This is a genomic window from Pseudomonas weihenstephanensis (assembly GCF_016812185.1).
GTDB lineage: Bacteria > Pseudomonadota > Gammaproteobacteria > Pseudomonadales > Pseudomonadaceae > Aquipseudomonas > Aquipseudomonas weihenstephanensis.
The window spans coordinates 115344-230686 of the sequence record NZ_JAAEBV010000004.1; the positions used below are offsets into that span (position 1 = coordinate 115344).

Below are 115343 nucleotides of genomic sequence, written 5' to 3' on the forward strand. Positions count from 1 at the left end.
GTGCTGGCCGAAGGGTCGCTGGCGCAGGTGCAAGCGGATGAACGGGTAATCGAGGTGTATCTGGGACGTTGAACAACGGGTCGGCGTCGTTTATCAGGAATCCAAACATGCTTAAAGTCCAAAAGCTGCATCAGTTCTACGGCGGCAGCCACATCCTGCGCGGCGTGTCGTTTGAGGTAAAAGTCGGCGAAGTCACCTGCCTGCTGGGCCGCAACGGCGTGGGCAAAACGACGTTGCTCAAGTGCTTGATGGGCTTATTGCCGATCAAAGAAGGGGGCGTGAGTTGGGAAGGTCATGCCATCTCCACCCTCAAACCCCACCAGCGGGTGCACGCAGGCATTGCGTACGTGCCACAGGGCCGGGAGATTTTCGGCCGCCTCAGCGTGGAGGAAAACCTGCTGATGGGCCTGTCGCGCTTCCCCGGCGGCGAGGCCAAAGAAGTGCCCGCGTTCATCTACGAGCTATTCCCGGTGCTGCTGCAAATGAAGCATCGGCGCGGCGGCGACTTGTCGGGGGGGCAACAGCAACAACTGGCCATCGGTCGCGCGCTGGCCAGTCGCCCGCGCCTGCTGATACTCGACGAACCCACCGAAGGCATCCAGCCCTCGGTGATCAAAGAAATCGGCGCCGTGATCAAAATGCTCGCGGCACGCGGGGACATGGCCATTTTGCTGGTAGAGCAGTTCTACGACTTTGCCGAGGAACTCGCGGATCAGTACCTGGTGATGTCACGGGGTGAAATCATTGCGCAAGGTCGCGGTGAAAATATGCAAACAGAAGGTGTGCGCGGGCTCGTGACGATTTAATCTGTAACTCTTTGTTACCAGAATGGCCTCTTATGAATTTACCTGCCAATACCGCCTTGTTCACCCCTAGCTGGCAGGCCGAGCTGGAGCTGGGTTATGGGCGTTTTGGCGACAGCACGCGCCCGACCCTGCGCCGTCATCTCGGGCCTTTGCGCGTACAAAAGCACCTGTACGCCGAAGGCCCCCAAGTGTGCCAGCACATCATCGTGCACCCCCCCGGCGGGATTGCCGGCGGCGATCAACTCGACATTCGCGCCAGCGTCGGGCCCGATGCCTGGGCCCAACTCACCAGCCCCGGCGCCGCCAAGTGGTACCGCGCCGCAGGCCCGGCGTATCAAAGCGTTGAGCTTAAGGTGGCCGCAGGCGCGACGCTGGAGTGGCTGCCGCAAGAAACCATCGTATTTAGCGCAGCGCAGGCCGAACTCACTACGCGCATCGCGCTTGAGGGGGATGCCCGTTTGTTTTATTGGGACATGGTGGCGTTGGGACGACTGGCCAGTGGTGAGCGTTTCGAGCACGGGTCTTTTCAATCGCAACTGGATATTCGCCGCGACGGCCAGTTGCTCTGGCATGAGCGCCAGCGCATTGTGGGCGGCGACGGATTGCTGGCCTCGCCCATTGGGCTGGATGGCCACCCGGTGTTTGCAACGTTGCTGGTGACGGGAGAAATCAGTGCTGAGCTGCTGCAAACCTGCCGCAGCCTGGCCAACCCGGTGCGGGGTGATCTGACGCAATTACCCGGTTTACTGGTGGCCAGGTGCCTGGCGGGGGAAGCGTTGCAGGCCCGGGGCTGGCTGATTGATTTATGGCGACTGCTGCGCCCGGCCTTGTTGGGGCGCGAGGCGTTGGCGCCGAGAATCTGGAGCACCTGAAGAGCTCCTCGCCCCAACCCTTTGAGCTGAACGCAGGTGAGCACACACGTCACGCGACACACAAAACAGCCCTCTCTTGCTGCGGCAGAGGGTCAGGGCAAAAAGCCCGATTACTTTTTAACTGCCGAACACGGACCCCTCATGGACCTGACTCCACGCGAAAAAGACAAAATGCTGATCTTCACCGCTGGCCTGCTGGCGGAGCGCCGATTGGCGCGCGGGGTGAAACTCAATTACCCGGAAACCATTGCCTATATCTCAGCCGCCCTGCTCGAAGGCGCCCGCGATGGCAACACCGTGGCCCAACTGATGCATTACGGCACCACCTTGCTCACGCGCGAGCAAGTCATGGAAGGCATCCCGGAAATGATCCCCGACATTCAGGTCGAAGCCACCTTCCCGGACGGCACCAAGCTGGTTACGGTCCACCAACCCATCGCCTGAGGCGCAGCCATGGCTTACGTTATTCGTGATGCAGTCCCGGCTGACCTGCCGGCGATTCGCGATATTTACAACGATGCAGTGCTCAATACCCTCGCCATCTGGAACGAGAACACCGTCGACTTGAGCAACCGCCAGCAATGGTTCGACGCTCGCCAAACACAGGCTTACCCCATTCTGGTGATCGTGGATCACGCCAACGTGCCATTGGGCTATGCCTCATTTGGTGACTGGCGCCCCTTTGAAGGCTTTCGTCATACCGTCGAGCATTCGGTGTACGTGCATCCCGATCAGCGTGGCAAACGCCTTGGCCCGCAGTTGCTGGCAGCGCTGATTGAACGCGCCAAAGCGTGTGACAAACACGTCATGGTCGCCGCGATTGAAAGCGCCAATGCCGCCTCGATCCATGTGCACAAACAGCTCGGGTTCGTCACCAGCGGACGCATGCCGCAAGTGGGCATCAAGTTCGGGCGCTGGCTGGACCTGACCTTCATGCAATTGATGCTCAACCCCGGTGCCTTGGCGCCACAGGAGCGCGGCCAATGACCGCTGAACAGGTGCTGCGCGTCACGCCGCAAACGTTCGATCGCTACCGTGAAGGCTTGATTACGCTGCTGGTGGATGCCGTTCATCACGGCGCGTCCGTCGGTTTTATGGCCAACCTGGACCCGGCCCAGGCCAGCCAGTATTTCAACGAGGTGCAGACCCAACTGGAGCAAGGCAGTGTGCTGCTGTGGGTGTTGGTCGAAGACCAGCGCGTGCTCGCCAGCGTGCAATTGGCCTTATGCCAGAAAGCCAACGGCCTCAACCGTGCCGAAGTGCAAAAGCTGCTAGTGCTCAACGAAGCGCGGCGCCGGGGCTTGGGCCAAGTGCTGATCCACGCGTTGGAACAAGGGGCACGCCAGCAACACCGCGGCTTGTTGCACCTGGACACCGAAGCCGGCTCGCCCGCCGAAAACTTCTACAGCGCGCTGGGGTATACCCGCGTCGGTGAACTGCCCAACTATTGCCGCAGCCCCGACGGTCACTACAGCCCCACCGCCATCTACTTTAAAACCTTGAGTGAACCGCAATGATTCCAGGCGAATACCGCATCGAGTCCGGCGATATCGAGCTGAATGTGGGCAGGCGTACCCACACCCTGAGTGTGTCCAACCGCGGTGACCGGCCGATTCAGGTCGGTTCGCACTATCACTTTTTCGAAACAAACGATGCGCTGATGTTTGATCGCGGTGACAGCCGTGGCATGCGCCTCAATATCCCGGCTGGCACCGCCGTGCGCTTCGAGCCGGGGCAAACCCGTGAAGTGGAACTGGTCGAACTGGCAGGTTTGCGCCGCGTGTTCGGCTTTGCCGCACGCGTCATGGGCAATCTGGATTGACATAAGCCACGCACATGCCGCCTTTACGGTTGCTTCGCGACCGGACGCAGCCTTCGGCAACGGCTACAGGTCACTATTAGGAACGACACAGCATGAAAATTTCCCGTCAGGCCTACGCCGATATGTTCGGCCCCACCGTTGGCGACAAAGTTCGCCTGGCCGATACCGAGCTGTGGATCGAGGTCGAGCAGGACTTCACCACTTACGGCGAAGAAGTGAAGTTTGGCGGCGGCAAAGTGATTCGTGACGGCATGGGCCAGAGCCAGTTGCTCGCGGCCGAGGTGGTCGACACCCTGATCACCAACGCGCTGATCATCGACCACTGGGGCATTGTCAAAGCCGACGTGGGCCTGAAAAACGGGCGCATTCACGCCATCGGCAAAGCCGGCAACCCCGACATCCAGCCCAACGTCACCATCGCCATCGGCGCCAGTACGGAAGTGATTGCGGGCGAAGGCATGATCCTCACCGCTGGTGGCATCGACACCCATATTCACTTCATCTGCCCCCAACAGATCGACGAAGCACTCAACAGTGGCGTCACCACCATGATCGGCGGCGGCACCGGCCCGGCGACCGGCAGCAACGCCACCACCTGCACCTCTGGCCCGTGGCACATGGCGCGCATGCTGCAAGCGGCAGACGCATTCCCGATGAACATGGGCTTCACCGGTAAGGGTAATGCCAGCCTGCCGCAGCCCTTGATCGAGCAAGTCGAGGCGGGCGCCATCGGCCTTAAATTGCACGAAGACTGGGGCACCACACCGGCCTCCATCGACAACTGCCTGACGGTGGCCGACCGGTACGATGTGCAAGTGGCGATTCACAGCGACACGCTGAACGAGTCGGGGTTTGTCGAAACCACCCTCGCCGCCTTCAAGGGCCGCACCATTCACACCTATCACACCGAAGGCGCGGGCGGCGGGCATGCGCCGGACATCATCAAAGCCTGCGGCCTGACCAACGTGCTGCCCAGCTCGACCAACCCGACCCGACCGTTTACGCGCAACACCATCGACGAGCACCTGGACATGCTGATGGTGTGTCACCACCTGGACCCCAGCATCGCCGAAGACGTGGCCTTTGCTGAAAGCCGCATCCGCCGCGAAACCATCGCCGCCGAAGACATCCTGCACGACCTGGGCGCGTTTTCGATGATCAGCTCGGACAGCCAGGCGATGGGCCGCGTGGGCGAGGTCATCACCCGCACCTGGCAGACCGCCGACAAGATGAAGAAACAACGTGGCCCGCTGCCGGAAGACGGCATTGGCAACGACAACTTTCGCGCCAAACGCTACATCGCCAAATACACCATCAACCCGGCCATCACCCACGGTATCAGCCACGAAGTCGGCTCAATCGAGGTGGGCAAATGGGCCGATCTGGTGCTGTGGCGTCCGGCATTTTTCGGGGTTAAACCCACGTTGATTCTCAAGGGCGGCGCCATTGCATCCAGCCTGATGGGCGATGCCAACGGCTCCATCCCGACCCCGCAGCCAGTTCACTACCGGCCAATGTTCGCCAGCTACGGCGGCTCGCGGCATGCCACCAGCCTGACCTTCATCAGCCAAGCAGCCGCTGAGGCCGGGGTCCCCGAAACCTTGGGCCTGAAGAAGCAAATCGCCGTGGTCAAAGGCTGCCGGGATGTGCAAAAAACCGACCTGATTCATAACGGCTATTTGCCCAACATCGAAGTCGACCCCCAGACCTATCAGGTCAAGGCGGATGGTGTGTTGCTGTGGTGCGAACCGGCAGACGTGCTGCCAATGGCCCAGCGCTACTTTCTATTTTAAGGCCAAGCGCAGGTCAGGGTGTGATCTGGCCTGCGATTCACGGGTTCATCTTCATCAGGCGTTGACACTTCACCGCCTATCCCCTCATCCGTGAGTGTCTCCATCAATCTGCGCCGCTCAATCCCAAAATCGAGGACTTGCGCTTCATAGACGTCATCCGGCATGACATACCCCTCAGGGACAGAGCCGGGCAACATGCCCAGGGTGCGAGCCTTTTGCACGTTTGCGCACACACTCGTCACGCAAGCTGGCATAACTCGCATACTGCTTAAGCGGATGGTGTGGGTCGCCGGGAATCCAGGCCATCAGCCTCTCAGTGTGCCGATCCTCATAACTGAGCGAAAAAATCACGCAACCTTTGAGTTCAAGGCCCATCACACAAGGCGTGCGGTACCAAAGCTGTCGACCATCCGCAAGTTTGATCCCGCGTTCGCCATTCAGCACTCGCTGAATCAAGGCATGCGAGGCGCTATCGATATCGCCGTTATGCAACGCAACCTGCGCATCGGGCGATGTAATAAAGCCCGATCCCGCCGCAAAATAACGCTCTTGGGTCTCGGGTTCTTCAAAGTTATGCAGCGCCGCTTGAAGCCATGACAGGGTGCGCGCACTAAACCCGCCTGTGGCGACGCCAAAGGCATCCAATGAAGGCGTGTAGAGGCGCACAGACACCTGATCAATCGGCACGCTGTAGCCAGCGCTTGTCAATGCTTGCGTCAACAACGGCCGGGCAAAGTCGTGCAGCCCCGGAATACCCCCCCAGCGCTTTCTCCAGTGTGTTCAGCGACTGGCCACGGGCGTCGGTCATCGCTTTGAGTGCGTCTTTTTCTGTGTGCGTTAGCGCGCCAAACCACTCAGGCACTTGGGCCTTGGTTTGCCTTAAGGCTGAGCGCCGCTCAGTGGTCGTTTCAATCAGCCACGGTGGAACCGCTTGTTTAAAAAGTCTGTAATGACGCCGGAGTTCAACCTATAGAGATGTTCAGCGCCAGTATTGAAAAGGATCGACAAGCGCTAAGATGCGACTTCTTTTTTCCAGCGCTTCATAGCAAGGTCGCGGTTATGCGTTTATCTGAGTTCATCGTGCAAGAGGTTGACCGTATCGTCGATGAATGGGAGAGGTTTGCCGCCACCATTACACCCGCCGCCAATAATATGGACAGCATCGCGCTGCGCGATCACGCCAAAGTCATTTTGCTGGCCGCCTCACGGGACATGAACACCGCTCAGACAGCCAGCGAGCAGCAGGCAAAAGCTGAAGGTGAGGGCGCTGAAAAAACCCCAAGCCTGGACCAGGCTGCTGCCAGTCATGGCGAGCTGCGCCATACCGTGGGCTTTGATCTGGTGCAGATGACCTCGGAATTTCGTCATTTACGGGCAACGGTCATCCGCTTGTGGGTAGCCAGCCTGCATGCCCCTGAGCAAGCGCATTTCACCGACATGATCCGTTTCAACGAAGCCATTGACGAAGCACTGGCTGAATCCACTGCGGCGTATGCCGAACAGGTTAATCGCTCACGGGATATCTTCCTCGCCATCCTGGGCCACGACTTGCGTGCGCCCTTGCAAGCCGTGAGCATGTCCACCGAGATGCTGGTGCGCAAAGCCAGGCTCGATGCCGATGCCCTGAACTATGTGAGCGCGATTAAAAATGGCACCCGCCACATGGGCTCGATGGTCAGCGATTTGCTGGCATTTGTGCGCAGTCGTCTGGGCAGCCAGTTACCTGTCGAACGTGTCACGCTGGATTTGGGCGAAGCCTGCCGTGCCGCCCTGGCCGAAGCGCGTGCCGGGCAACCCGACTGCGAGCCGGTGCTGACCGTTGACGGCCCCGTGCAAGGCGAATGGGACCGTGGGCTGATCCACCAACTGCTGCAAAACCTGATTGGCAATGCGCTGCAACATGGCAGCCACAGCCGTGTGGTGACCATTACCCTGACTGGCGGTGCCGAACAAGTGCTGCTCTCGGTGCACAACCGGGGTACACCGATTGACGAAGGCTCGCTGGCCACCCTGTTCGACCCGCTGGTGCGTAGCCCGAGCGAAGACGCCAGCCTGCCGGGCACCTCCACCAGCCTGGGGTTGGGCCTGTTTATCGTCAAAGAAGCGGTCAACGCCCACGACGGCACCATTGAGGTCACCTCGACCGAAGCCGAAGGCACCACGTTTACCGTGACATTGCCGAAAAAAGCTTAACCCGTGCAGGCGCTGGCGCAGACTGAGAGCTGTTGATATTGAGTCACAGATCGCAGCCTGCGGCCGCTCCTACCGGTCGGTCATGCGTTGGAGTTGCCCACAAACCGTCCCAACTGCTGCTTCAATCGACGGTTTTCAGCGCGCAGTTGCTGCACTTCTTCCACCAGCTGCAGCGCCAGAGCAACGCCCTCCCACTCCAGTTCAAGCTCCTGATGCAGCTTGGCTGCACGCTTTGCGATGACCAGTTCATAGTCTTCAAAACGCCACGCATCGGGTGCGCGGCCCTGAGGTTCGATAATTCCGTGTTCGACGATCTCTATCACGTAAGCGGCCGGGATATTGGCCTCTTCGCAGAACCTTTCCATGTCCAGCTGAACGATCAGGGTGCTGCTCATGATCAATTACTCCATTGGGCTCTCGGATCAAAGGCGGCTTTATCAGCCAACGCTTGCCACAGGGCTTTGGTCGCCTCGTCGGTGTGTTTAGGCATGACCACTTTCAATTGGGCATACAAATCGCCGCGCTGACCTTTCTTGTCTGCCAGGCCGTGGCCTTTGATGCGCAAACGCTGGCCGCTCTGGCTGTCCGCACGAATGGTCAGGTTGAGGGTGCCGGTCAGGGTGGGCACAGCGACCTTGGTCCCCAGTGCTGCTTCCCACGGAGCCAACGGCACCGTGATCACCAGATCGTGACCTTCAACGTCAAACTTCGGATGCGGTGCAAAGCGAATGATCAGGTACAGATCACCGTTGGCCCCGCCACCTGCGCCCGGACCGCCCTGCCCTTTGAGACGGATGCGCTCACCGTCGGTAACGCCGGCCGGGATTTTCACGTTCAGGGTCTTGCTGACGCCACCGATCTGGAAACTGATCGGTTTGGACTCGCCCGACAGGGTTTCTTCAAGGAAAATCGGCAATTCCATTTCTACATCCTGCCCACGACGGCCCGCACTGCGGCCCGATTGCCCACCAAAGCCATTACCGCGCGAACCGAAGATCGAGCTGAAAAAGTCTGAAAAATCGCCTGAATCCTCGAAGCCACCGCTTGAGCGACCCTGCCAGCCAGGGGGTCCCTGAAATGGCTGTCCGTGCTGACCGTACTTACGCATTTCGTCGTACTCAGCACGTTTGTCGGCACTTTTGAGTGCTTCATACGCTTCATTGACGTCCTTGAACTTGTCCTCGGCGTCCTTTTCCTTGCTCACATCCGGGTGATATTTGCGCGCCAGCTTGCGATAGGCGGTCTTGATCGCCTTATCGTCAGCCGTGGGCTCGACACCCAGGATCTTGTAATAGTCTTTGAAGTCCATGTAAGGATCACCATCCGTTATCAAAAGCGCGCCGCTCGGGTTACCCGGCCTGTCGATTGACCGATCTCAACCTTGTGACTGAACAGCGCTGCAAAAGTTTATCGGCAGCCTGCGGGCTTCACGCAATCGCCTGCCAACTACCAAGCCAATGTCTGGAAGTTTGGGGGTGAAGGATAGTCTTTCAAGGGGATTAAAACCTGCGAATTAACGAATAGTCGCGCTTCGATTCTGTGAGCGACTGACATACACTGCGCGGCCGTTTTTTAACCGGAACACGACAGACATGAAAAGCGCCTCTCCAGCACGTGCCTGCGGCATCGACTTCGGCACGTCCAACTCCACCGTCGGCTGGCTGCGCCCAGGCGTGGACACCCTCATTGCGCTGGAGGACGACAAGATCACCCTGCCCTCAGTGGTGTTCTTCAACATAGAAGAACGCCGCCCGGTGTATGGCCGTCTGGCGCTGCATGAATACCTGGAAGGTTACGAAGGCCGCCTGATGCGCTCGCTCAAGAGCTTGCTGGGCTCCAAGCTGATCAAGCACGACACCAGCGTGTTGGGCACCGCCATGCCATTCAAGGACTTGCTGGGGCTGTTCATCGCGCAGCTGAAAAAGCGCGCCGAGGCCACCGCGGGTCGTGAGTTCGAAGAAGTGGTACTGGGCCGCCCGGTGTTTTTCGTCGATGACGACCCGCTGGCGGACCAGGAAGCGGAGAACACCCTGACCGACGTGGCACGCGCCATCGGTTTTAAAGAAGTCTCCTTCCAGTACGAACCCATCGCCGCTGCCTTCGACTACGAGTCGACCATCGAGCGCGAAGAACTGGTACTGATTGTCGACATCGGCGGCGGTACGTCCGACTTCTCGCTGGTGCGCCTGTCGCCCGAGCGCCGCGGCATGGACAACCGCCAGGACGACATCCTGGCCACCGGCGGCGTGCACGTAGGCGGTACTGACTTCGATAAACAGCTGAGCCTGCAAGGCGTGATGCCGCTGTTTGGCTACGGCAGCCGGATGAAAAGCGGCGCCTACATGCCCACCAGCCACCACATGAACCTGGCGACCTGGCACACCATCAACTCGGTGTACGCGCAGAAATCGCAATTGGCGCTGGGCAGCATGCGCTACGACATCGAAGACACTGGTGGTATCGACCGTCTGTTCAAATTGATCGAACAGCGCGCCGGTCACTGGCTAGCGATGGAAATCGAAGAAACCAAAATCCAACTGACCCACAACGAAAGCCGTCATTTGCCGCTGGACCGGGTAGAACCCGGACTGGCCGTTGATTTGAGCCGCGTCATGTTTGAAGCGGCGATCGACAACCAGCTTGAGCGCATCCGCAACAGCGTGACGCAATTGTTGGGCAGTGCAGGCGTGGCTGTCGAGCAAGTGGATACGGTGTTCTTCACCGGGGGTTCGAGCGGCATTCCAGCATTGCGCCAGAGTGTTTCGGCCATGCTGCCCAATGCACGCCATGTAGAAGGCAACATCTTCGGCAGCATCGGTAGCGGTTTGGCCATTGAAGCCAAAAAGCGCTACGGCTAAAAGCCCCTCACCCCAGCGCTCTCCCCACGGGAGAGCGCTGGCGGCTAAACCAACCCCACCTGCTTCAACTCACTCTTCAAATACGCGTAGTAAATCGGCCCCGCCACCACACCCGGCAGGCCGAACGCCGCTTCAAACACCAGCATCGCCAGCAACAGTTCCCACGACTTGGCACTGATCTGCCCGCCCACAATCTTGGCGTTCAAAAAGTATTCCAGCTTGTGGATAACAATCAGGTAGGCCAACGCCCCCACGGCCACCCAAATCGACAGCGACAAACCCACGATGGTGATCAGCGTGTTGGACATCAAGTTGCCAATCACGGGTAACAAACCCAGCAGAAAGGTCAGCACGATCAGGGTTTTGGTCAGCGGCAAGTGCACACCGAACAACGGCAGCACGACGGCCAGGAAGATCCCGGTAAACGCGGTGTTGAGCAGTGCAATCTTGATTTGCGCAAAAACGATGTTGCGAAACGCCCGCACCAACAGGTGCAAACGCTCAAACAGGGCCGCAGACAACGGCTTGCGCCGGCTCACATCAGGAATGCGCTGCAAGGCGATGATCGCGCCCAGCACCATGCCGATCAGCAAGGTCACGAACATGTGCGCCGCATCCTTGCCCACCAGTTGCAAGTCACTGAGGTGCTTGTTCATCCACGCGCCAATGGCCACACGAAACTCGGCAGCACTGGCGGGCAAATAACTGTCTAGAAACGGCGGCAGTTGCCCACGCGCCTTGTCGACCACGGCCATGAACTTGTTCAGCGAGGCGCCGGGGTTTTCGGCTTCATGCAGTAGAAAGCTGATGGCACCGGCAAATATCAGCGCCAGTACGCTGACCACCAACGTGCCCAGCAACATCACGGCCAGCCATCGCGCACGGCGCCCGGCGATCAGGCGTTGCAGTTGCGGTGTGAGCATATTGACCAACTCGTACACCAACAGACCCGCCAGCAAACTGGGCAGCAAACGCAACGGAAAAACCAGCAGCAAGCCGCCCGCAATAATGATGTAGCTGGCCAGCAGAATGTGACGCTGAGAAAACGATGGCATACAGCCTCAAAACAAGCAGCGCGAAAGGATGGGCAGTCTGCCAGCCTTCGACGGGGATCACTACAATTTGTGACTGGCGCAGGAGGGTGCACGCCTCATATCGGGTCGATAGGCAAGCGGCGAAGGGTTAGAGGCGCGTTTGAATGAACGCGTTGCTGCGCAACTCTTCGCAGCCTGCGGCAGCGACTACGCCGGCTCAGTGCATTATTTGCTCTTCAAGCACGTGCTCATGAAAGCTTTGCGGGCGTCGCCTTTAAGCGCTTGGGTGCCTGCGGTGGCGTTGCAGGTTTTCATTTTTTCCTGCTGCGTGGCAGCACCGGCCGGTTTGGCTTTGAGGCAGGCGCTCATGAATGCTTTACGCTCATCGCCCTTGAGGGTTTTGGCGCTGGCATCGGCGTTACAACTAGTCATTTTGTTTTGTTGGGCCGTGGCCGCAAACCCCTGGGAGCACAGCAACACACCCAGCAGCAGCAAAGGAACACGCAGCATTTTCATGGAGTTTTCTCCTTACGCCGTGCCGGATGGCCACGGACTTCATCGCAGTGTAGACAAGCTATGTTACATCTTCCTCTGTGCGATCAAACATGCCGCGCCTGACGCCGGTATTGCTCAGGCGTGCAACCGGCCTGGCGTTGAAACATCGCAATAAACGCCGACGCGGTGCTGTAACCCATGTCAAAGCCAATGTCCTGCACGCTGCGTGGCGTTTCCAGCGCCTCGATGGCCGCCAAAAACCGCAGGCGCTGGCGCCACTCACCAAAACTCATGCCCAACTCGCGCACAAACAGCCGCGCCAATGTGCGTTCACTCACATGCACCTGTGCGGCCCATTGCCCCAACGGGCGGTTGTCGCCGGGCTGATGTTGCAGCGCGGCCAGCACCACGCCCAAACCCGGGTGATTGGCGTAGGGCAAATAACATTGATGCACCGACGCCTGGCTCAGTTGATCGACCAATACGTGGGCCAGCCGTTTGTCAGCCTCACCCTGGGGAATGTTGACGTCACGGCGTGCGAAATCGCTGAGGATGGCTTTGAGAATATCGCTGATCGCCAGCGTGACCGGCTGGCTTGGCAAATGCTGACAATGCGCCACGTCCAGATACACCGAACGGTAAACAATCGCCTGCGCGTTATAGGCGCTGTGCACCGTGTGGGGTGGAATCCACAACGCGTACTGCGGCGGCGACATAAAACGCTGCCCTGCCACCTCGTACCGCATCACCCCGTGGGCCACATAGTCCAGCGAACCCCACGCATGGCAATGCGCCTGCGCATGGCTGTCAGCGTCAATTTCGGCGTAACGAAAGTAGACCGGAGCCGGTAAAGCGTCGAACTCAGGGACGCTGATCAGATTCTTGCGCATGCTGTCTGGATTCAATAAGAGGTTGGCCGGATTGAAGTATAGGCCTGCGAACAGACAAGCGGATAATCGCCGCTCATTAACCCTGTGGTTGTTCCTGATGCAATACGCGTATCCCCTGCTGGCCATTTTTATCTGGGCCGGCAACACCGTTATCAACAAACTCGCGGTCGGCGCGATCTTTCCCTCAGAGATTGGGTTTTATCGCTGGCTGCTCGCGGGTCTGTTGTTCACCCCGTTTATGCTCAAACCGATAGTGGCCAATTGGCCGGTGATCCGCCCCAACCTGGGCAAGATTTTCGTCCTGGGTGTGCTCGGCATGGCGGTCTATCAAAGCCTGGCCTACTACGCGGCCGCCCGCACGTCGGCCACCAACATGGGCATCATCTTGTCGCTGATGCCCTTGATGGTACTGGCCATGTCCATCATCAGCCTCGGCCAGCGCCTGACAGCGGGTGCATTGGTCGGCGCGGTGCTGTCATTTATCGGCGTACTGGTGGTGGTGTCCGGTGGCAGCCTCGGCGCATTGCTTGATCACGGTTTGAACCTGGGCGACGCGATGATGCTGGTCGCCACGCTGGCCTACGCGATCTACAGCACCTTGTTGAAAAAGTGGCAGCTGCGTTTACCGCCGTTGCAGATGCTGTACCTGCAAGTGTTGGTGGCAATTGTGGTGCTACTGCCGCTGTACCTGATCTCGCCCAAGGTTGGCCCGACCGTGCACAACATTGGGTTGGTGCTGTACGCCTGCGTATTGGCCTCCATGATTGCGCCGCTGGCCTGGATGAAAGCCGTCGTGTTGATCGGCCCGAGCCGCACCACGCTGTTCTTCAACTTGCTGCCATTGATTACCGCACTGATTGCCGCCGTGGTGCTCAAAGAGCAACTGCACAGCTTCCATCTGATCGGGGGGGCGCTGACCCTGGGCGGTGTGATCCTGTCGGAACGCTGGACTACACCGGTGCGCAACATCCGATAAAACTTTCTCGGCCAACTGAACTCACACCTTATGAACCGACTTCGCCAGCAGAGCGAGGCGGCAACCGGATTAGTGAGGAGATTGAAATGACCGAGATGCAATTGTCCGACAAGCAAACCCTTCGCGATCGCGCTCGCAAGAACGTCGAAGAAGGTGCCGTAACCGAAGGCTACAGCGCAGATCGTGAAGAAATCCTGCGTTTGCTCAACGAGTCGCTGGCCACAGAATGGGTGTGCGTGCTGCGTTACAAGCGCCACTACTTCATGGCCACAGGCCTGAAAGCCAGCGTGGCCGCGGATGAGTTTCTGGAGCATGCCAATCAGGAAATGCAACACGCCGACAAACTGGCCGAGCGCATCGTCCAGCTAGGTGGCGAGCCGGAGTTCAACCCGGACCTGCTGTCCAAGAACTCCCACGCTCAATACGTGGCCGGTAAAAACTTGAAAGAGATGGTCTACGAAGACCTGGTGGCCGAGCGGATTGCAATCGACAGCTACCGCGAAATCATCCAGTACATTGGCGACAAAGACCCGACTACTCGCCGGATCTTTGAAGAGATTCTCGCCCAAGAGGAAGAACACGCCGACGACATGGCAGATATTCTCAACGACCTGTAAGCCTTCGCAGATATTGAAAAGCCCGCCCTCATGTCATGAGAGCGGGCTTTTTTGTGCCAGTGTTGAACAACGCCCTCACCCCAACCCTCTCCCGCAGGGAGAGGGAGCTGATAGACGGTGTGCCGTAGATTTGCTTTTAGTCCCCTCTCCCTCCGGGAGAGGGAGCTGATAGACGGTGTGACGTAGATGTGCTTTTAGTCCCCTCTCCCTCCGGGAGAGGGTTAGGGTGAGGGAAAGCCCTTATTTCACCGTCTTCGGCACTTTACCCTGCTGCATTTGTTGCAACAGCGGTGCGCATTGGTTCGGCTCATCGCCGCTCGGTGCCACCAGCGCCAGCAGCCCGGCCGCCGGCCCCGCAATCACCCCCAGCGCCACCATCCCCGCGCCGCGCAGCAGTAACGGCACTGCCTGCACACCCGCCGACGGGTTGCCAAAGGTGCCACGCACGTACAAGGGCGAACGCAGCGAGAACAAACGCAAACCCTTGGACTCCGGGGTGATTTTCAAATCGAGCTGTTCGGTCGCGAAGTTGGCCGTGCCATCGATGTAAATGATCGCGTTCTCGGTATCAAACACGAACAACTGGGACGTGGCCAAACCGTCTTTGATGCCAAAATCCGCCGCCGCGCAGTTGATCTTCACGTCTTCGTCACCAAAGATCTTGCCCACGACATAGTTGCCCACATTCAACCCGGCAATTTCCATCAGGCTACGGCTGATTGCGCCATCGTTGACGATCATTTTCAAACCGCCATTCGCGGTGCCCAGCAACGCGGCTACCGAGTTGCCACGACCCGACAGCTCAGCATCGCCGTTAAGCTCACCAAAACTGGTTTTCATCGGTTCAAACGTTGGGAACAGTTGCTTGAGTTTGAAGTTGCGCGCAGTCAACTTGGCGCGGCCTTCAAGCGGCGTATCACGGCCATTGAGACGGATTTGCGCGTCCAGCTTGCCGCCCGCCACACCGAAGCGCAGCGGTTCAAGGCTCAACACACCGTTATTGAGCACCAGATGCGTGTAGAGGTCGGTGAACGGCAACTCGGCGCTTTGCACAATGCGCTTGCCGGTGAACTCAACATCGGCGTCCATGTCGCGCCAGCGCTCAGTGCGGAACGCTTCAACAGGCAACACCTTGCCCGCAGGTTGTTTACTCGCACCGCCACGGGCCTTTTGCTCAGTATTGCTGTCAGCCCCGATCAGCGGCCCCAGGTCGGCCATCAACAGCTGGTTGGACACCAACTTGCCCGACAGCTTGGGACGCGGCTGGCTGGCGGCATATTTCAAGTCGCCGTGAATATCGCTGCTGCCAATCTTGCCGTTGAAGTTTTCATAGATGAACACCGCCCCCCCCGGCTCATGCAACTTGGCAATCAAATGGCCATCGGTCGAGTACGGCGGCGAGTCCGGCAAGGTCACGCCAGTTAATGGATACAGGTTGCTCAAACTGCTGCCCGCCAGTTTCAGACGCAGGTCCAGGGCACCCAGATTCAGTGGGTCGGTCAGGGTGCCTGCCAAGGCAACGTTGGTATCGGCAATGCTGACTTGGGCTTGCAGCGGGAACGGCTTGTTCGCGTCTTGCAACGCCAGCAGGCCACCGATCTTGCCGGTGCCGTTGAGCTTCTGACCGTGATACTGACCTTTAACCTTCAAGGCGAAGGCATAGTCCTGCGGGGTAGCGCCTTTTTCCTGAGTCTTTTTAGCTTCTTTCTCACCGACGATTTCACTGAACGGAATCGGCTTGCCCAACGGATCAATCAACACATCCAGTTGGGTCTTCAACGTTTGGTCATTAAGCGTGACATGGCCTTTATCGAACTTGATGGCGCCGATATCCACCGTCCAGTTGGACGGTTCTGCGTTCGGGTCTTTAGGGTCGAAGGTGAACGTCCAGTTGGCGCGACCGTCAGCCAAACGCACCAGCTCGGCACTGGGCTCGGTCAACTCGATACGCGGGATGACCACGGTTTGGGTCAACAGCGCCAGCGGCGACAAGCGCGCTTGGACCCTTTTAAGGCTGACCATTTGCGGCGTTTTGGCCCACGGCGGGTTACCCAGGGTCAGGTCTTGCGCGATAACGTGCGGCCACGGCACCCATGCGCGCCAGCCACCTTCATCGGGCTCACGTTGCCACTGCACCGCCAGGTTGCCATTGATGGCAAAAGGGCGATGGAGCATCTCGGACACCTGGGTGTTGATCGTGGGCTTGAGGCGGTTCCAGTCGAAGGTGGCGATCAACACCACCAGCACGGCCAGCAACAAGACAAAAATCCCGCCTGCCCAGGCAAGCGTTTTACGGGTGCGCGTCATGACACGGCTCCTTATTACGTCTGAACGTCCAGATTGCGACGCGTATAAAAGTACGACCGACAAACACGGCCCAAGGTTTAACCGGCGTACCGCTTTGCCCTAAAAAAGCCCCGAGTCGTGTTTTACCTGCTCCTAAACCTGCGGGCTAGAGGCCTTTTGTTGAACAATCAATTTTGTCGATTATCACCATTGGCCTTATGAACTTGGTTATCGAAAATCCAAGCGTAGCATTGCCGGCGTACCCCACTTATTGCCCTGCTACGGAGCACCTGCATCATGAAACGCCCAGCCCTGTTTGGTTTGTCCCTCTCACTGCTTGCCTTTAACGCCTTTGCTCTGCCCGCCGCTGAGCAGCCTGCACCGCAAATTCAGCCCGCACCCAGCACCTTGAACCAGCCGCTTGACCCTGTCGCCGAAGACGGTGCGCAACGCACGCTGGATCAACAAAACCGCGTGGCTGAAGATGGCTATGACCGCACCCAGAAACAACAGCAAAATCGCCTGGCCGAAGGCGGCGCTGAGCGTTTGGCTGAAAGGAATCAACGTGCCAGCTAAGCGGCCTCGTTAGGTCTGACCCGCACATTGATCGCTACACCGTTCGACGTCATCAAAGCTGATTTGCTAGAGTGCGCCGCTGCCCTAGTCAGGAAGACCAGCCCCGATGCTCCCCCGCGCTGAACAGAAGCAACAAACCCGCCTTGCGCTGATGGACGCCGCCCGCCACTTGATGGAATCGGGTCGCGGCTTTGGCAGCCTGAGCCTGCGAGAAGTCGCAAAAACCGCAGGCATCGTGCCCACCGGGTTTTATCGCCATTTCAGCGACATGGACCAATTGGGCTTGGCATTGGTCAGTGAAGTCGGTCAGACCTTTCGTGAAACCATCCGTTTGGTGCGCCATAACGAGTTGTTCATGGGCGGTGTGATCAATGCCTCGGTGCGCATTTTTCTCGATGTGGTGCAGGCCAACCGCTCGCAGTTTCTATTTTTGGCGCGTGAGCAATATGGCGGCTCGCAGCCCGTACGGCAGGCAATTGCGGCCCTGCGCGAAGACATCACCTCGGACTTGGCAGCCGACCTGGGTTCCAAACCCAAGTTACAACACCTCAACGCGGCAGCGCTGACGGTCATCGCCGACCTGGTGGTTAAAAGTGTGTTTGCCGCCCTGCCTGACGTCATCGACCCGCCTGCCGAACCCTTGCCCGAATACCTGCAACCCCAGGCCAAAATCAGCCAGCAGCTGCGGTTCATCTTCATCGGCCTCAAGCGCTGGCAGGGTTTGGGCAGCACGGAATAAACCCTGACGCACCTTAATAGCGCGCAACTGCCTTCATTGCGCCCCCCTTTGGATCAAGTTTCATCTTCCTGCCCTCTTTTTGAGCTTACGATTCCACGAAAAGTGCAGCCCACGGCAAGGTTGGCAAGCCCCTTGCTCTAAGCACGTATATCGTTAATCGCAGGAAGCCTTCCGATGCTGGTCATTCACCGAAGAGTCGACGCCCACCCCGTGTGGAGCGCTGAGTTGCACCTCAACTTCGAAGCCCGAAGCAAAAGTCGCCTGCGCTGTTTCAGCAGTGAGGGCGAAGATGTTGGTTTGTTTCTTGAGCGCGGTCAGCCGCCCCTGCATGACGGCGAATGCCTCCAGGCTCAGGACGGACGCATCGTGCGCGTCTGTGCTCGCCCTGAGCAGTTGCTGCACGTCACCTGCAGCAATACCTTTGAGCTGACCCGCGCCGCCTATCACCTGGGCAACCGCCATGTGGCGTTGCAAGTGGGTGACGGCTGGCTGCGCCTGCTCGATGACTACGTGCTCAGGGCGATGCTTGAACAGTTGGGCGCCCACACCGACGCCATTGAAGCGCCGTTTCAACCCGAACACGGCGCCTACGGCGGCGGGCATCATCATTCACGGGCGGGCGAAGAAGACTTCAACTACGCGCCCAAAATCCACCAGTTTGGCGTGCGCTTGTGAGTCCGGCCTGGGCGCTATTGCGTCTGGCCAGCCCACAGCTGCCAATCGGCGGCTACAGCTATTCACAAGGGTTGGAAATGGCGGTTGAGCAAGGCCGTGTGCACGACCCGGTCAGCGCTGCACGCTGGATTAACGATCAGCTACTGCTCAATCTGGCACGCTTCGAAGCGCCGTTATTGCTTGCCCATTGCCTGGCCGCCGCGCAAGAAGACTGGGGCACCCTGCAACAGTTTTGCGACCAACACCGCGCCAGTCGTGAGACCCGCGAGCTGCATCAGGAAAGCCGGCAGATGGGGTATTCCTTGCAGCAACTGCTCACCGGTTTACCTGAACTGGACGAGCCAGCGCGCCACTTCCTTGTGCAACAGCACGAGCCGCATCTGGCATTGGGCTGGGCCTTGGCTGCCCGCGCGTGGGGCATTAGCCCGCAAGATGCACTGGCCGCCTGGCTCTGGAGCTGGCTGGAAAATCAATTGGCTGTGCTGATGAAAACCCTGCCGTTGGGCCAACAAGCCGCACAACGCATGACCAGCGAGTTGTCCCCCAGCTTGCAGCTGGCGCAACGGCACGCCAGCAACCTCGATTTATCCCACATGGGCAGTGCCGCTTTTGGCCTGTCATTAGCGAGCATGGCCCACGAGCGCCAGTACAGCCGCCTGTTTCGTTCCTAGGAGATTTGAATGAACGCACACCCCCTGCGTGTCGGCATCGGTGGCCCGGTAGGCTCCGGTAAAACCGCACTCACCCTCGCGCTGTGCCTGGCGTTGCGCGAACGCTATAACCTGGCCGTGGTCACCAACGACATTTACACCCGCGAAGACGCTGACTTTTTGGTGCGCAACGAGGCGTTGGCCCCGGAGCGCATTATCGGCGTAGAAACCGGCGGCTGCCCGCACACCGCGATCCGCGAAGATGCGTCGATCAACCTTGAAGCAGTGGACCAATTGAACCGCCGCTTCCCGGGGCTGGACGTGATTTTGGTGGAATCGGGTGGGGATAACTTATCGGCGACTTTCAGCCCTGAATTGTCTGACCTGACGATCTACGTGATCGACGTGTCAGCGGGCGACAAGTTACCGCGCAAAGGCGGGCCGGGGATTTGCAAATCAGACTTGCTGGTGATCAACAAGATCGACCTGGCACCGCTGGTGGGCGCCTCCCTGGAACTGATGGACAGCGACACGCGCCGCATGCGCGGCGACAAGCCGTTTGTGTTCAGCAACCAGAAAACCGGGCATGGCCTGGACACGATTGTTGCGTTCATCGAACGTCAAGGGCTGCTAACGCAATAGCCCGAACGTCGCCGTTGCCGCAGGCGACGTCCGATTGCGAAGCAAGCGTAAACCGGCTGACAGCGGTATACCGGATGCTGCGCGGTGGCGGGTTTAGCGAGCGCTCCGCGCCCGGACGTAGCCTCGCGCGACGCCTCAACGGCTACAAAGTGAACCCACGCGCTTTATGCAATCCATTTGCGATCGCCGGTGAAGCTGATGGTCAGCCAGCGTGCGCTGTCCGCCTTGCCCAGCAATTGGGAGATTTCTTCGCGCAGGGCATCGAGGGTTTTCACGCTGGTCAGCGGGTAACCCGCAGGCAACACGATGTGGATCTCGATAAACCGCGCCCGTCCATGTTTCTGCACATAGGTTTTATAGCCTTCAAAACCATGGCGCGCTGAAGCGATTTCCAGTGCATCACGCACTTTGTCGTCCAATGCGTCCGGGGCAATGCCCAGCACATCGCGCAACGCCGGTTTGAGGATCTTGAATGCAGGCGCCAGCATGCTCAGGGCCAGCACAATCAAAATCGCCGGGTCTACGTAAGCCGCCCACTGTGCATAACCCTGATGTTTTAAGGCCAATGCCGTGACAAAACTTATCAACAGCCCCACCGACAACATCGCGTCTACCAGCCAACTGATGTTGTCGAACTGGATCAGTGTCGATTTCAATTTGCGGTTTTTGCGCCGTACCCAGAAGTAGTAGGCGAATTCGATCACGGTAAACACCGCCGCATAGACGATGACCAACCCCAATTCGATATCGCGTCCGCCATTGATGATGCCGAAAACGCCATTCAAAAAGGCGTAGATCGCAATCAATAACAGGAAGCTGCCTTCAATCAACAACACCATTGGCTCAAGGTGCCAGAAGCCGAACTGGAAGCGCTGGTTACTTTCTTTGGCAATAAGTTGCGCTGTAATCAGCATCAACACTTTGATAAAGGTCGCGATCAACGAGAAGAATCCATCAAACAGGATGGATTGGGAACCTGACATAAAACCCGTCACGATGCCGGCAATGGCCACCGCGAACATCAGAACAGTCGATTGTTTGAGCAGTTTCTGCTCACCACGGTTACTCACAAAAACTCCTTTCAGCCCTATTGAGTGCGACCCCTCTCAGGGGTCGCGGACGGGCTGCCAGGCGCGAGTTTACTCCTTGGCGTGCCTTTGGATGGCAAAACCGCTCCAGGACTGCGTAACGGGCATCAGTTCAAGGCGATTAATGTTGATGTGCGCCGGGGTGTTGAGCACCCAGAAAATGGTCTCGGCGATGTCCTGCGGCTGAATCGGCTCAGCCCCTTGGTAGGTGGCGTCGTAACGCGCCTGATCGCCACCGAAACGCACCATCGAGAATTCGCTCTCGCACAACCCCGGCTCAATGTTGCTGACGCGCACACCGGTGCCTTGCAAGTCGCAGCGCAGGTTCAGGGAAAATTGCTTCACAAACGCTTTGGTGCCGCCATACACATGGCTGCCGGGGTACGGGTAGTTACCGGCAATGGAGCCTAGGTTGACGATCCCGGCTCCACGACCGTAGGCAATAAGACGCGGCAACAGCAGATTAGTGCTGTATAGCAGGCCCTTGATATTGGTATCGACCATGGTTTCCCAATCGTCGAGTTTGCATTGCGGGGCCGGGTCGGTCCCTACGGCCAAACCTGCGTTGTTGATAAGCCCACGCAGCTTGCTGAATGCAGGCGGCAAGTTGGCAATCGCCTGCTCCATCGCCGCACGATCACGTACGTCCACCACCAGGCCATGTACTTCAGTGTGTTTGGACAACTCTTCGCACAGCGCATCCAAGCGTTCTTTACGGCGGCCGGTCAGCACCAGTTTCCAGCCTGCTTGTGCAAACTTGCGGGCACACGCCTCACCAAATCCAGAAGTCGCGCCGGTAATAAACAGGGTGGAAGTCATCGTGTTCTCCTTGGCTGGCGGGCAGTGTCCGCCGTTGAAATGGGACGCCGAGCAGAATGCCCCGACTGCGGTTGAGCGGCAACCCGAATAGTGCTCACCGCGTTGAGCTGTGCAAAAAACAACCAGCGACGTCAAAGCCTTGCTGCATAAGGGATAGCGCCATATGCACTCACCTTATCCACAGGCCCGTCCACAGTCTTTGGGGGCAAGTCGAAAAACGCAAAGCCACGGCATACAAGGCTTTCAGCCAATTTTTAAGCGTTTTTTACTTGACCGGAACACAAGCCGCATGCAGCCGCCCCAAAAAGGTGCGGCGCCAGGCAACCAAGGGGATAGCCAGAGGCCAGTCTTTACGGCACTCAGGGCGTTCTTTCCAGAGTTTAACCACAGACTTATCCACAGGCTGACGCCGCATTTTCAGCGCCTAATTTTTATCAACAAAGCTGTTGACAAATCGACCGTGCGGCTAACCAAAAGCAGCTGATCAAAAAACAATCACACCTCTACACGCCTTATAAACAAAGGGCTACAGCCAACTACTCCCACGTTACCCACAGCCACCTCCACAGCAAACGGGGACAAGTCAAAATGATGACAAAACAGGGGTTTACAGCGTCTTTATGTCGCGCTTTCGCAGCCCCGCAATTTTGTTTTCCACAATTTGAGGGCGTCTCCATTTTGTTGTGGAAGCACGCCTGTTCGCGAAAGCACTCGGTACGGCTCTGACAGGCAAACCTCGACAAACCCATCGCGAGTACGCTCGCGCCTACAAGGCGATGGGATATTCGAGACGCCCGTTAACGCTTAATGCCCGCCCAGATACGCGTTACGCACCTCTTCATTGCTGAGCAACTCTTTACCGGTGCCGGTTAGGCGGATTTCGCCATTGACCATCACGTAGGCCCGGTCAGACAGGCGCAGTGCATGGTTGGCGTTCTGCTCGACCAAAAAAATGGTCATGCCGGTTTTCGCCAGTTCACGCAAAGTGGCAAAAATCTGTTTCACCACAATCGGTGCCAACCCCAAGCTCGGCTCGTCCAGTAGCAGCAGCTTGGGTCGGCTCATCAGCGCCCGGGCTATGGCGAGCATCTGCTGCTCGCCACCCGACATGGTCATGGCCCGCTGGTTTCGCCGCTCCTTGAGGCGCGGGAACAGTTCGAACATGCGTTGCATGTCTTCGTCCGCGTGCTTGTCGCCAATGGGGATGGTGCCCATCAGCAGGTTTTCCTCAACGCTCATGTCCGGGAACACCCGCCGCCCTTCCGGCGATTGGGCAATGCCATTGGAGGCAATGTAATGCGATGACTTTTGGGTAATGTCGACACCCTGGTAAATAATCTGGCCACCGCTGGCACGAGGCTGACCAAAAATCGACATCAGCAAGGTGGACTTTCCCGCGCCATTGGAGCCGATAAGGCTCACGGTTTCGCCCTCATCAATGTGCATCGAAACCTTTTTCAGCGCCTGAATCGGCCCGTAATGGACATCCAGCGCTTTGAGTTCGAGGATCGGGTGGCTCATATCAGTTCCTCTTCGTCCGCACCGAGGTAAGCCGCGATCACTTTCGGGTCATTGCGAATGGCCTGCGGGCCACCCTCGGCGATCACGTTGCCGTGGTCGAGCACCACGATGTGATCGGAAATGCTCATGACCATGCCCATGTCGTGCTCAATCAGCACCACCGTCAGGTCGTGCTCGTCGCGTAACAGACGAATCATGCCGCTCAGCGCTTCGGTTTCTTGCGGGTTGAGCCCGGCGGCCGGTTCGTCGAGGCAGATGATTTGCGGGCGCGTACACATGGCCCGGGCAATCTCCAGGCGCCGCTGCTGCCCGTAAGACAGCTCCCCGGCCAAACGGTTGGCGCAGTCCACCAGGTCCACTACTTCGAGCCAGTAAAACGCATGGTCGAGGGCATCGCTTTCGGCCTTGCGATAGCCCTGGGTGTTCAGGATGCCCGCCAGCATGTTGCGGTTGACCCACATGTGCTGAGCCACTAAGAGGTTTTCCAGCACGGACATTTCCTTGAACAGACGAATGTTCTGAAACGTACGCGCCAGCCCTGCGCGATTCACCAAATGAGTGCCGCCGAACATTTTGTAATACAAACGGCTGGCGAAGGCTTTGGGCGAAATGAAGTCGGTCACGCGAAACGGTTCGCCCAACAGCTGGATCACGTTGGTGCGGGTGCCGCGGGCACTGAGTTCGATTTTGCCGCCGCTGGCTTTGTAAAAACCGGTCAGGCAGTTGAAAACCGTGGTTTTGCCTGCCCCGTTAGGCCCGATCAGGGCGAAGATCGAATTGCGTCTGACCTTGAGGCTGACATCACTCAGGGCCTTGATGCCGCCGAAATGCATCATCAGTTTGTCCACCGAGAGCACGATGTCTTTGTCCATAGAAGCCTCGTTCATGGCGCAACTCCCTTGCGTGGTGTAACCCCCACCCGGCTGATACGGATCAGGCCGCGTGGCCGCCAAATCATCATCAACACCATCAGCACGCCAAACAGCAGCACGCGGTATTCAGCAAAGCTGCGCAGCAGTTCCGGCGCCACGGTCAACACGAACGCGGCAATCACCACGCCCACGGTCGAGCCCATGCCGCCGAGCACCACAATCGCCAAAATCAGCGCCGACTCAAAAAAGGTGAACGAGGAGGGGTTCACAAACCCCTGGTAACTGGCGAAAAACACACCGGCCAGCCCAGCGGTGGAGGCACCCAACGTGAAGGCCGAGAGTTTGACCAGCACATGGTTAAGGCCCATCGCACGGCAGGCGATTTCGTCCTCACGCAGGGCTTCCCACGCGCGACCGATTGGCATGCGGGTCAAGCGATGCTTGATATACAGCACCAGCAGCACCACCAGAAACAGCACGATATAAATGAACAAGAATTTGATATTGGGGTTGTAGTCCAGACCGAAGAACTCGTGGAAAGGCACCCCGCCATCTTTGGCCCGGCGCCCGAACTCCAGACCGAAAAACGTCGGCGACGGGACGGGCATGCCGTTTGGCCCACCGGTAAACGACAGCCAGTTGTTGAGCACCAGACGGATGATTTCACCAAACCCCAGCGTCACGATGGCCAGGTAATCGCCGTGCATGCGCAGCACCGGAAACCCCAGAATGCACCCCGCCATCGCTGCCGCAATCGCTGCCAGTGGCAGCACCGTCCAGAACCCCAGCCCCAAGTATTGATAGCCGAGCGCCAGCCCATAAGCCCCGATGGCATAGAACGCCACATAGCCGAGGTCGAGCAGGCCCGCCAGCCCCACCACGATATTCAGGCCCAGGCCGAGAAGTACGTAGATCAGGCCCAGAATCACCACGGTCAGCAGGTATTTATTGGCAAAGAAAGGGAACACGATGGCGATCACGATCAGCAGCGGCACGATCCAGCGCAGTCGCGTTTTGTAATCCGGGGGCAACACGTGCACGCCAGACCCCGTGGACTCAAAGCCCTGAAGCACTTTGAGGCCCTTGGGCGTTTGCAAAAACAGGCTCAGGGCAAAGCGCCCTGCCATCACAATCGCCACCAGCCAGCCCACCCGCGCCGGTTGCAAGTTGAAACTGTAACCGTCGAGCACCACGCCCACGATGGGCCCGAACACAATCAATGAGATCAACCCGGCAAGGATCGAGTCGACAAGGCTTTTTTTGATATCAATCGGTTTATTAATGGCCGCAGACATACTCACACCTTCGCCACGAGAGGACGACCCAACAGGCCTTGAGGACGGAAGATCAGGATCAGCACCAGCAGCGAGAAACTGAACACGTCTTTGTAGTCCGAGTTAACCAGCCCTGCGAACAGCGACTCGGAAATCCCCAGAATGATGCCCCCGAGCATGGCGCCGGGCAGCGATCCAATCCCGCCGAGCACCGCCGCCGTGAACGCCTTGATGCCAATGATGAAGCCTGCATAAAAGTCAAAAGTGCCGTAGTTCATGGTGATCAGCACACCGGCCAGGGCGGCCATTGCGGCGCCGATCACAAACACGTAAGAAATCACCCGATCCGTGTTGATGCCCAGAATGGAGGCCATTTTGCGGTCTTGTTGAGTGGCGCGGCACATGCGGCCCAGTTTGGTGTACTTGATGATGTAAGTGAGCAGGCCCATGCCGATGAAAGCCGCGATCAGAATGAAGACTTTGGTGTACGTGAGTTGCACGAAGCCTGAGCCGATATCGACTCGCCACGCACCGCTGAGCAACGTAGGCACGCCTTGTTGGCGCGAACCCTGAGCGATTTGTACGTAGTTTTGCAGGATCAGGGAAATACCGATGGCGCTGATCAGCGGTGCCAGTCGCGTGGAGTTTCGCAGGGGCTTGTAGGCCACGCGCTCGATCACCCAGCCATACACGCCAGTGACCACCACGGTGAAAATCAACGTGCCGAGCATCAGGAGCGGAAAGGACTCAATACCGAAATAGGCCAACAGAGCCAGACTGATTGCCGCCAGGTAAGCAGAAATCATGTACACCTCGCCGTGAGCGAAGTTGATCATGCCGATGATGCCGTAGACCATTGTGTAGCCGATGGCGATCAGGCCGTAGACAGACCCGAGGGTCAGGCCGTTCAGCAGTTGCTGTAGGAATATACCGTCCATAACGCAATCTCACGCACTGGAGCCATCACGCAGACACACGCCTCCCACGCCGTCCGAGGACAGCTTGTTTGGCAGGGTTTGCGTGGCTCCTGGAAAAGAAGACAGGGAGGCAGATGTCACCCGCCTGAACGGTCGCCCAAGCGCCGTTCAGGGGTGGGGTCATCTCACTTCTGTTTTTCCAGCTGGTGATACTTGCCGTCTTTGTCCCACTGATACACCACGTAGTCAGAGACTTTGAGGTCGCCTTTGCTGTCCCAGGCTTTTTCGCCCATCACGGTGTTCACCGGGTTGGCTTTGAGCCATTTGGCAGCGTCTTCGCCTTTGTTGGATTTAGCGCCGTTGAACGCTTGAGCCAAGGCTTGAATCGAGGCGTAGGCATACAAGGTGTAGCCTTCAGGCTCGGTGCCAGCTTTGCGGAACTGGTCCACCACCGCTTTGCTGTCAGGCAGCAGGCGTGGGTCAGCACCAAAGGTCATGTACACACCTTCAACGTATTGCGGGCCACCTGCGGTGGTGACCAGCTCATCAGTGACCACGCCATCATCGGACATGAACTTCACGTCTTTAAGACCCTGCTCACGCAATTGGCGCACCAGAGGGCCGGCTTCCGGGTGCAGCCCGCCGAAATACACAACATCGGCGCCGGTTGAACGGATCTTGGTCACCACGGCACTGAAATCTTTTTCGCCACGGGTCAGGCCTTCGTACAGCACCGGCTCGACGCCGCGCTTGATCAGTTGGGCTTTGGTGGCATCGGCCAGGCCTTGGCCGTAGGTGTCCTTGTCATGCAGCACCACCACTTTTTTGCCTTTGAGCACGTCGACAATGTAGTCCGCCGCCACGATGCCTTGCTGATCGTCGCGCCCGCACATACGGAACATGGCGCTCAGGCCGCGCTCGGTGACTGCCGGGTTGGTGGAACCCGGCGTGATTGCGATCACACCCGCATCGGCATACACCTCAGAAGCCGGAATCGTGGACGAAGAACAGAAGTGCCCCACAACTGCCGCAACCTTGTCCTGATCGACCAAACGGTTGGCCACCGCTACCGCCTGTTTAGGTTCACAAGCATCGTCGCCTTTGACCAACATGATTTTTTCGCCGTTGATACCCCCTGCGGCGTTGATCGTATCGGCTGCCGCCTGCGCGCCCTTCATGTACTGCTCACCAAATGCCGCATTGGCGCCGGTCATCGGACCCGCCACACCAATTTTTAAATCAGCCTGAACAAACGTAGAAACACCCAACGCAGTCGCCACTGCGAGGGCCAGAAAACCTTTCTTATAGAACGTCTGCGACATGAGGTGATGCTCCTGAGGTTTTTAGTAGGCACTTCGACTTCACGTAAAGCGCTGAGCAAGGCGCGTGCCATTGGTTTTTTATTCTTAAAAAAGCCGTTGTCTTATTGTTTTATCGACTGTTTCGGGCCCATTTTTATTGGGCGTGCAACCGTCTAAACCGAGGAAGGTGAAACTGTTCATGGTTGCCGGGTGCTACCTGCGCACCCGTGTAGCACAACCGGATTGCCCTGGGGTGCGCAGGCAACCTGTAACCACCTGCGTCACCTAACTGCACACTCCCGGTGCGTGATTGCTACAGCCCGCACCATGTGAGGCTAGTCGCTGCGCAGGTAAACGCCGGGTTATATGACGATTCTTAAACACTGCCCCGCGTGGTACAGCGAAAAGCCGGCCTCATATAAACAACTGCGCAAACCCGTGCCCGAGAGCGGTTGCATGGCAGAAAAAGGGATCGGCAGGGCCTTGGCGTCGCCATGGCACAGATAATCGGCAAACGCCTTGCCCACTACGCTGCCAGTGGTCACACCCCGGCCGTTGTAACCGGTGACCGCGACTAAACCGGGCGCAGGCTCAAATAAACGCATCAAGTGGTCGGGGGTAAACGCAATGCGGCCGGTCCAGGTGCATTCCCACTCCACGCCTTTCAAGTACGGGAAGTAGTGCTGTTGCACCCGGTCGGCCCAGGCTTTGAGGAACCACGCCGGTTTTTGGTTGCCATTGCCCAGGCTGCCGAGCAGCAAGCGGCCCTCGGCATCCCTGCGGATGCTGCTCAGTACCTGTCGCGTGTCCCAGGAGCCTTGACCGCCGGGCAAGATGCGTTGCGCGGCCTCGTCCGTCAGGGGTTTGGACGCCACCTGATAGTAATAACCGGGGAAAAAATGCCGCCGCAAGTCAGTCCATTCGCCTTCGGTATAGGCATTGGACGCCAGCACCACCTGCTCAGCACTGACCGCGCCCAGGGCCGTGCGCACTGACCAGCGCTGCCCCTGGCGCTCTAGCCCGGTAACGGGCGAGTGATCGAACAGGCGCGCGCCCAAATCACTGGCGGCCTTGGCCAAGCCGGACGTGTAAGCCATAGGGTTGAGCGTACCGGCACGTCGATCCAGCAAGGCTGCCGCAATTTTTGCAGTGCCGGTAGCCGCTTCGCAGGCGGCGCCGGTCAGGAGTTCCACGGGCGCACCGCGACGTTTCCATTGTTGCTCACGGCTGCGCAAGTCCGCTTCACCCTTGGCGTTATGCGCCATGTGCAAGGTGCCTTCGCGGCGCAACTGGCAATCAATGTTGTATTTATCAATCAGGCTGAACACCAAGGCAGGCGCAGCGCCGAGCATACGGTTGAGCTGGCTGCCCACGGCGTGGCCAAATCCGGCTTCGATGTCATCGGGGGCAATCCACATCCCGGCGTTCACCAGCCCTACATTTCGCCCCGAGCCGCCGTGACCGGTGCGATGGGCTTCGAGCACGCAGACGCTTTTGCCTTGTTCGAGTAAATGGATCGCACTGGATAAACCGGTAATTCCGGCTCCAATCACACACACATCAACGTTTAATTCGCCCTTGAACGCGGGCGATTGGGGGCGTTGTGGCGTGAGGGTTTCCCACAGACATTGTTCTTGTAGTGGCATTGCCAAGCTCCAGAAATGAAACCTAACCCGAGTCGAAAGCCCTCACCCTAACCCTCTCCCAAAGGGAGAGGGGACTGACCGCGTGCGGGCTCAGATCACCACAACCTCTACAGATGTGACTGACCGAGCACGGGTTATAGATCACTGCACATCAGCTCCCTCTCCCTCCGGGAGAGGGTTGGGGTGAGGGCAAACATCACATCAGTCAAAGGTAATGCCCTGTGCCAACGGCAACTCCAGTGAGTAGTTGACGGTATTGGTCTGGCGCCGCATGTAGCCACGCCACGCATCCGAACCCGACTCACGCCCGCCGCCCGTTTCTTTTTCGCCACCAAACGCGCCGCCAATTTCGGCACCGCTCGGCCCGATATTGACGTTGGCAATCCCGCAATCACTGCCCGTCGCCGACATAAACTGCTCAGCCTCACGCACGTCGGTGGTAAAGATGCACGACGACAAACCCTGCGGCACGGCGTTATTGAGGCGCAGCGCCTCAGCGAATTCGCTGTAACCGACTACGTACAAAATGGGCGCGAAGGTCTCGTTGCACATCACCTCGCTCTGCTCGGGCATTTCAACAATCGCCGGGCTGACGTAGTACGCGTCGGGGTAATGGCTGGCCAACTGGCGCTCACCGCCAAACACCCGCCCGCCTTCGCTCAGGGCCTGCTCCAGCGCATCCTGCATGTTTTCAAAGCTGTGTTTGTCAATCAGCGGCCCCACCAAATTGCCCTCCAGCGGGTGGCCGATACGGACGTTGGAATAGGCGGCTTTGAGCCGTGTAACGATCTCGTCTTTCACCGACTCATGGGCTATCAAGCGGCGCAGACTGGTGCAGCGTTGACCCGCCGTGCCCACGGCGCTGAACAGAATGGCGCGTACCGCCATGTCCAGATCCGCACTCGGCCCCAGGATCATGGCGTTGTTACCGCCCAACTCAAGAATGCTGCGGGCAAAGCGCGCGGCAATTTTAGGCGCCACTTCACGGCCCATGCGCGTGCTGCCGGTGGCACTGATCAGGGCTACACGCGGGTCATCGACCAAGGCTTCGCCAGCGTCGCGACCACCGACAATCACTTGGCTGAGGTAGTTGGGCGCATCGCTGAAGGTGCTGAGCACGCGATCAAACAACGCCTGGCAGGCCAGCGCAGTGAGTGGGGTTTTCTCGGAAGGTTTCCAGATCACTGCGTTACCACACACCAGCGCCAGCGTGGTGTTCCATGCCCACACCGCGACCGGAAAGTTGAACGCGCTGATGACCCCGACCACACCCAGCGGATGCCAGGTTTCACGCATGTGATGGCCGGGGCGCTCGGAGGCGATGGTCAGGCCATACAACTGGCGGGACAGCCCGACCGCGAAGTCGCAGATGTCGATCATTTCCTGCACTTCACCCAAACCTTCCTGAGTGATTTTGCCCGCCTCCCACGACACCAACTCGCCCAGGTCTGCTTTGTATTGACGCAGTAAGTCGCCAAATTGGCGCACCAACTCTCCACGACGGGGGGCCGGCACCTTGCGCCACGCTTCAAAAGCATGTTCGGCACGGGTCACGTGCTGCTCGACTTCGGCCCCACCTTCCCAGTGCACGGCGGCGATCTGGCTGCCATCAATGGGCGTGTGTACGGGCTGCTTGCCCTGTTGATACAACGCAGGGTTTACCCCTAAACGATCCAGCAATGCGCCAACCATGTGAACACTCCCTCAACGTGAAGACATTTGCCGCAGTCAGCGGCACAGGTCTTTAGTTGTAGCTGGCACTTTGCGCGCCAACAAACGACCTTTAAGCGAGATATCATTCCGAAAATTCATGCTGCGCTGGTAACGTTGGCTAACAACAAAAATACGAGGCTGCTCATGCTCAATAAACGCTACCTGCCGTCGATCACTGCCTTGCAGTGTTTTGAAGCCGTGACCCGCCATCTGAGTTTTACCCGCGCGGCGCAGGAGTTGAACTTGACCCAAAGCGCGGTCAGCAAACAGGTCGCACAGCTCGAAGAGTTGCTCCAGCATTTGCTGTTCCGGCGGGTACGGCGCCGTCTGCAACTGACGCCTGCCGGTGATTTGTATCTGGTAGAAGTCCGAAAAATCCTGACCCAAGTCGAAATGTCGACTCACACACTGCGCTCCTACGGCGGCGAAACTGAAGTCTTGCGCGTCTCCACCCCCTCAACCTTCGGCGCACGCTGGCTTGTGCCACGGCTTAAAGGTTGGCGACTACGGCACCCGCAGATTCATCTGGATGTGTGCAACGAACAGCAGGCAGACGATTTGTTGCAAGGGCACAGCGATCTGGCGTTTTACTTCGGCCAAGGCTCACGCCCCGGCACTGAGTGCCTGAAAGTGCTGGAAGAAGAGTTGGTGGCCGTGTGTGCGCCCTTAAGCTTGCCCGGCACAGCGTTCACCGATCCCACGCAATTGACCGATTTGGTACTGCTGCAAAACGCTTCACGCCCACAAGCGTGGCATGAATGGTTTGAACACCAGGGCTACCGCACGGACCACAGCTACCACGGCCCGCGCTTTGACACCTTTTATATGTGCATTCGTGCAGCTCAGGTCGGCTGCGGGGTGGCCTTGCTGCCACGGTTTTTAGTCGAAGAGGAATTAGCAGATGGCAAATTGGTAATCGCCTGGCCGTACGCCATGCCCAGTCACGATGCGTATTACCTGGCCTACCCCGAGCATTCCGCGAGCGTGCCCAAAGTGCAGGCGTTCGTCAGCTGGATGATGGAGCAAAGGGACGCCCCGCCGTCTGCGACTGTCGAGGGCGAGTCGCTGTAAACGTAAAAACCGCTGGCACAACCGCCCACGGATATGCGCCACTAGCGTCATTCATTGAAAGAGCTGAAAGCCGTGGCAATCAGGCACGGCCAGCATGGAGATTCGCGTTATGAGCGAGAGTGTGTTTGCCGATCGCATCGTGCAGAACCTGCTCGACACCGACTTCTACAAATTGACCATGATGCAGGCGGTGCTGCACAACTACCCCAACGTGGAAGTTGAATGGGAGTTTCGCTGCCGTAACAGCGAAGACTTACGGCCCTACTTGAGCGAAATCCGGCATCAGATCGAGCGTTTGGCTGAGTTGAGCATGAGCCAGGACCAACTCGGTTTTCTGGAACGGATTACGTTTATGAAGCCTGACTTCATACGCTTTCTGGGCCTGTTTCGCTTTAACTTGCGCTATGTCCACACCGGAATCGAAAACGGCGAGCTGTTTATCCGCCTGCGTGGCCCGTGGCTGCATGTGATTCTGTTTGAGGTGCCATTACTGGCGATCGTCAGCGAAGTGCGCAACCGCTCGCGCTATGCCGATACGGTACTGTCGCAAGCCCGTGAGCAGCTCTATCGCAAGTTTGACTGGCTGCAAGCCAATGCCAGCGCCGATGAACTGGCCGGTTTACAAGTGGCCGATTTCGGTACACGTCGCCGGTTTTCGTACCGCGTGCAGGAAGAAGTGGTCAGCGTGCTCAAGCATGACTTCCCCGGTCGTTTTGTGGGCACCAGCAACGTCAACTTGTCCCGCGAACTGGACATGAAGCCCCTGGGCACAATGGCCCACGAATGGATCATGGCCCATCAGCAACTGGGGCCACGGCTGATCGACAGTCAAAGTGCGGCGCTCGATTGCTGGGTGCGTGAATACCGGGGCCTGCTGGGGATTGCACTGACGGACTGCATCACCACCGATGCCTTCCTCAAGGATTTTGATCTTTACTTTGCCAAGCTGTTTGACGGCTTGCGCCACGACTCGGGTGACCCCGTGGTCTGGGCCGAAAAATGCATCGCGCATTACCACGCGCTGGGCATAGACCCAATGAGCAAGACGCTGGTGTTTTCCGACAGCCTGACCCTGCCCCGCTCACTGGAAATATTCCGCACGTTGCGCGGCAGGATCAACGTCAGTTTCGGTATCGGCACCAACCTGACCTGCGACATTCCGGGGGTTGAGCCGATGAGCATCGTCCTTAAAATGACCGGCTGCAACGGCTCACCGGTGGCGAAAATTTCGGATGAGCCGGGCAAGACCCACTGTTCTGACCCCAACTTCGCCGCCTATCTGCGCCATGTTTTCCAAGTTCCTGAACATTCTCCCAAGGAGTGAATCATGCAGGCCGTACAGCGCCAAATTGCACAAGACCTCAAGGTCCAGCCGCCGTTTAAAGACATTGCGGCCCTTGAAGCTGAAGTCGCACGACGCATTACCTTTATTCAGTGCTGCCTGCACAACGCCAGGCTCAAGACGCTGGTGCTGGGCATCAGCGGCGGTGTCGACTCACTGACCGCAGGCCTGATGGCACAACGTGCGGTCAAGCAACTGCGCGAGCAGACCGGCGATCCGGCCTATCGCTTTATTGCGGTGCGCCTGCCCTACGGCGTGCAGCACGACGAAATCGACGCGACCGCAGCGGTGGACTTCATCAACCCCGATGAGCGCCAAACGGTAAACATTGGGCCTGCGGTCAAAGCGCTGGCAGCTGAAGTAGCCTCCTTTGAAGGCAAGCCACCGGCCACCGTGGACTTCGTGTTGGGCAACACCAAAGCGCGGATGCGCATGGTGGCGCAATACACCATCGCCGGTGCAACGGGCGGGCTGGTGATCGGCACTGACCATGCGGCAGAAGCGGTGATGGGGTTTTTCACCAAGTTTGGTGACGGCTCGTGTGATTTGGCGCCGCTGAGCGGGCTGGTTAAACATCAGGTACGCGCAATTGCACGGCATTTTGGTGCACCGGAATCGCTGGTGGAGAAAGTCCCGACGGCCGACCTCGAAGACCTGGAACCGGGCAAGCCCGACGAAGCGTCCCACGGCGTGACCTATGCCGAGATTGATGCCTTTTTGCAGGGCGAACCGGTAAGCGAAGAGGCGTTCAACATCATTTGCAGCACGTACGAAAAAACCCATCACAAGCGTGAGATGCCGTTCGCGCCTTGAGACCGCGATCAACCTTTGCCCTCCCCCCCACTCTCTGCGAAAAGGAACGAGGGTGAGGGGCTTTGGACCTTGCGCACGCCAGCCAGAAAAAACGGAATGACCCCAGCGTTTTTTTTCGCTTGTGGCCTACCCCGTCTACAGCTTTGATAGACGCCTGTTTCGTCGCCAGAGCCCTGCCCGCCATGTCTTCTTTCGATGGTCTTTTTTCGCTTGTCGAATCCACGCTCGACTCGTCTGCCGCCCACTGGCTGCGCGAGCATGTCGAGGTGCCTGAAGCCCTGCTGCGCTTCAGCTGGCATGAACAGGCGTTGCACCGCGTCTGGCTCGCCGAAGCGCTGAACCTGTGTCTTCTGCACACGCTGGTCAATGCCGTGCCCGATGGCCATCGCTATGTGGAAGAACAGGCGCGAGGTGGACGCAAGGTCGTGTTCGATCATGGAGCGCTGCGTACCGTGGACTGGCCGCACAATGGTGAACTGCCCCGTGGCCGTCAGGCATTTGCACGCTTGCTGGAGCCGTTAGGCTTTACCGATGTGCGAACGTACCCGCTGACCAAACTGAACATGACTGGCTGGGGCTACCGGCAAATGGACTTGCCCGAAGACATCGCACAGTTTTTTGTGTCGGAGTTACACCCGGGGCGGTTCAGTGAAACCTTCCAAAGCGCCGTGACCCGCGTAGTCAGCAGCAGTCGAGATCCATTGGGCGCTGAACACGTCAGCATCCTTAAGCGCCTGCAACTGACCCGCCATTGCAGCCTGCCTGAGGCCCACGCCCTGTTGCCGGGGTTGTACCGCGCCTTCGACCGCCAGCATGGCGCCGTGCTCGAAACGGACTATCGCTGCCTGCTGGATGAAAGTGCGGAGATGGCGTGGATTGCGACTGAAGGCAACCGCTTCAACCATCTGACTGATCGGGTCGCGGATTTGGAAACCACCGTCGCACAACAGCGCGCTTTGCAGCGGCCCATGAAAGACAGCATCGAAGTCTCGGCCACAGGTCGAGTCATGCAAACCGCGTATCGCGCGTGCCCGGTGACCCGTGGTCTGGTCAATGCCAGCGGCCACTACTGCGAGCATCAAGTGCCCGGTTCATTTGTTGAGTTCATCCAACGCAAGGTGGATCCAGACACCGGGCGCCTGGACCTGAATTTCGACAGCAGCAACGCTCAAGGGATTTTCAAGATGACCGCCTCAAAAACCTGAGCCTGAACGTAAACAGCCCTGACGGCATGAAGCGCGTCAGGGCTGTATTTGAAAGCGTCTGCGTTCTTATTTCAGAACCACAGCACCTTTCATCATCGAGTTGTGGCCCGGGAAGGTGCAGAAGAATTCGTACTCTTCACCCGCTTTGAGCTTGGCAACGTCGAAGGTCACTGAATCTTTCTCGCCGGCACCGATGATCTTGGTGTGAGCGATGATGCGCGTGTCGCCATCTTTCAGGTAGTTTTTGTCCAGACCGGCGGCCATGCCGTCAGTGGAGACGCCCTGCATGTCTGCTTTAGTGCTCAGGACCCAGTTATGACCCATGACATTTTTTGGCAGGCTGCCGGAGTGAGTCAGGTTTACCGTGAAGGTTTTGCAGGACTTGTCGATGGTGATTTCTTTGGTGTTGTACGACATTTGATCAGTCGAATCGACCGTCACGCTGCATTCAGCCGCCAGCAAATGGCCGCTGGCCAGGGTCAAAAGGGATACCGCAACAACTTTGGCAAACATGGTGTATCTCCAAGGCAGGGTATAAAAATTCCACAATTTGTATACAGGTTGCCCGAAAATCGTCTCAATTCCAATGACCTGGGTCATGACCAAGCGCGTTAATCGGGTGTAATAGCCTGCTAGACGAACTCCGGGCTTATAACCTTAGGCCATGTTTTTGATTTTTGGAGAATAATTACCCTGCTTAACAAGCCGTTTCCTACAGATTTTTCACGAACTGTCGGAACTGATTTATCACGCGATAAACAGCCTTGCAAAAACCCAGCTAACGGCTAAGCACTAATACAGGGCAGAATACCCTTCGCTCACCACACCTTCGAGCACAAGAGGATCGCCCATGGCCAAACCAAACTACAACTTCGCAAAGCGTCAAAGAGACTTGGCTAAAGAGCAGAAGAAAGAAGAAAAGCTTCAGCGCAAGAAGGCTGCCGCTGAAGGTGGCACCGCAGACCTGGAACAGGACGTCGAGACACAAGCCACAGAAGGCGAAGTTGCCGCGCAAGAGACTGGCGCTGTAGAAGAAGACAAAGCACCCAACGCGTAACACCCTCGGCCCGGTTATCCACAACCCGGCCCACAGGATCTGTGATCAGGATCAGCAGCTCAGCTGTTGATCCTCGCAGTTAACCTGACCGCCTCGTAACGCCCTCAGACGCTTTGATACTCATTACCTGACCAAGCCTCAGCATAAAGCCTACAAACCCGTGGCAGGCTTCTCAGCGCGCAGAAAGCACAACGCCAGCTCGATGGCTGGCGTTGTGGCGTACTTCAACCCGAAGTCGATGGCGCAGGCTGCGATAAAGTCCAAAGGCGCGACCCCTTCAGGCTCGATCGCCGCCTGTGGCAGCGACTGCACGATTGTTTAGCGAGGCACGACGGGCTTGCGGGCCGGACGTTGGCTTTTACCACCCTTGGCGGCTTCATGACGCTCTTTGGCCGCCTGCTTGTTACGCGCAAAGGCCGCCGCTTTGGCTTGCTCGCGCTTGTCCCACGGGTTGCCGCCATCACTGGCGCGCGGCGGCAGGCCGGTGTGCTGAGTGAGGATCTTGGTCGTCTTTTCCCCGGCGACTTTGTGGCTGCCAGCAGGGGTCGAGTTTTTACGACGGGCACTTTGGTAGCTATCCGTCGCAGGTTGATGCAACGGAATCAACTGGTCTTTGCCCGAACCGATCAAGTCGGCGCGGCCCATACGCGTCAGCGCTTCGCGCAGCATCGGCCAGCCTTTGGGATCGTGGTAGCGCAAGAACGCTTTATGCAAACGGCGCTGTTCTTCGCTCTTGACGATGGTGACCGAGTCGCTCTTGTACGTGACCTTGCGCAACGGGTTCTTGCCCGAGTGGTACATCGCCGTGGCCGTGGCCATTGGCGAGGGGTAGAACGCTTGCACCTGGTCAGCCCGGAAACCGTTGCCCTTGAGCCACAGCGCCAGGTTCATCATGTCTTCGTCTTTGGTGCCGGGGTGAGCGGCGATGAAGTACGGGATCAGGTACTGCTCTTTGCCCGCTTCCTTGGTGTACTTCTCGAACATGCGCTTGAACTTGTCATAGCTGCCAATGCCCGGCTTCATCATTTGGTTGAGCGGACCTTCCTCGGTGTGTTCCGGGGCGATCTTGAGGTAACCACCGACGTGGTGCGTCACCAGCTCTTTGACGTATTCCGGCGACTCGACCGCGAGGTCGTAACGCAGGCCGGAAGCGATCAGGATCTTCTTCACACCCGGCAACGCACGGGCGCTGCGATACAGCTGAATCAGCGACGAGTGATCGGTGTTCAGGTTCGGGCAAATGCCGGGGAACACGCACGATGGCTTGCGGCACGCGGATTCGATTTCCGGCGTTTTGCAGGCGATGCGGTACATGTTCGCAGTCGGGCCGCCGAGGTCGGAAATGACGCCGGTGAAACCTGGCACCTTGTCGCGGATCTCTTCAATCTCGCGAATGATCGACTCTTCAGAACGGTTCTGAATGATGCGGCCTTCGTGCTCAGTGATGGAGCAGAAGGTGCAGCCGCCGAAGCAGCCACGCATGATGTTCACCGAGAAGCGAATCATGTCGTAGGCGGGGATTTTTTCCTTGCCGTACGCAGGATGCGGGACACGTGCGTACGGCATGCCGAACACGTAGTCCATTTCTTCGGTGGTCATCGGGATCGGCGGCGGGTTGAACCACACGTCGACTTCGCCATGCTTCTGCACCAGCGCACGGGCGTTGCCGGGGTTGGTTTCGAGGTGAAGCACGCGGTTGGCGTGGGCATACAGAACAGAGTCGCCACGCACTTTTTCAACCGACGGCAGACGGATGACCGTCTTGTCGCGGGTCATGCGCGGGCTGGCCAGAATTTGTACAACCTGTGCTTCGTTCGGGTCTTCAACCGGGCCTTTTTCTTGCTCGATGGCGCAGGCTTGAGTGTCCTGGGTGTTCACGTACGGGTTGATGATCTTGTCGATCTTGCCCGGACGGTCGATACGCGTGGAGTCGACTTCGTACCAGTCTTTTGGCGTATCACGACGAATGAACGCAGTACCGCGCACATCGGTGATGTCTTCGATTTTATGGCCGTAGGACAAGCGCTGAGCCACTTCAACAATCGCGCGCTCGGCGTTGCCGTACAACAAGATGTCGGCGCAGGCGTCGATCAGGATCGAGTTACGCACGCGGTCTTGCCAGTAGTCGTAATGTGCGATGCGGCGCAGAGAAGCCTCAATGCCACCCAATACAATCGGCACATGCTTGTAGGCTTCTTTACAACGCTGGCTGTAAACCAGGCTGGCGCGATCCGGGCGTTTGCCTGCCATGCCACCGGGGGTGTAGGCGTCATCGGAACGGATCTTTTTGTCAGCCGTGTAGCGGTTGATCATCGAGTCCATGTTGCCGGCGGCGACGCCGAAAAACAGGTTCGGCTCACCCAGCTTCATGAAGTCGTCTTTGGACTGCCAGTTCGGCTGCGCAATGATGCCGACCCGAAAGCCCTGAGACTCCAGCAAGCGGCCAATGATGGCCATGCCAAACGAAGGGTGGTCGACATAGGCATCACCGGTGACGATGATGATGTCGCATGAATCCCAGCCAAGCTGATCCATCTCCTCCCTGCTCATCGGCAGGAATGGCGCTGGCCCGAAACATTCGGCCCAGTACTTCGGATAGTCAAATAGAGGCTTGGCTGCTTGCATGTCGATGACCGGTGTTGAGTGCATAAAGAGGGGCGCGACATTTACTGAGAAATTCGCGGGCGCGGAATATAGCACAAAAAATGATCAATTCCGACTAAAGCGCTTGGCTTTATCGACGACGTGCATCCCGACCTTATACAAGGCAGAAGTCAAAACCTTAAAGGCAGGTGATCCAGAAATGAAATGGAGTGGCGCGGCCACGGACGGGCGTGCCAGGCGGCGGCCTCCCACTCAGGCGCCAAGGGTGTAAACGGCAACCCGCGCGACGCTGCGTTGAAAAGCGCCTGCACACCCCAGTCCCATCGCTGCACGCCTGTGACCGAATACATGATCAGTGCGACATCAGCATGGGTGATTTTCACCTGCTGCTGCGACCTAAAACCCGGCGTGTTGTGCATTTTGCGCAAGGTTAACAAGCACAGACCCAGGGTCCACAGAATGAATCGACGTATCCCCTTCTGCTCTACCGGAATCAGCAGGGCGTATTGGAGGGCCAGATGCAAATGCGCGTGAGCCGTGCCGATCAGCACTGACAGCGCGCAGGCATGATTGGGGGCTGCATGCCCCGGATCGAGCGCGTGTAAATGCACGCCATACGCCCTGAAAAGTTCACGAGGCAGCCAGCAAATGCCGCGCTCACGGTCCTCCCATTGATCCTTGAGGATATTGGTCAACTGCAGGGCCGCACCGAACGAAATCGACAGGCGATGCAACGTGGCTCTGCGCGCTCCTAGCGATGGGACGACCTCGATAAAAAACTCGGTCAACATTTCGCCCACAACCCCCGAGACGCAATAGCACAGGCGGTCAAGATCATGGCACGTTGCCAAGCCCTGAAGCCCCAAACCTTGCCGAAACTCGGACATGCCTCGCGTCATGACCGCCAGGCAATTGAGCAGGGCTGCACGCTGCACAGGCGTCAGCAGGCTGTGAACCTGCATCACCCACGGCAAGTTCTGCATTAACTCGCGCTCGGCGTCTTGGGTTTGCCCCGTCAGCAATGCGCACACTTGATCGCTAAAGCACCGGGCATCCGCTCGCCCAGCCACAACCTCAAGAAATGCGTCCTCATAAACCCGAATTTGCTGCGCAGTCAGCGCAGGCTCATCTTCTATGGTGTCGGCCAGACGAAGCAGTAAATAGGCATGCGTGACCACCGTTGCCAGCTCGGCGGGCAACTGCGGGATAGTCAACGCAAAGGTGCGTGAAACCCGCGACAGGATCCGGGCCTGATAACCCAGCGGGTCGGGATGAGGCGTGGCCACATCTTGTGGGTCACGCAGGTCTCTTGGGACGTCACGCACTGGCTTGATCCCCTGTCGCTCGTTACTCGGGATGGGTTAAGCATGCACAAGCAAACGCCGCTCGACCGGGCACCATCGCGACGGCGAGCATCGATGGGCAATATTTGCGCACCAAGCAGCACGACAAAACTGTCAGTTGTGACAGTGCCGATGAGCGGTTGAGGTCAAGACGAGGGAGGACGCAGGAAGAGGTGATGAGCAGCGCGGGCAGCAGGCTTTACCCACATGCCCAACGCCTGCGCCACTACCGATTAGTCATCGTCGAAGTTGTAACTGCCCGGCGCAAGGTTTTCGAAGCGCGTGTACTTGCCGATAAACGCCAGCCGCGTGGTGCCAATCGGCCCGTTACGCTGCTTGCCGATGATGATTTCGGCAATGCCTTTGTGCTCGGTCTCGGGGTGGTACACCTCGTCGCGGTACACGAACATGATGACGTCGGCATCCTGCTCGATGGCGCCGGATTCACGCAAGTCGGAGTTGATCGGGCGCTTGTTGGGGCGCTGCTCCAGGGAGCGGTTGAGCTGTGACAACGCCACAACCGGGCAGTTGAATTCTTTGGCCAACGCCTTGAGCGATCGCGAAATCTCGGAAATTTCATTGGTTCGGTTATCACCGCCCGAACCTGGAATCTGCATCAATTGCAGGTAGTCGATCATGATCAGGCCGATGTCGCCATGTTCACGCACCAGGCGGCGGGTGCGCGCACGCATTTCCGAGGGACTGATGCCCGCCGTGTCATCAATAAACAGCTTGCGGTCGTTGAGCAGATTGACCGCCGAGGTCAGGCGCGGCCAATCATCGTCCTCAAGACGACCCGCACGGACCTTGGTCTGGTCAATACGCCCCAGGGACGACAGCATACGCATGATCAGCGACTCACCTGGCATCTCAAGCGAGTAAACCAGTACCGCTTTTTCGCTGCGCAATACGGCGTTTTCGACCAGGTTCATCGCAAAAGTGGTTTTACCCATCGACGGACGGCCCGCCACGATGATCAAGTCCGACGGCTGCAAGCCACTGGTCATGCCATCAAGATCGGTGTAACCGGTGGACAAGCCGGTAATGGCGTTGTCGGTGTTGAACAAGGTGTCGATACGGTCGATGGCCTTGGTCAACAGATCGTTGACACTGACCGGGCCGCCGGTTTTTGGCCGGGCCTCGGCAATGGCAAAGATCTGGCGCTCGGCCTCATCGAGGATTTCTTCGGCGCTGCGGCCTTCAGGGTTGAAAGCGCTGTCGGCGATCTCGGTACTGATGCCGATCAACTGCCGCAAGGTCGCCCGCTGGCGGACGATCTGCGCGTAGGCCTTGATGTTGGCGACCGACGGCGTGTTTTTAGCCAGCTCGCCCAGGTAGCCAAGCCCACCGACTTGCGAGGTCTGACCTTCCTTGTCCAATTGCTCGGCAAGGGTCACGACGTCGATCGGCGAGTTCTGGTCCGCCAGTTTGGCGATGGCCCGAAAGATCAGGCGGTGGTCATGTCGATAAAAGTCACCGTCCGACACCTGATCCAGCACGCGTTCCCAGGCGTTGTTGTCCAGCATCAAACCACCGAGCACGGCCTGTTCGGCCTCGATGGAATGCGGTGGCACCTTCAAGGATGCGGTTTGCAGGTCGTATTGCTCAGGAGCGGAGATATCGTTCATGGCCACGTGTAATTTGGGGGGTGAAAATCAACGTCTGTAGAAAGACAAAGGGCACGACCTGTAAACAGGATCGTGCCCGATGTTAACCGTCTGACACACAAGGTGCCAGTCAGTTAAGACTGCTTAAGCAGCTACCACAACAACGCGTACGGTTGCTTCAACTTCGGCGTGCAGGTGCACAGCCACGTCGAATTCGCCAACGTTGCGGATAGTGCCGTTCGGCAGACGAACTTCGCTTTTTGCAACTTCAACGCCAGAGGCGGTCAGTGCATCAGCGATGTCGTGAGTGCCGATCGAACCGAACAGCTTGCCTTCGTCACCGGCAGTGGCAGTGATAGTCACTTCCAGCTCAGCCAGTTGGGCAGCGCGTGTTTCAGCCGAAGCTTTCTTGTCTGCTGCTGCTTGTTCCAGCTCAGCACGACGCTCTTCAAACGCAGCCAGGTTGGCAGCGGTTGCAGCGGTAGCTTTGCCGTATGGCAGCAGGTAGTTACGACCGTAACCGGCCTTAACATTTACTTTGTCGCCCAGGTTGCCCAGGTTCGCGACTTTTTCCAGAAGGATCAGTTGCATGTGAAAATCCTCTTAACTTTTAACCTTCACCGTTCGCAGAGTCTTTATCGACGTCTTTCGGCGCCAAACGTCCGCGAAAATCAATCAGGCTGTCGACAATGGCCAAAACCACGAGCAACGGATAGATCAGCTGCATGAACAGCAACAGCGTGACGTACAACCCCACCAGCCAAAACTTGCCCAGTCGCTTTTGCGCCACCAGCCCATGAATCAGGGCCAGCCCGGCGAAGAACAACGCTACGCTGCACAACGGCGTAAGCATGGCCATTTGCGGACCGAAGTTCGGTCCGACAAGCATGCACGCCAGCAACAGTAACGCTGGACCCAGCGGTAGGCGGATGCTGCGAAATTCGCTGGCAAAACCGCCCGGGTTATACAACAACGCTTGCCAATAACGCCCAAGCATCAGGCTCAGCACGCTGACGACCTGCATCAAAGCTGCAATCAAACCGGTCAGGACGGGTGCAATCAGTGCTCCAAGGCGCGCTCGCTCCACGTCAGATAACGTGTCGTAGAGACCATTGAGGACCTGCGGCAGAAGTTTTTCCAACTCCTGCGCCATCGCACCAATGGGTTCGCGGAAAACCGTGCCCAGGATAACGCCATACACACCACCCAATGCCACGCTGACCAGCAGCACGCGATGCCAGGGCTGACCGGCGCGCAAAAACAACGCCAGCCCCAGAGTTCCCAACAACACCATCAAGGTGCGAGGTTCTCCGATAAACCACCAGACCAAGGCCGGCAGTAACGCCCATGAGAGGATGCTCAAGGCATCTCTCGGACCGCGCCGCAGGAGCACAAGGCTTCCCGCAGCAGCACTCAACCAGAACAAAAACGGCAATGCCGCACATCCGGCCACGACTAGCGTGGCCTGCACACGGCCTCGCATGATGAACTCAGCTAAGGCGCGCATGCTTTCAATCCTTTACTACGTGTCGACTGCCCGGTCTCAGCGGCCGTGGCTGTCGGTGTAGGCCAGCAGGGCCAGGAAGCGGGCGCGCTTGATAGCGGTGGCCAGCTGACGCTGATAACGAGCTTTAGTACCGGTGATGCGGCTTGGAACAATTTTGCCGGTCTCGGATACGTAAGCTTTCAGAGTGTTGAGATCTTTGTAATCGATCTCTTTCACTTCTTCTGCTGTGAAGCGGCAGAATTTACGACGACGGAAGAAACGTGCCATGTAATTGGCTCCTCAAAAGGTCCGTGGATTACTCGTCAGCGTTATCGCTGGCGTCGCTGTTATCGCTGTCATCGCCATCGGCGCTGTCAGAATGCTCAGGACGGTCACGACGCTCACGGCGCTCACTGCGGTTCTCTTCAGCCTTGAGCATCTCGGACTGGCCAGTTACGGCTTCGTCGCGACGGATGACCAGGTTACGGATCACAGCATCGTTGTAACGGAAGTTGTCTTCCAGCTCAGCCAAAGCCTTGCCAGTGCACTCAACGTTCAGCATCACGTAGTGAGCCTTGTGAACATTGTTGATTGCGTAGGCCAGTTGACGACGGCCCCAATCTTCCAGACGGTGGATTTTGCCGCCGTCTTCTTCGATCAGCTTGGTGTAACGCTCTACCATGCCGCCGACTTGTTCGCTTTGATCCGGGTGGACCAAAAAGATGATTTCGTAATGACGCATGAATGCTCCTTACGGGTTGTAGCCTGCCGCTAACTAAAAAGCGGTCAGACAAGGAGTGAATGACACTTGTGTGTCTTGCCTAGAGAGGCACATATGCGCCCGCCATGACGGCAAGGGGCGCAATTGTAGAGAAGGCACAAGAGAGGCGCAAGGCAATTGGTGATTATTTGAACAATCTTGCCTTGCCAATACCCGTAGCCCCTGCCGAAGGCTGCGATAAGGCCGAAGGTCTTCGGCCCAGACCCTCAAGCCGAGCGCTTCGCACTCGGTCGCAGCCTTCGGCAGCGGCTACAGGTTTTGCTTATTTCTTTTTCGCTGGAGCCTTGGCTTTGACGCTGCGCTGACGCAGGGCTTCGAACAGGCAAACGCCCGTCGCTACCGAAACGTTCAGGCTGCTGACACTGCCAGCCATCGGCAGGCGCACCAGGTAGTCGCAATGCTCGCGGGTCAGGCGACGCATGCCTTTGCCTTCTGCACCCATGATCAGGATGGTCGGGCCGGTCATGTCTTGCTCATACAGCTCTTGCTCGGCCTCGCCCGCTGTACCAACGATCCACAACCCGCGCTGCTGAAGCTTTTTCAGTGTGGCCGCGAGGTTAGTGACAGCCACCAAAGGGATAACTTCAGCCGCGCCGCATGCCACTTTTCGCACAGTCGGGGTCAATGTCGCGGATTTGTCTTTCGGCACGATGACCGCCAGCGCACCGGCAGCATCTGCCGTACGCAAGCAAGCACCCAGGTTGTGCGGGTCGGTCACGCCGTCCAGCACCAAAATCAGCGGCGCACCTTCGGTACGGTCGAGCAATTCGTTGAGCATCGCCTCGCCCCACACCTGGCTGGGGCTTACGTCCGCCACAACACCTTGGTGCACGCCTTCAACCCAAACGTCCATTTCCCGACGTTCGGCGTTGCCCACTGGCACCCGGCTCTCATCGGCCAGCGTAATCAGGGTCTGTACGCGAGGGTCGCTACGACCCTCGGCCAGCCATACCTGCTTGACGCGCTTGGGGTGATGACGAAGCAACGCTTCTACAGCGTGAATGCCGTAGATTTTTTCCAACTGACTCATGACTTAGCCTTAGGTTTGCGCGACCCGCCGCTTTTGGCGGCAGGCGCTGCGCCCGATTTTGGCGGGCCTTTACGATGTTTGCTCGGCTTGGAAGGCTTGCCCGCGTCTTTAGCGGGTGCTGCCCTCCCCGACTTTCCCGGCGCCGATGTCCGACCGCCGCTTTTCGATTCGGCCAGCAACGCCTGTTTCAATTCACGACTCTTGCGCAGCTCGGCATTTTTGGCCGCTGCATCGCCAGGGCGATAGGCATCATCGGTATTTTTGCTGGTTTTGGCGGGCGCCCGACGAGGCGCCTTTGCCGATTCAGCAGGCTTGTCTGTGTCGTAGCCACTCGGCTTGCCAGCAGGCTTGCCGGTTTTGGCAGCCGGCTTTTCAGTGCCACGATTTTTACGACCGATTGGCGCACTGAGGGTTTTCTCAGCCATTTCGAAGTCGATTTTGCGCTCGTCAAGATCAACGCGCATCACCCGCACTTCGACGGTATCGCCCAAGCGGAAGCTGCGACCGGTGCGCTCGCCCGCCAAGCGGTGATGCACAGGATCGAAGTGGTAGTAATCGCCCGGCAAGGCCGTGACATGCACCAGACCTTCGACGTAGATGTCGGTCAATTCCACAAACAGACCAAAACCTGTCACGGCGGTGACCACACCCGGGAACGACTCGCCGACGCGGTCCTTCATGAACTCGCACTTAAGCCAGTTGGTTACGTCACGCGTGGCTTCGTCGGCACGGCGTTCACTCATCGAGCACTGTTCGCCAAGCTGCTCAAGTGCCGCTTCGTCGTACGGATAGATGCGCGCTTTCGGGATGGTCATCGCGCCAGCACGACGTACGTGCGGGGTGTCCATTTTGGAATGGATCACACTGCGAATTGCACGGTGCGTGAGCAAGTCCGGATAGCGACGGATCGGCGAAGTGAAGTGGGTATAGGCTTCGTAATTCAGGCCGAAGTGGCCCTGGTTGTCCGCGCTATAGACCGCCTGACTCAACGAACGCAGCATCACGGTCTGGATCAGGTGGAAGTCCGGACGATCCTTGATGCTGGCCAACAACGCTTGATAGTCCTTCGGCGAAGGACCGTCCTTGCCTTTGTGCAGGGTCAAGCCCAGCTCACCCAGGAAGGCACGCAGTTTTTCCAGACGCTCTGGCGGAGGGCCATCATGCACGCGGTACAGCGCAGGAATTTCGTGCTTTTTGAGGAATTCAGCCGTGGCCACGTTGGCCGCCAGCATGCACTCTTCGATCAGCTTGTGGGCATCGTTACGCGTGGTTGGGCGAATCTCAGCGATTTTGCGATCTGCCCCGAAGATGATGCGGGTTTCCTGCGTTTCAAAATCGATCGCACCACGGGTATGGCGAGCCGCCAGCAACACCTTGTACAACGAATAAAGCTGCTTGAGGTGCGGCACAACATCACCGTACTCCGCGCGCAATTGTTTGGCTTCGTTGGTTTTGGCGTGCTCAAGCATCGTGCTGACCTTGTTGTAGGTCAGACGTGCCTGCGAATGGATCACCGCTTCGTAGAACTGGTAGTCGGTCATTTCGCCGGTTTTGGAGATGGTCATCTCGCACACCATCGCCAAACGATCGACTTTCGGGTTCAGGGAACACAGGCCGTTGGACAGCTCTTCCGGCAACATCGGAATCACGCGCTCAGGGAAGTACACCGAGTTGCCACGTACCTGCGCTTCAGCATCCAGCGCCGAACCGATTTTCACGTAGCTGGAAACGTCGGCAATGGCCACGTACAGCTTCCAGCCACCCGAGAACAGGCGAAGCTTGCCCGGTTTGGCTTCACAGAACACCGCGTCATCGAAGTCGCGTGCATCTTCGCCGTCAATGGTGACGAACGGCAGATGACGCAGGTCGATGCGCTTCTCTTTGTCTTTGTCTTCAACTTCAGGCTTGAGACGACGCGCTTCTTTAACCACACCTTCTGGCCAAACGTGCGGAATGTCGTACGTGCGCAGGGCAATGTCGATTTCCATTCCCGGAGCCATGTAGTTGCCTACAACCTCAAGCACATCACCTTGCGGCTGGAAGCGCGGCGTCGGCCAGTGAGTAATCTTCACTTCAACGAACTGACCAACCTTGGCGCCCGCATTGCGGCCGGGTGTCACCAACACTTCTTGCTGAATTTTCGGGTTATCGGCCACCACAAAACCAATGCCGCCTTCTTCGAAGTAACGGCCGACGATGGTTTCGTGAGCGCGTGATACCACTTCGACAATCACGCCTTCACGGCGACCACGGCGGTCCAGCCCCGAAACACGGGCCAGCGCACGGTCACCATCAAACACCAGGCGCATCTGCGACGGGCTCATGAACAGGTCGTCACTGCCGTCATCCGGGATCAGAAAGCCGAAGCCGTCACGGTGACCACTGATGCGGCCGAGAATCAGGTCGAGCTTATCCACCGGTGCATAAGTGCCACGGCGGGTGTAAATCAATTGTGCATCGCGCTCCATCGCTCGCAAGCGACGGCGCAGGGCTTCGATCTGGTCTTCCGTGGTAAGACCAAACTCTTCTACCAACTGCTCGCGAGCGGCTGGCGAGCCACGCTCGGCCAGATGCTGAAGGATCAGCTCGCGGCTAGGGATAGGGTTTTCGTATTTTTCCGCTTCACGTGCGGCCTCGGGATCGAGGGTCTGCCAATCGGCCATTAGATAGTTTTCACCTTGTCTATATGCGGGTTAGTTTGGCATACGCGTATTGAAACGGGAAATTTCGGACTCACTCAGAGCCTTAATAGTCCTTTCTGACGCGCTTTGCCGCTGTTGTCCCACCGTTCGCGAAATATTTTGGATATTTTTATTCACAACGCTTTACAGGTCAAAGGGTCATCCGTATAGTGCGCGCCATCGACAACGGCAACGTTGAAGATGCTGCCCAGATGGTGAAATTGGTAGACACGCCAGCTTCAGGTGCTGGTGATCGCAAGGTCGTGGAAGTTCGAGTCTTCTTCTGGGCACCAATTTAGAGATGCAGATTAGTACAATCTTCAGCCTCACACAAAAACCCGCGAAAGCGGGTTTTTGCATTCTAAGCCCCTGATTTAATAAAACTAAAACAGGGGGTTTACAGATTTAAAAGCGCTCCGTATAGTGCGCGACATCAACAGCGGCAACGTTGCTGATACTGCCCAGATGGTGAAATTGGTAGACACGCCAGCTTCAGGTGCTGGTGACCGCAAGGTCGTGGAAGTTCGAGTCTTCTTCTGGGCACCAATTCAGGTTTACAGCTTCACGCTGTGAACCACTCAAAAAGCCCGCGAAAGCGGGCTTTTTAGTTTCTGTCATTCAGCCCCCTCGACATCGTGTTTGATGATCCATCTCAATCGCACTAATGTCCGGCCATCATCAGATCGCTCATGCGCACTCCTGCAAACCTGCTCCCGAGCACCAGTGAACGCCTGAAAGCACTGAACATGGACAAGGATGAACTGCGGGCCTTGCGCAATTTTCTGGACACAGGTTGAAGGAGGCGGCATCACAGTTGGTCGCGTTTGCGCAATTGGACGCTGGGTCAAGCGCACTTGAGAAACAATATCGTTTATTATTGTTACAAGTTTTGTAGTACCCAAGCGAGGAACCCAGCGAATGATGCTCCGAAATACCCAGCTTGCGACATTCCTACTGCGCGGCCTGTCCATCGCCGCTCTTGGTCTGACATTGACCGCACCTACCACCTACGCCGCAGACAAAGTTTCCCTGACGCTGTACAACGGCCAGCACAAGGAAGTCGGCGATAACCTCGCCGCAGCCTTCGAAGCCAAGACCGGCATTCACGTCAATGTGCGCAAAGGCAGCAGCAACCAATTGGCCAGCCAGATCATGGAAGAAGGTGATCGCTCGCCCGCCGACGTGTTCTACGCCGAAGAATCCCCGCCATTGAATAACCTGGGTGAACAGGGTTTTCTGGCCAAGGCCGATGACGCCACGTTACAAGCCCTGCCCAAAGAGTACGTCGCGACCAATGGCACGTGGATTGGCGTCACGGCGCGCACCCGCGTCGTGGCCTTCAACCCGAAAAAGATTGATGAAAAAGACCTGCCTAAATCGGTGATGGATTTCGCTGATCCTGAATGGCAAGGCAAAATCGGCTTCGTGCCCACCAGCGGCGCGTTCCAGGAACAAGCCGTGGCCATCATCAAGCTGCACGGCCGTGAAGCCGCTGAAGAATGGCTGACTGGCCTGCGGGCATTCGGCAAGACCTACACCAACAACATGGTTGCGCTCAAAGCCGTGGAAAACGGCGAAGTGGCGGCGGTACTGGTCAACAACTACTACTGGTTCGCTTTGCAGCGCGAGAAAGGGCAACTGGATTCCAAGCTGCATTACTTCACCGATGGCGATGCGGGCGGCTTGATCACCGTGTCCAGCGCCGGCGTGCTCAAGGCCAGCAAACACCCAAAAGAAGCCCAGCAACTGCTGGCGTACATGGCCAGCGAAGAAGGTCAGCGCGTGATCACCAACACCACCGCTGAATACCCGATGCGCAAAGGCATGGTCTCGGAGCGCGGCCTCAAGCCGTTCGAGGAGCTGCAACCACCGAAAGTGACACCGGCTGACTTGGGCAATGCCGAAGAAGCGCTGGACCTCGAACGCGACGTTGGCTTGCTCTGATGCTGTCGGTCGCCCAACCTGCCCGCTTCACCCTCAAACGCAAACGGCCTTCGATCTGGCTGCTGCTGCCCGTCCTGTTGCTGGTGGGTTTAAGCCTGTTGCCGTTGCTGTATGTCGGCACCAAAGCGTGGCAGGCCGGGTGGGCGCAAGCGGTGCACATGTTGTGGCGCCCTTATGTGTTCGACCTGATGCGCAACACCTTGCTACTGATGGTCGGCGTGACCGTGGTGTGCGCAGTGGTCGGCCTTTCGCTGGCTTGGTTGCTGGAACGCAGCAACCTGGCAGGACGACGCTTGTGGGGGGTGATTTTGTGCCTGCCTTTTGCCGTTCCGGCATTCGTCAGCAGCTTCACCTGGGTGTCGCTCAGTTCAAGCTTTGAAGGTCTGGGCGGCGCGATTCTGGTGATGAGCCTGTCCAAGTACCCGCTGATTTTCCTGCCGGTGGCGGCAACCTTGCGCAACCTCGACCCGGCGCTTGAAGAGTCGGCCCGAACCCTGGGCCAGAACCGCTGGGGGGTGTTTTTCAGAATCACCTTACCGCTGCTCTGGCCGTCGCTGCTGGCAGGTTCGCTGCTGATTGCCCTGCACATGCTGGTCGAGTTCGGCGCGCTGTCGATCATCGGCCTGCAAACCTTCACCACGGCTATTTATCAACAGTTTGAGCTGGAGTTCAGCAACGCCAATGCGGCCATGCTGTCCGCCGTTTTGCTGGTGATGTGTTTGACGCTGTTGTGGCTGGAACTCAAAGTGCGCGGCAAGGGCCGTCACGTGCGTATTGGCCAGGGCGCGGCGCGGCATGCCGGGCAGGTTAACCTGGGCACATTGGCACTGGCCGGCCAGTTGTATTGCCTGGCGCTGGCGATTGTGGGCAGCGGCATCCCGCTGGGGATGCTGGTGTACTGGCTGATCAAAGGCAGCTCTGCGGCGTTCCCCGTTGCACAAATCGGTGAGGCATTGCTCTCCTCGGTGTCGCTGGCGCTGGGGGGGGCTGCGTTGTGCCTGGTGCTGGCGGTGCCGGTCGGGTTGCTGGTGGTGCGTTACAAAGGCCAATTGGCGATCTGGGCCGAACGCTTGCCGTATCTGCTGCACGCTTTGCCGGGACTGGTGATTGCCCTTGCACTGGTGTATTTCGCGCTGCACTGGGTGCCTGCGCTGTATCAGACCTCGGCGCTGTTGCTGATCGCTTACGCCTTGTTATTTTTGCCACTGGCGCAGGCACCGATCCGCACCGCACTGAACAAGGCCGCGCCACAGCTTGAAGAAGCTGCGCGTACGCTGGGCGCTTCTTCGTTCTCGGCGTTTTGCCGGGTGACGTTGCCCATCATCTTTCCTGCGTTGGGTGCGGCGTTTGCACTGGTGTTCCTTGATGCGATGAAGGAGCTGACCGCGACCCTGCTGCTCAGTCCGACCGGGCTTAATACGCTGGCGACACAAGTGTGGTCGCACACCTCCAACATTGAGTTTGCAGCGGCGGCACCGTATGCGGCGCTGTTGATTCTAGTGTCGGGGTTGCCGGTGTATTTGCTGACTACGCGGATGTATTTGAGTCGATGAAACGCCCTTCACCCCGCCCCTCTGCCGCTGGGAAAGGGGTGGAGTGAAGGCTTTGGGTTTCAGGCCCTGAATTGCCCCAGGCTCGCTTTAAGTTGCGCAGCCAATCCGTCCAGCACTTTGCCACTGGCCGTGGTTTCATTCACCGCCTGCGCAGCACGCTCAGCCTGTGCATGAATTATTTCTACACGCCCACGCACCGCCTGCGCACCTTGCGCTTGATGCGCTGCGGCACGGGTCGCATCACCAATGGCCGCGTGTACTTTTTCCACGGACGCCTGCACGCTTTTCTGCAGTTTCACGCTGCCACGCAACACGTCCAGCCCTTCCGTGGCTTGACGCCCCGCCAGGCCGATAGCCGTCACGGCCTCTTTCGCACCTTGCTGCAACGCCACAATGTGCGCCTGAATATCCCCGGTTGAGCGTTGGGTCTTACTCGCCAACGCCCGCACTTCATCGGCGACCACCGCAAAACCACGACCGCTTTCCCCCGCTCGTGCCGCTTCAATCGCCGCGTTAAGCGCCAGCAGGTTGGTTTGCTCGGCAATGCCGTGAATCACGGTCAACACCACTTCGATCTGCTCACTTTGCTGCGCCAGGCGCTCAATCACTTTGGCGCCCGCGCCCACCTGCCCCGCCAGCGCCTCAATCAGCCCGCCCACTTGCGCGGAGGTGCGTGTGTTTTCATCAGTGGCCTGACGAATATCCAACACTTGTTTAAGCGCCGCCTGCATCGCCTGACTCTCAGACTGCGCCGCATCAGCCATCGTTGATAACGCCTCAAGGCTTTGCGCCACTTCATCACGCTGCAATTGTGCAGCGGCATCGGCCCCGGCATTGCGCAGGGTCATGGCACCAATCTCGACTCCGGTACGCTGCGCCACATCGCCCGCCTCACGCACGATGGGCTGCAACTTGTCGACGAAACGATTGACCGCTGCCGCCATGTCGCCAATCTCATCCTTGCTGTTGAGGCCCACACGTTTGGTCAAATCGCCCTCCCCGGCCGCCAGATCGTTCAGCGCCGCGATCAACAGCAGCAATTTGTTGACCACACGCCGCCCCAGCACGACGGCCACCAGTAGCAGCACACCCAACCCCACAATCGCCAACCCCAACCCCATACGCCAGCGCAACGTGTCTGCGGCGTCGCGCACGGTAGCAGCGGTATTGGCCTGCATCTGGGCTGCCGCGGTTTGCGCCGAGGCCAAGCGGGTACGTAACGCGCCTGCGCTGTCACTGGCCGCGCCTTGCAGGCTTTCACCGACCAATTGCTCACTGCTGACAATCAGCTGCGAAAAACGATGATCAAGCGCTACCAGGTCTTGCTCAATCGAGGCGGTAGAAACGCCCATCAGCACCTTGCCAATCTCCACGCCATTGGGGCTGATGGGGGCTTCGAGGTAGTAGACGGCGGGGTCATGCCGCGCGGCATCCAGCACTTTGTCCAGCGCGCGGTCGCCTTTGCCTTTTTCCAGCAGTGCTTTGTTGATGGGATTTTCACGGTTCAGGTAGCGCGTCAGATGCTGACCCGTGGCGTCGTCGTACACCACAAACAGCACATTGGGATTGCGCTGAGCACGACGTGCGAATTCGGACAGCGTCGGCACGTCGCTGTCCCACATAGCCCGAGGCGCCACTGCCGCCAGCAGTTGCGCCATATCGTTGGCCGAGTCCATCAGGCTCTTCTCAAGCGTCGCCCGAACCTGCGCTTGCTCATCTTTTAAGCGCGGGGACAAACCCGCCGTCAACCGTTGTCGGGTACTGGTAGAAAGCCCCTCCAGACTGCCTTTCACCTCGCGTGCGGCCTGTTCAAGTTCTGCGGAGAGTTTCTGGCTGTCAGTGCCCAGGCGCGCGTCCAAATCTGCTTCTAACGCGGTGACTGTGCTCCGAGTCAGTGCAACAGCGACCAGTACCTGCACCAAAAGAGCGATACCGAGGGTAACGAACACGGGTCGCAACAGACGGCTTTGTAACAGTGAAAGAATGGCTGACATGAAGAACCCCTCTACGGCGGTGCCATTACATTGATGGCACCCTTGATGGGTTCTCTACAGCAAGGGTCGTGCCGCACACCGGGGCGGGGCAAAAATAACAAAGGGCCCCGAAGGGCCCTTTGTTTGACAGCACGACGACTTAAGCGAACGGGTGACGCAGAACGATGGTTTCGTTGCGGTCCGGACCTGTCGAGATGATATCGATCGGCGCGCCGATCAGTGCTTCTACGCGCTTGATGTAAGCACGCGCGTTTTCTGGCAGCTCTTCCAGGGTTTTGGCGCCCACGGTCGATTCAGTCCAGCCCGGCACTTCTTCATACACAGGCTGTAGGCCTACGTAGCTGTCAGCGTCGGTCGGTGCGATCTCGTTACCTTCTGCATCTTTGTAGCCAACGCAGATGTTGATGGTATCCAGACCGTCGAGTACGTCCAGCTTGGTCAGGCAGATGCCCGAGATGCTGTTCACATCGATAGCGCGACGCAGGATAACGGCATCGAACCAGCCGCAACGACGTGCGCGGCCAGTAGTGGCGCCGAACTCGTGACCTTGCTTGGCCAGGTGAGCGCCGACGTCGTCGAACAGCTCAGTCGGGAACGGACCCGAACCTACGCGCGTGGTGTAAGCCTTGGTGATGCCCAGGATGTAGTCCAGGAACATCGGGCCAACGCCCGAACCGGTCGCAACGCCACCAGCGGTGGTGTTGGAGCTGGTCACGTACGGGTAGGTGCCGTGGTCGATGTCGAGCAACGAGCCTTGAGCGCCTTCGAACATGATGTCTTTGCCAGCGCGACGCAGGTCGTGCAGCTCAGCAGTCACGTCCAGCATCAGCGGCTTGAGCAGCTCGGCGTACTCTTTGCACTCGGCCAGGGTCTTGTCGAAGTCGATGGCAGGCTCTTTGTAGTAACCGACCAGCATGAAGTTGTGGTAGTCCACCAATTCACGCAGCTTGGCTTCAAAGCGCGGCATGTTCAGCAGGTCGCCAACACGCAGGCCACGACGTGCAACCTTGTCTTCGTAAGCCGGGCCGATGCCGCGACCGGTCGTACCGATCTTCAGCTCGCCACGGGCTTTTTCACGGGCCTGGTCCAGCGCCACGTGGAACGACAGAATCAGCGGGCAAGACGGGCTGATACGCAGGCGCTCACGCACCGGTACGCCTTTCTCTTCCAGCTTGATGATTTCACGCAGCAGGGCATCGGGTGCAACCACGACGCCGTTGCCGATCAGGCATTGCACGCCTTCGCGCAACACGCCCGACGGAATCAGGTGCAATACGGTTTTTTCGCCGTCGATCACCAATGTGTGGCCAGCATTGTGGCCACCTTGGTAACGCACTACAGCGGCAGCATGTTCGGTCAGCAGATCAACGATCTTGCCTTTGCCCTCATCACCCCATTGGGTGCCCAGGACTACGACATTCTTACCCATAACACTTGTCCTCATTCGCGCAAACTTGGTGCCGGCTGTCGCCGGCAGGAAAACTCAAGAAGCCAGCGGCACTACTTGCCACAAGCCGTTCTGCTGAATCAATTGGCGGTCGCAGTCTGCCTCATGGGCGTCAACCTGCTGTTGCCCAGGCAACGCCTGAACCACACGCTGACCTTCACTGCGAAGCTGGCAAACCTGCTGCCAGAGTGCCGCATCCGTGCTGTCAGGCATCCAGATACCGCCAGACGGCAACTCGACCTGCGCCCGCCCCAGGGTCACCAGGGTTTTCAAATCGGTCGAAAAGCCGGTTGCCGGCCGGGCACGCCCGAACACAGCACCAATGTCGTCATAACGACCGCCCTGAGCGATGGAATCCCCAACGCCCGGTACAAAAACCGCAAACACCACACCTGTGTGGTAGTGATACCCACGCAACTCACCCAGGTCAAAGTACAGCGGCAACTGCGGGAAACGCACAGACAACCGCTCGGCAATTGCCAACAAGTCGTCCAGAGCAGCCAACACAGGGGCCGGAGCCTTGGCCAGACGCTCACGCGCAGCAACCAGAACGTCGTGGCCGCCACACAAATCAACCAGTGCCTGCAGCATGCCAGCCAAATCAGCCGGCAAGCCTTGGGTCAAGGCCGTTACTTCGTCGATCGCTTTGCGTTGCAGAGCGTCGAACAATTGTTGTTCTACTTCAACCGACAGGTTGGCCGCACGGGCCAACCCACGATAAATACCGACATGCCCCAGGTCCATATGGACATCCGGGACGTCAGCCAGTTGCAGCATGGCCAGCATCAGGCTGATGACTTCCACATCGCTGCTCGGGCTCGCATCGCCATACAACTCGGCACCCAACTGGATCGGGCTGCGCGAGGAAGACAAACCGCGAGGCTGTGCATGCAGCACGCTGCCGGCATAGCACAAGCGGCTTGGGCCAGCGCGCCGCAAGGTATGCGCATCAATGCGCGCCACTTGCGGCGTGATGTCTGCACGGAAACCCATCTGGCGACCCGTTTGCGGGTCAATCACCTTGAAGGTCCGCAGATCGAGGTCCTGACCAGCCCCGGTCAACAGGGATTCCAGGTATTCGATATGCGGGGTGACGACGAACTCATAGCCCCAGCTCTGGAACAGATCCAACACCTGACGGCGCGCCACTTCGATGCGAGCGGCTTCAGGTGGAAGTACTTCTTCGATGCCATCTGGCAAGAGCCAGCGGTCTACCGTTGCCATTACGCCATTCCCCTATGATCCGGGCGGCCAGCCAGCAGGCGAGCCTTGAGTAAAGCAGAACGTGGCTGCGTCTTGAACGCGCACAGCAAAAAAGCCCTAAACGAAAAGGCTCACACAGCACATTCCTCGAAAAATCTGCCGACGCTGTACCAGCCGATCGGGCAATCAAACATGCAGACGCAAAAAAGCCGGGAATTTCCCGGCTGCCGCATCATACACACGTTTTCTAAAAGGATCACCCCGCCAGGCCATTTGCCCGCCCGGCGGAGTGAATACATGCATTTGATACGCACTGTGGGAGCGAGCGAGCTCGCACCTACAGGGTTATTGCGGCTTGGACTTTTCCAGGTAACGGAAGAAGTCGCTGCTTGGGTCCAGCACCAGTACATCGCTCTTGTTCGCAAAGCTTTCGCGGTAAGCACGCAGGCTGCGATAGAACTTGTAGAACTCCTGGTCCTGGCCATAAGCCTTGGAGTAAATCGCGGCAGCTTGAGCGTCACCATCACCGCGTGCTTCTTCAGACTGACGATACGCCTCAGCCAGCAGAACACGACGTTGACGGTCGGCGTCAGCACGAATGCCTTCTGCCAGCTCGTTACCTTTGGCCCGGTGCTCGCGTGCTTCACGCTCACGCTCGGTGCTCATGCGTTCGAAAACGCTGCGGTTTACTTCTTTTGGCAAGTCGATGGCCTTGACGCGAACGTCGACCACTTCGATGCCCAGCTCTTTTTCAGCCATTTTGTTCAGCGATGCGGTGATGTCAGCCATCAACGCATCACGCTCACCCGACACTACTTCGTGCAGGGTGCGCTTACCGAACTGGTCGCGCAGGCCGGATTCCAGACGACGCGACAAACGCTCGTCAGCAATCTGCTTCATACCCGAGGTGGCGGTGTAGAAGCGCTCGGCATCTTTCACGCGCCACTTGGCGAAGGCATCAACCATCACAGCTTTCTTTTCCAGCGTCAGAAAACGCTGCGTCGGCGCATCCAGCGTCATCAGGCGGGCGTCAAACTTGCGCACCTGGTTAACGTAAGGAATTTTCACGTGCAGGCCCGGCTGGACATCCGCCTGAACCACACGGCCGAAACGCAACATGACTGCGCGTTCGGTTTGCGAAACGATGTAGAAGCTGTTCCAGGCAACCACTGCCACGACAACGCCGACAATAAGGGCGATCAGCGATTTATTGCTCATCAGCGGCTCTCCCTGGTACGCGGCTGTTGCGCCTGATCGGTGCTGACATGCGAAGCAGCATCGTTGTTAGTGCTCGCTGCGGCGGCCGAACCCGTTGCCGGGGTGCTGCCATTACGGCCTTCAATCATTTTGTCCAACGGCAGATAAAGCAGGTTGCTCTGGCCGTTTTTGTTACCGGTCACGAGTACCTTGCTGGTATTGCTGAAGACTTCTTGCAGGGTGTCCAGGTACAGACGATCACGCGTAACTTCGGGTGCTTTGCGGTACTCGGCAACCAGTTTGGTAAAGCGGTCAGCCTCACCCTTGGCACGCGAAACCACTTCATCACGGTAGCCGTTGGCATCTTCGATGATGCGCTGAGCCTGACCGCGCGCTTCCGGCACCACGCCATTGGCGTAGCTTTCTGCCTGGTTGCGGGCACGCTGCTCGTCTTCACGGGCGCGAATCACGTCGTCAAAGGCTTCCTGCACTTCACGCGGTGCAGCTGCGTTCTGTACGTTGACCTGCGTTACGGTGATACCGGTCTTGTAGGTATCGAGGAAGCGTTGCAGACGCTCCTTGATTTCTACAGCCATCTGCTCACGGCCTTCGGTCAGCACTTTGTCCATCGAGGTCGAACCCACGACGTGACGCAAGGCGCTGTCTGTAGCCTGTTGCAGACTGATTTCCGGTTGATCAACGTTGAGCACGAAGTCGCGCAGGTTGCTGATCTTGTACTGCACGGTCAGCGGCACTTCGACGATGTTTTCGTCTTCAGTCAGCATCTGGCCCTGCTTGGTGTACGCACGCTCACGCGTCACGTTCTCCATGTACTTTTTGTCGAACGGCGGGAAATAAATGTTCAGGCCCGGCCCCACAGTGTCGTAGTACTTGCCCAGGCGCAGCACAACGGCTTGCTCCTGCTCGTCGACTACATAAACCGCGCTGTACAGCCAGACGGCTGCCATGACGACCAGTACGATGCCCAGCACGCCAAAGCCGGCGCTTTTGCCGCCGCTTGAGCCGCCATCGCTACCGCCTGTACGTTTTTTCCCACCACCGAACAACCCATTCAGGCTTTCCTGCAGCTTTCGGAAGGCCTCGTCGAGATCTGGTGGTCCCTTGCGGTCGCCATTTTTAGGGCGTTTGCCACCCCAAGGATCTTGATTATTCGAGTTGCCACCCGGCTCATTCCAAGCCATAGCGCTCTCCATCTGATAAAGCAAAGACGCGCCCACGGCGCGCCGACCAATGCTACAGAATGCCTATCACAGCGGCACGACCGCTTTGCGAGGCTTTTATTGCAAAGTGTGTTCTTCGATGAACGCTGCTGGCTCCAACCCTTCGCGGCTGACCAGGCGATTAAGCTCGGCTCGCGGCAGGCGAACGTCCAACAGGCAGACCCCTTCATCGTCATGTGCTTCTTTTTGCACTGCACCCAATTCGAAGAATTGCGCACGCAGTCGAGCAAATCGCTGCGGCAAGCGCAAGGTGGCGACGAACAAATCGTTGCCCAACAACTCGGCGATGGCCTGTTCCAGCAGCTCCAGCCCTGCACCGTCACGGGCCGACAACCAGACCCGCTGCGGTTTGCCATCGGCATCACGCTGGATCTGCGGCTCAACCGCTTCAAGCAAATCGATTTTGTTGTAGACCTCAAGGATCGGCAAGTCCTGAGCGCCAATCTCGCCCAAAACCACCATCACCTGTTCGATCTGCGCCATGCGCTCCGGTTCGTGTGCATCAATCACATGCAGCAACAAGTCCGAATTGCTCGACTCTTCGAGCGTAGACCGGAAAGCCTCAACTAGCTTGTGCGGCAAGTGACGAATAAAGCCCACGGTGTCGGCCAGTACGATGGGCCCCAGGTCGGCCAGATCAAGACGGCGCAAGGTGGGGTCAAGCGTGGCGAACAATTGGTCAGCGGCGAACACTTCAGAGCCGGTGACCGCATTGAACAGCGTGGATTTCCCGGCGTTGGTATAGCCCACCAGCGACACCGTAGGAATGTCGGCGCGTTGGCGCCCTCTACGTGATTGCTCGCGTTGACTGCGGACTTTTTTCAGACGGGCCTTGATCTGGCTCATGCGCACACGCAGCAGGCGACGGTCGGTTTCGAGCTGGGTTTCACCCGGGCCACGACTACCAATGCCACCGCCTTGACGCTCAAGGTGGGTCCAGCCGCGCACAAGACGCGTGCTCATGTGGTCAAGCTGGGCCAATTCGACCTGGAGCTTGCCTTCATGGGTACGGGCGCGTTGAGCAAAGATGTCGAGAATCAGCCCGGTACGGTCAAGCACGCGACACTCGAAAACACGTTCGAGGTTTCGCTCCTGACTGGGCGTGAGGACGTGATTGAAAATCACGATGTCGACTTTCTCGGCCTTGACCAGGTCGCGTAACTCTTCGACCTTGCCAGTGCCAATCAAGTACTTGGCCGATGGCCGATGACGCGGCACGTTAAAAAACGCGACGGTCTCGGCGCCGGCCGATACAGCTAACTCCTGGAACTCCTGCGGATCTTCGCGCGCCTCAGGGTCCTGACCTTCCAAGTGAACGAGGATCGCTCGCTCACCACCACCGTGGCGCTCAAAGAACAAAGCAGACTCCTATCAAGCGTTACCTGGTTCAGCGTCTGCCTGTTCCGATTCTGCTGCGCTTGGCAGACGAATTGGACGTACAGGAACGACTGTCGAGATAGCGTGTTTGTAAACCATTTGGCTTACGGTGTTTTTCAGCAGAATCACGAACTGGTCGAAAGACTCGATAGTCCCCTGCAGCTTGATCCCGTTGACCAGGTAGATGGAAACGCCAACCTTCTCTTTACGCAAAGTATTCAAGTAAGGGTCTTGTAGCGAATGCCCTTTTGACATATGCCGCACTCCTGTAAGGATAAAAAATAGAAACAAAATGTAGAGGGTTGATGACGCCACACCCATAGGATAGACGGCATTTCTGGAGACTCAGCTCAATATGGAGACCGATCCCAGGTATTTCAAGGCTCGTGGCAGATTGTCGCAGGCCAGGCTGTCAAGCCAATGCAGGTCATCCCAACCGCGCAACCAGGTGAACTGTCGCTTGGCCAATTGGCGCGTGGCAATGATGCCGCGCTCCTTCATCTCGGCCTGTGACAGCTTGCCGTCAAGGTAGTCCCAGACTTGTCGATAGCCCACTGCACGTATAGACGGCAACCCCGCATGAAGGTCACTTCTAGTCCGCAGGGCTAGGACCTCATCAATGAACCCCTGTTCCAGCATTTGCCCGAATCTTTGTGCAATTCGCTCATGCAGTACCTGACGATTCGCCGGGGCGATGGCCAGATTCGCGACAGTATAGGGCAATTGACTGGAGCCTGAAGCCGCTGCTTTAGTAGATTGTTCAGATTGTTTCAAGCGATGGGCCGTCATGCTCAAACCGCTGACCCGATAAACCTCCAGCGCCCGCGTCAAACGCTGCGGATCGTTGGGGTGAATGCGCGCGGCCGACTCGGGATCAATCGCTGCCAACTGCTCGTGCAAGGCTTGCCAGCCCAGGCGCTGAGCCTCTTCTTCAAGCTGCGCCCGCACCTCTGGATCGGCGGCGGGCATGTCAGCCAGACCGTCAGTCAGGGCCTTGTAATACAACATGGTGCCGCCCACCAGCAGCGGAATATTGCCGCGCGCGGTGATCTCGGCCATCGCCTTGAGTGCATCGGTACGAAAGTCTGCTGCCGAATAGCTTTGAGCCGGGTCGAGAATGTCGATCAACTGGTGCGGATGTTTAGCCAAAATGTCGCGCGAGGGCTTGGCGGTGCCAATGTCCATGCCGCGATAGACCAGCGCCGAATCGACGCTGATCAGCTCACACGGCAATACCTTGCTCAGCTCAATGGCCAAGTCGGTTTTGCCGGCAGCCGTGGGACCCATCAAAAAAATGGCGGGGGGTAAAGCGTTGGAACCTGTCATCAGCGACCGCGCAAAAAGAGTTTGTCCAAGTCGTCCAGACCCATTTGGGTCCAGGTGGGACGACCATGATTGCACTGACCACTGCGCTCGGTGTTTTCCATGTCACGCAACAAGCCGTTCATTTCAGGGATCGCCAAGCGGCGGTTGGCCCGAATGGCACCGTGGCACGCCATGGTCCCAAGCAACTCGTTGAGGTGGGCCTGAATCCGGTCACTGGTGCCGTATTCCATCAGATCAGCCAGCACGTCGTGCACCAGACGCTGCGCTTCGGCCTGCTTGAGCAACGCCGGGATTTGGCGGATGGCCAGGGTTTCCGGGCCAAGGCGTTGCAACTCGAAGCCCAGGCGCTGGAACCACTCGGCGTGCTCTTCGGCACAGTCGGCTTCACGCTGACTGACCGCAATCGACTCCGGCACCAACAATGGCTGCCCGCTCAGCCCTTCACTGGCCATAGCGATTTTCAGCCGCTCGTACATGATGCGCTCGTGCGCGGCGTGCATATCAACCAGCACCAGCCCTTGGGCGTTTTCCGCAAGGATATAAATGCCCTTGAGCTGCGCCAGCGCAAAGCCTAACGGCGGGATATCACCCTGCCCGTCCGGTAGCGGCGCGGCATTGGCCTCAGGCAACGGTGCAAAGAATTCGCGGTAGGCATTGCGGGCTTCTTCGGCAGGCACGGCAGGAGCTGAAGGCTGAGGGCGATATTGATACTGATAACCCGCCCCCGCACCTGAACCGGCAACGTGCGGCGTCGGCGCGGCTTGCTGCTGTTCCAGCGCATGGGCGGCCAGGCGCATTTCGCCTTGTGGGCCAAACTCACCCGCATCCAGACCGGTCGCACGCTCGGCCCCCGGCACAGGCGCTGGGGCGGCCAACTGGTCTTCGGGGCGCACATCACCCAGCGCGCGGTGCAAGGTGCCGTACAAAAAGTCATGCACCATGCGTCCGTCACGAAAACGCACTTCGTGCTTGGTCGGGTGAACGTTGACGTCGACCACCGCAGGGTCGACTTCAAAAAACAGCACAAACGTCGGATGCCGACCGTTGAACAGCACGTCGCGGTAAGCCTGACGCACCGCATGCGCCACCAGCTTGTCGCGCACGGCACGGCCGTTCACATAGAAGTACTGCAAGTCGGCCTGGCTGCGCGAGAACGTCGGCAAGCCGACCCAACCCCACAAATGCAGGCCGTTGCGTTCAACCTCAATCGGCAGCGCCTGCTCCAAAAAGGCCGAGCCGCACACCGCCGCCACGCGCCGGGCGCGAGCGGTGTCGTCACGCGCTTCATGCAGGTTGAGGATGGTTTTGCCGTTGTGGCGCAGGTTGAACGCCACGTCGAAACGCGCCAGCGCCAAACGCTTGATCACTTCTTGCAGGTGATCGAATTCAGTTTTTTCGGTTTTGAGAAACTTGCGCCGCGCCGGGGTGTTGAAAAACAGGTCGCGCACTTCCACCGAGGTCCCGACCGGGTGTGCGGCAGGCTGAACCCTGGGCGCCATGTCGCGACCCTCAGTTTCGACCTGCCAGGCCTGATCGGCGCCACGGGTGCGCGAGGTCAGGGTCAGGCGTGCCACCGAACTGATGGAGGCCAGCGCTTCTCCGCGAAAACCGAGGCTCATCACCCGCTCAAGGTCTTCAAGATCACGGATCTTGCTGGTGGCGTGACGCGCCAGCGCGAGCGGCAAGTCGTCACTTGAGATACCGCTACCATCGTCGCGCACGCGCAACAATTTGATGCCCGCCTGCTCCACGTCGACATCAATACGCTTGGCGCCCGAGTCGAGGCTGTTTTCCAGCAACTCTTTAATCACCGAGGCCGGACGCTCAACCACTTCGCCTGCTGCAATCTGGTTAGCCAGGCGCGGGCTGAGCAGTTCAATGCGCGTATTGGCGTTCAACTCACCGTCACTCATTGCTTGGACACCAACTCACTGGCCGGAATGTTGAGGGTCTGGCCGATTTTCAACTCATCGCTTTTCAGGCTGTTGCTGGAGCGCAACGTCGCCACGCCCACTTGATAACGCACGGCAATCATGGCCAGCGTTTCACCGGGTAGCACGCGGTGTTCGCGCGCGCCCTGGGCAATTTTGCCGGTGTCGCGCAACCAGGCGATGTAAGTGCCCGGTGGCGGATTCTGCTGGAAGAACTGACGCACGCCGCTGCTGATCGAACGCGCCAGCGCCTGCTGGTGGTTGGAGGAAGCCAGTTTCGACGCTTCGTTGGCGTTAGAGATAAACCCGGTTTCGACCAGAATCGACGGGATGTCCGGCGATTTCAGCACCATAAACCCGGCTTGCTCTACGCGCTGCTTATGCAGCGGGGTGACGCGGCCGATGTTGGTCAGCACTTTTTGGCCCACGTTCAGGCTTGAGGTCAGCGACGCGGTCATCGACAGGTCGAGCAGCACACCCGCCAGCATGCGGTCCTTGTCATCGAGGCTGACGTTGCCAGCACCGCCGATCAAGTCAGAACGGTTTTCACTGTCCGCCAGCCAACGCGCTGTTTCAGAGGTTGCGCCGCGTTCAGACAACGCAAACACCGAGGCACCAAAAGCCGCCTTGGACGGTGCCGCGTCAGCGTGGATCGACACAAACAGGTCGGCGCCCTTTTTACGGGCGATTTCGGTACGACCGCGCAACGGAATAAAGTAGTCGCCTGTACGGGTCAGCTCAGCTTTAAAGCCTTTCATGCCGTTGATTTGGCGTTGCAACTCTTTGGCAATCGCCAGCACCACGTCTTTTTCACGCTGGCCCGCAGAGCCGGATGCACCGGGGTCTTCACCACCGTGGCCGGCGTCAATTACCACGACCACGCTGCGCTTGCCACTCGGGATCGGCGGCAGTTTCACATCAGGCTGCGCCGGGGTGACCGGCACCACCGGGACTTTTGCCACGTTGGTCGCGGGCAGGCTTGGCGCCAGGTCAACGCCCTGGTCATACAGGTCGACCACAAGGCGATTGCCGTACTGCGCGTTCGGCGCCAGCACAAAGCTCTTCGGGGTCACCGGTTTTTTCAGGTCGATAACCACGCGCAAATCGGTGGGCGTGCGTTGCGCAGAACGCAAGCTGGTGATCGGCGTGTTGGCCATCGGCACGTTCAACGCGCCTGCCAGGGTTGCACCGTTGATATCAATCACCAGGCGATCTGGCGACGTCAGGGTGAATACGCTGTGCTGCACGGGACCTGTGAGGTCAAACACCAAACGGGTGTTGTCCGGAGCACGCCACAAACGCACGCTTTTTACCTGGGTCGCGGCCACGGCATTGACGGCCATGACACTGAGCAACACACCCACCACACTGACTAACGCGCGAAAGCGCATACCAAACCCCATCATTATTTGTTTTCCGGTGCCAAAGCGGCACACCAAGACTCGCCACGAGAACCTTGGGGCGTCAGCTTCAGCAAACGCCCGGTGTTATGCGGGGTAATGGTAATGGTCAGGTCGGGCTTTGGCAAAAAGCCTGCACCCTTTTCGGGCCACTCGATCAGACACAGGGCGTCTTCATCAAAGTAGTCACGAATACCCATGTACTCCAGTTCTTCGGGATCGACCAAGCGGTACAGGTCGAAATGGAACGCGCGTATATCGCCAATCTCGTACGGTTCGACCAACGTGAAGGTCGGACTTTTTACCGCCCCGGTGTGCCCAAGCCCGCGAATCAAGCCGCGCGACAAGGTGGTTTTGCCCATCCCGAGGTTGCCATCCAGAAAAATCAGGCCGTGGCCTTGGGTGACGGTGGCCAAACGTGCGCCAAAGGCGGTCATTGCCTCTTCATCGGCCAGTGGCAGTGTTATTTCGTGCACGGTGCGTGTTCCTCCAACAACTGACGAATGGCTGGTATCAAATCACTGGCCGCCAGCCCACGGCCCAGAATGCCTTGTTGCTCACCGGCGCGGGCATGTAGCCACACCGCCAGGCATGCCGCATCAAACGCGCGCATGCCTTGTGCCAGCAGCGCGCCAAGCACACCCGCCAACACATCACCTAGCCCGGCGGTGGCCATCGCCGGATGCCCGTGGTTGCAGATGGCCAACTCGCCATCGACCCCGGCAATCAAACTGCCCGCCCCTTTAAGGACGCAAACAACTGAGTATTTTTTAACCAGAGCCCGCGCCGCAGCAGGGCGATCGGCCTGCACCTGCTCGGTGCTGATGCCCAGCAACCGGGCGGCTTCGCCGGGGTGCGGGGTGATTACCGAGCCGCGAGCCAACTCAAGGCCAGCGTTGGACAACAGATTCAGCGCATCGGCATCCCAAACCTGTAGGATTTTTGCCTGCGCCGCCGCAGACAACAGACTGCGGCCCCACGGAGCCTGCCCCAAACCGGGACCAACCACCAACACCGACGCGTGGGCCAACACGCCCATCAGTTGATTGGCAGACGCCACACCCAACGTCATGACTTCAGGCAAGCGGGTCAAGGCGCCAGGCACGTGCTCTGGGCGCGTGGCCAGTGACACCAGCCCGGCGCCACAGCGTAATGCGGCTTGAGCGCTCAACATGATCGAGCCGCCAAAACCCCGATCGCCGCCAATCAGCAGCACATGCCCAAACTGGCCTTTGTGAGCGTCTGGCGCACGCGCAGGCAGGCGCGCCAGTGTCTCTGCGCGCAGGACATGAGGTTCGGGTAACAGGTGTTTGGTCTGCGGCATACGTGTCGGGCTCCGATGTCTGGCAGAATTATACGCATCTCAGCTCCGGTTTCCCTTGCCTCATGCCTGCTAATACTGTCGACCTTCCCGTTCTCGCTCAATCCATCAAGGAATGGGGGCGCGAGCTGGGCTTTCAACAAGTCGCCATTGCTGGCCTCGACCTGGGAGAACACGAGCAACATCTCGAACGCTGGCTCGCGGCGGGCTACCACGGCGAAATGGAATACATGGGCGCCCATGGCAGCAAACGTTCGCATCCTGAAGAGCTGGTACCCGGCACGTTGCGCGTGGTCTCGCTGCGCATGGACTACCTGCCCGGCGACACGCACATGGCGCAACTCCTGGCACAACCCGAAAAAGCCTACGTGTCGCGTTATGCGCTGGGCCGCGATTATCACAAGCTGATCCGCAAACGCGTGCAGCAACTGGCTGACCGTATTCAGGCCGAGATCGGCCCGTTTGGGTTCCGGGCGTTTGTCGACAGCGCTCCGGTGCTGGAAAAGGCCATCGCGCAAAAGGCAGGTTTAGGCTGGATCGGCAAGAACACCTTAGTCCTCAATCGCAAAGCAGGCAGTTACTTCTTTTTGAGCGAACTGTTTGTCGACTTGCCGCTACCCGAAGACCCGTCCCATGACACCGAGCACTGCGGGCGTTGCACCGCGTGCCTGGATATTTGCCCGACCAATGCCTTCGTGGGGCCCTATGTGCTGGATGCGCGACGCTGTATTTCGTACCTGACCATCGAGCTTAAAAGTGCGATCCCGGTGGAACTGCGCTCAATGATCGGCAATCGGGTGTTTGGCTGCGATGACTGCCAGATCGTGTGCCCGTGGAACCGTTTTGCCCGCACCACGGGCGAAGGCGACTTCAAACCACGGCACAATCTGGACAACGCCGAGCTGGCCGAACTGTTTATGTGGGACGAAGACACGTTCCTGAGCAGTACCGAAGGGTCGCCGTTGCGTCGAGCGGGCTATGAGCGCTGGTTACGTAACCTGGCCGTGGGCCTGGGCAATGCCCCGTCGAGCATTCCGGTGCTGGAAGCGCTAAAAGCACGACGTGAGTACCCCTCAGAGCTGGTGCAGGAACATGTGGCATGGGCGCTTGAGCAGCATGCTCAGCGAGTATCCGGGTAAGCCGCCTACCCTCACCCCAACCCTCTCCCAGAGGGTGAGGGGGCTGATTGACGGTGCTCTTGAAGCCACACACGGTCAGTTCCTTCTCCCTCCGGGAGAGGGCTAGGGTGAGGGGCTTTTAATGCTCGTCGTTGTAGACAAACTTGGGCATTTCCCAATTAAAGCGAATGGCCAGCAAGCGCAGCAGCAGGCCACCGAACAACGTCACGAAAATCGCCTGATCGTTGGGCATGCCCAGGTAGGTACACAGCAAAAAACACCACGCGGCCGCAAACGAGACACTGGCGTACAGCTCACGGCGAAAGATCAACGGAATGTCGTTACAGAAGATATCGCGCAGGATACCGCCGAACACGCCGGTGATCACCCCACTGACCGAGGCGACGAGCATGCCCTGGCCCATTTCCAGCGCGGTCATGCAGCCAATCAGGGTGAACGCCACCAAGCCCAGCGCATCGAGCACCAAAAACAGCGAGCGCAAATGGCGCATCAAAGGGGCGATAAAGATCGTCACCAATGCTGCAAATGTCGTGAGCACCAGGTATTCCGGGTGTTTGACCCACGTCAGCGGGTAATGCCCCAGCAGCATGTCGCGCACCGAACCCCCGCCCAGCGCCGTGACGCACGCAATCAGCACCACACCAAACCAGTCCATGCCCCGACGCCCGGCAGACAGCGCCCCGGTCATGGCTTCCGCAGTAATGGCAACTAAATAGAGCATCAGCAACATGGCGGCGATCCTTGCAATAAGGCGCGCAGTCTACTCAGTTGGCGCGAGCACCAAAAGGGGGCGGCAAAGAACGTTGGCACCGACCCCGTAGCCACTCACGAAGGCTACGTCCGGTTGCGAAGCAATCGTAAAATCTGAGTGCAGGGCGCGCCTGATACACCCGGATGCCTGACTTTACGACGACTGCGTCGCCGAACGCAGCCTTCGGCAGCCGCTACGACAGTGCGCTGACATCATCAAAACTTGATGAAATGCTTGCGGTAGTGCTGCAACTCGGCAATCGACTCACGGATATCGTCCAGTGCCAGGTGCGTGCCTTTTTTCACCAGGCTGTCGCGCACTTCAGGTGCCCAGCGGGCGACCAGTTCTTTAAGCGTCGAAACGTCGAGGTTGCGGTAGTGGAAGTAGCTTTCGAGGGCTTTCATGTGGGTGTACAGGAAGCGACGGTCCTGGCAGATGCTGTTACCGCAGATGGGGGATTTGCCTTTTGGCACCCATTGTTCCAGAAAGGCAAGGGTCTGCGCCTCGGCCTCGGCCATGCTAGTGGTGCTGTCTTTGACACGCTGGGTCAGGCCGCTGCCGCCGTGAGTGCGGGTGTTCCACTCGTCCATGCGCGCCAGTACGGCGTCGCTGTGGTGAATGGCAATGACCGGACCTTCAGCCAGGGTGTTGAGGTTGCTGTCGGTGACGATGGTGGCCATTTCAATAATGACGTCGTTATCTGGGTCCAGACCGGTCATTTCCAGGTCGATCCAAATCAAATTCTGTGGGTTTTGCATAGAAGGCTCCTGGGCTTAGTCGCGCAGTTTAGCTTAGGCGTGCAGCCCTCGTGCTAAACTCGCCAGCGTTTTACCTTCCTTATCGTTTTATCAACACGGAACACCCATGGCCAAACGCCAGCTCAACCGTCGCCAAAACTGGCGCATCGAAAAGATTCAGGGCGAGCGCGCTGCCCGCGCCGCCAAACGCGAATCCAGTGCCGTCGAAGCGCTCGAAGGGGGCGATCTGGGCCCTGAGCAACTCGGGCTGGTGATCGCGCACTTCGGTGTGCAGGTCGAAGTCGAAGCCCAAGAAGGTGAGCTCAAAGGTCAGATGTTCCGGTGCCATTTGCGCGCCAACCTGCCAGCGCTGGTCACCGGTGACACTGTTGTTTGGCGCGCGGGCAATCAGGGTATCGGCGTTATCGTCGCCCAACTGCCACGCAAAACCGAACTGTGTCGCCCAGACAGCCGCGGCCAGCTCAAGCCGGTGGCCGCTAACGTCGACATGATCGTGATTGTGTTCGCGCCCATGCCCGAGCCGCATGCCAACCTGATCGACCGCTACCTGGTCGCCGCCGAGCACGCGGGCATCCGCCCGTTACTGTTGCTCAACAAGGCCGACCTGATCGACGACCAAAACGCTCCCGCGCTGAACGCACTGCTGGGGGTTTATCGTCAGCTGGGCTATCCCGTGCTGGAAGTGTCAGCCCATCACGGCGACGGCATGCAACAGTTGCAAGCCCAGCTGGACGGTCATATCAGCGTGTTTGTGGGTCAGTCGGGCGTCGGTAAATCGTCGCTGGTCAACAGCTTGCTGCCAGAGGTCAACCTGCGCGTCGGGCCGCTGTCCGAAGTCTCCGGTCAGGGCACGCACACCACGACCACGGCGCGACTGTTCCACTTCCCGGGTGGCGGCGATCTGATCGACTCCCCCGGTATTCGCGAGTTTGGCCTGGGCCACGTGAGCCGGGCCGATGTTGAGGCGGGCTTTATCGAGTTCAACGACTTGATCGGCCGCTGCCGCTTCCGCGACTGCAAGCACGACCGCGAGCCGGGCTGTGCCTTGTTGATGGCACTGGCAGATGGCCGCGTGCAGCAACAGCGCATGAACAGCTACCGCTCGATCATTGCCAGCTTGCCTGAGTCGAGTTACTGAAAGCCCCCTCACCCACTCCTCTCCCAAAGGCAGAGGAGTGGGTGAGGGCAAGCAGCGTTAAGGCTTCGGCGCCTCTGGCGCTTTGTCGTCGAACAGGTTCAGCTTCTCCCGTTCTTCGTGCATCGCCGGGGGGATTTGATCCGCAGGCAGTGTGATCGGATCAATCGGGGTGGTCGGCGTTTCGGGCTTGGCCAGTTCAGAGCCTTGTTCACCTTCGATGGCGCGCTGCGCCTTTTTCGTCAGCACCACGATGTCGATGCGGCGGTTGACCGGGTTCAGCGGGTTGACCTTGTCAAACAGCACCGAAGACGCATAGCCCACAATCCGCGCCACCTGGTCTTGCGGATAACTGCCCGCCACCAGTGCACGACGCGCCGCGTTCGCGCGGTTGGCCGACAACTCCCAGTTACCAAACGCCGCATCGCTGGTGTACGGCGTGGCATCGGTGTGGCCGCTGATGCTGACTTTGTTCGGCACCGCTTTGATCGTGTCGGCCATGGCCAGCAAAATATCTTCGAAGTAAGGCTTGAGGCGCGCACTGCCGACGTCAAACATCGGGCGATTTTCAGCGTCCATGATCTGGATACGCAGGCCGTCCGGGGTGATTTCGAACAACAATTGATCTTTGAATTTGCGCAGCTGCGGGTTTTCTTCGACCTTGTTCTGCAACTCCTGAAGCAGCAGTTCAAGGCGTTCTTTCTCGACCTGCTCAGCCATGCCTTCCACTTGATCGGTGTCGACCGTGATCTTGTCCGGTTGCGGCTGCATTTTTTGTTCAGGGTTGAGGGTGTTGTCCGGCGCCATCGTCGGCGTGCCGCCCAAATCGATGATGTACGGCGTGCCACTTTCCGAAAACCCGATCGGGTCTTTGAAGTAGCCGGCAATGGCGATTTTCTGTTCCGGGGTCGCGGTGGACATCAGCCACAACACCAGAAAGAACGCCATCATCGCCGTCGCAAAGTCAGCGAAGGCGATTTTCCAGGCACCACCGTGGTGGCCCGCTGCGAAGCGCTTGACGCGCTTGATGATGATTGGCTGATTGTTTTCCATGGATCAGCGACCGCGAACCACTTGTTCCAGCTCGGCAAAGCTTGGACGGTGCTTGGGGTACAGCACTTTACGGCCAAACTCGACGGCCAGCGAAGGCGGCATGCCGGAGGCCGACGCCACCAGCGAAGCTTTAATCGACTCGTACACGTTGAGTTCTTCTTTGGCATCGTGGGCCAACGAGGTGGCCAGCGGACCGAAGAAGCCGTATGCGGCCAAAATACCGAAGAATGTACCCACCAGGGCGGCACCTACGTGGACACCGATCATGGCCTGGTCACCGTCGCCCAGCGACGCCATCGTCACCACGATCCCCAATACCGCCGCCACAATACCGAAACCCGGCATGCCGTCAGCGATGCCGGTCACGGCGTGCGAGGGATGCTCCAGCTCTTCTTTGAGGCTGAACAGCTCCATGTCGAACAAGCCTTCCAGCTCGTGGGGCGCCATGTTGCCCGACGACATGATGCGCAAGTAGTCGCAGACGAAGGCCGTCATCCGGTCATCTTTGAGCACAGCAGGGTATTTGGCGAAGATCGGGCTGGCGGCCGCGTCTTCAATGTCGCCTTCGATGGCCATCATGCCTTCGCGACGACTCTTGTTAAGAATCTCGTAAACAAGGCCCAACACTTCCAGGTAGAAGGTGTGGGTGAACCGCGAGCCGAACATGCCCAGTGATTTTTTGATCACGTGCATGGTCATGTAGCCGGGGTTGGCTTGCAGGAAGGCACCAAACGCCGCCCCGCCGATAATCAAGACCTCGAACGGCTGAATCAGCGCCCCGATCTTGCCGTGGGAAAGCACGTATCCGCCGAGCACGCTCGCGAACACGACAATGATGCCGATAATTTTAGCCATAGGAATTCAGGTACTTCTGCGTCGGGTTCAAGGTCATATTCGAGAGTTAAAAAACTCTTCTTCTCCTTATCGGCAAAACTGCGCCAGACTATAGGCCATAAAGGCGAAAAGCCAGTTGGGCCCACTCCGGGCGTGTAAACAATGGATGATGACCACTCTCCCATCATGGCTAATGAAACCAGCAGCTCGACCCCAATCCCTTCTACCCTCGATGCGTGGGTTAAGCAGCTCGACGCCGTTCGCCTGCCCATCCCGCTCGACAGTCATGAGCGCGTTTGCAAGGCGATCAACGACAATCGCCGCTCGTTACGCGACATTGCCGAGCTTATGCAAGACAGTCCGGCGCTCGCGCTGAGCCTGATCCGCGACGCCAATCACCACACTCACGGCAGCTTGAGCGAGCCGGCCGAAAGCCTCGAAGTGGCGATTAATCGTTTGGGACTGGCGCGCACTCAAGAAATGCTTGAGCGCTTGCCCGCCTTGCCGTGGGAAGAAATCCCTCAACCATTCCGCCAAATTCAACTGATCAGCCAGCACGCCGCGCAACAAGCCAGCGGCCTGTTTGGTAATCGGCTGGCGCGCCTGTGGCAAGAAATCTACTGGGGCAGCCTGCTGTTTCTCTCACCGTTGTGGGCGATGGCGCTGACGCACCCCGAGCAACTTGAAGAGTGGGAGCTGCGGGTCATTCACAAAGGCGAATGCGCAAGCAAGGTCGAACTGAAACTGTTCGGCGTTCGCCTGTTTGAAATTTGCCGCGCGCTGGCCCAGCTGTGGCGGCTGCCCGAGTGGGTGTTGCAGGGCTATGCGGTGATTACTGACGAACAGCGCACGCTGGTCAAAGTGCTGCACATCGCCCGCGACAACCATCATCGCCTGCGCCAGCAACAACGACTGGACGCCGACCCGGCACTGCGCCGCTGGCTGAATCAACCGTCGAATACCGTGCTGCTGGCCAATGGCCTGGCACTTTCGGCGCAACAAGCCTGGGACACGCCGCACAATTTGCGCTGGCAGTACCTGACCAGCCTGTACCTGCAAATACCGATTGAAGAACTGCAACAGCAGGTTCACCAAAACGCAGCCAGCAGTGCGCGCTATCACTCGATGCCAGACCTGTGGCACCCGGCCGAATCGCTGTTGTGGCCTTGGGAAATGCGCCGCGTACACCGCGGTTTGTTACCGGCGCCTCCGCCCTCCGCCGATTCACTGGTGGTGTGGCGTAAACAGTGTGGGCAATTGCTCGCCGAGCCGAGCACCTTCACCAACTCAATGCACCTGACCACCTGCGCCCGCGATGCGCTGACGGCCTGCGGCATGCGGCGGGTGCTGCTGTTGATGGCCGATAAAACCTCGACCACCCTGTCTGTGCACCAGATTGCCGGCCTGCCCAAAGCGGCCTTCGACTTAAGCCTGCCGATCAAAAACAGTGCGGTACTGCAACGCCTGATGACGCAACCGGCACAATTTCGTCTGACGCCTGAGAACAATGCACAGATTTCGGCGGTCTTACCCAACAGCCTGCGCAGCCTGTTTCCCGGCGAGCACTTGTTGTTGCGCTCGATCAGTAACAATGGCCGCGTGGTGATGCTGATACTGGCCGACCAGGGCGGCGGGCCGTTTTCAGAAACCAGCGTGCAGGCGTTTGGCAAAACCGCGCAGTGCATCGAAAAAGCCTTAAACAGCTTTACCACCCGCGGGCGTTGACGCTTGCGCTACAATTCGCCCCTTTTCGCTCTGGAGACCTCACATGCCTGACTTCTCTGGCTTGCCGCTGGTGATTGAGCCATGCGATCTGCACGCACGGCTCAACGCGCCCAACGTGATCATTGTCGACCTGACCAGCGAGGCGCGTTACGCGGCCGGGCACATCCCGGGCGCTCGCTTCGTCGACCCCAAGCGCACCCAGCTCGGCCAACCGCCAGCCCCAGGCTTACTGCCGTCGCACACTGCACTTGAAGCGCTGTTCGGTGAGTTGGAGCACACCCCGAACACGGTCTACGTGGTGTACGACGATGAAGGCGGCGGTTGGGCCGGTCGGTTCATCTGGCTGCTGGATGTGATCGGGCACAAGGCTTACCACTATGTAGACGGTGGCATTCATGCATGGATTGCTGAGGGCTACGACACCTCTACCGACGTCCCCCCCATCGCGCACCACCCGGTGACCTTGACGCTGCACGAGGAGCCAACCGCCACGCGCGAATACGTGCAAAGCCGTTTGGGCGCCGCAGACCTGGCGATTTGGGACGCGCGCAGCCCGGCCGAGTACAACGGCGAAAAGGTGCTGGCGGCCAAAGGCGGACACATTCCCGGCGCGATCAATTTTGAATGGACCGCCGGCATGGATACACGCCGCAGCCTGCGAATTCGCACGGACATGGCGCAGATCCTCGAAGATCTGGGCATCAGCAAAGACAAAGAAGTGATTACCCACTGCCAGACTCACCACCGTTCTGGCTTTACGTATCTGGTGGCCAAGGCGCTCGGTTACCCGCGCGTCAAAGGCTATGCCGGCTCCTGGGGCGAATGGGGCAACCACCCCGACACCCCCGTCGAGCTGCCCGTCAATCATTAAGGACCTGTAATGAAAAAGCGTTTGTTTCTCTTGAGTCAGTACCTGTTGCCGCATCACTTGCTCTCACGCCTGGCAGGCTGCGTCGCGGAGTGCCGTGTGCGCTGGTTCAAAAATGCCTTCACCACCTGGTTTGCCAAGCGCTATCGAGTGGACATGTCCCAGGCGCTGGTTGAAGACGTCACCGCATATGAGCACTTCAATGCCTTCTTCACCCGCGCATTGAAAGACGGCGCCCGCCCGCTGGATCAAACCCCCGGCGCCGTTTTAAGCCCCGCCGATGGCGCCGTCAGCCAGTTGGGCCCGATTGAGCACGGACGCGTGTTTCAGGCCAAAGGCCACAGCTACAGCGTGCTGGAACTGGTGGGTGGCGACCCGGCTGTTGCGGCGCAATTTATGGGCGGCGAATTTGCCACCATTTACCTGTCGCCCAAGGACTACCACCGCGTGCACATGCCGCTGGCCGGTACGTTGCGCGAAATGATCTACGTGCCGGGCCGTCTGTTTTCGGTCAACCAGACCACCGCCGAAAACGTGCCGGAACTGTTTGCCCGTAACGAACGTGCCGTGTGCATTTTTGATACCGAGCGCGGCCCGATGGCCGTGGTATTGGTGGGCGCCATGATCGTGGCATCGATTGAAACCGTATTCGCAGGTCTGGTGACACCGCCTAAGCGCGAGCTGAAAACCTTGCGTTATGACGAAGCGGCACGCGCACCCATCCACTTGGAAAAAGGGGCCGAACTGGGTCGCTTCAAACTGGGTTCGACGGCCATCGTATTGTTTGGCCCAGAACAAGTGAAATGGGCCGAAGGCCTGACAGCGGGTACGCCGGTGATGATGGGCCAGAAGCTGGGCGAATAACCGGTCGTCGCTGCCGCAGGCTGCGAGGGGTCGCGAAGCGCACCCGCTAAAAGCGAAGGGCCTTGGGCCCTTATCGCCGCCTGCGAAACGACACGTTCTGTTTAGCCCTGGCTGTTACGGTCGCGCTGACCCAACAGGTACAACACGCCATCCAGGCCCAAGGTTGAAATCGCGTGCTTGGCCGACTTCTTCACCAGTGGCTTGGCGCGGAACGCCACACCCAACCCTGCAATGGCCAGCATGGCCAAGTCATTAGCGCCATCGCCCACCGCAATGGTCTGCTCCAGGCTCAAGCCTTCCTTTTGTGCCAGTTCACGCAGCAAGTCTGCTTTGCGCTGCGCGTCAACAATCGGCTCAACCGCCACACCGGTCACCTTACCGTCTACCACGTGCAGCTCGTTGGCAAATACGTAGTCGATGCCCAACTTGGCCTGCAATTGTTTGGCGAAGTAGGTGAAGCCGCCTGACAAAATGGCGGTTTTATAGCCCAGACGTTTGAGTTCGGCGAACAGCACTTCTGCGCCTTCGGTCAAACGCAGTGACGCACCGATGGCATCCAGCACACCCACGTCCAACCCTTGAAGCAACGCCAGGCGCTCCTTGAAGCTGGCTTTGAAATCCAGCTCGCCGGCCATCGCCCGCTCGGTGATTGCAGCCACTTTGTCGCCTACGCCCGCCGCTTTTGCCAGCTCATCAATGACCTCGGCTTCGATCAGGGTCGAGTCCATGTCAAAGACCGCAAGGCGGCGATTACGCCGAAACAGGGTGTCTTCTTGCAGCGCGATGTCGATATTAAGCGCTTGCGACAAGTCGAAGAACTCGGCCCGTAGAGCCTCAAGGTCCGCCACTTCGCCGGTCACGCGCAGCTCGATGCAGCTTTTGCTCAGATGGGTGGGTGCATCCAGCGGCACGCGGCCCGAGAGGCGATCGGTCTGCTCAATGTTCAACCCGTGCTGGCTGATAACCGAGGTCACGCGCAACAGCTGTTGGGCTGTGACCTGGCGACTCATCAGCGTCACCACGTGACGCTTCTGGCTTTGCTCGTTCACCCAGCGCTGGTAATGCGCTTCGGTGATGGGGTCGAAACGCAGTTGCAGCCCTTCATTGGCGATCAAGGGTTGCAGGTCCTTCAGCACGGCCGACACCTGATCGGCTTGCTCGATCTCAACCAGATAACCCAACGACAAAACGCCATGAATGACGGCCTGGCCGATGTCGAGCATGTTCACACCATTGTTGGCCAATACACCGGTAATGGCCGCTGTGAGACCCGCACGGTCCTCACCCGTGATGTTTATCAAGACGATTTCGCGCAAGGCACACCCCCATTCGCTAAAAAAAACGCATTCTACCCACTTTCAGTGACCATCGGGCATCGCCAAGGCTTTGCCGCCTCAGGGCTGATCGCTATACTGCGCACCAACTTAACGGACTAAGAGCCGCGCTCAGTGAACCGGCCATTGCCTGTAAAAACCGATAACTTCTTCCTGCTGATCTTCCGGGCCTTGCGCGATCGTCGCGTTCCGCTTGCGCTGCGTATTGCCAGCCATAACGTGATTCTGGTCGCGCTGGCCCTGGTGATTTACGCCGTGGTCATGGGCCTGCAATTCAAGCAAGCCATGCACGAACAAGCCGATGCACTGGGTCAGAGCCTGACCACGCAAACCGCCACTTCGGCGACTGAGCTGCTGGTGTCCAACGACATCCTCAGCCTCAACGTGCTGCTCAACAACCTGACCAAAAACCCCCTGGTGGCGCACGCTGCAATTTATAGCGTCGACAACCGCATCCTCGCGGAAGCCGGGGAGCGTCCTAAAAACGGACTGTTGGGTGAAGCCGAGGGCATGTATCAGACCAAGATCACGTTCCAGGACGTGACCGCAGGGCATCTGCGCATCAGCCTCGACATGAACCAGTTCCAGCAGCCGATGACCATCAGCCTGCAAAGCATGGGCATCCTCAGCGCCATCTTGCTGGCGTTGGCCCTGGCCTTGAGCTTGCGTCTGGGCCGTCATATTTCGACCCCGCTGCTGCAACTGCGTGTCTGGCTGCGCGAACCCGACCCGTATACCCCGGCCATCAACCGTCAGGATGAAATCGGCGATCTGGCGCGTCAGCTTCACACGCGTCTGGCACCACCGGCCCCGGAACCCGAGCCAGCACCTGAGCCGGAGTACGACGACAGCGACTACGAAGACGCCGACGATCACGAGCCTCATTTTGAAGTGCGCAGCCTGCGCGACCCAAGCTTTGACGAAACGCCGGCTGTGCCTGCGCCAAAAGCCGTTGCGCGTCATGTGATCCACGCTGAAGAAGACGACACCGAAGAAGACCCGTTTGCCGATGTGCGTGACAACAGTGCTGGCCCTGTTGCGCAGGCCAAGCCTAAACCGCTCGTACCTGCTGCGCCGCAACCCAGCGCAGTACTGGCCGTGCAACTGGGCGCGCAAGACCAACTGCGCCGCCTGCCACGCGCGCGTTTGACCGAGCTGCTTGAGCGCTATCGCGATTGCCTTGAACAGGCGGCATCGTTGTACGAAAGCGAACTGCATACATTGAACGATGGCAGCACGCTGATGCTGTTCCACAGCGAAGAGAGCGGCGACGACTACCTGACCAACGCCATATGCTGCGGCGAGTTGCTGCGCGCCTTGGGCCATGCCTTGCAAATTGAGGTGGCTGACAGCGGCATCACCTTGCAATTGCAATTGGGCCTGGTGCTGGGCGAAGGGCTGACGGGCATGAGCCAGATCGACCTGTTGCTGACTGAAACGGCGCAGGATGCTTTGGCACTGTCGCAACACAGCCGCAACCTGCTGCTGGTGGAACGCAAGATCAGTGACGATGCCCTTATTCGCCAACGTGCGCGTATCCGCCCGATTGCCAGCCCTGAAGGTGCTTGTTGCGTAGAGCGCTTGATGGAACCTTACCCCTCCATGCTCGAACGCCAACTCGCGCGCATGCATGAGAAACGCGGGTAACCGTTGCAGACCCTCACCCTGCGGGTGAAAGGTTTTTGAGGCGCCAAAAAAAATCCCGCACATGTGCGGGATTTTTTGGTTTCAGCCACCTGCTCAGAAGCGAAACACTTCCATGTCGGTACGAATCGGCGAAGCCATCGGAATGCGAGGCTTTTCAGATTCTTGCTTTGCAGCAGGCTTGGGTTCCGGCTTGCGCGCATCCACCAAAGGCGGTTGATTGGCCAACGGCTTAAGCGCCACTGCCAATTGCTGACTCATCTGTTGCAACAACTCGCCTTGCGCCTTGACCTGCGAGGCCGTAGAGCCATCGTGCGACTTCTCCAGATGCACCATGCGGTTGTCACGCACCTGACCGCGACGGTCAATCAAACGCCACTGGGCATCCAGGATCGCAGGCTGATTTTTGCCCGAGTCCAACCGCGTGATCGACAGCAAGACTTGCACGTCAGGACTGAAGCTCGCCGGGGCTGGCGACAACACAACGCGCTGGCTGTCCAGGCGCCAGGCCAACTGACGAAGCAGCAGTTGGTCGATGTCAGCCGACAAGCTACCTGCCCACCGACCGTCAGTGGCCGCACTCAGGCTGCCGTCGCTTTGACGTTGTAACAAGGTTTCACGTTGCAGGTAGTCAGCCACGGTCACCGGGCCAAGTACCACCGCCATGCCAGCGGTTTGCGCAGGCTGGCCGGGTGTGCCGCTGTCCAGTTGGTACAAGGCCGCAGGCTGGTGCGTGGTGCACCCCGCCAAGCCGAGCACGCCCGTCAGCAACGCAATTAAAGGAAGGCGCAGAACGTTCATCATTCCATCCAGGTGGCAACCATCAGGCACGCCACAGTGTGATTCTCGAAAAATTCGTTGGGCTCGTCGCCATGAGCGATGCCAGAAGTGCGCCATATCATCCGCGAATATCCGGTTCGACTCCAGCCTCGTAGCGCCGATCTACGCGAAAAAACGCAGATCGGACGCTCTAAATCGGCTTAATTTGGCGTTTCTACCAACATCGCGTCCACGCGCTGGAAGCCACGCGGCAGTTTATTACCCCGTCGCCCGCGCTCACCACGGTAATGTTCCAGGTCATCCGGCTTGAGCGACAGGTTGCGCTTGCCCGCCTGTAACACCAGCGTGGCGTTATCTGGCAGCACGGCAATATCAGTCACGTACTCTTCGCGACTGGCCACCCGATCTCCGGGAATGCCAATGATCTTGTTACCCTTGCCCTTGCCCAACTGCGGCAAATCGCTGACTTTGAAAATCAGCAAACGCCCTTCGGTGGTCACGGCGGCCAGCCAGTTGTGCTCGCGATCCGTGACGGGGCGCGGCTGCATCACCTTGGCGCCTTTAGGCAAGCTCAACAGCGCTTTGCCCGCTTTGTTTTTGGCTTGCAGGTCTTCACCTTTGACCACAAAGCCATAACCGGCGTCGGAGGCGATCACGAACAGCGAATCGTCTTCAGGCAGCAACACGCATTCAAAATTGGCACCCGGTGGCGGTGTCAGGCGGCCGGTCAACGGCTCACCCTGACCTCGGGCCGACGGCAAGGTGTGGGCCGCCACCGAATAGCTGCGCCCGGTGGAGTCGATGAACACGGCAAATTGATTAGAGCGCCCCGCCGCCGCTGTTTTGTAGCCATCGCCTGCTTTATAGGACAAGCCCGTCGCGTCGAGGTCATGACCTTTACCGCAACGTACCCAGCCTTTTTCAGACAACACAACCGTGACCGGCTCAGTCGGCACCAGCTCGTTTTCCGACAGTGCTTTGGCTTCTGCACGGGCCACGATAGGCGAACGACGGTCATCACCGTAGGTTTTGGCGTCTTCGATCAACTCAGTGCGCACCAGCTTTTTCAGCTTGGCTTCGCTGCCGAGCAAGGCTTGCAGCTTGGCTTGTTCTTTACGCAGCGCGTCCTGCTCGTCGCGCAGTTTCATCTCTTCGAGACGGGCCAATTGGCGCAAGCGCGTGTCGAGAATGTAGTCGGCCTGGGTTTCGGTCAGGCCAAAACGGGCAATCAGCTCGGCCTTGGGGTGCTCCTCGGTGCGAATGATATGAATCACTTCGTCGAGGTTCAGGTACGCGGTGAGCAAGCCGTCCAACAGGTGCAGGCGGCGCTCGACTTTGTCCAGGCGGAACTGCAAGCGGCGGCGCACGGTGTTGATGCGAAACTCCAGCCATTCCACCAGCAAGGCACGCAGGTTTTTCAGCTGCGGCTTACCGTCCAGGCCGATGATATTGATGTTGACCCGGAACGTGGACTCCAGCTCGGTCACGGCGAACAAGTGCTGCATCAGTTCGTCGAGATCGACTTTGTTGTTGCGCGGGATGATCACGATACGGCACGGGTTTTCGTGGTCTGACTCGTCACGCAGGTCGGTGACCATGGCCAGCTTGGTCGGCTTGGCCTGCATCAGTGCCGCGATTTGCTCCAGCACCTTGGCGCCCGACACTTGGTGCGGCAACGCGGTGACAACGATATCGCCGTCTTCAACGTGATACACCGCCCGCATGCGCACCGAGCCACGGCCGGTCTGGTAGATCTTCAACAGATCGGCGCGCGGGGTGATGATTTCAGCTTCGGTCGGGTAATCCGGGCCTTGAATGTGTTCGCACAGCTGCTCAACCGTGGCCTTGGGTTCGTCGAGCAAACGCACGCAGGCAGTGGCCACTTCGCGCAGGTTATGCGGCGGCACGTCGGTGGCCATGCCCACGGCAATGCCAGTGGTGCCATTGAGCAAAATGTTCGGCAAACGCGCCGGCAACACCGCAGGCTCGTCCATTGTGCCGTCGAAGTTCGGCACCCAGTCGGCCGTGCCCTGGCCCAGCTCGCTGAGCAGCACTTCGGAGTAGCGCGACAAACGTGCTTCGGTGTAACGCATGGCCGCGAAAGACTTGGGATCGTCCGGTGCACCCCAGTTACCCTGGCCGTCGACCAGCGTGTAGCGGTAGCTGAACGGCTGAGCCATCAGCACCATCGCTTCGTAACAGGCCGAGTCACCGTGCGGGTGAAACTTGCCGAGCACGTCACCGACGGTACGCGCCGATTTCTTGTGCTTGGAATCGGCGTCCAGCCCCAACTCGCTCATGGCGTACACGATACGCCGCTGTACGGGCTTGAGGCCGTCACCGATGTGCGGCAAGGCCCGGTCCATGATCACGTACATGGAGTAGTTGAGGTAGGCCTGTTCTGTGAAGTCGGCCAGTGACCGGCGTTCTACGCCGTCCAGGCTGAGATCAAGGGAGTCGCTCATGCGGACCTCATTCAGTTCGTTGTCTGGCGCAGCAGCATGGTGCCGCCGCGCTGGGTAAATTCAAGTTTGTTTAATGCGCTCATGCCCAGCAGTACTTGTTCGCCTTCCAGCCCCGGGGCCGCCACTGCGCGTACGTTGCGCAACACGATGGCGCCCAGTTGCAGACGGTCGATTTGCGTGCGATAGCCCTGCGCCCGCCCATTGGCGGTGTTAAGGGTCACGGCCACGCCTTTGGGCAAGGCCAATTGCCGGGCTAAATCCAGCGGAACCGCCACATCGGTGGCCCCGGTATCCAGTAAAAATTCCACCGGCACATTGTTCAGGCGGCCGCTGGCGACGAAGTGACCCTGCACGTTGGCCTGCAACTTGACCTCGATGTAGCCCTCGCCCTGCTGCGAGGTCACTTCAGTGTTGGGGTTTTGCTGACGTTGTTCCCAACGCCCAAAAAACTGCGTGGCCAAGTACAAACCGGCGCAACAGGCCACGATCATAAACACACGACCAGCCCCCTTGCCCGGTGGTTGCTGGCTCATGGCTTTGCACTCCAGCCACCTTGCGGGGCAGCGAAACGCCACACGACCGGGCGCTTTTCACCATCGGCACGCACATGGTTGCCGTTGTCGACACCCACCCATGCGCCTTTGTCGTCAATGCTCAGCGCTTCGGCATTGCCGTAGGCCGAGGTGTAACGGCGGGCATCGGTCAATGCGTCCTGGGCGAACGACCAGCAGCGCTCAACCTCGCCGGTACTCGGCGTACGACGGCAAATGCGATAAGCCATGCGCTCAAGGGTAAACAGCTTGCCGTCGAACAAGGCCAGGTCGGCGAAGTCTTTGGACTGCGGTTTGGCCTTGAGTTGAACGGGCGGTTGTTCAGGCCCGGCTTCGCTCATGATCACGCAGCCGTCTTCACAATCCCACACGCTCTGTTTTTTACGCACCGTCAGCAAACCGCGGCGTTCGCGCTCTGCCGCGAGCCAGATCTGATTGCCCTGCGGGTTCACCGCAATGCCTTCAAACAAGGCGTTGAAATGCAGCAACATGCCGCTGGCGCGCGCCTGTCGAACCAGGCCCGAATCGATTTTCAGCCACGAGGCATTGCCCTGTGGCGCAACCCTCAACACCGCGGCATACGACTCGCTGACCACGTAGCGGTTGCCCGCAGCGTCGCAGGTGATGCCTTCGAAATCCAGATCGCCACCGCGCAGCGGGGCAATGGCTTTACCCATCATGCGCACGCCCCACGGCAGACCGCTTTCAGGCGGCGTGGGCACGTTGATGCTGACCTCATCGGCCAGCCACTCGGGATAACGGGTATCCAAACGGTAAATCTGATCGTCATCGCGGTCAGACACCGCCCACATTTCGCCCTGACACATCGCCAAACCCGACAGGTTAGCGCCGCGCATGCCTTCAACCGGATGCTCGGACTGCAACACCAGTTCTGGCCATGTCTGGGCCAGCACCGGTGTTGCTCCCAGCAAAAGCAGCGCCAGCAAGGCTCTGCGCATCAGGTCAGCACCTGCGCCAGGTTGCCTTTGGATTCGAGCCAGGACTTGCGGTCACCGGCGCGTTTTTTCGCCAGCAGCATGTCCATCATTTCAGACGTAGCGGCGAAATCTTCCAGCGTGAGCTGCACCAGGCGACGCGTATTCGGGTCCATCGTGGTTTCGCGCAGTTGCGGCGGGTTCATTTCACCCAGACCTTTGAATCGTGTGACCTGCGGTTTGCCACGCTTCTTCTCGGCCACCAGACGGTCAAGAATGCCATCGCGTTCCGCTTCGTCCAGCGCGTAGAAAATCTCTTTGCCCAAGTCGATGCGGTACAGCGGCGGCATGGCCACGTACACGTGACCGGCGTCGACCAAGGGCCGGAAGTGCTGCACGAACAACGCGCAGAGCAAGGTTGCGATGTGCAAACCGTCAGAGTCGGCGTCGGCGAGGATGCAGATTTTGCCGTAGCGCAGCTGGCTGATATCGGCCGCGCCCGGATCGACACCAATCGCGACCGCGATGTTGTGCACTTCCTGACTGGCCAGCACTTCGCTGCCGTCGACTTCCCAAGTGTTAAGAATTTTGCCGCGCAGTGGCAGGATCGCTTGAAACTCTTTGTCCCGCGCTTGCTTGGCCGAGCCACCAGCGGAATCACCTTCGACCAAAAACAGCTCGGAGCGCATCGGGTCTTGCCCGGCGCAGTCTGCCAGCTTGCCCGGCAACGCCGGCCCTTGGGTGATGCGCTTGCGCTCGACCTTTTTGCTGGCCTTGAGGCGGCGGCCCGCGTTGTTGATTGCCAGTTCGGCCAACTGCATGCCCAGCTCAGGGTGCGCGTTGAGCCACAGGCTGAAGGCATCCTTGACCACGCCGGAGACAAACGCCGCCGCTTCACGCGATGACAGACGCTCTTTGGTCTGGCCGGAGAACTGCGGCTCCTGCATTTTCATCGACAGCACGAACGCAATGCGCTCCCACACGTCTTCGGGCGCCAGCTTCACGCCACGCGGCAGCAGGCTGCGGAACTCGCAGAACTCGCGCATTGCGTCGAGCAAACCTTGGCGCAGACCGTTGACGTGGGTGCCGCCCTGAGCCGTCGGGATCAGGTTGACGTAGCTTTCCTGAACGCTGTCGCCACCTTCCGGCAACCACAGCAACGCCCAGTCGACGGCTTCTTTATTACCCGCCAGGCTGCCGCAAAACGGCTCGTCCGGCAGGCGCTCGAATTCGCTGACCGCATCGACCAGATAAGAACGCAGGCCGTCTTCGTAATGCCATTCGACCTTTTCACCGCTGCTTTTGTCTTCAAAGGTGACCAGCAACCCCGGGCACAATACGGCCTTGGCTTTGAGTACGTGCTTGAGGCGGCTGACCGAAAACTTGGGTGAGTCGAAGTATTTGGGGTCCGGCGCAAAGTACACGCTGGTGCCGGTATTGCGTTTGCCCACGGTGCCGACAATTTCCAGGTCGGTGGCTTTGTAGCCATCGGCGAAGGTCATCTGGTACTCGTTACCGTCGCGTTTGACCTTGACCCGAACCTGGGTCGACAAGGCGTTTACCACTGAAATACCAACCCCGTGCAGACCGCCCGAGAACTGGTAGTTCTTGTTCGAAAACTTGCCGCCCGCGTGCAGCTTGGTGAGGATCAGCTCGACACCTGACACACCCTCTTCGGGGTGGATGTCGACCGGCATGCCGCGCCCGTCGTCGCTGACTTCCAGCGAGTGGTCGGCGTGCAGGATGACGTTGACCGACTTGGCGTGCCCTGCCAGGGCTTCGTCGACACTGTTGTCGATGACTTCTTGCGCCAAGTGGTTCGGACGACTGGTGTCGGTGTACATGCCGGGGCGTTTGCGCACCGGGTCGAGGCCCGAGAGGACTTCGATGGCGTCGGCGTTATAAGAGCTAGCGCTGGGAGTGGCCATAGGGTCTCGTCGTTAGTCGTAAATGAAAAATAAGGGTCATTCGACGGGCGCCTTAAAGGGCCGCAAAGTCGATGGTTTGAAACTGTTGCGCAGCAATCCCGGCAAAACTCAGCAGCGCTGGCAATTGCAAGGCAAACCCCTGATAACTGTGATCGCCACCGGCCTGAATACGCAAGGCACATGCTGCGTAGTACTTTTCGGCGTGGCGGTAGTCCAGGGTTTCATCGGCGGTCTGCAACCACACTTGAATGCGCTGCGGGTCTTGCGGAGCCGACACTTCCAGTTCAGCCAAAGCTGTAACGTGGTCATGGGTCAGCTCCCAGGTCTGGCCGCTGTACAGGTTGGTTTGCGTCCCCAGATAGCCGTCAAACATCCGGTGCGGACTGACGGCAGGGTTGACCAGCAACGCCTTGAGGCCATGCCGCTCGGCCAGATACGTCGCATAGTAGCCGCCGAGTGAACTGCCAACCAGCAGCGGGCTGCCCAGCTCGCTGATTGCCGCATCGAGCTGCATCAGGGCCTGACGCGGGTGATGGTGCAAGGCCGGCACCTGCAACCGGTCATCAAGCCCCATTTGCTGCATCACTGACCTCAACTGCGTCGCTTTTTTCGACTCGGGCGCGCTGTTGAAACCGTGGATATACAAGATGGAACCCGACATGCCGTTACTCCCGAGAACAAATTCAGCCAGACGCAGCCTTGAGAAAGACGCGCAGTTTAGCCTGACTCGGGGTGAATGACTCGACCCATCATCTGTAAGTTTGTCCAGTACTCAATATTTACCCGCGCCATAGTCGGGTTCGAAGTCAAAGTGCGCCACACGCGACACGCCTGTCTGCAAAGTGCCATCAGGTTGCAGGCGCAGCCAGCGATAGCCGGGCGCCTCGGTGCTGACGTTGAAATCGGCGCTGTGAGGCGCGAACTGGAAGCAGGTCGAAGGCGTGGCCAGCAGCCTTAGCCCGTTGCGCTGCTGGTCGAAGGGCTGATGAACATGCCCCCACAGCACTGCTTTAACCTGCGGAAAACGGTCAATGACGGCCCAAAATGCCTCGGCGTTGAGTAGCCCGATCGGCTCGATCCATTCGCACCCCACCGCGACCGGGTGATGGTGCAGGCACACCAAATGATGGCGATCCGGGGCTTCGCTCAACGATTGCGCCAATAATTGAAGCTGGTTGTCTTCCAGATAGCCGTGGCTCTTGTTGACGACATTGGAGTGCAACAACGTGATACGCCAATTGCCGATATCGACACGCGGCTCCATCAAACGGCTTTGCACTGCGGCCGCCGCCATATGCTGGACATTGTCATGATTGCCAGGCAGCCAGCGTGCCACCGCCGCGAGCGGGTGGGTGGCCTGCCGAAAATACTGATACGCCGCAACGCTGCTATCCTGAGCCAGATCGCCGGTCGCCAGCAGTACATCGATAGACGGCTGCTCGGCGCGTACCAACGCAATCACCTGTTGCAGGCTTTGGGCGGTTTTGAGCCCTAACAGCGAGCCATCTGCATCAGCAAACAAATGGCTGTCGGACAGCTGCACCAGCAGCACCGGGTCGTCGGTGGTCAGCGTGGATACACTCGGCAAGGCAGCTCTCCCGGGAGGCGTCGATGAATGGCGCGATTATGCCACTGCGTCTTGCAGCCTGAACACCAGCTCGCACCGCGAACCCATGAATCAAAAGATCGCAGCCAGCGCCTACGGCCTAGCGCACTTGTGCGTATTCGTGACCGCACGCTAGGCAATGGCTCAACCACTCACCCAAAAACACATTGAGCTGGGCTTTTTCATCCGGCTGGTGCATGGCGTCGTTGGGGTAAGGATAGATGCTGCGAAAGCGGCGCGCGTGTTCGGCACCAATCACTTCGGCCATGCGAGCGTCGTGGTACACCTGCACCTGCAACTCTGGCACCGGCAGCCACGGCAAGCTATGTTCCTGGCGCACGCGCAACGTGCTGGTATACGGGCATTCGAGCATCACTTCGAGGGTCAGCACCCCGAGCATTTGATCACCCTGGGTCACGGCGATCCGCCGCGCGTCCGGCTGCTCGCGCATGTCGGGTAGCAAACGCATCAGGCGCGCATAGTTGGCTTCGCAAGCAGCCTGCAAGCCAATCAAGTCGACCCGATAACGGTCACGCCCCCCATTTACGACCATAGCCCCCTCACCTCCGCGCGATTAAGCGCCAGCCATTGCAAGGCAATAATGCTCGCCGCATTGGAAATCCGTCCATCTCGTACAGCTTGTAGCGCATCTTCGTACGCCCAAACTGTTACGCGGATATCTTCTGCTTCTTCTTCAAGCCCATGCAAGCCACCCACGCCTTCAGTGCTGCAACGCCCCAAAAACAGATGCACAAACTCAGTACTGCCGCCCGGTGACGGGAAGTAGCGGGTAATGGGCCATAACGAGGAGAAGGTCACGCCGGCTTCTTCTTCGCCTTCGCGGTGGGCCACCTCTTGCGGGTCAACCTCACCTTCCTTGTCGATCAGCCCGGCCACCAGTTCGATCAGCCACGGGGTATCGGTCTTGCCCATCGCGCCGACCCGGAACTGCTCGATCAGCACCACTTCATCACGTTGCGGGTCGTAGGGCAGCACACACACGACATCATGGCGCACAAACACTTCGCGACTGATTTCACAGCTCATGCCACCGGCAAACAGTTCGTGGCGCAGGCGCACGCGATCCAGTTGATAAAAACCTTTAAAACACTGCTCGCGCTTTACGATCTCGACTGTGCTGGGCGTGGCTCGGGTGATATCCGTCATGTAAAACCTCTTGCTGGCAAATGCTCGCCGGGGTGGCCCACGGCATCGCGCATCCTAACGCGCCTGCGCGCTGCGATGCAGCCCCTTTTCTGACACGGGGATAGACGGATCACCTGCAAACCAACTCTAATTGACACTATTGAGCTTAGTGGCGAACTGATGCCTTTGTGGGCAGTCGAACAACCATAATTTTTGCTTTTGTTTCGTTGATGAAGGACGACCATGTCACTTTTAAAGATTGCCTCCATGACCTGCATCGCCCTGACCCTGGGCGCCTGCCAAAGCGTGTTTCAAGCGTCTGCGCCAAAGCCGCTGGCCGTTACGCCCGATGCATCGGAGCAGCTCAAGGCCGGCTGCAAAGGCCAGGACTGCCCGCTGGTTAACATTGATACGGTGCATTTTGCGGACGAACCAAAGCTGGACGCGCTGATTGAAGCTCGCCTGCTGAAAATGACCGTCAACTCGCCGGAAGATAAATTGGCGCCGTCGCTCAATGCTTACCGTGAACAGTTTTTACGCACCGCGCAAAGCCGCTACAGCAGCTACTTGCAGGCCAAGGTACGTGAGCAGCATGACGGTCTGGTGATTGTCGAATTGTCGAGCTACCTGGACACCGGCGGCGCGCATGGCATGCCGGGGCGCGGGTTTATCAACTATTCGCGCAAAGACCAAAAAGAAGTGACCCTGCAGGACATGTTGGTGCCGGGCCAGGAAAAGGCCTTTTGGGCCGCAGGCAAAGTGGCGCACAACAACTGGTTAATCAGCACCCGCTTTGGCAATGACCCGGAATTCGTGAAGACCTGGCCGTTCCAGCAAACCCCGCACGTAGCCCTGCTCAAAGACAACGTGGTGTTGAAATACGATGTGTACAGCATTGCGCCGTACTCCGAAGGCCATGTTGAGCTGAAGATCCCTTATTCGCGTTTGAACGGGATTCTTAAGCCAGAGTGGTTCCCTGTTCAGGGCAAATAAACATCGCCCTCACCCTCCGGGAGAGGGTGAGGGTGAGGGTGAGGGGCTTTTAGCAGTAACGGCCCCTCACCCACTGCAACGCACCGGTCTGCAACACCATCAGGCAATACCGAGGAAAAACCACAGCCAAAACAGGTCGCGGTTTACATCACACTTTTTTGTACAGTTGGCTGCCTTCCTGCTTGAAGCGCTCGGCCTGTTCGGCAAGGCCTTTGGCAACATCGACGTCAATGGCGTCGATACGTTGGTTGGCGGCGTAGATGCGCACTTCCTGGGTGATTTTCATCGAGCAGAATTTCGGCCCGCACATGGAGCAGAAATGCGCGACTTTGGCCGAGTCCTTAGGCAGGGTTTCGTCGTGGTAGGAGCGCGCAGTGTCCGGGTCCAGGCCAAGGTTGAACTGGTCTTCCCAACGGAATTCAAACCGCGCCTTGCTCAACGCGTTGTCGCGAATTTGCGCACCCGGATGGCCTTTGGCCAAGTCCGCAGCATGGGCCGCAATCTTGTAGGTGATGATCCCGGTCTTCACGTCATCCTTGTTCGGCAAGCCCAAGTGTTCTTTAGGCGTGACATAACAAAGCATGGCGCAACCAAACCAGCCGATCATCGCCGCACCAATGCCCGAGGTGATGTGGTCGTAACCCGGCGCAATGTCCGTGGTCAGCGGGCCAAGGGTGTAGAACGGCGCTTCGTCGCAGCACTCCAGCTGCTTGTCCATGTTCTCTTTGATCAACTGCATCGGCACATGGCCCGGGCCTTCGATCATGCACTGCACGTCGTGCTTCCAGGCGATCTTGGTCAACTCGCCCAGGGTTTCCAGCTCGCCGAACTGCGCAGCATCGTTGGCGTCGGCAATCGAACCCGGACGCAAGCCGTCGCCCAGCGAGAAGCTGACGTCGTAGGCTTTCATGATTTCGCAGATGTCTTCGAAGTGGGTGTAGAGGAAGTTCTCTTTGTGGTGCGCCAGGCACCACTTGGCCATGATCGAGCCACCCCGGGACACGATGCCGGTCACCCGCTTGGCGGTCAGCGGCACGTAACGCAGCAACACACCGGCGTGGATGGTGAAGTAGTCGACGCCCTGCTCAGCCTGTTCGATCAAGGTGTCGCGAAACAGCTCCCAGGTCAGGTCTTCCGCCACACCGTTGACCTTCTCCAGCGCCTGATAAATCGGCACGGTGCCGATCGGTACGGGGGAGTTGCGGATGATCCACTCGCGGGTTTCGTGAATGTGCTTGCCGGTGGACAAGTCCATGACCGTGTCCGAGCCCCAGCGAATGCCCCACGTCAGCTTGGCCACTTCTTCTTCAATGGAGGACCCCAGCGCGCTGTTGCCGATGTTGCCGTTGATCTTCACCAAAAAATTGCGACCGATGATCATCGGTTCCAGCTCAACGTGGTTGATGTTGGCGGGGATGATGGCGCGACCGCGGGCGATTTCATCGCGGACAAATTCGGGGGTGATTTCCTTGGGGATGTTGGCGCCGAAGCTGTGACCGGCGTGTTGCTGGTCGAGCAAGCCCGCCGCCCGCGCCTCTTGCAACTTCATGTTTTCGCGGATGGCGACGTATTCCATCTCGGCGGTAATGATGCCCTGACGCGCATAGTGCATTTGGCTGACATTGACACCGGCCTTGGCCCGACGCGGATTTTTGACGTGGGCAAAACGCAGTTTGGTCAGTTCAACGTCGTCGAGGCGCATTTGCCCGAAGTTCGAGCTCAGCCCCGGCAGACGTTCGGTGTCCGCCCGGTCATTGATCCACGCTGATCGCACGTCGCCCAGCCCTTTGCGCACGTCAATCTGCACAGACGGGTCGGTATACGGGCCAGAGGTGTCGTAGATCAATACCGGGGCGTTGATTTCGCCACCAAAATCAGTGGGGGTCACATCCAGGCTGACTTCACGCATCGGCACCAGAATGTCGGGGCGCGAGCCCTGTACGTAGACTTTTTGCGAGCGGGTAAACGGCTTGACCGACTGCTCATCGACTTTTGCCGAGTCACTGAGATTGATCGCGTTTTTTGGTTTTGTACTCATCACGGCTCTCCAGACTGCATCCAGGCGGATTGTCGGAGGGAGAACCTGAAAAATGTACGGGTGCCCCCAAGGACTGGGTGCTGAGTGACGACCTCAAATGATTGCTCATTTTTTGAACAATCGATCCCGGACGGCACTCAAGAGGACTCGCCGGGTGACGAGAAATCTTGTTCCCTACGCAGGCGTTAACCTGATCAGGTTCAACGGGATCCGAAATTATTCGATCTCAGCCTCATAGCAAGGCACCCCGACAAGAACCCGGCCAGTCTAGACAAGAGTGACCCTGAACGCCAACCCCTGATTTTTTAACGTTACGTAAAGACGTACTAAGAGCATTGTTGCAAGGTGTCACGACTACTACACTCGCTACGTCTTGAAACCACGAGTCGGACTCGGGGGTTCATTTTCCGCATTCTTGAACTAGGGATCGCTCATGTTGCGCAAACTCTCACTGGCTGTCGCCGTGTCTTGGGCAACCAGCGCTATGGCGCTGGAGACAACGGCCCCGTTGGCCAGCCAAAATGGCCTGGTCAGCGTGTATCACGAAGCCGTTGATAACAACGCCGACCTGGCGGCGGCACGCGCCAACTACGCAGCACAAAAAGAAGTCGTGCCGCAGGCCCGCGCCGGTTTGCTGCCTAATCTGTCGGGCGGTGCCGAGTCGAGCAGTGTGCGCACCTCCATCGACCAGCCTTCGCTGACCACCACCCGCAGTGCCGTGGTGTATCAGGCGACCCTGGCCCAACCGATCTTCCGCATTGACCGCTGGTTCCAGCTCAAAGCCGCCGAGTCGGTCAACGAACAGGCCGCGCTGCAACTGTCAGCCACTGAGCAAAACCTGATTTTGCAAACCGCCGAGTCCTACTTCTCGGTACTGCGCGCCCAAGACACGCTGGCCGCAACCAAGGCTGAAGAAGCCGCGTTCAAGCGCCAGCTCGACCAGTCCCGCGAGCGCTTTGACGTGGGCCTGTCAGACAAGACCGATGTGCTGCAATCCCAGGCCAGCTACGACACCTCGCGCGCCAACCGGATTGTGGCCCAGCGCCAGGTCGATGACGCCTTTGAGGCGCTGATCACCCTGACCAACCGCCAGTACAACTCGATTGAAGGCATGCGCCACACGCTGCCGATCCTGCCGCCTTCACCCAACAACGCGAAAATCTGGGTTGAAACCGCAGCCCAGCAAAACTTGAATTTGCTGGCCAGCAATTTCGCCGTGGATGCCGCGCAAGAAACCCTCAAGCAACGCAAGGCCGGCCACGCGCCGACCCTCGATGCCGTGGCGCAGTACAAAACCGGCGACAACGACGGTTTTGGCCTGAGCAACCCCAATGCCTTGCAGCAGCGCTACAGCGGCGACGTCTCGCAACGCAGCATTGGCATTCAGTTGAACATTCCGATCTACAGCGGCGGGCTGACCAGCTCGCAAGTGCGTGAGTCGTACTCGCGGCTCGATCAAACCGAGCAACAGCGCGAAGGCTTGCGCCGCCAGGTGGTCGAAAACACCCGCAATCTGCACCGCGCGGTGAACACCGACGTCGAGCAGGTACAAGCGCGCAAGCAGTCGATCATCTCCAACCAAAGTGCGTTGGAAGCCACAGAAATCGGCTATCAGGTGGGCACGCGCAACATCGTTGACGTGCTGGACGCCCAGCGCCAGCTGTACAACTCGGTGCGCGACTACAACAACACTCGCTACGACTACATCCTCGACAACCTGCGCCTCAAGCAAGTGGCAGGCACGTTGAACCCAGGCGATCTGGATGCGTTGTCGCGCTATTTGAAAGCGGACTACAACCCTGACAAAGACTTCTTGCCCCCTGACCTGGCCCAAGCGGCGCAGGCCAATTTCCTCTCTCCGGCGAATTGACCCACGCCCTTCACTGGTTTTAACGCTAACCGCTATATCCAGATACCACCGCTCCTGGTGAGTTCAAGAGGTTAATACGGCATCGGTCGTGTGACCTCTTGGCTCTCAATACAGGAACGCCCATGTCTACAGTGACTTCAACTCCCTCTAAAGCAACACCGCTGGTCCCCGCGCAAAACGCCGTAAGGGCCCTTTTTTCAACGCCCCCATCCCTGGAAGCTGTCGCTCGCAAAATGCTGACAGACGCCATAGCGCAGCACTACCCCACGCTCAAGTTCAATCTCGCAATCACCCGTTTAGCGGTCCCTTTTGCCCATGGCGGGTGGGCCCTTCAGTCATTAATGACACGCGTCATGACCTACTTGGGCAGCGGAGCAGAACTGGACTTCAGCCCGATCAACGACAAAGCTTTTTACCTGACCGATAACGCGCCTGACGTGCTCGCCCCTGAAGAGGGTGAAATAGACATGAGCGTCATCGAAGGGTTGATCAAAGAGCTGAGTTGGCGCTTGCCCATTGGCTTGCAGAATGCGCTGACCGATTTCTGGGGTGAACCCTCAGACAACGGGGCTCACCGCTGGCAGTGGCTCAGTGATGTGCTTAAAGACACGCTGAGCATCAGGGCCTTTGAACAAGAAGATTTAACCGACAACGACCGCGATGCGCTTTATCAGGTTCTCAGTTTTCCCGAACGCGAGGAGCGAATACGCCAGTACGGTGAAAATGCTGTCCGCGCCTACTGGCTCAAATTGACGCTGGTGAACGCTGGCTCAACGTACTCAAAGCTGAGTTCACGCATCGTTTTTGCCAATACGGACCAGGTGCTGGAATACACACCGGGCAGCACCAGCCGCTCTTTTCAGGATATCGAGACCCTCAAGCAAAACTGGAGTGCTCAACTCCACCAACTGTATAGCGTTGAAGAAGTTCATTTCAAAAGCTTCGAACTGGATGGCAATGCGTTTGACGCCTGTGCCGCCGCCATCCTGAACCAGCAATTGATGGATCTGAGTTTGATCGTCCTGCCCGCTAAAACAGGCTGGCGGGCACTTGAAGCGGTTTACCTGAAGATAACTGACACGGCAGAGTTCTTTGCAGACGCGCCGACAGCTAACCCTGAAACATTACGAACGCTAAAAACTCGACTTCCGCAATGGCTGAGCAGCGCCTCAAAAACCAATCAAATCCTCTACCGCCAATACAGTCTGGCGTTATCACGCACCAAAAAAATCAATAAAGGAAAGACCTACCTCTCAGGCCTGTCCAGCCTCCACACCTATGCCGCCGATGTCCTGCAACGGCAGATGCTGCTTGATCAAAAAAAATTCGAGCCAGAATCACCCACTCAACCGGTCGAGGGTGTATTTCAGGCCGATGATATTGAGCTGACTTATTTGAAAGCGGCAGGCTTACCCGGCGCAACAGGCATCACTGAACCGGTCACCCTCACCCTGACCGAATTGGCGGTGAAGAACCTGCAAGGTATTCCCAAAGACCAAATGACCCTGCGCCACCGCCAAGGTTTCAACCTGCCTGCCTGGCTGACCCCTGACTACATAACGCGTCGCGGCGGCTTGATAGAGCAAGCTGACATCGGCAAGGCTTATCTCGAACGTGTTGAAAGCGTGCTGTTGAGTGATACAGACGATGCAAAAGCCCGCGAAAGACTTTTTGCACAGCAGATACGTGCACAACTGCCCTTAGAAGCACTTGAATTGAGCCTCAAGCAAGAAAATGGCTTTACGGCACAGGGCGCCCGCTATATGGCTGCCATCGTGCAAAGTACCCCTGAGGGCCGAAAGATCAATGGCACAACCGTGGTGATCAGGCATCTGGGGCTGCTGCGCCAAACAGGGGCCTCACCCGACATCGTCGCCAATATGTTCATTATTGAATCCAGCGATCTAGAGGACGGCCCACACATTTTGTACCGGCCCTTTTATTCGCCATCGCTGCTTGAGTTTTCCACACGCGCTGCACTGCTGGACGCAATTGCCCAACCGGGGGCATTACAAAACAGTGTATTGATCTGGCTGAACGATATTGCCCGTCCCATTTACGAAAACGGGGGGTTCAAGGAGCCCCACTTCATCCGCTTCGGGCTGGGCAGCGAATTCGCGCCTCTGGAGGCCCCCGAGCCCGCAATGCTGGTCACCAATGGCACGAGCAACGAGTTGCTTCAATTCCTGAACAACGGTCAGTTGATGCAATTCCTTTATGGCAACAATGCCCGGGCGATGGTGGCGCTGGCTGACGCTGAGTCAATATCCAATAGTGAACGCCGATGGAGCGTTTTTCTCGAGGGTGCGAGCCTTGTCGTGAACACACTGTTAGTGACACCCGTGCTGCCCCCTCCTATCATGCTGACGGCAGGTTTGCTCAGCGTAATGAATGCTGTCAGTCAAGACATTCCCGCCCTTGCCAGTAATGACACAACCGTGCGGGAGTTGGCAGCCGCCGATGTGTTGCTCAACGTAGGCATGTTGTTATTTCACCAGGCGATCAACGCCTTGCCCCGTTCGCATGTATTGCCCGAACACGTTCCCGGCCTGGTCATACAACCGTTCGCCCCCCCGCGAATAGCTGAACAGTGGCCTGAACCACCCACGCCAAAAGTCATCCCGGGAACCATTTCGCTTCCTGGCGAGCCCCCGAATACCGAAAGTACGTTACTGGATTTCAGTTTTTTTAATGCCCGTAATCGTCTGACGACCAGTCAAAAAGAACTGCTCGCGCAGTTCAAAGTTCCAGCCCCCGAAACACGCCCTCCAGCAGCCACCAGCGGCATGCACAAAGGGCAATTTTACTTTGATCAGAAGTGGCATGTCTTGATTGAGCAGGAACTGTACCCCGTTGATATGGATCCTGACGGGGCTGCGGTGATCGTTGGCGCATCGGATATCAACCATCATGGCCCCGCCGTGAGATCCGACAACAACGGCAACTGGTCGCTGGATTTACGCCTACGATTGTTAGGTGGAATGCCACCCAAACGTATCGCCGCCTACCAGCAAAAAAAATCCGCCCGTGTTAGCGAACTGCAGAGTGAGTGGCAGGCTTTTTTCAAACAAGAAGAACCCTTGCATAAAGCTGTCGACATCACGCAATCGGCAATGATAAAAGCCAAAAATGACCCGCGCTTTACCCCTGAGCAGTTGGCTTCACTGGGTGAAAAATTTGATAACGCGCTGCAAAAACAACGCAGTGCCTATCAGCAACTGCTGGAAAGCAACAAAGAGCGCATTGAATTGCAGATCCCCTTCCATGAACGGATTGTGATCTCCCTGCTACAAAAGCTGAGCGACAATCTGGTTAAGTCTTTGGCGCGCTCTGCATACAAGCAGGCCGATCTGCTCAAAGCATGGCCGCAATTCGCACGACCTGGCTTGGAAATGGAGCAAGCAAGTGAGGCAGACCCAGTAGGCTTCATGCAGTTCATCAGAGATGAAATTGCCATTAATGAACAGACTATTCAGTATCTTGAGCTCAGAAACAGTTACATCAATCAGTTATTAAACTTAAGCCCCGCAGGTGCGGAGGCGGCTGAGCAGATAACGTCCACATTCTCCAGAGATGAACATACCCCCCTGACTCTGAAGTCCTTCCAGCTTAGCTGTTTGAAGCTGGCCAGCTCCAAGCCCTCGGCGAACATTCTTGCCGAGGACAGCCTGGACCATGCCATAGACCCGCTCAGAGAGCATATTCACACCCACAACGAACTCAATACCCTGGATGTCGACGCCAGTAAGCGACTTGAAGTACTGGACAGCCTGACCCTGCATTACGGTCAGGCTCTGGATGCAATCCAAGGGATTGGTCTCATCCATGAGTCAGAGCTTGAACTCGACTACTTCAACACGCTTCGCCAACTGCTTGAAGACTTCTATCAAGACGTGACCCTGCAATTGGCAGCAGAGATCAAGCCCCCTGCAAAACCGAGTAGAAGCGCCCGCATACGCAGACCTTCCGCACGGGCAAAAGCGCAGAAAAAAGTGATCAGTGTGCGCGGCAAAGGCAAGCTGATCGGTGAGGTGAAGGCTCCAGGCCAGGAATGGCCGATAGAGGTCATTGAAGTCCGTTCCGATTACGACAACCAATTGCTGTCAACCTACTCGCAACACGGCGAGGAGTGGGTGGCCATCGAGACAGTCACTACGCCCACGCCCATAGAACGTCGTGCACTGAATATCATCAGAGGTGATGCTCGCCGGTACCTGGACAGGGTTGACGACAATCTGGGCAAGGCCAGGCAGTACAAAGCACTGTGTCGTCACCCCGAAGAAATTGAAGAACTCCTCAGCCAGCAGGCCATTAAGCTCGACAAACTTGCCACCGAACTGCACTTTAGCGTGCAGGCTCAACCCCCCTCCGTACGCGCACCTAACGATCAAATCCTGATCGACAACCTGCGAAGTGCTTATCGACGCATGTTGACCGAGGGTCAAGAATTGCGCCTGCAATTGAGCCTTGAATTACCGCCTACCCATGGCAACTTGCAACACTTGTTGGACAAAAAACGCGTACAACTTGCGAAACTCGGCAAGCGTTTCCAGCTAAAAGGTGAGCGTAAAGATTTTATTCAAGAGTACGCGGTCAATGACCGGCGAGGCGCGCCCTTGTGGTATGCCCACTTTCATTACCCTGCGGCGGATACCCCCAAGCAGGACTATGCCATTGCCCACCTTAAAACCCGGGCGCAGCGAACACTCAGTTACTACTCGCAACTGGCAGAAGCACAAAACGGGCAAGCCATCGTGAATGTTCATCGCGGCCAAATAGGTAAATCACTGGCGCAGGAATGGTTTCTCCCACTAAGCGATTAAGCAACATCATCTTGCCGGTCGATGGCTCAGCGTGAAATGAGGAGCGCCAAGCTATCGAGCAACCGTTGTAAAGCACCTTGATTGGTTTGCATCACTTTCAATCCGGCCTCACCCATTTGCTGTGCATCGTGTGGTAATTCAAAGAGACGCTGCACCGCAATGGCCAGGCCGTGGGCATCATCTACCTCTTCCAGCGCGCCCGCCTCACGTAACAAGGCGGCGATTTCAAGGAAATTGAACAGATGCGGCCCGCTCAATACGGGCTTGGCCAAGGCCGCCGGCTCTAACAGGTTATGACCGCCATTTGGCACCAAACTGCCACCGACAAATGCACTGTCAGCCACCGCGTACAGAAACAGCAGTTCGCCCATGGTGTCACCCAGCAGCACATGGGTATGTGAATTCACCGGCGCGTTGGCAGAACGTCGCGCTGTGACGAAGCCTTCGCTCTGGCACAGCGCAAACACGTTATTGAAACGCTCGGGATGACGGGGGACCAATATCAGCAGCGCATTCGGATAACTGGCAAGCAACTGACGATGTGCCGCGAGAACGATTTCGTCTTCGCCTTCATGGGTGCTGGCGGCAATCCATACGGGCCGCTCCTGTGCCTGCCAGTGTTCGCGTAACGCTCGGGCTTTGATCAGCAGTTGCGGGTCAATGGTCAGGTCAAACTTGATCGAACCTGTGACCTGGACACACTCGGGCTGTGCGCCCAGTTGGCGAAAGCGTTCGGCTTCGGTTTGGGTCTGAGCGGCGATCAAACGCATCTCTTGGAGCATTGGTCGGGTCAAACTGGCAAAGCGAGCGTAGCCTTTGGCCGAGCGTGCAGAAAGGCGCGCATTGGCCAATGCCACAGGAATGCCGCGCTTGGCGCACTGGTGGATGTGGTTAGGCCAGAGTTCGGTCTCCATGATGACGGCCAGCTTGGGCTGCACACGCGCCAAAAAGCGCGCGGCCGCCCACGGCAAATCGTAAGGCAGGTAGCAATGCTGAATGCGCGGTTCGTCGGCGAACAGGGCTTGAATACGCTCTGAACCTGTCGGCGTCATGCACGTCACCGTAATGGGCAACTGTGGATAACGCGTGAGCAACGCCCGAATCATCGGCGCCGCGGCAATGCTTTCCCCCACAGACACCGCGTGTACCCAAATCCCGCCCGGTTGCAGCGTGGGCAGGTTCAACGCAAAGCGCTCGCCTATTCGCTTGGCGTACGCAGGCGCCTTGCGCGCTCGCAGCCACAACCGAATCGCCACCAGTGGTAGCCCCAGATGAAACAACAAGGTGTACAGAGTTCTATTCATGGGCGCGGAGTTTACTTGAAAACGACACGCACAATGATGGCACCGAACACGACCATCGCCCGGCGATATAAAAAAGGCTACACACTTTTACAACCTCTAGAATGCCTTGCTGTTAAATTGCCTCGCCTCATATTCAGGACCTCATCATGAACGCTTACTACTACTTGGCCATCGCCATTTGTGCCGAAGTGATTGCCACCGTATCGATGAAAGCGATCAAGGGTTTGAGCACCCCCCTGCCACTTGTCCTCGTGATTGCCGGTTACGCCACCGCCTTCTGGATGCTGACACTGGTGGTGCGCACCATTCCCGTAGGCGTTGCCTACGCAGTGTGGGCCGGTATGGGGATTGTGATGGTGAGCATCGCGGCCTTATTCATCTACGGCCAAAAACTCGATGTACCCGCCATCTTGGGCATGGGTTTGATCGTGCTGGGCGTGGTGGTCATTCAGTTGTTCTCCAAAACCGCCGGCCACTGAAACACGCCCCTCCTGTAGCAACTGCCTGAGGGGCGCAGCCTCGCGCAGCACGGATCTAGCTGCGACAGGGAAAAGGCCAGGTTGAGGATCAGGCTGTATACTCCCGGCCTTGTCTTTGAACGCTGAGGTCGCCCATGCCATCTGTTATTTCCACCGACGTGCTGATTGTCGGCGCGGGTATTGCCGGCCTCTGGCTCAATGCACGCCTGCGTGCCCAAGGGTTTTCGACCCTGGTGGTCGAGCGCGAAAGCCTGGGCGGCGGCCAAAGTGTGAAGTCTCAAGGGATCATTCACGGCGGCGCCAAATATGCGTTGCACGGCGCGCTGACTGGCGCATCCGAAGCCATTGCCGACATGCCGCGTCGCTGGCGCGAAGCCCTGGCCGGTGACGGCGAGCTGGACTTGAGCGGCGTACGCATTCTTTCCCAAGCCCACTATCTGTGGTCACCGGGCACGCTGGCTGGCAACCTCACCAGTTTTTTTGCCAGCAAAGCCGTGCGCGGCCGCGTGGATCAGGTCAAGGGCGATCAATTACCGCCTGCGCTGCAAGACCCGCGCTTCAAGGGCAAGGTCTATCGACTGGCCGAACTGGTGGTCGACGTACCGAGCCTGATCGAACGCCTGGCAACGTTGGCGGGCGATGGCCTGTTGGCCGGGCACATCATCGAACCGTTGTTTGCGAACAACGAACTGGTGGGCCTGCGGGTCGACGGCCGCGAGATTCATGCGCAGCGCATTGTGTTCAGCGCGGGTGCCGGGAATGCCGAGTTGCTGGCGAGCGCCGGTATCAGCGTGCCCGCCCAACAGTTGCGACCTCTGCACATGGTGCTGGTCAAAGGGCCGACTCTAAAACCCTTGTACGCCCACTGCCTGGGGGGCGGCCCCAAGCCGCGCATCACCGTGACCACGCACCCGGCAGCCAATGGCGAGTGGGTGTGGTATTTGGGCGGTGACATCGCTGAAGCCGATGGCGTGGCCCGCGAACCTGGCGAGCAGATCGCCGTGGCGCAAAAAGAGTTGGGCCATTTGCTGCCGTGGGTCGACCTGAGCCAGGCGCAATGGGCGACGTTACGGGTCAATCGCGCTGAGCCAGCCCAATCAGGCCTTGTGCGCCCGGACAATGCATTCCTCGCCGACCAGGGCCGCCTGCTGGTGGGTTGGCCCACCAAGCTGGCGCTGGCACCTGACTTTTCGGATCGCGTGCTGCAAGCACTGGAACATGACGGCATCAAACCGGGCCAGCCCCCTGCCCTGCCTGCTGATTTGCCGCGCCCTGCACTGTGTAAAACCGCGTGGGAGCAATTGCTGCCATGAGCCAGGCGACTTTGCACGACCTGCATCGCCCACTGGGCAGCACCGGCCTGTTCGTCTCCCCACTGGGGTTGGGCACCGTCAAGCTGGGCCGTGATCAAGGGGTGAAGTACCCCAGCGGCTTTCAAATCCCGGATGACGACGACGCGCGCAGGCTGCTCAAGCTGGCGCGTGATATGGGCATCAACCTGATCGACACCGCGCCCGCCTACGGGCGCAGTGAAGAACGCCTTGGCCCGCTGCTGCGCGGCCAACGTCAGGACTGGGTGATCGTCAGCAAAGTCGGCGAAGAGTTCGTCAACGGTGAATCAAGCCACGACTTCAGCGCGCTCCACACACGGCGCTCGGTCGAACGCAGCCTGCAACGTTTAGAAACGGATTTCATCGATCTGGTACTGGTGCATTCCGACGGCAATGACCTGGCGATTCTCAATGAATGTGAGGTTTACCAAACGTTGGCCGAGTTAAAGCGTGAAGGTAAGATTCGTGGTTTTGGCTTGTCGGGCAAAACCGTAGAAGGCGGCCTTAAAGCCCTGGAAACCGGTGACTGCGCGATGGTCACGTACAACCTCAACGAGCAGGCCGAAAAAACGGTGATCGACTACGCCGCCGCTCACGGCAAAGCGATTTTGGTCAAAAAAGCCTTGGCCAGTGGCCACGTCTGCTTAAGTCCGGGGGTGGACCCGGTGCGCGCCAGCTTCGAACTGGTGTTTGGCCATCACGGGGTTGCCAGTGCTATTGTCGGCACCATTAATCCTTTGCACTTGGCCCATAACGTGGCAACTGTTGCGCAGGTGCTGCGCAAATCCTGATGCCGCCCACGCGGCCGACCCCGACGCAAGAAGGAGCCGACATGCCGCGTTCACTCATCCGCAAGAACCCCAGCGACTTCAAAACCTTGCCGCTGTTCGTCGAAGCCACGCCTGAGGGCCTGAGCTATCAAAGCGTCGGCATGCCGCTCAACTTTGCGCAAACCCTGCAAAAGCGCCGACAGGTCAATGTGACCGACACCGAGCGTTTTGGCCTGGAGCTGGCGAACCTCGGCGTGTCCGTACGCCTGACGCTGCAATGGCAAGGCCGTGATTATTGGGTGCTGGTGCGCCAACGGCGTCAGGACCGTGGCGACGTAGTACTCAAACTGATCTCAGGCTACGTGCCGGCCCACGAGGTGAATCTACCGTTGCATACGGCCATTCAGGAGGTGGCTGAAGAGTGCCTGCTCGAAACCCCGGAAGGCTGGCTGGGAGGTCGTTTTAATGAGACATGGCTTCCAGCGCCCTACATCAGCGCACTGCATTACCGCGAAGCGCTGCCTTTTCGCCTGACGCCCAACTCAGGCGCGGCGCGACCCGTACGGTGTGGCAGCCAGCCTTTGCTCGAACGCCCCAGAGCGTATGTGCATTTACCCACTGCGTCCCTGCAACTGATCTATGACCTGCGCCTTGAAGTGCCCAAAGAAGCCAAATCGTTGAGTTTGTTTCATGTCGATGAGCGTTTGGAGGGTGATCAATTGGTCGCCCGGCTGGATCGCAAGCGACCTGATTTGTACCTCATCCCCCTGACAGACGGCCAGCCGTGCGCCGAGTTGTACACCCTGAGCAAAGACCGCTTACAAGCTGCCAGTACACGCGGACTGTATTTGGCGGAGAGCTTTGCGCCGCAGGACGGCTGGGTGGTGCGCGATGAGCGGATTCGCTGGAAGGACTGGCTCAAACAGCAGGGCTTGAGCGAAGCGGGTAAAGAGTCGCGGCTCAAGCGCTTGACGGGAAAGGCACGGCAGATATTCAGGAAGGTGGTGAAAACCAAAAGCCCCTCACCCTAACCCTCTCCCGGAGAGAGAGGGAATTGAGCATGTTGATGCGTGATTTTGCACAAGACGTTAGCCCTGATCGTCTCGATCAGCCCACTCTCGGTTGGGGTGAGGGCAAGGCGGTCATCACTGACCGCGAATCTTCTCGACGATGGCCGTGGTCGAGCTGTTCTCAACCAGACCCAGCACTTTCACTGTTCCACCATAAGACGCCACGATGTCAGCACCCACCACTTGGTCGATGCCATAGTCACCGCCTTTGACCAGCACGTCAGGCTTGACCTGAGCCAGCAGGTTTTCCGGTGTGCCTTCGGGAAAGCTGATGACCCAGTCCACCGCGCCCAGTCCGGCCAATACCGCCATGCGCCGGTCGACACTGTTGATCGGGCGACCCGGGCCTTTCAAGCGACTCACAGAAGCGTCATCGTTAACCGCAACGATCAAGCGATCACCTTGGGCACGCGCCTGTTCCAGATAGGTCACATGCCCCGCGTGCAGGATGTCGAAACAGCCGTTGGTGAAGACGATTTTCTCGTTGTGAGCGCGTGCGTCGTCGATGGCCAGCAGTAGCTGATCGAGGCTCAAGACACCGCGCTCCGAGCCTTCTTCGCGCTGTATGGCACGGCGCAGTTCCGGGGCGCTGATGGCCGCCGTGCCCAGCTTGCCCACCACAATACCCGCAGCCAGATTGGCCAGCGCTACGGCGTGGGGGAGCTCTTCACCCGCAGCGATGGCCGCGGCCAGCGTAGAGATCACGGTGTCACCCGCGCCGGTCACGTCAAACACTTCACGCGCACGCGCAGGCAAGTGCATGGCCGCAAAATTTGGGCGCAACAAGGTCATGCCGTGCTCGCCACGCGTCACCAGCAATGCCCCCAAATCGAGGTCAGCCATCAATTTGGCCCCCTTGGACACCAGCTCGGCTTCATCGGCGCAACCGCCGACGATGGTTTCGAACTCACTCAGGTTTGGCGTAATCAGGCTGGCTCCCCGGTAGACCGAGAAGTCCTTGCCCTTGGGGTCGGCCAGCACCGGGATGCCTTTGGCGCGTGCGGCCTGGATCAGCACCTGGTGGTTTTTCAACGCACCTTTGCCGTAGTCCGACAACACCAGCACCTTGATGCCTTCAAGCAAGCTGTCGACTTCGGCGCCCAGTGCCAATGCATCCGTGGCAAAGGGTTCTTCAAAATCAATACGCAGCAGTTGCTGGTGACGGCTCATGACCCGCAGCTTGACGATGGTCGGCTGGTGCGCAATGCGCTGGAACAGTGCACGAACACCCGCGCCTTGCAGGCTGTTGGCCAGGCTGTCGGCGGCTTCGTCGTCACCGGTCACGCCCACCAACGAGGCAGGTGCACCCAGTGCAGCAATGTTGAGCGCAACGTTGGCAGCACCGCCCGGACGGTCTTCGATCTGCTCGACTTTGACCACCGGCACTGGCGCTTCAGGGGAAATCCGTGAGGTTCCGCCATGCCAATAACGGTCGAGCATGACATCGCCTACCACCAAGACAGGGGCTTGATCGAATCGCGGCATGGACAACTTCATGGAGAACCCACATACAAAATGAACAGGGGCGCGATATTAACACAGGGTGAACGCTGGTCAGTTCACGGTATTAATCGCAAGGAATGAGAATCAGACGTGACTTACAAAACCTGCGCTCACTGACACACAGGTCTGTGCAGGAGATGGGCGAACCCACCTCCTGCACAGGATCAGGCGATGTCGCCAGACGCCAACGGCGCATCAAGCCCCAAAGAGTGCAGGCGAGCGTAGTAACCGTTTTGCGCCAACAGCTCGGCATGGGTACCGCGCTCAACGATCTGGCCCTGGTCCATGACCAGGATCATGTCGGCTTTTTCGATGGTCGAAAGACGGTGCGCAATCACCAGGGTGGTGCGGCCTTTCATCACATGATCCAGTGCGGCCTGAATGTGACGCTCGGACTCGGTGTCGAGTGCCGAGGTCGCTTCATCCAGAATCAGCAGCGGGGCATTTTTCAGCAAGGCGCGGGCAATCGCCAGACGCTGGCGCTGCCCCCCCGAGAGCAATACGCCGTTTTCACCGACCTGAGTGTCCAGGCCCTGGGGCAGTTGCTCGATGAAGTCCATCGCATAGGCGTCGCGCGCAGCCTTCTCGATATCGGCCCGCGGCGCGCCTGCCAGGTCACCGTAGGCAATATTGTTGGCCACGGTGTCGCTGAACAGAGTGACGTGCTGGGTCACTTGCGCAATATGACGACGCAGATTGAGCAGGCGGTACTGCTCGATATCAATGCCATCGAGCAGAATTTCACCCGAGGTGTGATGGTAAAAACGCGGAATCAGGTTGGCCAGCGTTGACTTGCCGCTGCCCGAACGCCCCACCAATGCCACCATCTGGCCCGGCTCGGCAATGAACGACACATCCTTGAGCACCTGGCGATCGGTGTCCGGGTAGGTGAAGTTCAGGTTGCGCACCTCAAGGCGACCGCTGACGTGGTCGCGCTCAACGGTGCCGGTGTCGACTTCCGGTTTTTCGTCCAGCTGTTCGAAGATGCTCTCAGCGCCCGCCACACCCTTCTGGATCGTGGAGCTGACTTCGGACAATTGACGAATCGGCTTGGGCAGCAGGCCCGCCAGGGTGATGTAGGCAATCATGTCGCCCGCCGAAGCGTCGCCGCGCATGTACAGCACCAAGAACATCAGAATGCCCATGGCCACGTAGATCACCAGTTGCAGCATCGGCGTGTAGATCGCCCCGGTACGGGTCATGCGCAACTGTTTATCGGTGTTGCTCTGGCTGGCTTTCAGAAAGCGTTTTTGCTCGTAGGTTTCGCCGCCGAAGCTGCGCACCACGCGATAACCCTGGATGGTTTCCGAGGCCACGTGGGTGACGTCGCCCATCGCTACCTGAATCTTCTTGCTCTGCTTGCGAAATTTCTTGCTGGCCGTGCTCACCATGACCGCGATCAGCGGCAGGATAGCGATCATCACCAGCGTCAGGCGCCAGTTCATCCACAGCAACGATGCAAACAGGAACACCACGGTCATGCCTTCGCGGATGACGACCTTGATCGCATCGGTGGCAGCACCGGTGACCATGGTCACGTTGAAGGTGATGCGCGAAATCAGATGGCCTGAGTTGTGTTTGTCAAAATAGCGGTTAGGCAGCACCAGCAGGTTGTTGAACAACTGAACCCGCAGGTCGTGAACCAGTCCTAAAGACACCTTGGCCAGGAAGTAGTTACCCAGGAAGGAGCCCAAGCCTTGCCAGGCCGCGATCAGCACGATCAATAGCGGCACCGCTTGCAGCAGGCGCAAGTCGCGCAAGTACGGCACAGACGGGAACAGCACCGCATCCGGGTTGGACAGGCCGTCAACAAAGTACTTGAGGATGTAACCCAGCATGGGCTGAGTGGACGCAAAAATGAGGAAGCCGACAATACTCAGCAGAAACAGACCGATATAAGGCCGGACATAACTGAGGAGGCGCAGATAGATCTTCAAGCTCGATTCGCTTGAGCTGGGGCTGGATTCGGTCATATCACGCGACAGTTGTGAAAAAAGGTTGCTGACTTTATCACAGCTTCTCTGGTGTACTGCCAGCCGGTTGGGACAAGGTCTCACAGGACGCCTAAAACGACATTAAATGGCCATTAAGTTAATATGACCATCCAAAACCTGGAATGAACCTTTCAGCATGCAATTCAGTTACTTGAGCTACTCAAAACATCGGATGTTCGATTTCATTTGCCTGTGGCTACTGCCAATCGGGCTTTTTTTGCTTCTATCTGATTTGTATTTTGTGCCTGACCGCAGCATCCATCACAAACTGTATTACGGTTTATTCAGCATTCCGACGTTGATTGCCCTCCTGCTGCGTCCGCGGGAGATGAAAACGCTGTTGCAGGAACCCCTGATCCTGGGCCTGCTGGCGTTTATCGGCTGGTCAATGTTCACGCTGATATGGAGCCCCACCGCCGACAGCGCACTTGGCCTGCTCAAGCCGCCGCTGCACATTTTGATGTTGTTTCTGGGCTGTTCTCTGTTGGTCAAATACCGCAGTGAAAGCCTGCAACCGATATTCTTTAGCGCCGCCGTTATCGCGATGCTGATCACGCTGTATAACCTCTACGTGTTTGCCGGGGAGTGGTCGCCCGACATCCCCGAGCAACGCATGATTGGCGCCGGCGCCTTCGATAACCCGTTGCTCAGTTCCCACGCCTTCGGCTTTTTCTGCATCTATTGGCTGACGCTGGGCATGACCAGCAAGCGCAAGGCCATCGTCATGGCGGCGGCACCTGCGTTTCTCATCATGTTTGCCGCCTTGCTGGCTACAGGTTCGAGAACGCCGCTGGTGGCGGTTGTCCTGAGCATGGTCTGGCTCAGCTTCATATGCTGGAATCGCCGCTCTCTGGCCTTGATCGGCATGCTCACAGCAGGCGCCGTGGTGGTGCTCGCGCTGTTCTCAGAGATGATCTTTCTTCGCGGCAGCTCGTTCCGGCTGGACATCTGGCGCATGGCGCTGGAGCTGATCGCGCAACGACCGTTTGTCGGCCACGGGTATGAAGCACCTTTGGCGTTTGATGTGCCGCAAGTGGGTTACACCCTGAGTGAGCCGCACAACTTCGCCCTGGGCGTGCTCTATTACGTTGGCATCATCGGTTTCATTCCGTGGGCGTTCATGCAGGTGTGGGGGCTTTACAGCAGTTGGCGCCAGCGCGTTAACCCTTTGTTCATTCTGGCTTCTGCCTGGCTGGTGTACGGCATCGGCGCCGCGTTGACCGAGGGCGGGGGAATCTTGCCGCGACCTAAAGAACACTGGTACTTGCTGTGGATTCCACTGGCACTGATCGCCGCGTTAAGCATTAGCCAACGCCTCAAGACCTTGCTCGACCGCCCCGTGAAGCGCCTGAACAACACTGACTACAGTGCGCTGCTAACCCATGCAAAAGTGATCGAGGAAGACGGTCTGGGGCCCAAAGTTCTGCGCCTTGAGAACGGCAGCTTCCTGAAACTGTTTCGCGAGCGCCGCAGCTATACCTCCGGCAGCTTCAACCCCTACTCCCAGCGTTTTGCCGTCAACAGCGAACGCTTGCAAGCGATGGGTGTTGCCGCCCCCAGGATTCTCGACCTGTACCTGTTTGCCGATGGCAGCAGCGGGGTGTTGTATCAGCCATTGCCGGGGCAAACGCTGCGCCAGGTGATGCAGTCGATGGGTTCGGGCGCCATGCGCCAGGCACTGGTGGAGCGCTTCGGCAAGTTCCTGGCACTGCTGCACGACAAGGGCGTTTACTTCCGCTCGCTGCACTTGGGTAACGTGTTGCTGATGGACGATGGCGAGTTTGGTTTGATCGACATCGCCGACCTGCACGTCTATCCGTCTTCACTAAGGCTGGCCTTGCGTCAACGCAACCTGCGCCACATGCAGCGTTACCCCGAAGACCGCCGCTGGCTGTTTGAAGAACAGCTGCAAGCGTTACTCGACGGTTACGCCGCCCTGGCCCCGCCGATTGCGGTAGGCCGCCTGAGGCAACAGATAGAACAGCTGGGCCGCACTGAGAGCACTGTCAGTTGAGCCTGGGGAGCAACAACCCGCTCTGGGCCGTGATCGCATACGCACTGGCAATCACCACTTCAGCATTGTTGCTCCGCTTCTTTCCGCGTCTTCAGCGCAGCGTGCAACACACAGGGCAACAGCGCTTTAGCAGCGTCGATGGCTTGCGCGGCTATCTGGCGTTCGGGGTGTTCGTCCACCACACCGCCATCACCTGGCTCTACCTGCACACCGGCGTGTTTGACGTCCCCAAGAACTATTTCTACGCACAAATCGGCCTGGCCAGTGTTGCGCTGTTTTTCATGATTACCGGCTTCCTGTTCTGGGGCCGCCTTATCAAACATGGCCGGCATCACGACTGGCTGGCCTTTGCCGTATCGCGCATTTTCCGCCTGTACCCGCTGTACCTGCCGCTATTGCTCGTCGTTATTCTCTGCGTGTTTTACCTGCAAGGCTGGACCTTCGAGGATGAACCGCTGGTGGTCGCCAAACAGGTTCTGGCCTGGCTGGTATTCGAGCGCCCCGACATCAACCAGTACCCGCAAACCGGCATGCTGATTTCCAATGTCACTTGGACACTGGGCTACGAGGTGTTCTTTTACCTGGCATTGCCGCTGTTCGGGATGGTGTTTGTGTACCGCAAAAACTGGAAACAGGCCGTGCTATGCCTGCTGGGCGTTTATGCCCTGTATCAGGTGGTCGGCTGGGAGCATTCGCTGAAAAAACACATCCTGATGAGCTTTCTCGGCGGCATTGCGGCGGCTTATTGGGTGCGTCGCCCACAGTGGGTGGCGTGGGGACAGACCCGTCTGGCAGCCTGCATCGCCTTGATGCTGTTGGTCGTGGTGCTGTTCATGTTCCGCAAGAGCTTCGCCACAGCGCCACTGCTGCTGTTGACCGTGTTCTTCTGCATCGTGGCCTCGGGCAACACCTTGTTTGGTGCCCTCACGCTGCGCAGCATCCGCTGGATGGGCGAAATCAGCTACAGCACTTACCTGCTGCATGGTCTGCTCATTTGGCTGTTGATGCACCGCCTGCCAGTGGTGATGCAGTGGGACATCCAGCAACCGCTGGTATTTGTTGCATTGGCGGCGGTCGCCAGCAGTTTACTGATCGTGATCAGCAGCCTGACGTTCTTGTTTATCGAGCAGCCCGGCATGCTCGCGGGCAAGAAGACGGTGCGCTGGCTACGTCAGCGCACCCCTCTTGAAACATCCGACCCCGTAAAAGACGACGCTTGATACTCAGTCTTTTTCCAGCGGCGAAAAGTACAGACGCCCCAGGCCGCGCCAGGTTTTACCGGTCCAGTGCTTGAACGGAATTTGCTTGAGCAGTTCGCGCGCCAGACCACGGTCCCGGTTCGAGGTTTTCAGGAACATCGAGTTCAGGAACTTGTAACGCACTTCGTCATACAGCGGGTGATCGCTGAACAACGCATAGATGCGCAAAATGCTGTCGATCATGAACCGGTGGTTTTTGTACGAGTTGGTGGCGTGCTTGCGGTACTGCGCCATCACCACACTCAAACCGTCGATAAAGTACCCGGCGTGGGTGATCTTCAGCTCGATGTACAAGTCTTCCAGACGAATGCTCGGGTCAAAACCGCCCACCTTGTCCAGCGCTTCACGACGAATCATCAGCGTGGTCGCGGGCGGGTAAGGTTTGCGCTCCAGAAACATGTCATCGAAGTCCAGGCGACGGAACGGCACATCACGCCGCTGGCGCTTTTCGGGGTACAGGTTGCCCTCGGCGTCGATCAGTTCGATATTGCCCGCGCAAATGCCGACCTCGGGCTTGCCGTCCATGTACTCAACCTGAATCGCAATGCGATCGGGCTTCATGATGTCATCAGAACCGAACGGCACGATCAACGAGCCTTTAGCCCGCGCAATCGCGCCATTGAGGGTGTTGGTCAGCCCCTGATTTTGCTGGACGCGAAAATCAAACCCGTGCGCGGCCTGCAAACGTTGAATGCGCTCAACACTGTCATCGGTCGATCCGTCGTCAACCACCAACAATTCGATATTGGGGTAGGTCTGGTCCAGAACGCTCTGAATGCTCTGCTCGATGTACGGGCCGTGATTGTAAGAAGCAATAATCACCGAAACCAAAGGTTGAGCGTCTGTCATGAGCGGTCCTTGCGTGCTTGACTCAGGCCTGAGTCGATCAAATCCAGATACGCCTGACGGAACACCTCGATGTCGTGGTGTTCTTGCAGGTAGCGATACGCCTGTTCGCCCTTGGCGTGCAGCGCCTCGTCTGGCAGTGCGAGGTACTGATCGAGGGCGGCGGTCAATGTCGCCACGTCGCTGGGTTTGACGGCCAACCCTCCCGCGCCCTGAATCAACGGCAACATGGCCGGCACATCGGTGGCAATCACCGGCAAATGGCCACTCATGCCTTCAAGCAATGCCAACCCCAGACCTTCGGCCAACGAAGGCATGGTCCAGATGTCGAACGCGCGCACGTACTGCAAGGCGTTCTCCTGAAAACCCAGCAAATGCGCGCGACCGTTCAGGCCCAACTGTTCGATCTGTTCGCGCAAGCGCGACTCTTCACGACCGGCGCCGATAATGGCCAACTGCGCGTTGGGGTATTTGTCCTTGAGCGCGGCAAAAGCCTGGAGCAAGAAACGGTGGCCCTTGATAGGCACCAAACGTCCCAGTGCACCGACCATGCGAGCGTTCTGGTCCAGGCCCAGTTTTGCACGGGCTTCAGCCCGTGGCAGTTGCAGGGCTTCGGCTTGTTCGATGTCGATCGCGTTGGTAATCGCGTAAGTGTTTTGCTCGGTAAACCCGCACTTGCAGTCCAGCAAGTACTGTTTGACCGCTGGCGACACACCGACAAAACGCCACGCCTTGTCGATCAGGCGTTTGGCCTGGCTGCGACGATAAAGGCGGTCGTACTCACCAAAACCATGGGAAATGCCAATGCATAAGGGGATTTTCAGCCAGCGATTAAGCTGCAACATCATGTTGACCGGCTTGAAGCGGTTGCAAATCACCACGTCAAACTGTTCTTTGCGACAGAACTTGTACAGCGCCCACATCGCGCGGATGCGCATGCCTTTGAGCGACTTGTCACTGAACTCGAAGTACACCGAGTGATCGGCCTTGCTCACCGGCTCGCCGGGGCCAGGGCGACCGCGCAAGAACGCGGCCGTGATTTCATAACGCTCATTGGGTAGCGCACGCACGATTTGCTCGGCCAGGTCAGCGAAATCGTGGGATTTGACGTTGTAATCAGGCTGCAACTGCAAAACCTTGGAACGCTTCATAACTCTCCCCGGTGAAATCCGGTGGCATCAATAACCCAGGCAGGCTCGGCGGCCAGACGCTGGACAGTGGCGGAATCGGGAATGGGCAACGCGGCCCATTCATTGCGCTTCCAGCACACGAAGTGAAAGTACGGAAAGGTGTAGTCGCCGTCGCGGTCATTGGTCAGTTGACCCTTCTTCCAGAACCATTTACCCGGGAAGTTTTGCGTGCCGTCATGCCACTTGATGCAACCGCCCGGCGTACTGAACGCCTCGGTGAAGTCGCTGGTACGACGTAAGGGGTTGAACTTGCCCACCAGATCAAACAACGGCTTGGGAAAGTTCTTGCGCCACAAGAAGATCCGGCTGAAGGCTCCTTCATCAAGCGCATGGTGCTGATCGTCGGTAAAACGCTGCTGCCAATCCTCGATTTTCATGAACAGCTCGCGCTTGCACTGCGTGTTGCGCATCAAGCACAAATGACCTGCGACGCGGCGTTCATGGGTGGAGAACAAGTCGTAGCGCGCCAGCCGCTCAGCAGTGAAATAGCGACGCAAGTTGCCGTACACCAGGTCGATGTCGCCAAAGGCCCAGAAATCATAGCCGTGCAGGCTGTCTTCATGGATGTAACCCAGCGCGGGCTTGATATCGCACAGTTTGTAGGCGGCTTTGGGCGCGAAGTTGATCTTCAGGCGCTCAGACACCTTGCGGCAATAATCGCCAAAACTGATGCTTTGAACAGTCACATTGGGCGGCAGGTTTTCAGGCACCCCACAGTCACTGAACAGCAGCCAGTCAATGTCAGGATTGTGCCGGCAGCTTTCCAGGAAAAAAGGCATCCAGAACGGCCATTGACCGAAGTAAGGGATGACAAACGCAATACGCGGTGATGGTTTTATCACAGGAAACTCAATGTAATGGTCGAGAAAAGGGACAACGCTATGCCCCTGAAAACGGTGTTTTTATTATTTAAGGTGCCAAAACAGTTCATGTCGGCGAACCGCTTTGCGGAAAAATTCGTTCTCACCGTAAGGTGATGGCTTTCTGCCAGCCAAGAGCCTTTGTATCGACCGCCGCACACGCCGCTTGAGCGCTGCACGCGGTTGCAGATCATGCATCATGCCCAGCGCCATCGCTTTGTCGCGCTGTCGCTCAAGGCTCAATACCCGGCTATACGGACGCAGCGTGAGTGAGGCATCGAACACCGGTGGCAGTGCAATGCCATCTCCGCTGTTGCCCATCGGCCAACGGTCGTTGTCATGCAAGTGGTTGGCGTAGCCCAGCAACGTGTCCGGCTGCCACGCCAAGCCTTGCAGCGCCTCAATGACCGCCGAATGCGCGCAGATATGATCGGGGTGCGGATCAATGGCGGGATGCGGCAGCACGATCACTTGCGGCTTGGCCCGCAGGATTAACGCCCGCAGGTCGGCCAGCAGATTGTTCCAGGTCGGCGCGCCATCCTCATCACCCGGCAGCGCCACGCTGTTGAACTGGCGAAACAGGCGGGTATCGGTCAGGTCGGCTTCGCGTGAAGGGATCGGCTGCTCAGGGGCCGCCTGCATGGCGGGCAATTGCAGGCAGAAATAACCGAGCTGCGCGCATTGGGCTTGCGGCACACCGGCCCAGCGCGGCACCGCCACGCTGTCCCAAGCACGCAGGCGACCCTTGAGACGCGCCGCTTGCGCTGGCTCCAGCCCCATCTGCTGGTAATGCTGCGCTTCGATCTCACCCGCAGTCAGCGTCACGATCCAGGCTTCTTTGGCCTGACTGTACAAATCAAACGCAGCCAGCTCGGCGTCGTCGGCATGCGGGGCAATGACCATGACCCGCTGCTCGCTGTAGTCCGGCTGAGGCAAAACCCACAGTTGGGGCTGGCCCGCTACACGGCAAAAGCGCCCGCGCAGCGACAACTCACCGCCGCTCAACGCCTGAGCACAACCTGTGAGGTTCAGATAACGCAGGCCATTGACGCCGCGCTCGAATGTTTGCCGATCGTCGGCGAACTGTACAAACGGGTCGAAAAACCGCCCCAGCACGCCACTTTTCACCTTGAGCGCCAGAATCAGTGTTTCGTCACCCGCCAGGCTCAGCGGCGCTTGCAGCAGCACGCGTCCACCTTCAAGACGCACATCAGGGCACTGAGTGTCGGCCGCAAAACGGTATTGATAGTCGTCTTTGGGGGCATAAAACAGATGGTCGGCAAACCACGCTTCATGGGCGATCCAGCCCACCACCGCCAGCAGCAGGGGCAACCACCAGGCCACCAGCACACCGCAAGCAATCAGTAACAGCAGACCGATCACCAGGCTGATGCGTTTATTGCGTCGATGGCGCTTGAGGAGTTGTTGTTTGCGGCTCATGGCTTGGCTCTTGTTGGCTGATTGCCCTTTTAGGCGCGAGCATGGCCCCATTGCGAGCGCTCGCGCCTACCGGGACGACATCACACTTTGAAGACGGGCACCGGGTTGCACCAGCGCTCTTTGTATTCGCGGTCAGCGCGGCCGAACGAGAAACGCAGCGGCTTGTTAACACTGCGGGCCTGCTCCCAGGCCGACTGGGTGTTGATAAAGCTCAACACGCTGCCGGGGCTGAAAGCACGCGTTTGGGGGTCGACGCCGCCATTGACGTACTCAACGCTGATCCATTGCGGCGATTCAACCCGATACACCAATTGGATGGCAATGGGCGCATCGTTGAGGAAGATCACCGAGCCGATCAAAAACTCGCGTAATAGCTCAATGACTTCAGCCATACGCTCGGCTCCGGTGGCCACAAAGCTCCAGCGCCGCAGAAATAAATCGCAATAAATGGCCGACAACTCGACGCTGGAAAACTCAGACGCCGGGCGTATGACTCCGCCCGCCTCTTCGAGTAAGCGCAGTTCACGGCGCTGGTTATAGCGAAATTTCTTTGACAGCTCTTCGGGGGTGCGTGCCATCGCCAACTGTTCGGTTTGCGCGACTAAGGTACTGAAACGCCCCTCGTTGAGTTGTGACAAGTAACGCCCACGATGGCGTAAAGGCGCTGCTGCATCATCGGCCGCAGGCAAAATCAACTCGGCATTGCCCAGATCAAACAGGCCTTTTTTGCCGTGGCGCTTGAGCACGTCCTTGGACAGTGCCAAGTCGCGGCCCCACGTCGCGATTGCGGCTTTAAGTTCAGCGCCCTGCTCCCAGGCTAAATAACGCACCGGGATACCCGCCAAGTGCGCCAGGCGCTCAATGACCTGCGGATGGGTGGCGACGCTGCCCCCAAAACGCTGCCAGGCATGGGCATAAGTGTCAGCGTCAACCGCCTGCCAGCCGCGCTCGCGCCAGCCCTGAAATCGATTAAGCATCAGGCCCCCGCAGTCAGGTCGGTGACTTGCGGCAACTGCCAGAAGGTATCGCGCACCGCTTGATCGCTAAAACGGTCATGCAGGCGCGCCAGCATCAATTGGGCACAGGCCAGACGCTGCGCATCATCGAGCTGCGCCAAATGTTGCAGGCCCTGAGCCAGATGATCTGCGTCGCCCAGCGGGAACAGAATGCCCACGCCCTCGACCACTTCCTTGGCGCCACCACAGGCCGTGGCCAGTAACGGCACGCCAGCGGCCATCGCCTCCAGCAGCACCATGCCGAACGGTTCATGGTCGGAGCTGAGGGCAAACACATCAAACGCACGGAAGTAGCAGCGCGCATCGGGCACTTGACCGAGAAACTTCACCTGCTCGGCAACGCCGAGTTCTTTCGCCAGTTCCTTGAGGTCCTGCTCCAGACGGCCCTTGCCCATGATCACCAGTTGGCTGTCCGCGGGCAGGTGCGCCAGTGCCTTGGCAAAGCCCTGAATCAGCGTGGTCTGGTCTTTATCAGGGTGCAGACGCCCAACGTTGCCGATCACAAAACCGTCAGCCGACAGCCCAAGGTCGGCACGCGCCTCAGCGCGCGGCACCTGGCTGGCTTGCACCGCCTGAATGTCGATCCGGTTGTAAAGCGTACTGATACGCCCGTTTGGCCATTTTGGCAGGCACTTGCGCAAGTCATCACGCACGGCATCCGAAACGCCGAGCAGGCTCAAACGCTTGCGAAACAAGTGGGCGAACAGCTTGCGGCTGCGACGCTGGTAATCGCCGAACGCATGGTGCACGCCGATCACCGGCAAATCAGTGGCCAACAACGCGACGTAAATCGGCTTGAAACGGTGTGCGATGCAAAAGCTGAAATCGCGCGAGGCCGCAATTTTGCGCAGTTCGCGGATGGCGCCCAGCTTCAGGCCACGAATGGCCTTGGAGCTGAACTCCATGAACAGCACGTCGTCCGACCCGCAGCCCGCTGCAACCTGGGGGTCAGCCGCCCCGGTCAAAAAGACCGTGGTGACCTTGTACCCGGTGCCTGC

The 115343-nt window shown here is 58.4% G+C and carries 101 protein-coding genes, 2 tRNA genes, 2 pseudogenes and 1 riboswitch (2 of these 106 cut by a window edge); of the genes and pseudogenes, 41 read left to right on the forward strand and 64 right to left on the reverse strand.

The genetic code is table 11. The features are described from left to right. The 8 genes from urtD to ureC all read left to right on the forward strand — a co-directional run. On the forward strand, positions 1-72 hold the final stretch of the coding sequence (gene urtD / locus GYN01_RS14130) for an urea ABC transporter ATP-binding protein UrtD (RefSeq protein ID WP_203307338.1). Its footprint begins 789 nt before the window's first position; the window shows 72 of its 861 coding nt (coding positions 790-861); its start codon lies off the left edge, out of view; it ends in the stop codon at positions 70-72. A 35-nt stretch (positions 73-107) separates the two neighbouring features. After that, positions 108-806 (forward strand): urea ABC transporter ATP-binding subunit UrtE, encoded by a 699-nt coding sequence (gene urtE / locus GYN01_RS14135; RefSeq protein WP_203307339.1) that lies wholly within the window; start codon positions 108-110, stop codon positions 804-806. 32 nt (positions 807-838) lie between these two features. Continuing rightward, on the forward strand, positions 839-1678 hold the full coding sequence (locus GYN01_RS14140; protein WP_048364394.1) for an urease accessory protein UreD: 840 nt from the start codon (positions 839-841) through the stop codon (positions 1676-1678). 141 nt (positions 1679-1819) lie between these two features. Next, on the forward strand, positions 1820-2122 hold the full coding sequence (gene ureA, locus GYN01_RS14145; protein ID WP_048364395.1) for an urease subunit gamma: 303 nt from the start codon (positions 1820-1822) through the stop codon (positions 2120-2122). Positions 2123-2131: 9 nt separating this feature from the next. Next, the gene (locus GYN01_RS14150; RefSeq protein WP_048364396.1) at positions 2132-2665 is read left to right on the forward strand and encodes a GNAT family N-acetyltransferase; all 534 of its coding nucleotides are present in this window, start codon (positions 2132-2134) and stop codon (positions 2663-2665) included. Next, positions 2662-3195, forward strand: coding sequence for a GNAT family N-acetyltransferase (locus GYN01_RS14155; RefSeq protein ID WP_048364397.1), 534 nt, complete (start codon positions 2662-2664; stop codon positions 3193-3195). The genes GYN01_RS14150 and GYN01_RS14155 overlap by 4 nt, the downstream gene beginning before the upstream one ends. Beyond that, positions 3192-3500 (forward strand): urease subunit beta, encoded by a 309-nt coding sequence (locus tag GYN01_RS14160; RefSeq protein ID WP_048364398.1) that lies wholly within the window; start codon positions 3192-3194, stop codon positions 3498-3500. The genes GYN01_RS14155 and GYN01_RS14160 overlap by 4 nt, the downstream gene beginning before the upstream one ends. Before the next feature lie 92 nt (positions 3501-3592). Beyond that, entirely contained in the window at positions 3593-5293 is a 1701-nt protein-coding gene (ureC, locus tag GYN01_RS14165) for an urease subunit alpha (RefSeq protein WP_048400458.1), read from the forward strand. Between the two features lie 174 nt (positions 5294-5467). Here ureC and GYN01_RS14170 read toward each other — a convergent pair whose 3' ends face one another. Together GYN01_RS14170 and GYN01_RS22495 are read right to left on the reverse strand one after the other, a co-directional pair. Beyond that, a complete protein-coding gene (locus tag GYN01_RS14170; RefSeq protein WP_338053167.1) occupies positions 5468-6016 on the reverse strand; it encodes a dermonecrotic toxin domain-containing protein in 549 nt (182 codons plus the stop codon). Then, a complete protein-coding gene (locus GYN01_RS22495) occupies positions 5970-6101 on the reverse strand; it encodes a hypothetical protein (protein WP_275296440.1) in 132 nt (43 codons plus the stop codon). The genes GYN01_RS14170 and GYN01_RS22495 overlap by 47 nt, the downstream gene beginning before the upstream one ends. A gap of 251 nt (positions 6102-6352) precedes the next feature. Between GYN01_RS22495 and GYN01_RS14175 the strand changes: the two genes are divergently transcribed. Further along, positions 6353-7486, forward strand: coding sequence for a sensor histidine kinase (locus GYN01_RS14175; RefSeq protein ID WP_048400466.1), 1134 nt, complete (start codon positions 6353-6355; stop codon positions 7484-7486). An 80-nt stretch (positions 7487-7566) separates the two neighbouring features. On the opposite strand, the gene GYN01_RS14180 is transcribed toward GYN01_RS14175, so the two are convergent. Further along, positions 7567-7881: a chaperone modulator CbpM gene (locus tag GYN01_RS14180; protein ID WP_048364402.1), complete on the reverse strand. Its 315-nt coding sequence runs from the start codon at positions 7879-7881 to the stop codon at positions 7567-7569. Between the two features lie 2 nt (positions 7882-7883). Beyond that, on the reverse strand, positions 7884-8795 hold the full coding sequence (cbpA, locus tag GYN01_RS14185; protein ID WP_048364403.1) for a curved DNA-binding protein: 912 nt from the start codon (positions 8793-8795) through the stop codon (positions 7884-7886). 283 nt (positions 8796-9078) lie between these two features. Between cbpA and GYN01_RS14190 the strand changes: the two genes are divergently transcribed. After that, entirely contained in the window at positions 9079-10344 is a 1266-nt protein-coding gene (locus GYN01_RS14190; RefSeq protein ID WP_048364404.1) for an Hsp70 family protein, read from the forward strand. 44 nt (positions 10345-10388) lie between these two features. On the opposite strand, the gene GYN01_RS14195 is transcribed toward GYN01_RS14190, so the two are convergent. The 3 genes from GYN01_RS14195 to GYN01_RS14205 all read right to left on the reverse strand — a co-directional run bounded on the left by GYN01_RS14195 (position 10389) and on the right by GYN01_RS14205 (position 12763). Then, positions 10389-11399, reverse strand: a complete 1011-nt coding sequence (locus GYN01_RS14195) for an AI-2E family transporter (RefSeq protein WP_048364405.1) — start codon at positions 11397-11399, stop codon at positions 10389-10391. 204 nt (positions 11400-11603) lie between these two features. Next, positions 11604-11894: a PsiF family protein gene (locus GYN01_RS14200; protein ID WP_203307341.1), complete on the reverse strand. Its 291-nt coding sequence runs from the start codon at positions 11892-11894 to the stop codon at positions 11604-11606. 83 nt (positions 11895-11977) lie between these two features. Next, positions 11978-12763 (reverse strand): AraC family transcriptional regulator, encoded by a 786-nt coding sequence (locus tag GYN01_RS14205; protein WP_048400470.1) that lies wholly within the window; start codon positions 12761-12763, stop codon positions 11978-11980. A 97-nt stretch (positions 12764-12860) separates the two neighbouring features. Between GYN01_RS14205 and GYN01_RS14210 the strand changes: the two genes are divergently transcribed. Both GYN01_RS14210 and GYN01_RS14215 read left to right on the forward strand, forming a co-directional pair. Next, a complete protein-coding gene (locus tag GYN01_RS14210; protein WP_048364408.1) occupies positions 12861-13739 on the forward strand; it encodes a DMT family transporter in 879 nt (292 codons plus the stop codon). 86 nt (positions 13740-13825) lie between these two features. Continuing rightward, on the forward strand, positions 13826-14356 hold the full coding sequence (locus GYN01_RS14215; RefSeq protein WP_048364409.1) for a ferritin-like domain-containing protein: 531 nt from the start codon (positions 13826-13828) through the stop codon (positions 14354-14356). Positions 14357-14596: 240 nt separating this feature from the next. Here GYN01_RS14215 and GYN01_RS14220 read toward each other — a convergent pair whose 3' ends face one another. Beyond that, positions 14597-16663, reverse strand: coding sequence for an AsmA family protein (locus GYN01_RS14220; protein WP_203307342.1), 2067 nt, complete (start codon positions 16661-16663; stop codon positions 14597-14599). A gap of 276 nt (positions 16664-16939) precedes the next feature. On the opposite strand from GYN01_RS14220, the gene GYN01_RS14225 reads away from it, so the two are divergent. The 5 genes from GYN01_RS14225 (at position 16940) to ureG (ending at position 19924) form a co-directional block, all read left to right on the forward strand. Then, positions 16940-17218, forward strand: a complete 279-nt coding sequence (locus GYN01_RS14225; protein ID WP_048400475.1) for a hypothetical protein — start codon at positions 16940-16942, stop codon at positions 17216-17218. A gap of 106 nt (positions 17219-17324) precedes the next feature. After that, positions 17325-17957 (forward strand): TetR family transcriptional regulator, encoded by a 633-nt coding sequence (locus tag GYN01_RS14230; RefSeq protein ID WP_048364412.1) that lies wholly within the window; start codon positions 17325-17327, stop codon positions 17955-17957. A 174-nt stretch (positions 17958-18131) separates the two neighbouring features. Next, positions 18132-18632, forward strand: a complete 501-nt coding sequence (ureE, locus tag GYN01_RS14235; RefSeq protein ID WP_048364413.1) for an urease accessory protein UreE — start codon at positions 18132-18134, stop codon at positions 18630-18632. Then, on the forward strand, positions 18629-19303 hold the full coding sequence (locus GYN01_RS14240) for an urease accessory protein UreF (protein ID WP_048400477.1): 675 nt from the start codon (positions 18629-18631) through the stop codon (positions 19301-19303). Before ureE ends, GYN01_RS14240 begins: the two co-directional genes overlap by 4 nt. A gap of 9 nt (positions 19304-19312) precedes the next feature. Next, the gene (ureG, locus tag GYN01_RS14245; protein WP_048364415.1) at positions 19313-19924 is read left to right on the forward strand and encodes an urease accessory protein UreG; all 612 of its coding nucleotides are present in this window, start codon (positions 19313-19315) and stop codon (positions 19922-19924) included. Positions 19925-20088: 164 nt separating this feature from the next. Here the strand turns inward: ureG and GYN01_RS14250 are convergent, their stop codons facing one another. The 9 genes from GYN01_RS14250 to amaB form a co-directional block, all read right to left on the reverse strand. Continuing rightward, on the reverse strand, positions 20089-20994 hold the full coding sequence (locus tag GYN01_RS14250) for a cation diffusion facilitator family transporter (RefSeq protein ID WP_048364416.1): 906 nt from the start codon (positions 20992-20994) through the stop codon (positions 20089-20091). Positions 20995-21063: 69 nt separating this feature from the next. Then, a complete protein-coding gene (locus GYN01_RS14255; RefSeq protein WP_203307343.1) occupies positions 21064-21831 on the reverse strand; it encodes an SDR family oxidoreductase in 768 nt (255 codons plus the stop codon). 804 nt (positions 21832-22635) lie between these two features. Beyond that, positions 22636-23352 (reverse strand): ABC transporter ATP-binding protein, encoded by a 717-nt coding sequence (locus tag GYN01_RS14260; protein ID WP_048364418.1) that lies wholly within the window; start codon positions 23350-23352, stop codon positions 22636-22638. Beyond that, positions 23349-24224: an ABC transporter ATP-binding protein gene (locus GYN01_RS14265; protein ID WP_048364419.1), complete on the reverse strand. Its 876-nt coding sequence runs from the start codon at positions 24222-24224 to the stop codon at positions 23349-23351. The genes GYN01_RS14260 and GYN01_RS14265 overlap by 4 nt, the downstream gene beginning before the upstream one ends. A gap of 11 nt (positions 24225-24235) precedes the next feature. Beyond that, the gene (gene livM, locus GYN01_RS14270) at positions 24236-25519 is read right to left on the reverse strand and encodes a high-affinity branched-chain amino acid ABC transporter permease LivM (RefSeq protein ID WP_048364420.1); all 1284 of its coding nucleotides are present in this window, start codon (positions 25517-25519) and stop codon (positions 24236-24238) included. 2 nt (positions 25520-25521) lie between these two features. Then, positions 25522-26436 (reverse strand): ABC transporter permease subunit, encoded by a 915-nt coding sequence (locus tag GYN01_RS14275; protein ID WP_048364421.1) that lies wholly within the window; start codon positions 26434-26436, stop codon positions 25522-25524. Positions 26437-26600: 164 nt separating this feature from the next. Next, positions 26601-27737 (reverse strand): branched-chain amino acid ABC transporter substrate-binding protein, encoded by a 1137-nt coding sequence (locus GYN01_RS14280; protein WP_048364422.1) that lies wholly within the window; start codon positions 27735-27737, stop codon positions 26601-26603. Positions 27738-28078: 341 nt separating this feature from the next. After that, positions 28079-29362, reverse strand: a complete 1284-nt coding sequence (amaA, locus tag GYN01_RS14285; RefSeq protein ID WP_048400483.1) for an L-pipecolate oxidase — start codon at positions 29360-29362, stop codon at positions 28079-28081. 201 nt (positions 29363-29563) lie between these two features. Then, entirely contained in the window at positions 29564-31054 is a 1491-nt protein-coding gene (amaB, locus tag GYN01_RS14290; RefSeq protein ID WP_048364424.1) for an L-piperidine-6-carboxylate dehydrogenase, read from the reverse strand. Between the two features lie 165 nt (positions 31055-31219). Here amaB and GYN01_RS14295 point away from each other — a divergent pair, with 165 nt between their 5' ends. From GYN01_RS14295 to GYN01_RS14310, 4 genes are all read left to right on the forward strand, one after another. Further along, positions 31220-32146, forward strand: coding sequence for a LysR family transcriptional regulator (locus tag GYN01_RS14295; RefSeq protein ID WP_048364425.1), 927 nt, complete (start codon positions 31220-31222; stop codon positions 32144-32146). Between the two features lie 109 nt (positions 32147-32255). Next, positions 32256-33470, forward strand: a complete 1215-nt coding sequence (pncB, locus tag GYN01_RS14300; RefSeq protein WP_048364426.1) for a nicotinate phosphoribosyltransferase — start codon at positions 32256-32258, stop codon at positions 33468-33470. Between the two features lie 3 nt (positions 33471-33473). Beyond that, positions 33474-34301, forward strand: coding sequence for an ammonia-dependent NAD(+) synthetase (gene nadE / locus GYN01_RS14305; protein ID WP_048400485.1), 828 nt, complete (start codon positions 33474-33476; stop codon positions 34299-34301). Positions 34302-34483: 182 nt separating this feature from the next. Further along, the gene (locus tag GYN01_RS14310) at positions 34484-35506 is read left to right on the forward strand and encodes a DUF1338 domain-containing protein (protein ID WP_048400487.1); all 1023 of its coding nucleotides are present in this window, start codon (positions 34484-34486) and stop codon (positions 35504-35506) included. Positions 35507-35572: 66 nt separating this feature from the next. Here GYN01_RS14310 and azu read toward each other — a convergent pair whose 3' ends face one another. Beyond that, positions 35573-36019 carry an azurin gene (gene azu, locus GYN01_RS14315; RefSeq protein WP_048364429.1) on the reverse strand — a complete coding sequence of 149 codons (447 nt, stop codon included), beginning with the start codon at positions 36017-36019 and terminating at the stop codon, positions 35573-35575. A 337-nt stretch (positions 36020-36356) separates the two neighbouring features. Between azu and GYN01_RS14320 the strand changes: the two genes are divergently transcribed. Continuing rightward, positions 36357-36563 (forward strand): hypothetical protein, encoded by a 207-nt coding sequence (locus tag GYN01_RS14320; RefSeq protein WP_048364430.1) that lies wholly within the window; start codon positions 36357-36359, stop codon positions 36561-36563. A gap of 318 nt (positions 36564-36881) precedes the next feature. Here the strand turns inward: GYN01_RS14320 and GYN01_RS14325 are convergent, their stop codons facing one another. The 9 genes from GYN01_RS14325 to rnr form a co-directional block, all read right to left on the reverse strand. After that, the gene (locus GYN01_RS14325) at positions 36882-39188 is read right to left on the reverse strand and encodes a YgiQ family radical SAM protein (RefSeq protein ID WP_048400489.1); all 2307 of its coding nucleotides are present in this window, start codon (positions 39186-39188) and stop codon (positions 36882-36884) included. Between the two features lie 149 nt (positions 39189-39337). Next, positions 39338-40492, reverse strand: a complete 1155-nt coding sequence (locus tag GYN01_RS14330) for a squalene/phytoene synthase family protein (protein WP_203307344.1) — start codon at positions 40490-40492, stop codon at positions 39338-39340. A 251-nt stretch (positions 40493-40743) separates the two neighbouring features. Next, positions 40744-42138, reverse strand: a complete 1395-nt coding sequence (gene dnaB, locus GYN01_RS14335; protein ID WP_048364432.1) for a replicative DNA helicase — start codon at positions 42136-42138, stop codon at positions 40744-40746. A gap of 123 nt (positions 42139-42261) precedes the next feature. Beyond that, the gene (rplI, locus tag GYN01_RS14340; RefSeq protein WP_003439047.1) at positions 42262-42708 is read right to left on the reverse strand and encodes a 50S ribosomal protein L9; all 447 of its coding nucleotides are present in this window, start codon (positions 42706-42708) and stop codon (positions 42262-42264) included. A 19-nt stretch (positions 42709-42727) separates the two neighbouring features. Beyond that, on the reverse strand, positions 42728-43624 hold the full coding sequence (locus tag GYN01_RS14345) for a YybS family protein (protein WP_048364433.1): 897 nt from the start codon (positions 43622-43624) through the stop codon (positions 42728-42730). Between the two features lie 36 nt (positions 43625-43660). Then, positions 43661-43891, reverse strand: coding sequence for a 30S ribosomal protein S18 (gene rpsR / locus GYN01_RS14350; protein ID WP_003171373.1), 231 nt, complete (start codon positions 43889-43891; stop codon positions 43661-43663). 28 nt (positions 43892-43919) lie between these two features. Beyond that, positions 43920-44345, reverse strand: coding sequence for a 30S ribosomal protein S6 (gene rpsF, locus GYN01_RS14355; protein ID WP_003439045.1), 426 nt, complete (start codon positions 44343-44345; stop codon positions 43920-43922). Between the two features lie 301 nt (positions 44346-44646). Beyond that, the gene (rlmB, locus tag GYN01_RS14360; protein WP_048400491.1) at positions 44647-45414 is read right to left on the reverse strand and encodes a 23S rRNA (guanosine(2251)-2'-O)-methyltransferase RlmB; all 768 of its coding nucleotides are present in this window, start codon (positions 45412-45414) and stop codon (positions 44647-44649) included. Beyond that, a complete protein-coding gene (rnr, locus tag GYN01_RS14365) occupies positions 45411-48077 on the reverse strand; it encodes a ribonuclease R (protein ID WP_048364435.1) in 2667 nt (888 codons plus the stop codon). The genes rlmB and rnr overlap by 4 nt, the downstream gene beginning before the upstream one ends. A 224-nt stretch (positions 48078-48301) precedes the next feature. On the opposite strand from rnr, the gene GYN01_RS14370 reads away from it, so the two are divergent. The 4 genes from GYN01_RS14370 (at position 48302) to GYN01_RS14385 (ending at position 51592) form a co-directional block, all read left to right on the forward strand. Beyond that, a tRNA-Leu gene (locus GYN01_RS14370) sits at positions 48302-48388 on the forward strand. A 166-nt stretch (positions 48389-48554) separates the two neighbouring features. Further along, positions 48555-48641 (forward strand) — tRNA-Leu (locus GYN01_RS14375). A gap of 372 nt (positions 48642-49013) precedes the next feature. Next, positions 49014-50039, forward strand: coding sequence for an iron ABC transporter substrate-binding protein (locus tag GYN01_RS14380; RefSeq protein ID WP_203307345.1), 1026 nt, complete (start codon positions 49014-49016; stop codon positions 50037-50039). Continuing rightward, positions 50039-51592: an ABC transporter permease gene (locus GYN01_RS14385; RefSeq protein WP_048400495.1), complete on the forward strand. Its 1554-nt coding sequence runs from the start codon at positions 50039-50041 to the stop codon at positions 51590-51592. Before GYN01_RS14380 ends, GYN01_RS14385 begins: the two co-directional genes overlap by 1 nt. A gap of 59 nt (positions 51593-51651) precedes the next feature. Here GYN01_RS14385 and GYN01_RS22700 read toward each other — a convergent pair. The 13 genes and pseudogenes from GYN01_RS22700 to GYN01_RS14445 form a co-directional block, all read right to left on the reverse strand. Continuing rightward, positions 51652-52158: pseudogene (locus GYN01_RS22700) on the reverse strand (methyl-accepting chemotaxis protein); the annotation flags it as partial. 399 nt (positions 52159-52557) lie between these two features. Then, positions 52558-53586, reverse strand: a pseudogene (locus tag GYN01_RS22705) (methyl-accepting chemotaxis protein); the annotation flags it as partial. 139 nt (positions 53587-53725) lie between these two features. Then, positions 53726-55015, reverse strand: coding sequence for an adenylosuccinate synthase (locus GYN01_RS14395; protein WP_048364439.1), 1290 nt, complete (start codon positions 55013-55015; stop codon positions 53726-53728). Positions 55016-55069: 54 nt separating this feature from the next. Next, positions 55070-56257 carry an ATP phosphoribosyltransferase regulatory subunit gene (locus GYN01_RS14400; RefSeq protein ID WP_048400498.1) on the reverse strand — a complete coding sequence of 396 codons (1188 nt, stop codon included), beginning with the start codon at positions 56255-56257 and terminating at the stop codon, positions 55070-55072. A 324-nt stretch (positions 56258-56581) separates the two neighbouring features. After that, positions 56582-57454, reverse strand: coding sequence for a protease modulator HflC (gene hflC, locus GYN01_RS14405; RefSeq protein ID WP_048364441.1), 873 nt, complete (start codon positions 57452-57454; stop codon positions 56582-56584). Next, positions 57454-58635: an FtsH protease activity modulator HflK gene (gene hflK / locus GYN01_RS14410; RefSeq protein WP_048364442.1), complete on the reverse strand. Its 1182-nt coding sequence runs from the start codon at positions 58633-58635 to the stop codon at positions 57454-57456. The genes hflC and hflK overlap by 1 nt, the downstream gene beginning before the upstream one ends. Positions 58636-58731: 96 nt before the next feature. Continuing rightward, the gene (gene hflX / locus GYN01_RS14415) at positions 58732-60033 is read right to left on the reverse strand and encodes a ribosome rescue GTPase HflX (RefSeq protein WP_048400500.1); all 1302 of its coding nucleotides are present in this window, start codon (positions 60031-60033) and stop codon (positions 58732-58734) included. 12 nt (positions 60034-60045) lie between these two features. Then, positions 60046-60306 carry an RNA chaperone Hfq gene (hfq, locus tag GYN01_RS14420; protein ID WP_047273123.1) on the reverse strand — a complete coding sequence of 87 codons (261 nt, stop codon included), beginning with the start codon at positions 60304-60306 and terminating at the stop codon, positions 60046-60048. A gap of 90 nt (positions 60307-60396) precedes the next feature. Continuing rightward, positions 60397-61377 (reverse strand): tRNA (adenosine(37)-N6)-dimethylallyltransferase MiaA, encoded by a 981-nt coding sequence (gene miaA / locus GYN01_RS14425; RefSeq protein ID WP_048364444.1) that lies wholly within the window; start codon positions 61375-61377, stop codon positions 60397-60399. Beyond that, positions 61377-63290 (reverse strand): DNA mismatch repair endonuclease MutL, encoded by a 1914-nt coding sequence (gene mutL, locus GYN01_RS14430; RefSeq protein ID WP_048364445.1) that lies wholly within the window; start codon positions 63288-63290, stop codon positions 61377-61379. Before mutL ends, miaA begins: the two co-directional genes overlap by 1 nt. Next, positions 63287-64711 carry an N-acetylmuramoyl-L-alanine amidase gene (locus tag GYN01_RS14435; RefSeq protein WP_203303091.1) on the reverse strand — a complete coding sequence of 475 codons (1425 nt, stop codon included), beginning with the start codon at positions 64709-64711 and terminating at the stop codon, positions 63287-63289. Before GYN01_RS14435 ends, mutL begins: the two co-directional genes overlap by 4 nt. A 2-nt stretch (positions 64712-64713) precedes the next feature. Then, positions 64714-65184, reverse strand: a complete 471-nt coding sequence (gene tsaE / locus GYN01_RS14440; protein WP_048364446.1) for a tRNA (adenosine(37)-N6)-threonylcarbamoyltransferase complex ATPase subunit type 1 TsaE — start codon at positions 65182-65184, stop codon at positions 64714-64716. After that, entirely contained in the window at positions 65172-66032 is an 861-nt protein-coding gene (locus GYN01_RS14445; RefSeq protein ID WP_203307346.1) for an NAD(P)H-hydrate dehydratase, read from the reverse strand. Before GYN01_RS14445 ends, tsaE begins: the two co-directional genes overlap by 13 nt. A 62-nt stretch (positions 66033-66094) precedes the next feature. Here GYN01_RS14445 and queG point away from each other — a divergent pair, with 62 nt between their 5' ends. Next, positions 66095-67168 (forward strand): tRNA epoxyqueuosine(34) reductase QueG, encoded by a 1074-nt coding sequence (gene queG, locus GYN01_RS14450; protein WP_203307347.1) that lies wholly within the window; start codon positions 66095-66097, stop codon positions 67166-67168. 118 nt (positions 67169-67286) lie between these two features. Here queG and GYN01_RS14455 read toward each other — a convergent pair whose 3' ends face one another. After that, complete coding sequence (locus GYN01_RS14455; RefSeq protein WP_048364449.1) at positions 67287-67898, reverse strand: trimeric intracellular cation channel family protein; 612 nt, start codon at positions 67896-67898, stop codon at positions 67287-67289. A 236-nt stretch (positions 67899-68134) separates the two neighbouring features. Further along, positions 68135-68677, reverse strand: a complete 543-nt coding sequence (gene orn, locus GYN01_RS14460) for an oligoribonuclease (RefSeq protein WP_048400508.1) — start codon at positions 68675-68677, stop codon at positions 68135-68137. 106 nt (positions 68678-68783) lie between these two features. On the opposite strand from orn, the gene rsgA reads away from it, so the two are divergent. Beyond that, positions 68784-69815 (forward strand): small ribosomal subunit biogenesis GTPase RsgA, encoded by a 1032-nt coding sequence (gene rsgA / locus GYN01_RS14465; RefSeq protein ID WP_048364451.1) that lies wholly within the window; start codon positions 68784-68786, stop codon positions 69813-69815. Between the two features lie 57 nt (positions 69816-69872). On the opposite strand, the gene motB is transcribed toward rsgA, so the two are convergent. Both motB and motA read right to left on the reverse strand, forming a co-directional pair. Continuing rightward, on the reverse strand, positions 69873-70865 hold the full coding sequence (motB, locus tag GYN01_RS14470; RefSeq protein ID WP_048364452.1) for a flagellar motor protein MotB: 993 nt from the start codon (positions 70863-70865) through the stop codon (positions 69873-69875). A gap of 3 nt (positions 70866-70868) precedes the next feature. Further along, a complete protein-coding gene (gene motA, locus GYN01_RS14475; RefSeq protein WP_048364453.1) occupies positions 70869-71720 on the reverse strand; it encodes a flagellar motor stator protein MotA in 852 nt (283 codons plus the stop codon). Between the two features lie 165 nt (positions 71721-71885). Between motA and GYN01_RS14480 the strand changes: the two genes are divergently transcribed. Genes GYN01_RS14480 through asd form a run of 3 tightly spaced genes read left to right on the forward strand, consistent with a single transcriptional unit; the run spans position 71886 to position 75156 of the window. Continuing rightward, the gene (locus tag GYN01_RS14480; protein WP_048364750.1) at positions 71886-73424 is read left to right on the forward strand and encodes an HDOD domain-containing protein; all 1539 of its coding nucleotides are present in this window, start codon (positions 71886-71888) and stop codon (positions 73422-73424) included. A gap of 43 nt (positions 73425-73467) precedes the next feature. Beyond that, complete coding sequence (locus GYN01_RS14485; protein ID WP_048400514.1) at positions 73468-74295, forward strand: rhodanese-like domain-containing protein; 828 nt, start codon at positions 73468-73470, stop codon at positions 74293-74295. 9 nt (positions 74296-74304) lie between these two features. Further along, on the forward strand, positions 74305-75156 hold the full coding sequence (gene asd / locus GYN01_RS14490) for an archaetidylserine decarboxylase (RefSeq protein ID WP_048400516.1): 852 nt from the start codon (positions 74305-74307) through the stop codon (positions 75154-75156). A 101-nt stretch (positions 75157-75257) separates the two neighbouring features. On the opposite strand, the gene serB is transcribed toward asd, so the two are convergent. Further along, the gene (serB, locus tag GYN01_RS14495; protein WP_048400518.1) at positions 75258-76472 is read right to left on the reverse strand and encodes a phosphoserine phosphatase SerB; all 1215 of its coding nucleotides are present in this window, start codon (positions 76470-76472) and stop codon (positions 75258-75260) included. Between the two features lie 132 nt (positions 76473-76604). On the opposite strand from serB, the gene GYN01_RS14500 reads away from it, so the two are divergent. Beyond that, positions 76605-78137, forward strand: coding sequence for an AhpA/YtjB family protein (locus GYN01_RS14500; RefSeq protein ID WP_048364457.1), 1533 nt, complete (start codon positions 76605-76607; stop codon positions 78135-78137). A 93-nt stretch (positions 78138-78230) separates the two neighbouring features. On the opposite strand, the gene GYN01_RS14505 is transcribed toward GYN01_RS14500, so the two are convergent. The 9 genes from GYN01_RS14505 to GYN01_RS14545 form a co-directional block, all read right to left on the reverse strand. Then, the gene (locus GYN01_RS14505) at positions 78231-78935 is read right to left on the reverse strand and encodes a PqiC family protein (RefSeq protein ID WP_173426979.1); all 705 of its coding nucleotides are present in this window, start codon (positions 78933-78935) and stop codon (positions 78231-78233) included. Between the two features lie 179 nt (positions 78936-79114). Continuing rightward, a complete protein-coding gene (gene parC, locus GYN01_RS14510) occupies positions 79115-81379 on the reverse strand; it encodes a DNA topoisomerase IV subunit A (RefSeq protein WP_048364459.1) in 2265 nt (754 codons plus the stop codon). An 11-nt stretch (positions 81380-81390) separates the two neighbouring features. Beyond that, positions 81391-81912, reverse strand: a complete 522-nt coding sequence (locus GYN01_RS14515) for a retropepsin-like aspartic protease family protein (protein ID WP_203307348.1) — start codon at positions 81910-81912, stop codon at positions 81391-81393. Next, positions 81909-82889: an esterase-like activity of phytase family protein gene (locus GYN01_RS14520; protein ID WP_048364461.1), complete on the reverse strand. Its 981-nt coding sequence runs from the start codon at positions 82887-82889 to the stop codon at positions 81909-81911. Before GYN01_RS14520 ends, GYN01_RS14515 begins: the two co-directional genes overlap by 4 nt. Then, positions 82889-84793, reverse strand: coding sequence for a DNA topoisomerase IV subunit B (gene parE / locus GYN01_RS14525; RefSeq protein ID WP_048364462.1), 1905 nt, complete (start codon positions 84791-84793; stop codon positions 82889-82891). Before parE ends, GYN01_RS14520 begins: the two co-directional genes overlap by 1 nt. Positions 84794-84845: 52 nt before the next feature. Then, positions 84846-85454, reverse strand: coding sequence for a YqiA/YcfP family alpha/beta fold hydrolase (locus tag GYN01_RS14530; RefSeq protein WP_048364463.1), 609 nt, complete (start codon positions 85452-85454; stop codon positions 84846-84848). A 111-nt stretch (positions 85455-85565) separates the two neighbouring features. After that, a complete protein-coding gene (cpdA, locus tag GYN01_RS14535; protein ID WP_203307349.1) occupies positions 85566-86381 on the reverse strand; it encodes a 3',5'-cyclic-AMP phosphodiesterase in 816 nt (271 codons plus the stop codon). Between the two features lie 118 nt (positions 86382-86499). After that, a complete protein-coding gene (locus tag GYN01_RS14540) occupies positions 86500-86952 on the reverse strand; it encodes a DUF1249 domain-containing protein (RefSeq protein WP_048364465.1) in 453 nt (150 codons plus the stop codon). After that, a complete protein-coding gene (locus tag GYN01_RS14545; protein ID WP_203307350.1) occupies positions 86943-87566 on the reverse strand; it encodes an NUDIX domain-containing protein in 624 nt (207 codons plus the stop codon). The genes GYN01_RS14540 and GYN01_RS14545 overlap by 10 nt, the downstream gene beginning before the upstream one ends. Positions 87567-87788: 222 nt before the next feature. Here GYN01_RS14545 and GYN01_RS14550 point away from each other — a divergent pair, with 222 nt between their 5' ends. Beyond that, positions 87789-88538 carry an RsiV family protein gene (locus GYN01_RS14550; RefSeq protein WP_048364467.1) on the forward strand — a complete coding sequence of 250 codons (750 nt, stop codon included), beginning with the start codon at positions 87789-87791 and terminating at the stop codon, positions 88536-88538. A 148-nt stretch (positions 88539-88686) separates the two neighbouring features. Here the strand turns inward: GYN01_RS14550 and thiC are convergent, their stop codons facing one another. Then, positions 88687-90576, reverse strand: a complete 1890-nt coding sequence (gene thiC, locus GYN01_RS14555; RefSeq protein WP_048364468.1) for a phosphomethylpyrimidine synthase ThiC — start codon at positions 90574-90576, stop codon at positions 88687-88689. A 154-nt stretch (positions 90577-90730) separates the two neighbouring features. Further along, a riboswitch (TPP riboswitch) is annotated at positions 90731-90836 on the reverse strand. Positions 90837-91009: 173 nt separating this feature from the next. On the opposite strand from thiC, the gene GYN01_RS14560 reads away from it, so the two are divergent. Next, on the forward strand, positions 91010-92446 hold the full coding sequence (locus GYN01_RS14560; RefSeq protein WP_048364469.1) for a TolC family outer membrane protein: 1437 nt from the start codon (positions 91010-91012) through the stop codon (positions 92444-92446). Positions 92447-92544: 98 nt separating this feature from the next. Beyond that, positions 92545-97269: a dermonecrotic toxin domain-containing protein gene (locus GYN01_RS14565; RefSeq protein WP_238936261.1), complete on the forward strand. Its 4725-nt coding sequence runs from the start codon at positions 92545-92547 to the stop codon at positions 97267-97269. A 26-nt stretch (positions 97270-97295) separates the two neighbouring features. Here the strand turns inward: GYN01_RS14565 and waaA are convergent, their stop codons facing one another. After that, positions 97296-98573: a lipid IV(A) 3-deoxy-D-manno-octulosonic acid transferase gene (waaA, locus tag GYN01_RS14570; RefSeq protein ID WP_048364470.1), complete on the reverse strand. Its 1278-nt coding sequence runs from the start codon at positions 98571-98573 to the stop codon at positions 97296-97298. A gap of 146 nt (positions 98574-98719) precedes the next feature. Here waaA and GYN01_RS14575 point away from each other — a divergent pair, with 146 nt between their 5' ends. The 4 genes from GYN01_RS14575 (at position 98720) to GYN01_RS14590 (ending at position 102184) form a co-directional block, all read left to right on the forward strand. After that, complete coding sequence (locus tag GYN01_RS14575) at positions 98720-99052, forward strand: DMT family transporter (protein WP_048364471.1); 333 nt, start codon at positions 98720-98722, stop codon at positions 99050-99052. A 134-nt stretch (positions 99053-99186) separates the two neighbouring features. Then, positions 99187-100365, forward strand: a complete 1179-nt coding sequence (locus GYN01_RS14580) for an NAD(P)/FAD-dependent oxidoreductase (RefSeq protein WP_048400525.1) — start codon at positions 99187-99189, stop codon at positions 100363-100365. Further along, positions 100362-101174: an aldo/keto reductase gene (locus GYN01_RS14585; RefSeq protein ID WP_048364473.1), complete on the forward strand. Its 813-nt coding sequence runs from the start codon at positions 100362-100364 to the stop codon at positions 101172-101174. Before GYN01_RS14580 ends, GYN01_RS14585 begins: the two co-directional genes overlap by 4 nt. A 41-nt stretch (positions 101175-101215) precedes the next feature. Further along, positions 101216-102184, forward strand: a complete 969-nt coding sequence (locus tag GYN01_RS14590; protein ID WP_048400527.1) for a hypothetical protein — start codon at positions 101216-101218, stop codon at positions 102182-102184. A gap of 114 nt (positions 102185-102298) precedes the next feature. On the opposite strand, the gene hldE is transcribed toward GYN01_RS14590, so the two are convergent. Both hldE and msbA read right to left on the reverse strand, forming a co-directional pair. Beyond that, on the reverse strand, positions 102299-103720 hold the full coding sequence (gene hldE / locus GYN01_RS14595; RefSeq protein ID WP_048364475.1) for a bifunctional D-glycero-beta-D-manno-heptose-7-phosphate kinase/D-glycero-beta-D-manno-heptose 1-phosphate adenylyltransferase HldE: 1422 nt from the start codon (positions 103718-103720) through the stop codon (positions 102299-102301). A gap of 170 nt (positions 103721-103890) precedes the next feature. Beyond that, entirely contained in the window at positions 103891-105699 is a 1809-nt protein-coding gene (gene msbA, locus GYN01_RS14600) for a lipid A export permease/ATP-binding protein MsbA (RefSeq protein WP_048364476.1), read from the reverse strand. Between the two features lie 157 nt (positions 105700-105856). On the opposite strand from msbA, the gene GYN01_RS14605 reads away from it, so the two are divergent. Both GYN01_RS14605 and GYN01_RS14610 read left to right on the forward strand, forming a co-directional pair. Next, on the forward strand, positions 105857-107734 hold the full coding sequence (locus GYN01_RS14605) for a bifunctional O-antigen ligase/aminoglycoside phosphotransferase family protein (RefSeq protein ID WP_203307351.1): 1878 nt from the start codon (positions 105857-105859) through the stop codon (positions 107732-107734). A 2-nt stretch (positions 107735-107736) separates the two neighbouring features. Then, complete coding sequence (locus GYN01_RS14610; RefSeq protein ID WP_173426983.1) at positions 107737-108954, forward strand: acyltransferase family protein; 1218 nt, start codon at positions 107737-107739, stop codon at positions 108952-108954. A gap of 3 nt (positions 108955-108957) precedes the next feature. On the opposite strand, the gene GYN01_RS14615 is transcribed toward GYN01_RS14610, so the two are convergent. From GYN01_RS14615 to GYN01_RS14640, 6 genes are all read right to left on the reverse strand, one after another. Next, on the reverse strand, positions 108958-109842 hold the full coding sequence (locus GYN01_RS14615; protein WP_048364479.1) for a glycosyltransferase: 885 nt from the start codon (positions 109840-109842) through the stop codon (positions 108958-108960). Beyond that, on the reverse strand, positions 109839-110990 hold the full coding sequence (locus GYN01_RS14620) for a glycosyltransferase (protein ID WP_048364480.1): 1152 nt from the start codon (positions 110988-110990) through the stop codon (positions 109839-109841). Before GYN01_RS14620 ends, GYN01_RS14615 begins: the two co-directional genes overlap by 4 nt. Beyond that, on the reverse strand, positions 110987-111871 hold the full coding sequence (locus tag GYN01_RS14625; RefSeq protein WP_203307352.1) for a DUF6625 family protein: 885 nt from the start codon (positions 111869-111871) through the stop codon (positions 110987-110989). The genes GYN01_RS14620 and GYN01_RS14625 overlap by 4 nt, the downstream gene beginning before the upstream one ends. A 63-nt stretch (positions 111872-111934) precedes the next feature. Beyond that, complete coding sequence (locus GYN01_RS14630) at positions 111935-113329, reverse strand: PIG-L family deacetylase (RefSeq protein WP_203307353.1); 1395 nt, start codon at positions 113327-113329, stop codon at positions 111935-111937. 80 nt (positions 113330-113409) lie between these two features. Continuing rightward, entirely contained in the window at positions 113410-114306 is an 897-nt protein-coding gene (locus GYN01_RS14635; protein ID WP_203307354.1) for a GNAT family N-acetyltransferase, read from the reverse strand. Next, on the reverse strand, positions 114306-115343 hold the 3' portion of the coding sequence (locus GYN01_RS14640) for a glycosyltransferase (RefSeq protein WP_048364483.1). 93 nt of this gene lie beyond the right edge of the window; the window shows 1038 of its 1131 coding nt (coding positions 94-1131); its start codon lies beyond the right edge, outside the window — the gene reads right to left on this strand; the stop codon is at positions 114306-114308. Before GYN01_RS14640 ends, GYN01_RS14635 begins: the two co-directional genes overlap by 1 nt.

Bases quoted from the DNA above. Each gene is read 5' to 3' on its own strand.
- GYN01_RS14445 (WP_203307346.1), bottom strand. From the start codon at position 66,032: ATGCCGCAGACCAAACACCTGTTACCCGAACCTCATGTCCTGCGCGCA.
- miaA (WP_048364444.1), bottom strand. From the start codon at position 61,377: ATGACAGGTTCCAACGCTTTACCCCCCGCCATTTTTTTGATGGGTCCC.
- GYN01_RS14560 (WP_048364469.1), top strand. From the start codon at position 91,010: ATGTTGCGCAAACTCTCACTGGCTGTCGCCGTGTCTTGGGCAACCAGC.
- GYN01_RS14380 (WP_203307345.1), top strand. From the start codon at position 49,014: ATGATGCTCCGAAATACCCAGCTTGCGACATTCCTACTGCGCGGCCTG.
- ureE (WP_048364413.1), top strand. From the start codon at position 18,132: ATGCTGGTCATTCACCGAAGAGTCGACGCCCACCCCGTGTGGAGCGCT.
- GYN01_RS14545 (WP_203307350.1), bottom strand. From the start codon at position 87,566: ATGACGGATATCACCCGAGCCACGCCCAGCACAGTCGAGATCGTAAAG.
- GYN01_RS14575 (WP_048364471.1), top strand. From the start codon at position 98,720: ATGAACGCTTACTACTACTTGGCCATCGCCATTTGTGCCGAAGTGATT.
- GYN01_RS14160 (WP_048364398.1), top strand. From the start codon at position 3,192: ATGATTCCAGGCGAATACCGCATCGAGTCCGGCGATATCGAGCTGAAT.
- GYN01_RS14620 (WP_048364480.1), bottom strand. From the start codon at position 110,990: ATGAAGCGTTCCAAGGTTTTGCAGTTGCAGCCTGATTACAACGTCAAA.
- GYN01_RS14265 (WP_048364419.1), bottom strand. From the start codon at position 24,224: ATGGACAAAGACATCGTGCTCTCGGTGGACAAACTGATGATGCATTTC.
- amaA (WP_048400483.1), bottom strand. From the start codon at position 29,362: ATGCCACTACAAGAACAATGTCTGTGGGAAACCCTCACGCCACAACGC.
- GYN01_RS14540 (WP_048364465.1), bottom strand. From the start codon at position 86,952: ATGGTCGTAAATGGGGGGCGTGACCGTTATCGGGTCGACTTGATTGGC.
- GYN01_RS14150 (WP_048364396.1), top strand. From the start codon at position 2,132: ATGGCTTACGTTATTCGTGATGCAGTCCCGGCTGACCTGCCGGCGATT.
- queG (WP_203307347.1), top strand. From the start codon at position 66,095: ATGCCTGCTAATACTGTCGACCTTCCCGTTCTCGCTCAATCCATCAAG.
- dnaB (WP_048364432.1), bottom strand. From the start codon at position 42,138: ATGAACGATATCTCCGCTCCTGAGCAATACGACCTGCAAACCGCATCC.
- parE (WP_048364462.1), bottom strand. From the start codon at position 84,793: ATGGCCACTCCCAGCGCTAGCTCTTATAACGCCGACGCCATCGAAGTC.
- cbpA (WP_048364403.1), bottom strand. From the start codon at position 8,795: ATGGACTTCAAAGACTATTACAAGATCCTGGGTGTCGAGCCCACGGCT.
- hflC (WP_048364441.1), bottom strand. From the start codon at position 57,454: ATGAGCAATAAATCGCTGATCGCCCTTATTGTCGGCGTTGTCGTGGCA.
- GYN01_RS14320 (WP_048364430.1), top strand. From the start codon at position 36,357: ATGGCCAAACCAAACTACAACTTCGCAAAGCGTCAAAGAGACTTGGCT.
- rpsR (WP_003171373.1), bottom strand. From the start codon at position 43,891: ATGGCACGTTTCTTCCGTCGTCGTAAATTCTGCCGCTTCACAGCAGAA.
- GYN01_RS14580 (WP_048400525.1), top strand. From the start codon at position 99,187: ATGCCATCTGTTATTTCCACCGACGTGCTGATTGTCGGCGCGGGTATT.
- GYN01_RS14190 (WP_048364404.1), top strand. From the start codon at position 9,079: ATGAAAAGCGCCTCTCCAGCACGTGCCTGCGGCATCGACTTCGGCACG.
- GYN01_RS14230 (WP_048364412.1), top strand. From the start codon at position 17,325: ATGCTCCCCCGCGCTGAACAGAAGCAACAAACCCGCCTTGCGCTGATG.
- GYN01_RS14220 (WP_203307342.1), bottom strand. From the start codon at position 16,663: ATGACGCGCACCCGTAAAACGCTTGCCTGGGCAGGCGGGATTTTTGTC.
- GYN01_RS14635 (WP_203307354.1), bottom strand. From the start codon at position 114,306: ATGCTTAATCGATTTCAGGGCTGGCGCGAGCGCGGCTGGCAGGCGGTT.
- GYN01_RS14215 (WP_048364409.1), top strand. From the start codon at position 13,826: ATGACCGAGATGCAATTGTCCGACAAGCAAACCCTTCGCGATCGCGCT.
- urtE (WP_203307339.1), top strand. From the start codon at position 108: ATGCTTAAAGTCCAAAAGCTGCATCAGTTCTACGGCGGCAGCCACATC.
- GYN01_RS14585 (WP_048364473.1), top strand. From the start codon at position 100,362: ATGAGCCAGGCGACTTTGCACGACCTGCATCGCCCACTGGGCAGCACC.
- GYN01_RS14605 (WP_203307351.1), top strand. From the start codon at position 105,857: ATGCAATTCAGTTACTTGAGCTACTCAAAACATCGGATGTTCGATTTC.
- hflK (WP_048364442.1), bottom strand. From the start codon at position 58,635: ATGGCTTGGAATGAGCCGGGTGGCAACTCGAATAATCAAGATCCTTGG.
- GYN01_RS14485 (WP_048400514.1), top strand. From the start codon at position 73,468: ATGCCTGACTTCTCTGGCTTGCCGCTGGTGATTGAGCCATGCGATCTG.
- GYN01_RS14455 (WP_048364449.1), bottom strand. From the start codon at position 67,898: ATGTTGCTGATGCTCTATTTAGTTGCCATTACTGCGGAAGCCATGACC.
- GYN01_RS14140 (WP_048364394.1), top strand. From the start codon at position 839: ATGAATTTACCTGCCAATACCGCCTTGTTCACCCCTAGCTGGCAGGCC.
- GYN01_RS14205 (WP_048400470.1), bottom strand. From the start codon at position 12,763: ATGCGCAAGAATCTGATCAGCGTCCCTGAGTTCGACGCTTTACCGGCT.
- motB (WP_048364452.1), bottom strand. From the start codon at position 70,865: ATGGAAAACAATCAGCCAATCATCATCAAGCGCGTCAAGCGCTTCGCA.
- thiC (WP_048364468.1), bottom strand. From the start codon at position 90,576: ATGAGTACAAAACCAAAAAACGCGATCAATCTCAGTGACTCGGCAAAA.
- GYN01_RS14345 (WP_048364433.1), bottom strand. From the start codon at position 43,624: ATGCGCGCCTTAGCTGAGTTCATCATGCGAGGCCGTGTGCAGGCCACG.
- GYN01_RS14310 (WP_048400487.1), top strand. From the start codon at position 34,484: ATGTCTTCTTTCGATGGTCTTTTTTCGCTTGTCGAATCCACGCTCGAC.
- nadE (WP_048400485.1), top strand. From the start codon at position 33,474: ATGCAGGCCGTACAGCGCCAAATTGCACAAGACCTCAAGGTCCAGCCG.
- GYN01_RS14260 (WP_048364418.1), bottom strand. From the start codon at position 23,352: ATGAGCCACCCGATCCTCGAACTCAAAGCGCTGGATGTCCATTACGGG.
- asd (WP_048400516.1), top strand. From the start codon at position 74,305: ATGAAAAAGCGTTTGTTTCTCTTGAGTCAGTACCTGTTGCCGCATCAC.
- GYN01_RS14550 (WP_048364467.1), top strand. From the start codon at position 87,789: ATGTCACTTTTAAAGATTGCCTCCATGACCTGCATCGCCCTGACCCTG.
- GYN01_RS14630 (WP_203307353.1), bottom strand. From the start codon at position 113,329: ATGAGCCGCAAACAACAACTCCTCAAGCGCCATCGACGCAATAAACGC.
- hldE (WP_048364475.1), bottom strand. From the start codon at position 103,720: ATGAAGTTGTCCATGCCGCGATTCGATCAAGCCCCTGTCTTGGTGGTA.
- rnr (WP_048364435.1), bottom strand. From the start codon at position 48,077: ATGGCCGATTGGCAGACCCTCGATCCCGAGGCCGCACGTGAAGCGGAA.
- ureA (WP_048364395.1), top strand. From the start codon at position 1,820: ATGGACCTGACTCCACGCGAAAAAGACAAAATGCTGATCTTCACCGCT.
- rpsF (WP_003439045.1), bottom strand. From the start codon at position 44,345: ATGCGTCATTACGAAATCATCTTTTTGGTCCACCCGGATCAAAGCGAA.
- mutL (WP_048364445.1), bottom strand. From the start codon at position 63,290: ATGAGTGACGGTGAGTTGAACGCCAATACGCGCATTGAACTGCTCAGC.
- GYN01_RS14175 (WP_048400466.1), top strand. From the start codon at position 6,353: ATGCGTTTATCTGAGTTCATCGTGCAAGAGGTTGACCGTATCGTCGAT.
- GYN01_RS14275 (WP_048364421.1), bottom strand. From the start codon at position 26,436: ATGGACGGTATATTCCTACAGCAACTGCTGAACGGCCTGACCCTCGGG.
- rlmB (WP_048400491.1), bottom strand. From the start codon at position 45,414: ATGAGTCAGTTGGAAAAAATCTACGGCATTCACGCTGTAGAAGCGTTG.
- GYN01_RS14210 (WP_048364408.1), top strand. From the start codon at position 12,861: ATGCAATACGCGTATCCCCTGCTGGCCATTTTTATCTGGGCCGGCAAC.
- GYN01_RS14480 (WP_048364750.1), top strand. From the start codon at position 71,886: ATGGCTAATGAAACCAGCAGCTCGACCCCAATCCCTTCTACCCTCGAT.
- rplI (WP_003439047.1), bottom strand. From the start codon at position 42,708: ATGCAACTGATCCTTCTGGAAAAAGTCGCGAACCTGGGCAACCTGGGC.
- GYN01_RS14255 (WP_203307343.1), bottom strand. From the start codon at position 21,831: ATGACTTCCACCCTGTTTATTACCGGCGCGACTTCTGGATTTGGTGAG.
- waaA (WP_048364470.1), bottom strand. From the start codon at position 98,573: ATGAATAGAACTCTGTACACCTTGTTGTTTCATCTGGGGCTACCACTG.
- GYN01_RS14505 (WP_173426979.1), bottom strand. From the start codon at position 78,935: ATGAACGTTCTGCGCCTTCCTTTAATTGCGTTGCTGACGGGCGTGCTC.
- GYN01_RS14325 (WP_048400489.1), bottom strand. From the start codon at position 39,188: ATGCAAGCAGCCAAGCCTCTATTTGACTATCCGAAGTACTGGGCCGAA.
- GYN01_RS14195 (WP_048364405.1), bottom strand. From the start codon at position 11,399: ATGCCATCGTTTTCTCAGCGTCACATTCTGCTGGCCAGCTACATCATT.
- GYN01_RS14295 (WP_048364425.1), top strand. From the start codon at position 31,220: ATGCTCAATAAACGCTACCTGCCGTCGATCACTGCCTTGCAGTGTTTT.
- GYN01_RS14225 (WP_048400475.1), top strand. From the start codon at position 16,940: ATGAAACGCCCAGCCCTGTTTGGTTTGTCCCTCTCACTGCTTGCCTTT.
- ureC (WP_048400458.1), top strand. From the start codon at position 3,593: ATGAAAATTTCCCGTCAGGCCTACGCCGATATGTTCGGCCCCACCGTT.
- GYN01_RS14530 (WP_048364463.1), bottom strand. From the start codon at position 85,454: ATGTCGGGTTCCATCTTGTATATCCACGGTTTCAACAGCGCGCCCGAG.
- msbA (WP_048364476.1), bottom strand. From the start codon at position 105,699: ATGACCGAATCCAGCCCCAGCTCAAGCGAATCGAGCTTGAAGATCTAT.
- GYN01_RS14155 (WP_048364397.1), top strand. From the start codon at position 2,662: ATGACCGCTGAACAGGTGCTGCGCGTCACGCCGCAAACGTTCGATCGC.
- rsgA (WP_048364451.1), top strand. From the start codon at position 68,784: ATGGCCAAACGCCAGCTCAACCGTCGCCAAAACTGGCGCATCGAAAAG.
- GYN01_RS14180 (WP_048364402.1), bottom strand. From the start codon at position 7,881: ATGAGCAGCACCCTGATCGTTCAGCTGGACATGGAAAGGTTCTGCGAA.
- pncB (WP_048364426.1), top strand. From the start codon at position 32,256: ATGAGCGAGAGTGTGTTTGCCGATCGCATCGTGCAGAACCTGCTCGAC.
- motA (WP_048364453.1), bottom strand. From the start codon at position 71,720: ATGGCTAAAATTATCGGCATCATTGTCGTGTTCGCGAGCGTGCTCGGC.
- GYN01_RS14200 (WP_203307341.1), bottom strand. From the start codon at position 11,894: ATGAAAATGCTGCGTGTTCCTTTGCTGCTGCTGGGTGTGTTGCTGTGC.
- GYN01_RS14435 (WP_203303091.1), bottom strand. From the start codon at position 64,711: ATGGGGTTTGGTATGCGCTTTCGCGCGTTAGTCAGTGTGGTGGGTGTG.
- ureG (WP_048364415.1), top strand. From the start codon at position 19,313: ATGAACGCACACCCCCTGCGTGTCGGCATCGGTGGCCCGGTAGGCTCC.
- GYN01_RS14520 (WP_048364461.1), bottom strand. From the start codon at position 82,889: ATGCGCAGAGCCTTGCTGGCGCTGCTTTTGCTGGGAGCAACACCGGTG.
- GYN01_RS14615 (WP_048364479.1), bottom strand. From the start codon at position 109,842: ATGACAGACGCTCAACCTTTGGTTTCGGTGATTATTGCTTCTTACAAT.
- amaB (WP_048364424.1), bottom strand. From the start codon at position 31,054: ATGGTTGGCGCATTGCTGGATCGTTTAGGGGTAAACCCTGCGTTGTAT.
- orn (WP_048400508.1), bottom strand. From the start codon at position 68,677: ATGCAAAACCCACAGAATTTGATTTGGATCGACCTGGAAATGACCGGT.
- hfq (WP_047273123.1), bottom strand. From the start codon at position 60,306: ATGTCAAAAGGGCATTCGCTACAAGACCCTTACTTGAATACTTTGCGT.
- GYN01_RS22495 (WP_275296440.1), bottom strand. From the start codon at position 6,101: ATGACCGACGCCCGTGGCCAGTCGCTGAACACACTGGAGAAAGCGCTG.
- GYN01_RS14590 (WP_048400527.1), top strand. From the start codon at position 101,216: ATGCCGCGTTCACTCATCCGCAAGAACCCCAGCGACTTCAAAACCTTG.
- GYN01_RS14395 (WP_048364439.1), bottom strand. From the start codon at position 55,015: ATGGGTAAGAATGTCGTAGTCCTGGGCACCCAATGGGGTGATGAGGGC.
- GYN01_RS14280 (WP_048364422.1), bottom strand. From the start codon at position 27,737: ATGTCGCAGACGTTCTATAAGAAAGGTTTTCTGGCCCTCGCAGTGGCG.
- azu (WP_048364429.1), bottom strand. From the start codon at position 36,019: ATGTTTGCCAAAGTTGTTGCGGTATCCCTTTTGACCCTGGCCAGCGGC.
- parC (WP_048364459.1), bottom strand. From the start codon at position 81,379: ATGAGCGACTCCCTTGATCTCAGCCTGGACGGCGTAGAACGCCGGTCA.
- GYN01_RS14515 (WP_203307348.1), bottom strand. From the start codon at position 81,912: ATGAGCCAGCAACCACCGGGCAAGGGGGCTGGTCGTGTGTTTATGATC.
- GYN01_RS14400 (WP_048400498.1), bottom strand. From the start codon at position 56,257: ATGGCAACGGTAGACCGCTGGCTCTTGCCAGATGGCATCGAAGAAGTA.
- livM (WP_048364420.1), bottom strand. From the start codon at position 25,519: ATGTCTGCGGCCATTAATAAACCGATTGATATCAAAAAAAGCCTTGTC.
- GYN01_RS14385 (WP_048400495.1), top strand. From the start codon at position 50,039: ATGCTGTCGGTCGCCCAACCTGCCCGCTTCACCCTCAAACGCAAACGG.